Here is a 114,769-nt window from a genome sequence, read left to right on the forward strand (position 1 = left end):
CCGGGCCGGATAGAGCGCGACGCTTGGCAGGCGCAGGCGGATGCCTTCAAGGACGAAAAGCCGGACGACGCCTAGTCGTCGCAGTGCCCGATGAAGGTCGCGATCTGCCTGAGGATTCGCGGCTCGGTCAGCAAGGGCGCGTGCCCGGCCTCGGGCACGGCGAGCGTCTGCAGCTTCTTGTGCTGCTTCTTCATCTCCGCAACCGTTTCGGCGGTCAGGATGTCGGAATTCATGCCGCGCACCGAAAGCACAGGCACCGTGCTGATCGATTTGAACAGCCCCCAGAGCGGTGGGCCGGGCTTGTCGAGATCGAGCTTTTCCAGCGGCTTCAGCAGGTTCGGGTCGTGGTCGGGCACGATGCGCCCGTCCTTTTCGCGGAATATCTTGCGCGCCACGTCGATCCATTCCTCGCGCGTCAACGACGGGTAGAGGGCGTTCCACATGCGCTCGAGCGCTTCGGCGACCTCGTCCCAGCTCTTCGCATCGGGCCGTTCGCGCATGTACTGGCGAATGCGCAGCAGTCCCTGCGGCTCGATGACCGGGCCGATATCGTTGAGGACGACGCCCTTCAGGGCTGCCGGTCGTGCCGAACCCATAAGCATGGAGATCAGCCCGCCGCGCGACGTGCCGACGATGATGACCTCTTCGAGATCGAGCGCGGTCAGCAGGTCGAGCACGTCCTGCAGTTCGGTTTGGAGGCTGTAGTTTTCCCAGTTGCGGTCGTAGTCGGAGCGGCCGCGCCCGCGATAGTCCGGCGCAATCACGCAGCGCTCCTTGCCGGGCGTGGTCGACAGCCAAGAGGCGAGTTCGTGAAAATCGCGCGCGTTGCGGGTCAGCCCGGCGAGACACAGCACGGGCGTGCGCTCGCCGCCGAGCTTGCCGTACTGGGAATAGACCAGCCGCAGCCCATCCTGCGCGGTGTAGCTGTGCTCGGTAAAAGCTGCGTCGAGCTTGCCGTCGCCGCTCTTTTCAGCCGAGGGGATGCGCGTCGCCGAAGGGCGGCGCGTTGTGGTCAATGTGCTTGCCATTGGCTCTTCAGTTGGTGGCGCCGCGCATCAGGTCCTGGGCGATGGCGACGCGCGCTTCGGTACCCGGCAGCAACGCGCGGTAGACCTGAAGGTTCTCCATCACCCGCTGCACGTAGTTGCGCGTTTCGGTGAAGGGGATCAGTTCCACCCAGTCGACCGGGTCGACGCGCGGGTCACGCGGATCGCCGAAACGCTTGATCCACTTGTCCACGTTGCCCTTGCCGGCGTTGTAGCTGGCGATGGCGAGAATGTACGAGCCGTTGAACTGGCCGATGCGCTCGCCGAGATAGGTCGCGCCGAACTTGGCGTTATAGGACGGCTCGGACGACAGCGCGTTGATCGAGTACTTGTAGCCATTGCGCTGTGCGATTCCCTTGGCGGTCGCGGGCATCACCTGCATCAGGCCACGCGCGCCGGCGGGCGAGCGGGCTGCGGCGTTGAATTCGCTTTCCTGCCGCGCGATCGCATAGATCAGCGCCTGTTCGGGGAACTTGTCGCCGCGCACGTTGGGAACGACGCCGACCGGGAAGGCATGGCGTTCCAGCGGGAAGCCGTCCTGCGTGCCCTTCTTGCCGATGCGAACCTGCAGATGCGTCTGGCCGATGGCCCCGGCGCGCTCCGCCAGATAGGTGAGGTCGCCCGGATCGGTCAGGCGCTCGCGCAGGTCATAGAAGAAGGTGACGAGATAGGATTCCTCACCGATCGAATTCAGCAGGTTGATCGCCTGCAGCGGCCCGGTCTGCGCCAGCCGGTTGTTGGCCTGCGGGCGCTTGGGAATGCGAATGCCGATGCCGCCCATCGCGTTGACGGCAAGCTGGCCGTAATAGGTCGTGGGGTGCGCGGCGGCTGCCTGGTAGTGGCCCGTCGCGGTCGGTTCGCCAGCTGCCTGCAGGGCGCGACCAAGCCAGTAGTGGGCGCGGGAAGTGGAAATCGGCGTCTGCGCAAGCTGCACCGTGCGCTCGAAGTGCGGAACGGCGGCGCGCGGGTTGTTCAGGAAGCGCAAGGCGATCCAGCCGGCGTGGAATTCCGCTTCCACCTGCAGCCAGTTGGTCTGCGCGGCGTGGCCCGCGGCGATCTGGTAGGCAAGCTGGTGCTTGCCCGCCTCAATGGCATTGCGCGCGGCGAGGCGGCGCTCGATCCACCACTCGTCGGGATCGATCAGCGCGTCGAACTGGCGCGAAGCCTTGGCCATCAGTTCGGCTGACTTGATTTCCTGTCCGGCGCGGCGATGCCACTGGATCTCGGCGAACTGGTAGCCCGGATCGGAATGCAGGCTGCTGGGCACGGCATTCAGCAGCTTGCGGGCATCGCCGGAGCGCTTGTTCACAGCGCGCCATGCGAGGCCGAGCTTCTTGTCCGCACCACCGAGACGCTCGGCGGCGCGCATGCCGGAGATGTTGTCGTCGTTGTAGAACAGCGCACGCAGGCGAATGCGGTCGTCATTGGTGTCGAGATATTGGCCGAGAACCTTCAGGGCGCGGGCCTCTCCGTCGTTTCCGTAGATGTCGCCGGTGCGCCAGCTGTGAAGAATGGTCTGCCGTGCGGCCTGCTTTTCGCCGGTGGCCTGCTGGGCGAGTGCCAGCGCCAGCCGGCCCTTGCCGGATTCGGGCGGGAAGGCGGACAGGATGTGCTTGACGGTCGCCGGCTTCGGCTGCTCGTCAATCATCACGTCTTCCATCCGCGAGCGGATGCTCTCGGTCGGCCAGTCGGCATAGGTGAAGAGGAAGGCCGCGAAATCGTCGACGCTGGAACCGCTGTTGGCCTGCCGCAGAATCATGTACTCGATCACGCCCTTGGCGACAGGGTGGCGCAGGCCCTTGCCGATGGCGCGGGCGCTGGAGAACTGGCCCTTGCGGATCAGCCCGATGGCCTCATCGACCTTCTTGCGCTCGGCTGACGACACTTCGCCGGCCTGCAACACGCGCGGCGACCATGCGGCGCGCTGCGCCGGCTGCGTCTGCATCGGCGCGGAAATGCTGGCGGCTGCGCGCTGCGGGCGGTTGCGCGGCATCGGTACGGACTGGGGCAGGCTCACGGTTTCGGCGCTGACGCCCTGCGTGCCGGGAGCCGCCTGCTGGATCAGGTCCGCAATCGAACCGACCGTTGTCTGTGCACTGGTCTTGCCGCCCGGCGCGTTGACGCAGGCAAGCGCGAGTCCGAGCGCAATCGGCTTTGCAATGAAAGTCGCTGAGCGTAGGTCTAGCACGTGTCGCCGTTGCCTCTTGATCGTGGTTGCCCCTGGGCCGCCGCTGGCCCGGATTGACACAACCCGTGTGCGGTGAGGTGTGTCTGTTCCGGACCCGGTTCAACCCCGATGCCTTGGAAATCGGGATTTTGTATGGTCATGAAACGGGTCCGCATGGAGACGATCGTACGCCCGGGAGGGTTAGCGAACGGTTTCGCGCCCGCGCGATTGCGCGTTGCCGATAGGCGCTTTGGGCTTTATGCTCCGCTCGCTGCGCCCACGCTCACCGGCTCGTTGCCATGGGCGGGGCGCATTCGTTTCTGGCAGTTGTTTCTTGGTGCATGACATGAATCTACGTGGTTCCAACCCCGCGCTCATCACGCCGTTCCGGGACGGGCAGGTCGACGAGACCGCCTTTGCCGAGTTCGTCGAATGGCAGATCAGCGAAGGCTCGCACGGCCTCGTGCCTGTCGGCACGACCGGTGAATCCCCGACGCTCAGTCACGACGAGCACAAGCAGGTGGTGGAACTCTGCGTGAAAGTTGCCGACAAGCGCGTGCCGGTCATTGCGGGCGCGGGTGCGAACAACACGCTGGAAGCGGTGGATTTCGCGCGTCATGCGGAGTCCGTCGGCGCCGATGCCGTGCTGTCGGTTTGCCCGTACTACAACAAGCCGACGCAGGAAGGGCTATACCAGCACTTCAAGGCGCAGGCCGACGCGATCTCGCTGCCGCTCATCATCTACAACATTCCCGGCCGCTCGGTCGTGGACATGACCGTGGAAACCATGAAGCGGCTGTACGAGGATTGCGAGAACGTGGTCGGCGTAAAGGACGCGACCGCCAAGCTCGACCGCGTTTCCCTGCAGCGCATGCAGTGCGGCAAGGACTTCCTCCAGCTTTCGGGCGAAGACGGTACCGCGCTGGGCTTCAACGCCCACGGCGGACATGGCTGCATCTCTGTGACGGCGAACGTCGCGCCGCGCCTTTGCGCGCAATTCCAGGATGCCTCGCTGTCGGGTGACTACGCCACGGCGCTGGACATCCAGGACCGGCTGATGCCGCTGCATCGCGCGCTGTTCCTGGAGACCAGCCCGTCCCCCGTGAAGTATGCCTGCTCGCTGCTTGGCAAGTGCCTGCCGGATGCACGCCTGCCGATGGTGCCGTGCTCGGAAACGGTCAAGGCGGAGGTTCACGCGGCCATGGTCCATGCGGGCCTTATCAACGCGTAGCCGACGCGCCATATAGACGTCATGGCAAAATCAACACGCATGGCCGCGCGGCGCAACGTCGCCGAAAACCGACGCGCGCGGTTCGATTTCGAGATCTCCGATACGTATGAGGCGGGCCTGTCGCTGATGGGCACGGAGGTGAAGTCTTTGCGCTCCGGCAAGGTCACGATCAACGAGGCCTATGCCGGGCCATCCGGCTCCGACCTGTTCCTATTCAACGCCTATATTCCGGAATACGAGGCCGCCAACCGCTTCAACCACGAGACGAAGCGCCCGCGTCGACTGCTGCTCCATCGTCGCGAGATCAACCGGCTGATCGGTGCCGTGCAGCGCGAGGGCATGACGATTGTGCCGCTGCGCCTCTATTTTAATGACCGCGGAATGGCCAAGATGGAAATCGGTCTCGGCAAGGGCAAGCGCAGCATCGACAAGCGCGAGACCGAGAAGAAGCGGGACTGGGACCGCGACAAGGCGCGCATTTTGCGCGAGCACAGATAGGGACCTCAATGGCCACATCGCTGGATCTGCCCGAAGGGCTGCCTGTCCCCGAAGACGACGGCGGCGCTCAACACCTCGCGGGCATGGCGATGCCAAGGGTGGAACTTCCCACGACTTCCGGCTCGATCGTCGATGTGGCGAAATTTCCCGGCCGCACGGTGCTCTACGTCTACCCGATGACCGGGCGCCCCGATCAGGCGCTGCCAACGGGGTGGGACGACATTCCCGGCGCGCGCGGCTGCACGCCCCAGTCCTGCGGGTTCCGAGACCATTTCGAGGACCTGAAGGCACTCGGCGTCTCGCAGGTCTACGGCCTGTCGACGCAGGACAGCGCCTACCAGCAGGAAGCCAGGGACCGGCTGCATCTGCCGTTCGACCTGATTTCCGACGAACATTTCAAGCTTGGAGACATCATGCGCCTGCCGCATTTCGAAGTGGACGGCCGGCGGCTGTTCAAGCGCATGGCGCTCATTCTCGATGGCGCGCGCATTCGCCACGTCTTTTATCCGGTGTTCCCGCCGGACAGGAATGCGGACGATGTCATCGCGTGGCTGGAAGCAAACCCCGCCTGAGGCCGGCCCGCGAACCCAAGGCGCGGTCTAGCGCGCCTTCGATACGTGTGAGCGGATCGCGCCCAGCACGTCACCGAACATCTGCGGCGTCAGCCGACGCGTCTGCGTGTTGTATCGCGAGCAGTGGAAGCTGTCGAAGAGGGTCACGCCATCCAGATCGTGCTGCGCGCCGTGTGCGAAGGGCGCGTCCTTCAACTTGATCCCGAGCGTTCGCAGCACCGCTTCGTGTGCAATGCGGCCGAGCGCGAGAATGGCCCGCAGGTCCGGCATCTCGTCCATGGTGGCAACGAGGAAGGGACGGCAGGTCTTGGCTTCCTCGGGCGTCGGCTTGTTCTGCGGCGGCACGCAGCGCACCGCGTTGGCGATGCGGCAGTCGACAAGCTCCAACCCGTCATCGGGGCGTTTGTCGTAGGTCCCGCGCGCAAAGCCCGTTTCCAGCAGCGTCTCGTAGAGCAAGTCGCCGGCATAGTCGCCGGTGAAGGGCCGGCCCGTGCGGTTCGCGCCCTTCAGGCCGGGCGCAAGGCCGACGATCAAAAGGCGGGCTGAAGCATTGCCGAAGTTCGGCACCGGTGCGTTGAAGAAATCCGGGTACGCGGCCGTGTTCGCCTCGCGAAAGCCGACGAGGCGCGGACACAGCGGACAGTCGCGCGGAGGTTCGGATATCGGGGCAGGGGCAGGCACGGGAAATGTCTTACCGGTCGGCGAACTCGTCACCATCGACGTCGTCATCGTCGTAGGTTTCGCGCTCGCGGCGCGGCGGACGGTCGGCCTGCGGACGCCCGATGGTTTCCGAAAGCAGGGCCAGTTCGATAAAATGGTCGGCCTGGCGGCGCAGCTCGTCGGCGATCATCGGCGGCTGGGTCTTCAGCGTGGAGGCAACCGTCACCCGCTTGCCCTTGCGCTGGATCGCTTCAACCAGCGAGCGGAAATCGCCGTCACCGGAAAACAGCACGACATGGTCGAGGTGCTGGGACAGTTCCATCGCGTCGATGGCCAGCTCGATGTCCATGTTGCCCTTCACCTTGCGCCGGCCCGTGGAGTCGGTGAATTCCTTCATCGGCTTGGTGATGACGGTGTAGCCGTTGTAGTCGAGCCAATCGATCAGCGGGCGGACGGAGGAATATTCCTGGTCCTCGGCCAGCGCGGTGTAATAGTAGGCGCGCACCAGGTGACTGTTCTTCTGGAACAGGTCCAGCAGGCGGCGGAAATCGATGTCAAAGCCGAGACCGCGCGCGGTCGAGTAGAGGTTGGCGCCATCGATGAAAAGGGCGACTCGTTCTGCGTGATTGAAATTCATTCGATTCCTCGCACGCGCCGTTTTGCGCGCATGGTTGGGTTGGATGAAGCTGCCGGGATTGAAGCCTGCCGGTCGCAATTGGGTTGGCGGGCTGCCCGGTCGAAAAGATCAGACGAAGAAACACGTTTTCAACATCTTCGTGTGACGTATTGCTACAAATGACGGCAAATGCAAGGCGATGGGACCGGCGTCCGCTCGCGGTGCACTTGCAACCTCGGGCAATCCCGCCTATAGCCTTGGGCTGAATCCCGAACAACTCAGGAGACCGGCACGATGGCTCGCGTCACCGTGGAAGATTGTATCGACAAGGTCGACAACCGCTTTGACCTGGTGCTGCTCGCGGGACACCGCGCACGGACCATTTCCAGCGGTGCTCCGATCACCATCGATCGTGACAACGACAAGAACCCCGTCGTTGCCCTTCGCGAAATCGCCGACGAAACCCTTTCGCCGGAAGACCTTCGCGAAGAGCTTATCCACTCGCTCCAGAAGCATGTGGAAGTGGACGAGCCCGAGGCCGACAACGTGCCTCGGATCGCCAGCGAGGGGAAGGACGAGGAAGGCCAGCCGCTCGACAAGGTCGACCTGTCCGAAGAAGAGCTGCTGCGTGCGCTCGAAGGCCTGAAGCCGCCGGATCGCGACGACTGAGCCGACGATTTCAACAAGGGTCTGCGTTAGCGAGGTTGCCCGCAGATGATGCGGCAGTACGAACTCGTTGAACGTGTTGCGCGTTACAATCCCGGTACCGACGAGCAGCTGCTCAACAAGGCTTACGTCTATGCCATGAAGGCGCACGGGTCGCAGACCCGCGCGTCCGGCGATCCGTATTTCTCTCATCCTCTCGAAGTCGCTGCGATCCTGACCGAACTCAGGCTCGACGACGCGACGATCGTCGCGGCCCTGCTGCACGACACGATCGAGGATACCGAGACCACCCGTGACGAGATCGACCGCCTGTTCGGCGGCGAGATCGGTGCGCTGGTCGACGGCCTCACCAAGATCAAGAAACTCGATCTCGTCTCCAAGCGCGCGGCGCAGGCGGAAAACTTCCGCAAGCTGCTGCTGGCGATCTCGGAGGACGTGCGCGTCCTGCTGGTGAAGCTCGCCGACCGGCTGCACAACATGCGCACGCTGGGCGCGATGCGCGGCGACAAGCAGGCCCGCATCGCCGAGGAAACCCTCGACATCTATGCGCCGCTGGCCGGACGCATGGGCATCCAGTGGATGCGCGAGGAACTGGAAGACCTTTCATTCAAGACGCTTCAGCCGGAAGCCTATGCCGTCATCTCCGCCCAGCTTTCGGAACGGCGCGAGGAGGCTGCTGCCGTCATCGGCGACATCGAGCAGGCATTGCGCGAGAAGATCGCCGATGCGGGCATAGACGCGACCATCAGCGGGCGCGAGAAGCGGCCCTATTCGGTCTGGCGCAAGATGGAACAGAAGGCTGTTTCCTTTGAACAGCTGTCCGACATCTACGGTTTTCGCATCATCGTCGGCTCAATCGCCGACTGCTACCGCACGGTGGGGCTGGTGCACACCACATGGCGGATGGTTCCGGGCCGCTTCAAGGACTACATCTCCACGCCGAAGCTTAACGACTACCGCTCGATCCACACCACGGTGCTCGGCCCTGCCCATCAGCGCGTTGAACTGCAGATCCGCACCGAGGACATGCACGACGTCGCCGAGTATGGCATCGCGGCCCACGCGCTCTACAAGGACGGCGAATCGGTTGCGCCGCCGCAGGTGAACGGGTCAGGCAAGCGCGGCGCGCATTCGCAGGTCGACAGCAATGCCTATCGCTGGCTGCGGCAGTTGATCGACATGCTGGCGCAGGGCGATACGCCGGAGGAATTCCTCGAACACACCAAGCTTCAACTGTTCCAGGATCAGGTCTTCTGCTTCACGCCCAAGGGGCGGGTCGTCAGCCTGCCGCGCGGCGCGAACGCAATCGATTTCGCCTATGCGGTTCATACCGACGTTGGCAACAACGCCATCGGCTGCAAGATCAACGGGCGGCTGGAGCCGCTCATCAGCCAGCTCGGCAATGGCGACCAGGTCGAAATTCTCACCGCGCAGAACCAGGTGCCCCCGGCAGCATGGGAATCGCTGGTGCAGACCGGCAAGGCGCGGCAGGCGATCCGCAAGGCGGCGCGCGAGCAGATTCGCGCGCAATATGCGGGCCTTGGTCGCAAGATGGTCGAACGCGCGTTCTCGCGTGCCTCGCGCACCTATTCCGATGACAGGCTGTCGGCGGTGTTGTCGCGGCTCGGGCAGTCGAACGTCGATGACGCGCTTGCGGCCGTTGGCCGCGGGGAAATTCCCACGGCGAATGTCATCAAGGCCGTCTACCCCGATCACCGCGACGAGAGCCGGACGCGCGAGAAATCCGGCCACGCGGCGCGCGAGCAGGAACAGCGGGCGGACGAGGGCTGGTTCGGCCTGCGCAAGGCGATGGGGTTGAAGTTTCGATGGCCCGGCAAGTCCGAAACCGACAAGTCGGGCAAGGCGGACAAGCAACAGCGCGGGGCCATTCCCATTCGCGGTCTGCACGGTGACCTGCCGGTGCGGTTTGCGCCCAACGGCGGGGCCGTGCCAGGGGATCGCATCGTCGGCATCATGACGCCGGGCGAGGCGATCACCATATATCCGATCCAGTCGCCGGAACTGAAGAACTACGACGACCAGCCGGACCGCTGGCTGGACGTGCGATGGGACATCGATTCCGATGGCGACGAGCGCTTCCCCGCAGCCTTGCGGGTGCGCGCACTCAACGAACCGGGATCGCTGGCCGAAATCGCCCAGATCATCGGCGAACAGGACGCAAATATCGATACGGTGGTCATGAGCGCACGCGCGCCCGATTTTACTGAAATGGAAATCGGCATCGAAGTATGGGATTTGAAACACCTCAACCGCATCATTGCTCTCCTGAAGAGCGCGGATGTGGTCAATTCGGCAGTACGGTTGAACGGCTAGGAAGGCGACGAGGGACCATGGACCACGAGGAAGTCATCGACATCTTCCGCAAGGCGGACGCCATCCTGGAAGGCCACTTCGTGCTGTCCTCCGGGCGGCACAGCCCTGTCTTTCTGCAGAAGGCGCGGGTCTTCATGTATCCCGACCTCACCGAGAAGCTCTGCAAGGGGCTGGCGCAGAAGATCCGCAATGCCGGGTTCTCCGTCGATCTGGTTGTCTCGCCGGCGCTCGGAGGCCTTATTCCCGGTTTCGAGACGGCGCGCCATCTTGGCGTTCCCGCCATCTGGGTGGAGCGCGAGGAAGGCAACTTCCAGCTTCGCCGGGGCTTCCACATCGAGCCGGGCACGAAGATCGCGATTGTCGAGGACATCGTGACGACGGGTCTGTCCAGCCGCGAGGCGGTGGATTGCGTCAAGGCGCTGGGTGGTGACGTCCAGTGCTGCGGCTGCCTGATCGACCGCTCGAATGGTGCGGCCGATCCCGGCGTTCCGCTGGTTTCGCTGGCGGCGATGGACGTGCCGAGCTACGCGCCGGACGAGGTGCCGGCCGAACTCGCCGCCGTGCCGCAGACCAAGCCCGGCAGCCGGCATCTCAGCACTCCGGGGGGTGGCAGGTAAGACCGCAATGATCTTCGGGCGACGTACAAAGGAACCGTTCGGCAATCGCGTGCGCGTGGCCCTGTGGCCTCGGCGCTCGTGGCCGCGTTCCATGAACTACGTGAAGAAGCGCGTCCTGCGGATGCGTGCGACGCCGCACGCCATCGCGGCGGGCTTTGCCGCAGGTGCGTTTGCCTCGTTCAGCCCGCTCATGGGCCTGCATTTCCTGCTCGCGGCGCTGATCGCCTGGTTCACGCGCGGCAACATCATCGCTTCGGCCTTCGGCACCTTCATCGGCAATTTCTTCACGTTCCCGCTGATCTGGAGCGCCACCTATTCGCTCGGCTCGGGGATCCTCGGCGGGGGCGGGCGTCACCACGCCGCGACGAAGCTGTGGGAGTATTTCTCGTGGTCGGACTTCTCGTTCGCCACGGTCTGGCCGCTCATCAAGCCGATGGCGCTGGGCGGCGTCATTCTTGGCTCGATCGCCTGGGTGATATTCTACTTCCCGATCCGGGCCGCCGTTCGCGGCTACCAGACCAGGCGCGCGGCGCAGATCGCCGGTGTGCGCGGCGCACCCGAAGCGGCCGAATAGCCTTATCCTTCCACCGAAAGTGAACTCCGCGATGGCAAACCGCTCCCGTTTTCTCAGGCTCGGCGTGAACATCGACCACGTGGCCACCATCCGTAACGCCCGCGGCGGCAAGTTTCCCGATCCCGTTCGCGCCGCACAGATCGCGGCCCAGTCGGGTGCCGACGGCATCACCGCGCATCTGCGCGAGGACCGGCGGCACATCTCGGACGAGGATATTGCGCGGCTGACGAAGGAAATCGACAAGCCGCTCAACTTCGAAATGGCCGCGACCGACGAGATGGTCGAGATCGCGCTGGCGCACCGCCCGCACGCCTGCTGCATCGTTCCCGAAAAGCGCGAGGAGCGCACAACCGAGGGCGGTCTGGACGCACGGGCGAATTTCGCCCGTCTCGCGCCCATCGTGAAGACGCTCGCGGATGCCGGATCGCGCGTCTCGCTGTTCATCGAGCCGGACCCCGCGCAGCTTGATGCGGCGCTGGAGCTTGGCGCGCCCGTGGTGGAACTGCACACCGGGCGCTACTGCGAACTGGAAATCGCCGGCGAATACGGTCTTCGCGATGCCGAGTGCGAACGCATTGCGCGCGCGGCAGCGCACGGGGCGAGCAGGGGCTTGGAAATCCATGCGGGCCACGGGCTGACCTTCGAAACCGTCGGGCCGATTGCCGCGATCCCCGAGCTTGCCGAACTGAATATCGGGCACTTCCTCATCGGCGAGGCGATCTTCACCGGGCTGGAGGCTGCCATCCGCAAGATGCGCAACCTCATGGACCGCGCCCGCGCGCAAGCCGTGGCAGAGCCGGCATGATCATCGGCATCGGCAACGACATCATCGATATCCGGCGCATCGAGAAGACGCTGGAGCGCCACGGCGAGCGCTTTACCGAGCGCGTATTCACCGAGATCGAGCGGGTGAAATCCGACCGCCGCCGCCTGCGCGCGGCGTCATATGCCAAGCGGTTCGCGGCCAAGGAAGCCTGCGCCAAGGCGCTCGGGACCGGCATCAATCGCGGCGTCTACTGGCGCGACCTCGGCGTCGTGAACCTTCCCGGCGGCAAGCCGACCATGCAGCTCACCGGCAGCGCACTGCTTCGCCTCAACGGCATGGTGCCGCAAGGCCACCGCGCGCAGATCGACCTGACAATCACGGACGATTTTCCCATGGCGCAGGCCATCGTCATCATTTCGGCCATTCCCGATCACATTACGCTGCCCTGAGCCAAAGCGACGCGCTGCAGGCCTAATGATCGCCCAGCGCATTGCTGGACCGGTTTGCAGCCTATATATCGGCGATGCTCTGGCGCCGGGGCGGGACAGCGAATCGAGACGGCGTTGCGCAGGAGACAAGGTAGGATGAGCGTGTCAAAGCGAGTTCAGAGCAGCGAAGCCGGCGGTATCGGCGAAACGATCCGTATCGTCATTCACGCGCTCCTCATTGCGCTGGTCATCCGGACATTTCTGTTCCAGCCGTTCTCAATTCCCTCCGGGTCGATGAAGTCGACGCTGATGATCGGCGATTACCTCTTCGTCTCCAAGTACAGCTACGGCTACTCGAAATACTCGTTCCCCTTCGGCATCGGCCCGTTCGACGGGCGCATCATGGCTGGTGATCCGAAACGTGGCGACGTGGCCGTATTCAAGCTGCCCAAGGACAATTCCACCGACTACATCAAGCGGGTGATCGGCCTGCCGGGCGAGACGATCCAGGTGAAATCGGGCATCGTCCACATCAACGGCGAACCGGTGACGCGCGAGCGCGTCGGTGACTACACCGAGGATGACGGGCGCGGCGGCGACGTCACCGTGCCGCGCTACAGGGAAACGCTGCCCAACGGCAAGACCTACACCGTGCTCGACCTCGTCGATAACGGCTATGGCGACAACACGCCGGAATATGTCGTCCCCGAAGGCCACTACTTCATGATGGGCGACAACCGCGACAACTCTACCGACAGCCGCTTCCTGAACATGGTCGGCTACGTGCCGTACGAGAATTTTGTCGGACGTGCGGAAGTGATCTTCCTGTCACTGGAGGAGGGGTCGAGCTTCTGGCAGTTCTGGAAATGGCCTTATTCGATCCGCTGGGGCCGGCTGTTCTCGGGCGTGGAATGACCATCGATCAGGATGCGGTCTTCGAGATCCTGAAGCACCGCTTCAAGAATGAGGCGCTTCTGCGCGAGGCGCTGACCCATGCCAGTGCGGCAGGCGGCGATGCCCGCGCAACTTACCAGCGTCTGGAGTTTCTAGGTGACCGCGTGCTCGGCCTGGCTGTTGCCGACATGCTGCAGCGTGCCTTTCCCAAAGCCGACGAAGGCGAACTGTCGCGCCGGCTGACGCAGATGGTGCGCGGCGACACCTGCGCCAAGATCGCGCGCAAGATGGGCATCGGCCCGCATATTCTGGTCGGCGACGCGGAGCTGCGCATGGGTGCGCAGAAGAACCGCGGCATCCTCGCCAATGTCTGTGAATCGGTGATTGGCGCGATCTTTCTGGATGCCGGCTACGAGGCGGCGCGCGACTTCGTCGAGGTCAATTGGAACGGACTGATGCTGGAGCCGGACCGGCCCCTGCGCGACCCAAAGACCATGTTGCAGGAATGGGCGCACAAGGCCGGTCGCGGGGTGCCGAACTATCGCACGCAATCACGCACCGGGCCGGACCATGCCCCGGTCTTCAGCGTGGAAGCGAGCGTTGACGGCATGGCACCGGAAGTCGGGAAGGGCACGTCGAAGCGGGCCGCCGAACAGGCCGCGGCCGAAGCGCTGCTGGTGACGGCAGGCGTCTGGGAAGGCGAGGAGGATGGCGATGACTGATTCCGACACGAACACGCCCGAACTGGCCCCGCCCGACACGCGCGCGGGCTTTGTCGCGCTGATCGGCGCACCAAATGCCGGCAAGTCGACGCTGGTGAATGCGCTGACGGGCACCAAGGTCTCGATCGTCACCCACAAGGTGCAGACGACGCGGGCGCTCATTCGCGGCATCTTCGTGCATGGAAACGCGCAGGTCATCCTCGTCGATACGCCGGGCATCTTCGCGCCCAAGCGCCACCTTGAGCGCGCCATGGTCAAGACCGCGTGGCGCGGGGCGACCGATGCCGACCGCGTCGCCGTCATCATCGACGCCAAGGCCGGGCTGACCGAGGAGGTGCGCGAATTGCTGAAGCGCGCCGCGCAGATCCGCCAGCCCTGCGACCTCGTGCTGAACAAGATCGACCTCGTCCCGCGCGAGAAGCTGCTGGAGCTGGCGCAGGAGGCAAACAGCCTCGTCAATTTCGAGAACACCTACATGGTGTCGGCGACCACCGGCAGCGGTCTCGAGGACTTCAAGAAGCGCCTTGGCGGCGAGATGATGCCCAGCCCGTGGTTCTACTCGGAAGACCAGGTGTCCGACCTGCCGCTGCGCGCACTGGCGGCCGAGATCACGCGCGAAAAGCTGATGCTGCGTCTGCATCAGGAGCTTCCCTATCGCTCCACCGTCGAGACGACCCAGTGGAAGAGCCTCAAGGACGGTTCGGTGCGCATCGAACAGACGATCTACGTGGAGCGCGAAAGCCAGCGCAAGATCGTGCTCGGCGAGAAAGGCCAGACAATCAAGGCGATTGGCGCGTCCGCGCGCGGCGAGATCGCCGAAGCCGCCGACACGCCTGTCCACCTGTTCCTGTTCGTGAAGGTGCGCGAGAACTGGTCTCAGGACCCCGGCCGCTACCGCGAGATCGGGCTCGACTTCTCCGACGGCTGAGCCATGGAGTGGTCGGAGGACGGCATCATCCTCGGGACGCGCCGCCACGGCGAGAGCAGCGTCATCGTCGAGGCCTTCACCAGCGGTCACGGAAGGCACCTCGGCATCGTCAAGGGCGGTCGCTCGCGGCGCATGCAGCCGACATTGCAACCGGGCAACCGCGTTCGCCTCACGTGGCGCGCGCGGCTTGAGGAACATCTGGGCATGTTTCAGGCCGAGCCGATTGAGGATCGCGCCGCCGACCTGATGGCCGACCGCACGGCGCTGGCCGGCTTCATGACGCTTGCAGCCCATGTGCGGCTGCTTCCCGAACGCGACACCAACGAAGACCTGTTCGAACTGTTCGAGGCGACCAACGACATGCTCCAGACCGGGCTTGGCGGGCAGGCGCTGGCGGTCTTCGAACGCGACCTGCTGGCCGCCCTCGGCTTCGGCCTGGACCTGACATTCTGCGCTGCGACAGGCCAGCGCGCCGGCCTTGTCTACGTGTCGCCGAAGACCGGCCGTGCAGTCAGTGCGCAGGCCGGTAAACCCTACAAGGACCGCCTGCTGGCGCTGCCCGATTTCCTGCGGCAGGAGGGCGCGGACTTCGGCGGTGGCGGCAGCGTGCAGGGGCTCGCGGATGCCTTCAGGCTGACCGGCCACTTCCTGCATCGCCATGTCTGGATGCCGCGCAACGTTCCGCCCCCGGCAGAGCGCGAGCGCTTCATCGCCTACGTGACCGCCGCTTGATGCGGATCAAGTGTGGGGCAGGGCTGCGCGCGACACATTTGGAGTGCGCACTATCTATTCGCGCAGGGAGGACCAAAGCCATGAAACAGGCTCTTCGGAATTTTGCATTCGGCGCCGCGCTGACGTTTGCCGCGACAACTGCGCAGGCCATGGACGGCGTCACGACGATGGAGGTCGACGCGGACTTCGCCACCGTCGCGCAGGACCTGAACGACGCCATCGTCAACAAGGGCTATGTGGTCGACTATCACGGCTTCATCGGCGATATGCTGAAACGCACGGCGGAAGACGTCGGCGCGACGGAGACGATCTACAAGGACGCGGAATTCTTCACGTTCTGCTCGGCCGTCGTCTCGCGCGAGGTCATGGAAGTCGAGATCGGTAACATCGCCTTCTGCCCCTACGTGCTGTTCGTCTACGAGGCGGCTGCGACGCCCGGAACCGTGACGGTCGGCTTCCGGCGGCTGCCGGACGGGCAGGGCCGCGACAAGGTCAACGGCATCCTCGAAGAGATCGTCAAGGAAGCCTCGGGCGACTTCTGACACTTAACCGTGCTTGCCGGGGGGCGAGGCTTGGTTTACCCCGGTTTGCATGGGTGACACGCCGATTCTCGATGGTGACGGCATCGAGCCGATCAACCTGCGCGACGCGCTGGAAGAGCGGTACCTTGCCTATGCGCTCTCGACCATCATGCACCGCGCATTGCCGGATGTGCGCGACGGGCTGAAACCCGTTCACCGCCGGCTGCTCTACGCCATGCGCCTGCTGAAGCTCGATCCCGACCAGGGCTTCAAGAAGTGCGCGCGTGTCGTCGGCGACGTCATCGGTAAATACCACCCCCACGGCGACCAGGCGGTCTACGATGCGCTGGTGCGGTTGGCGCAGTCATTTGCCCAGCGCTACCCGCTGGTCGACGGGCAGGGCAACTTCGGCAATATCGACGGCGATAACGCCGCCGCCATGCGCTATACCGAGGCGCGGCTGACCGAGGTCGCCAAGATCATTCTCGACGGCCTTGACGAAGACGCCGTCGATTTCCGCGAGACCTATGACGGCGAAGACCGCGAGCCGATCGTTCTGCCGGGCGGCTTCCCGAACCTGCTGGCCAACGGCTCGCAGGGCATTGCCGTCGGCATGGCGACGTCGATCCCGCCCCACAATGCCGCCGAGCTGTGCGATGCGGCCCTGCTGCTGATTGAAAATCCCGAGGCGACGACGGCTGAACTCGTCGAGCGCGTTCCGGGACCGGATTTCCCGACAGGCGGCGTCATCGTGGAGCCGAAAGACCAGATCTTCGAGGCCTACGAGACCGGGCGTGGCGGCTTCCGGGTGCGGGCTGCGTGGCACAAGGAAGAAACCGGGCGGGGGACCTACGTCCTTGTCGTCACCGAGATTCCGTACCTCGTCCAGAAGTCGCGGCTGATCGAGAAGATCGCCGACCTCATCACCGAAAAGAAGATACCGCTTCTGGCCGATGTGCGCGACGAATCCGCAGAAGACGTGCGCATCGTGCTGGAGCCAAAGAGCCGGTCCGTCGATGCCGACCTTTTGATGGCCTCGCTGTTCCGCCTCTCGGACCTTGAGTCGCGCATCTCGCTCAACATGAACGTGCTGACGCGCGGCAAGGTGCCCAACGTCATCGGCCTGAAACAGGCCTTGAAGGAATGGCTGGACCACCGCCGCGAGGTGCTGCTGCGCCGTGCCGCGTACCGTCTCGAACAGATCGCCAAGCGCCTCGACGTGCTCGAAGGCTATCTCGTCGCCTATCTCAACCTGGATGAAGTGATCCGCATCATCCGCGAGGAAGACGAGCCGAAGGCAACGCTGATCGCGACCTTCAACCTGACGGACACGCAGGCCGAAGCCATCCTCAACATGCGCCTGCGCTCGCTGCGCAAGCTCGAGGAAATGGAGATCCGCCGCGAGCACAAGTCGCTGACCGGCGAGCAGGCCAACCTGCGCACCCTGCAGGGCGACGAAAAGCTGCAATGGACCCGCATCGGCGAGCAGATCGCCGAAGTGCGCGGCAAGTTCGGCCCGGATACGGAGCTTGGCCGCCGCCGTTCCGGTTTCGGCGAGGCCGGCAACATGGACATCGACGTTGCCGAGGCCATGATCGAGCGCGAGCCGATCACCGTCGTGCTGTCGGACAAGGGCTGGATCCGGGCCATGAAGGGGCACATCACTGATGTCTCCAACCTGCAGTTCAAGGCCGAAGACAAGCTGGCGCGCGCCTTCCACGCGCAGACGACCGACAAGATCCTGCTGTTTGCCGAGGATGGCCGGTTCTTCACGCTTGCCGCCGACAAGCTGCCCGGCGGGCGCGGCACCGGCGAGCCGGTCTCGCTGATGGTCGATTTCCCGGAGAACGCCAGCATCGTGGCAGCTTTCGTCCACGATCCCGCGCGCAAGCTGCTTGTCGCCAGCGCCGAAGGGCGTGGCTTCATCGTGCCGGAAAAGGACGTCGTCGCCATGACCCGCAAGGGGCGGCAGGTGCTTAACGTCTCCGGCAGCACGCCTGCAAAGATCTGCGTGCCGGTGACCGGCGACCATGCCGCGATCCTCGGCGACAACCGCAAGCTGCTCGTCTTCCCGCTCGATCAACTGACAGAGATGTCGCGCGGCAAGGGCGTGCGCCTCCAAAAGTACAAGGATGGCGGTGTTGCCGACATTCGCTGTTTCACCGGCGCAGACGGGCTGACGTGGAGCGACCCGGCGGGCCGCACCTTCACGCGCAGCCTCGAGGAACTGGCCGAATGGCGCGGTGAACGCGCGCAGGCAGGCCGCATGGTTCCGCAAGGCTTCCCGCGCGCCAACCGCTTCGGGCCGGATGCGCTGGACGGATTGTCAGCAAAAGGCTGAGTGCGTCTCGAACTCGGGCAGCGGCTCCAGCGGATCGCCTTCGGCATCGACTTCGCGCCAGCCGCCCGGCAGCAGGTGTTCCTGCGGGCGAAAGCCGATCTTGTAGCCCATCTTGTCTGAATCCCGGACCCAGTAGCCAAGATAGACGAAGGGCAGGCCACGCTTCCTTGCCCGCTCGATATGGTCGAGGATCATGAACGTGCCGAGGCTGCGCGCGGCGAGGTCTGTGTCGAAGAACGAGTAGACCATCGACAACCCGTCATGCAGTTCGTCTGTCAGCGCGCAGGCGTAGAGCGCGCCCTGTCCAAGCCCGGTGATGGCGCTGTCGGGACCGCGTCCCCGGTAGGCAATGAGACGGCTGGTGACGGGGCTGTCCTCGACCATCATGCCGTAGTCCAGCACCGACATGTCGGCCATGCCGCCGCCGTCATGGCGCGACAGCAGGTAGTCGCGAAACAGCGCATACTGCTCGGCATCGGAGATCGGCGCCCGATCCTCGCCGATGATGTCGCGGTTCTTCTTCAACAGGCGCTTGTGGCTGCGGGTCGGCTCGAATTCATCCACGCGGATGCGCACGGACACGCAGGCGCGGCACCCCTCGCAGGCCGGGCGATAGGCAATCGACTGGCTGCGGCGGAATCCGCCCTGGGTGAGAATATCGTTGAGTTCGGGAGCGCGCTCGCCTGCAAGCTGCGTGAACACCTTGCGCTCGTACCGGCCCGGCAGATACGGGCACGGCGTGGGAGCCGTCAGGTAGAATTGCGGCGCTCCGGGTGAAATCCTGCTCATACTGAACAATGTCCTGAAAAGACTGCTCGGATTCAAGCTCAGATAGCGAGCACGAACGGCGCGGCAATGGAGAACGTCAGCCACATGAGCAGGACAAGCGGTACGCCGGCTTTCAGGAAGTCTGCGAACTTGTAGTGCCCCGGCGCCATGACGAGCAGGTTCGTCTGGTAGCCGATGGGCGTTGCGAAGGAGCAATTGGCCGCAAGGATCACCGTCATCACGAATGGATGCGGGTCGATGCCCAGTTCCAGCGCTGCGGTCACCGCGATGGGCGTGAACAGAACGGCGGTGGCATTGTTCGACAAGATGTTGGTGAAGATCGCGATGGTGATGAACAGGGCCGACAGCAGAACCGCGGTCGGCGCGCCGGAAAACGTCTCCACAATGCCGTGGGCCACCAATTGCGCGCCGCCCGTTGCCTCCAACGCGGTTGCCATTGCGAGCGCCGATCCGACCAGCAGATAGATGCGCCGGTCAAAGGCGCGCGCTGCCTGATGCACGTTGAGGCAGCCGGCGATGACCATCGCGATGGCGCCTGCAAGGGCTGCCAGCACCAGCGGCACCATTTCCGTGGCAGCAAGCGCGACGGTCACGGCAAAGATCGCGATGCCCCATGCCGCGCGGTTGTTGATCGGGACTTCCTCCGCCGACCATTCCAGCAGGATGACATCGCGGTTAAGCCGCAGGCGGGCGATGTCGTCGCGCTGCCCGCCGACGAGGAGAACGTCGCCCGGCTCCATGCGAATGTCGCCGATGCGCACCCGCGTCATGCGGCTCTGGCGCTGGAAGCCGAGAACGAAGCAGCCGGTGGTTGCGGCGAGCGAAGCCGTCTCGATGGTGCGCCCCGCAAGGCGCGAACCCGGCGCGACGACGGCTTCCGCGACGATGACGTGGTTGCTTCCCTGCGGAGCAGGGTCGTCGTCCAGTTGGTCGGGGTTGATGAGCTGCTGGCGGCCGCGCATCGAGTCGGCGAGCGTCTGGCGCGTCGCCGCGACGATCAGGGTGTCGCCACTGGCAAGCTCGACATCCTCGTATGGCGGCAGGATGTTTTGCGGGCCTCGCTGGACCATCAGCACCGTCATGCCCTTCAGCTGCGGAAACATGCCGGCGGCGGACTTCGCCCCGACGAGAAAATGGTCGTTGTCGATGCGGATGCGCACCACGAACTGCTTGCCCGCCTTGTCGCCGCCGGCGACCTCCTGCATCAGCGAGGCGCGGGGCTTCAGCATCGGCGGCATCGCGAACAGCACGTAGGCAATGCCCACCAGCACCAGCGGCATGGCGACGGGCGTGATCTCGAAGAAGGTAATGCGGTCGAGGCCCATGTCGCGGGCGACGCCGGCGACCAGCAGGTTCGTTGAGGAACCGATCAGCGTCAGGCTGCCGCCGAGGATGGCGATGAAGGACAGCGGCATCATGAACCGGCTGGCCGGGATGCGGGAGCGAGAGCCGATGGCCGCCAAGACCGGCAAGACGATCACCACAAGCGGCGTGTTATTCATGAAGGCCGAAAGGGCGCCGGCTGCGATCAGCAGCGAGGCGATGGTCAGCTTCGGGCTGGTCACCGCCTTGTTGGACAGCTTGCGCGTGATGCCGTCTATGGCCCCGGTCTGGAACAGTCCCTGACCGACGACGAGCAGCGAAAGAACGGTAATGAGCGCCGGATTGGCGAACCCGGCCAGCAGCACTTCCGGCGAAACCAGCACGCCGCCGGGACCCGGCAGCGGGAACAGCGTGAACAGGGTGATCAGCGCGACAACCGTCGCCAGTGCCGTGATCTCGATGGCGATTCGTTCGAGCGTGAAGCCCACCATCGCGACCGCGATGATGGCGAACGCCGCCCACATGTGCGCCATTGATGTCATGCCCGCTCCCCGCCGCACCGGTTCATGACCGGCACGCCATAGTGCAGGTCGAAGGCGGTGGCCTGCAATGCACCTTGGGGTTTGAAGCTCAGATGACGGTTTCCGGCGGCAGGCGCGGATCGACGCGACTGACCTGCATCCCGTGGCCGACGAGGGCTTCGACGACCTCGCCGACGTGATTCTCGCCGCGGGTTTCCACCGTCAGGTCCACGGTCGCGCGGGTCGCGGGCACGTTCAGGAGCATGCGCTGATGCTCGACCTCGAGAATGTTCGCGCCGGTTTCGCCGATGATCGTGGTGATGCGCCCAAGCATGCCGGGGCGGTCGAGAACCGTGACCCGCAGCGACACGATGCGATTCTGACGCTCCAGGGCGCGCAAGGTGATGGCTGAGAGCTTGCGCAGGTCGATGTTGCCGCCGCACAGGATCAGGCCGACCTTCTTGCCCCGGAAGCGGTCCGGCGCGCTCATCAGCGCGGCAAGACCCGCCGCACCGGCCCCTTCTGCCATGGTCTTCTGCATCGCGAGAAAGGCGTAGATCGCCGCCTCGATGGCGTCCTCGTCGACGAGTATCACGTCCTCCGCCAGCGCGCCGGCGATCTCCACGGCCATGGGCGATGGGCGCTTCACGGCGATGCCTTCGGCCAGCGTATCGCCGCCGCAATCGGCCTTCTCACCGCGCAGGGCCGCAGCGAGCGAGGGATAGAGCGCGGTCTGCACCGGATGGATTTCGATTTCGGGGTTGCGCGCTTTCGCCGCCACCGCGATGCCGGACAGCAGCCCGCCGCCGCCAACCGGCACGACGATGCAATCGAGGTCGGGGACGTCGTCGAGCATTTCCAACGCGACGGTGCCCTGACCGGCCATGACGGCGAGATCGTCGTATGGGTGGATGCGCACGAGATTGCGCTCGTCCATGAGCGATTGCATCACGGCTTCGCAGTCGAAAACCGTCTCGCCCTCCAGCACGACCTCGGCACCCCACTGGCGGGTGGCGGCAACCTTGGAGAACGGTGTCGTCTTCGGCATGACGATGGTCGAGGCGATGCCGAGCCGCGCGGCATGTCGCGCCACGGCCTGCGCGTGGTTGCCGGCGGACATGGCGACGACGCCGCGGGCGCGCTCGCTCTCGTCCAGCAGGGAGAGGCGGTTGGCTGCACCACGCTCCTTGAAGGCGTTCGTCGTCTGGAGGTTCTCGTACTTGACGATGACGTCCGCACCGGTCTCGTCGGACAGCTGCGGGGAGGGAACACAGGGGGTGTGCAGGATCGCATCGGCGATGCGCTCACGCGCGGCCTCAATGTCCTGAATCGTCAGCGGCAACGAGGTCATGGCCGAGCGTGCTCCAATGTTCGAGCAGCGCGCAGGGCGCGCAGGGAGAGGGCTAGATCGCACCGTCTTTCAGCATCCGCGCAACGCGCGGCGCGAAATAGGTCAGCACGCCGTCGGCACCGGCGCGGCGGAAGGCGAGCAGGCTTTCGACCATCGCGCGTTCGCCGTCGATCCAGCCATTGCGGGCGGCCGCTTCGATCATCGCGAATTCACCGGACACCTGGTAGGCGAATGTCGGCAGGCCGAACGTGTCCTTCAGGCGGTAGATGATGTCGAGATAGGGCATGCCCGGCTTGACCATGATCATGTCCGCGCCCTCGGCGATGTCCAACTCGGCTTCCACGAGCGCTTCGGCCGCGTTGCACGGGTCCATCTGGTAGGTGCGCTTGTCGCCGATCAGCGTCGAATTGGTGCTGATCGCGTCGCGGAACGGGCCGTAGAAGGCGGAGGCGAACTTCGCCGTATAGGCCATGACCTGGATATCGTCATGGCCGGAATTCTCCAGCGCCTCGCGGATCGCGCCGACGCGCCCGTCCATCATGTCGGAGGGCGCAATGATGTCGCAGCCGGCATCGACCTGCACCAGCGCCTGTTCGACAAGCCGGGCAACCGTCTCGTCGTTGAGAATGCGGGCACCGGCCATCAGCCCGTCATGGCCGTGGGAGGTGTAGGGGTCGAGCGCGACGTCGGTGATGATGCCGACCTGCGGCGCGGCTTCCTTGATCGCGCGGCAGGCGCGGCACACGAGGTTCTTCGGGTTCAGGGCTTCCGAACCGGTTTCATCGCGCAGGGACGGCGGCGTGTTGGGGAAGACGGCAATCGCCGGGATGCCGAGTTCGACGGCTTCCTCAGCGGCGCGAACCGCTTCATCGACGCTGAGGCGCTCCACGCCCGGCATGGAATCGACCGGCTCGCGCGTGCCCGAACCTTCCGTGACGAAGATTGGCCAGATAAGGTCGTCGGCGCTCAGGCGGGCCTCGCGCACCATCCGGCGCGACCAGTCGGACTTGCGGTTGCGGCGCAGCCGCCGCCCGCCGGTAATCCGGTTCACGTCGGCCTTGGCGGCGCGTTTCTCGTCCCGCGATTGCATGTTCATGTCGCACGTCCTGCGCAGTTGTCGAGCGCACGTTCTAGCAGGCAAGCCCCTGCGCTGTCATGCGCGGGCGCAAACCCCGCGACAATCGGCCAGCATTGCAAGCATGTGCGCTCAATCGTTGACGCGGTGCGCGCGCGCGGCTTACTCCTTGCCCTCCGACGCGCGGGAGGACGCAAGGCGGGAATGGACTTTTCACTGACCGAAGAACAGGCCGCGTTTCGCGAGGCCGCTGCCGCCTTTGCCGAGGGCGAGATGGCGCCGCACGCGGAAGCATGGGACCGCGACTGCATTTTCCCGGTCGAGGCGCTGCGCGCCGGTGCAGCGCTGGGCTTCGGCGGCATCTACGTTCGCGAGGACGTCGGCGGCTCCGGTTTGGGTCGGCTCGACGCTGCGCTCATCTTCGAGGAATTGTCGAAGGGCTGCACGTCGACCTCGGCCTATATCTCCATCCACAACATGGCCGCGTGGATGATCGACCGCTTCGGCAATGACGACCTGCGCCAGCGCTATCTGCCCGGCCTGACCTCGATGCAGACCTTTGCCTCCTACTGCTTGACGGAACCAGGGGCTGGGTCGGACGCGGCATCGCTCGCCACCAAGGCCGTGCGCGATGGCGACCACTACGTGCTGAACGGGCAGAAGGCATTCATCTCCGGCGGCGGCGCGTCGGATGCCTATGTCTGCATGGTGCGCACCGGGGACGCCGGCCCGCGCGGAATTTCCTGCATCGTCGTCGACAAGGATGCGCCGGGGCTTTCCTTCGGCGCGCAGGAAAAGAAGCTCGGGTGGCACAGCCAGCCGACGGCTGCCGTCATCTTCGAGGATTGCCGGGTTCCAGTGACAAATCTCGTCGGCAACGAGGGCGACGGCTTCAAAATCGCCATGGCGGGGCTGGACGGGGGGCGCATCAACATCGCGGCCTGTTCGCTCGGCGCGGCACAGGCCTGCCTCGACAAGACCGTTGCCTATATGGGCGAGCGCAAGCAGTTCGGATCGAGCCTCGACACGTTCCAGGCGCTGCGCTTTCGCGTCGCCGACATGGCGACCGATCTGGATGCCGCGCGCCTGATGGTGCATCGCGCAGCCCAGATGCTGGACGACGACCACCCCGACAAGACCGTGACGGCGGCCAAGGCCAAGCGCCTTGCAACCGATACCGGGTTCAATGTCGTCAACGAGGCATTGCAACTGCACGGTGGCTACGGCTACCTCGCCGATTACGGCATCGAGCGGTACCTGCGCGACGTGCGGGTTCACCAGATCCTAGAAGGCACGAACGAGGTGATGCGGCTCATCATCTCGCGGGACGTATTCGGACGATGAGCGCAAACCATTCCACAGATGAAGTGCTGTTCTCAAACGAGGGCAACGCCGGTCTCATCACCATCAACCGCCCCAAGCATCTCAATGCGCTGAGTTCCGGCATTGTCGATGCCATGCGCGCGCAGCTGGAAGTGTGGGCGGGCGAAGACGCCGTGCGCCACGTCATCATCAAGGCGGGCGAGGGGCGCGCTTTCAGCGCCGGCGGCGACGTGCGCCAGCTCTACGACTGGGGCATGGCCGGTGACCCGATGGCGTTGAAGTTCTACGCCGACGAGTATCGCCTCAATACCTATATCAAGCGCTTTCCCAAGCCCTACATCGCGCTCATCGACGGCATCGTCATGGGCGGTGGCGTCGGCGTCAGCATTCATGGGTCGCACCGGGTCGCTGGCGACAACATCTCCTTTGCGATGCCGGAGACGGGCATCGGCCTGTTTCCCGATGTCGGCGGCACCTACTTCCTGCCGCGCCTGCCGGGCGAGACGGGCACCTATCTCGGCCTGACCGGACAGCGCGTGGGGCAGGGGGACGCACTGGCGCTCGGTCTTGCGACCCACGCAGTCCCGTCCGAGAGGTTCGCAGGGCTTGAGAAGTCGCTTTATGCAGCGCGCGGGCTCGACCAGGTGATCGCGAACTTCGCGACCCAGCCGCCGGAGGGCAAGATCGGGCCGCTGCGCGAAGCCATCGACCGTTGCTTCAGCGCGCCAAGCGTCGAGGAGATCATAACGCGGCTGGAATCCGACGCCGAAACGGCTTTCGGCGAGAAGACCGCCGCCATCCTCAAGACCAAGTCGCCCACCAGCCTCAAGATCACGCTGCGCCAGCTCCGCGAAGGCAAGACGCTGCCGTTCGAGGACTGCATGCGGCTGGAATACCGGATCGTGAACCGGATACTCGAAGCCAACGAGTTCTTCGAAGGCGTGCGCGCGCTCATCATCGACAAGGACAACAAGCCGGCCTGGCAGCCGCCGCGGCTTGAAGATGTGTCGGAGAGCGAGGTTTCGCGCTACTTCGAACCGCTCGAACACGAACTGGAGTTGCCGTGAAGGCGCGCCGTGCATTCCGCTTTTCCGAGGAGCGTCCGCTCGGACCCCTCGCCATGTTGTGGTCGATGCGGCTGCTGGCGCTCGTCTTCCTCGTTCAGGGCCTGTCCTACTGGGGCACCCTCATCGGCTATGACAGCGATGCGGCGGGTTTTGAGAACCTGCCGATCCAGTGGCAGGTGGTTACCGTCTATTTCGCGGTGCTGATGGTGGTTGCCGCCGTGGGGCTGTGGTTTGCGTCCGGGTGGGGTGTCGCGACCTGGCTCTTCGTCGCGGTGACCGAGCTGGTGATGCATCTCGGCTTTCCCGATCTCTTCGGTGAGAACTGGAACGCGGTCGTATTCAACGCCTGCTGCATCATTGCCTATATCGGCTTTGCGCGCTGGGCGGGCTCGCCGGAAAACACGATGTCGCGGTATCGTCTGCCGCAGGACTAGCAGACGCGCCGGCAAAGGCGCGCAGCGGAGGAGAACGAGATGGCGAAAGTCGCATTCATCGGTCTTGGCAACATGGGCTTTCCCATGGCGCAGAATCTCATCAAGGCAGGCCACGAGGTCACCGGCAGCGACTTGAGCCAGCCGCGCCTCAAGGAACTCGGCGAGGCGGGCGGCAAGGCTGCGGACTCGGCCGTCGACGCGGTGCGCGATGCCGACGTTGTCGTCACCATGCTGCCTTCGGGCCGCGAGGTCGCGCAGCTCTACCTCGGCGAGGGCGGGCTGCTGGCTGTCGCGCCGCGCGGGACGCTGTTCATCGATTCCTCCACCATTGACGTGGAAACTGCGCGCCGGGTCGCCGATGCCGCATCGGGCGCCGGGCAGCGCCTGGTCGATGCGCCGGTTTCCGGTGGCGTGGGCGGCGCGCAGGCCGGCACGCTCACCTTCATGGTGGGCGGACCCGACGACGCCTTCGAGGCGGCAAAGCCGTTCCTCGAGATCATGGGCCGCACAATCGTGCATGCCGGCGGGGCGGGTAACGGGCAGGCCGCCAAGATCTGCAACAACATGATCCTCGGTATTTCCATGATCGGCGTGTGCGAGGCGTTCGTGCTGGCCGAGAAGCTCGGCCTCGATCACCAGAAGCTCTACGACATCTCGTCGACCGCGTCGGGCCAGTGCTGGTCGCTCACGACCTATTGCCCGGTGCCCGGCCCGGTGCCCACGTCTCCGGCCAACAAGGACTACCAGGCGGGCTTCACCGCGGCGATGATGCTGAAGGACTTAAAGCTTGCGCAGGGTGCGGCATCCACCGCAGGCGCGACGACCCCGATGGGCGCTGCCGCCACGCAGGCCTACAACATGTTCGTCGGGGCGGGAAACGCAGGCGTGGATTTCTCCGGAATCATTCGCTTTTTACGCGGTTCGGAAGGTGATGCTTAAGAAAATCCAACCGACAGGTAGAAAAAAATAACGCTTTTCCGATTCATGGCATTTTAAGCTTGTGGCTTAAGGTCGCCTTCAAAGCCGCTGGGTATAGTCATCACCAGAAGCGGGGACACATCCGCTCATCAAACAGTGAGGCTATACAATGGATATGATGATCGGGGTGGCCGAAAAGGCCGCGCACGAAGAACATGAGGGCGAGCTTCGCCCGAAATACCTTGAAGCACTTGCGCTGATCGAGCGGCTCCACCGCCGCCTTCTGGACGTGATCAAGGACGAGTTCGAGCGCAAGGGCCGCGACGATGTCAATGCCGTTCAGGCGCTGCTGCTTTACAACATCGGGGGCAAGGAGCTGACCGCCAGCGAATTGCGTTCGCGTGGCTACTATCTCGGCTCCAACGTCTCCTACAACGTGAAGAAGCTGGTCGAACTCGGCTATCTCCACCATCAGCGTTCCACGGTCGATCGCCGCACGGTGCGCATCAGCCTGACGCAGAAGGGCCAGGCGGTCTCCGACATGATCGCCGAACTCTACAGCCGTCACCTGCAGTCGATCGACGCGGTCGGCGGGCTAGGGCACCCGGAATTCGCGGGCCTCAACAAGTCCCTGCAGAAGCTGGAGCGCTTCTGGACCGATCAGATTCTCTACAAGCTGTAGAGCCAGACTTTACGCATCATCTGCAATGGAAACCCGCCGGGCACGCCGCCCGGCGGGTTTTCCTGTTTGGCCCGCCCCATTGCCGCCAAAAACACGGCGCAAGAGGGCAACACTGAAGGCAGACGCGGTGGCCGAGTCGGGCAAACCGTGGTAGCCAGAGAATATTGTGATCGAGACGGCCTTGAGCGCGTCGCGGCATTGCCTAGTTTGCAAGTGAATGCCAGCGCATTATCGGCTGTCGGTAAGGCCCGCTTTCGGGGCCATTTGCGTGAACAACCGTTTTACTGCCCGCGCAAGGCGTCGCAACGCCGGCGGGAACGAGGGGCTCGATAGCTTACCAATGAACTTTCCCAGGCTTGCTTCGCTTCGACTGACCGGATTCCTTGCTGCTACGGCCGTGGCCGCGGGCGCGCTGCTGGGTGCACAGGCGCATGCCGCCGACGACGCATCGCAGGTGATCATCGATTACAGCGTCGGTGACACGAAGGCAGCCTACGAGGAGAAATCGCGCGAACTTGAGGCGCGATTGGCTGCAACCCCACCAATCCTGTCGCAGCAGACGGTCTATTTCACGCAGATCGCAATCAGCAAGTACGAGCAGATTGCCCGCAAGGGCGGCTGGGTCGAGATCGACACGGGCGACATCCTGCGCATCGGCATGAACAATCCGGCCGTCGCCTACGTGCGTCAGCGGCTGATCGCCAGTGGCGACCTCAATCCTGCTTACAACGCGTCCCACATCTTCGACATTCCGCTTCAGGCGGCGGTGCGCAACTTCCAGCTGCGCCACGGCCTGTTTACCGACGGCGCCGTCGGTCGCGAGACGCTCGCCGCCATGAACGTGCCGGTCGAGAAGCGTATCCAGCAGCTTCGCACCAACCTGATCCGGTTGAACTCCATGAGCGGTGACCTCGGTGACCGCTACGTGATGGTCAACATTCCAGGCGCGGAGATCGAGGCGGTGCAGGGCACCACGGTTGTCTCCCGCCACACGGCCGTCGTCGGCAAGATCGACCGTCCGTCGCCGCTGGTGACGAGCAAGATCAGCCAGATCAACTTCAACCCGTTCTGGCACGCGCCCAAGTCCATCGTGGAACGTGACATCATTCCGCGGATGCAGAAGGACCCTGAATACCTGACGCGCTACAAGATCCGTATCTATGACGCGCAGGGCAACGAGATCGACCCCAAGATGGTCGACTGGAATTCCAACGAGGCGGTTTCCTACCTGCTGCGGCAGGACCCGGGCGACCTCAACTCAATGGGTTCGATCCGCATCAACTTCGCCAACAAGCACGCGGTGTACCTGCACGACACGCCGCAGAAGTCGCTGTTCGGCTCCAACTACCGCTTCCACTCCTCGGGCTGCGTGCGCGTGTCAGACGTGCGCGAACTGGTGACGTGGCTGCTTGAACCCAACGGTGACTATCCGCGGCCGGTCGTGGACAGCGTGATTTCCTCCGGCGAGCGGGTGGACGTCAACCTGTCCCAGCCGACGCGCATCTACATGACCTACATCACTGCATGGGGCACGCCGGACGGCGTCGTTCACTTCCGTCCGGACGTCTACAAGCGTGATGCGGCAGGCGACCTCGCCATCGCCGGTCAGGACAGCTGACGCGAAGGCGATGGGGCAGGGGCCTCGCGCGGGACGCGGTTCGCCGGGGCACTCCGGTGAAATCATTCTCGAATTCACGTCAGTCGGTAATATGGTCCGGGTGGTGGCAGTCGATGCCGCCTCCGGCCTCGAGACCATGATCATGGGTCCCGCCAACGCGGCGCGCGCCGACCTTGAGCGCGTTGCCGTCCGCAAGCTGAAAATGATGCTCGCCAAGCGCTGACACACGCAGCGAAATCCCACCGAATCCTTGCGGTTTCACGTCGCGGGAAAAAGACTTTTTGCCGCAATACGGATATGCGGCTTGTGTTTTTTTCGGCATTCAACTGGTAATTGCCCGTAGTGGCCGCGATGGGAGGCGGCCCTCCCTTGCGTGCGCGCACCCGTTTTCGCGCGCCGAAGGGCCCCGGAGCGTCCAGACAACCGGAAAGAAAGCGCCATGTCCGACTTTTTTCATGCAGATCTCGCAAAGACCGATCCCGATCTCGCCGAAGCCATCCACGGCGAGTTCGAGCGCCAGCGCGACGAAATCGAGCTGATCGCCTCGGAAAACATCGTGTCCAAGGCGGTGATGCAGGCGCAAGGCTCCGTCCTGACCAACAAGTACGCCGAGGGCTATCCCGGCCGCCGCTACTATGCGGGCTGCGAACACGTCGACGTTGCCGAGGCGCTGGCCATCGACCGCGCCTGCAAGCTGTTCGACTGCTCCTATGTCAACGTGCAGCCGCACTCCGGCGCGCAGGCGAACCAGGCCGTCTTCCTCGCGCTGCTGAAGCCGGGCGACACGTTCATGGGCCTCGATCTGGCCTGCGGCGGTCACCTGACGCACGGCTCGCCGGTCAACCTCTCGGGCAAGTGGTTCAACCCAGTTCCCTACAAGGTCACCCGCGACACCAACGTCATCGACATGGACGAGGTGCGTGATCTGGCCAGGCAGAACAAGCCGCAGCTCATCATTGCCGGTGGGTCCGCCTATCCGCGCCAGATTGACTTCAAGGCGTTCCGTGAGATCGCAGACGAGGTTGGCGCCTACTTCATGGTCGACATGGCCCACTTCGCGGGCCTCGTGGCCGGTGGCCAGCACCCGAACCCGCTGGAATATTGCCACGTCGCCACGACGACGACCCACAAGACGCTTCGTGGCCCGCGCGGCGGCATGATCCTTTCGCGCGACGAGGCGCTTGGCAAGAAGTTCAACTCCGCCGTGTTCCCCGGCCTGCAGGGTGGCCCGCTGATGCACGTCATCGCCGGCAAGGCTGCCGCCTTCGGCGAGGCGCTGCGCCCGTCCTTCAAGCAATATTCCGCGCAGGTCGTCGCCAACGCCAAGGCGCTGGCCGAGGCGCTGCGTGTGGACGGCATCGACCTCGTGTCCGGTGGCACCGACACCCACGTCGTGCTGGCCGACATGCGTCCCAAGAAGGTGACCGGCGTTGCCGCCGAGCAGGCGCTGAAGCGCGCCAACATCACCTGCAACAAGAACGGCGTGCCATTCGACCCGGAAAAGCCGATGGTGACCTCGGGCGTCCGCGTCGGTTCCCCGGCGGGCACCACCCGTGGCTTCGGCGAAGCCGAATTCACCGAGATCGGTCGCATGATTGCCGATGTCGTGAACGGCCTTGCGGAGAACCGCGACGGCGACAACGGGTCCGTCGAGGCGCAGGTGCGTGAGCGTGTCGCGGAGATGACCGGACGTTTTCCGATCTACGACCTTTGAGAATCGCAGCGTTGCGGCATAGCCTGCAGCGCTCGAAACTCGAAGGAAGATTTGGATGCGCTGCCCGTTTTGCGGAAGCCAAGACACGCAGGTCAAGGACTCACGTCCCACTGAAGACAACACAGCGATCCGGCGCAGACGCGTCTGCCCGGATTGCGGTCAGCGCTTCACGACGTTCGAGCGTGTGCAGCTTCGCGAACTGACGGTGGTGAAGACGAACGGGCGGCGCGTGCCGTTCGACCGCGACAAGCTTCTCCGGTCCATTCAGGTCGCCATGCGCAAGCGCCCGGTCGAACCGGAGCGCGTGGACCGGCTCGTGTCCGGCCTTGTCCGCAAGCTTGAAAGCGCCGGCGAGAGCGATGTTGAGTCCGCCACCATCGGGCGGATGGTCATGGAATCGCTCGCCGAGATCGACCAGGTCGCCTATGTGCGCTTCGCCTCCGTCTACAAGAATTTCCACGAGGTGAGTGATTTCGCCGAGTTCATCGGCGGCTTGCCCGGAGAGGAAGAAGAGGCCACGCCAAGGCCGAAGGGGCCAGGGCTTGACGACTGACGCCCGGTTCATGCGCGCAGCCCTGCGCGCGGCTCGGCGCAACCTCGGCCAGACATGGCCCAATCCCGCAGTCGGTGCGCTGATCGTCACCCCGGACGGCGAAATTGCCGGGCTGGGCGCGACGGCACGTGGCGGCAGGCCCCATGCCGAGGCCGTGGCGCTGAGGATGGCCGGCGCGCGTGCGAAAGGGGCGACTTGCTACGTCACGCTGGAACCTTGCGCCCATCATGGCCGCACGCCGCCTTGCGCGGACGCCCTGATTGAATCCGGCGTCTCGCGCGTGGTGATCGGGCTGGGTGACGCCGATATCCGCGTTGCCGGGCGCGGCATTGCCGCGCTGCGCGAAGCCGGCATCACCGTCGAGACCGGCTGCTGCGCGGAAGACGCCGCGCTTCTTGCCGCCGGGCATATCCTGCGCATCTCGGCGGCACGGCCGTTCGTTACGCTCAAGTTGGCGATGAGCGCCGATGGTATGTTCGCAGGGGCTCAACAGGTTCCCGTTGCCATCACCGGCGAGGAAACTCGCGCCCATGTCCACATGATGCGGGCGCGTCACGATGCCATTCTTGTCGGCGCCGGCACGGTGCATGCGGACGATCCCTCGCTGACCTGCCGTCTCGCCGGGATGCGCGACCGGTCACCGCTGCGCATCGTTCTCGACAGCAGGTTTTCCATGTCCGCCGATGCGGCGATGCTCGCCTCCGGTCCTGACGTGTGGATCTTCGGCAGCGAGGTGCATCGTGATGCCGCCGAACCACTGAAGGCTGCAGGGGCCGAAACGATCGAAATGCCGGGGGAAGGTGCGGCCACGCCGGGCGCGGTTTTGCAAGTGCTGGCAGCGCGCGGCATCACGCGGCTGATGGTGGAAGGTGGCGGTGCGGTTGCGGCAGCCTTCCTCGACGCAGGCCTGGTCGATGAACTTATTCTGGCCCGCTCGGATTGCACCCTTTCCGAGATTGCGCCGGATGCAGGGCAGGGGCGCGCCGTGCCGCAGCTTGCCGCACTTGCCGCCGGTGGTGAAAGCGATGCATATGAGCGCGTTGAGACGCGCGCTGCCGGGACTGACACGATCACCCTTTGGCGGCGCAGCGGTTTGGAGAGCGGCCTGCTGGCCGCCGCCGCGCAACCTTAGACCCGGAAAGACGACGGATGTTCACCGGCATCGTCACCGATATCGGCAAGCTCATCGACACGCGCCCCAGCACCGCCGGGCGGCGCATGACGATTGCGACCAGCTATGACACGCAGGCGATCGATATCGGCGCCTCGATCTGCTGTTCGGGCGCGTGCATGACGGTGATCGAGCGCGGCAAGCGCGACGACGGCAAAGGCTGGTTCAGCTTCGACGTGTCGCCGGAATCACTCGACAAGACGACGCTTGGCACTTGGGAGGCCGGCACGCCGGTCAACCTCGAACGCTCGCTGGCGCTGGGCGGCGAACTCGGCGGGCACCTCGTCACCGGCCATGTCGACGGCGTGGCGAGGCTGGTTTCGCGCGACGATGAGGGCGATGCCAGCCGCTTCACCCTTGAAGCGCCGGGCGAGCTTGCCAAGTTCATCGCGTCCAAGGGGTCGGTCGCGCTCGACGGCACGTCGCTGACGGTGAACGACGTGGATGGCGCGCGCTTCACGGTGATGCTGATCCCGCACTCCCTGTCGGTAACCACGTGGGGCGAACGCCGGGCCGGGGACAGAATAAACCTCGAAGTCGACTTGATGGCGCGCTATGCAGCCCGCCTGATGGAATTTGAAGGTCAAAGCGAATGAGCCACCGGCTGCTGATCATCGAGTCGCCGTATTACAGCGAGATCACCGGCAAGCTGCGCGAAGGCGCAGAGGCCGCGATCGAAGCTGCCGGTGCGACAGCCGACCGCGTCAGCGTGCCCGGCGTGCTGGAAGTGCCGGCCGCGCTCGCCATGGCGATTGCGGCAGGTGAAGCCGGCAAGGGTCCGGTGCATGACGGCTATGTGCTGCTGGGCTGTGTCATTCGCGGTGAAACGAGTCATTACGACATCGTCGCGGGGGAGTCCGCGCGCGCCGTTATGGACCTGAGCGTTCAGCACAGGCTGGCGGTGGGCAACGGCATCCTGACCGTGGAGAATGAAGAACAGGCCATGGCGCGCGCCGACATCTCGCGCAAGGACAAGGGTGGCGACGCCGCCCGTGCCGCGCTGGAAATGATCGCGCTGCGCCAGTGCCTCGAAGGAATGGACTGAATGTCGTCCACGCAAGACACACCGAAGCCGGCCCGCAAGGGCGCTCGGGCTGGCAACCGCCGCACGGCGGCGCGCCTTGGCGCGGTTCAGGCGCTTTACCAGATGGACCTGTCCGGGTCCGATCTGCCCTCGACGCTTGCCGAGTTCGAGGCCCATCGCCTCGGGCAGGAGATTGATGGCGACACCTATGCCAAGGCCGATGACGCCTTCTTCCGCGCGCTGGTCAGCGGCGTGGTTGAGGATCAGCACCGGATCGACCGGATGATCGACAAGGTGTTGCAGACCTCCTGGCCGCTGAAACGCATCGACCTGACGCTTCGCAACATCCTGCGGGCAGGGGCCTACGAGTTGCTCTTCCGCGAGGATGTCCCGGCGCGCGCCGCCATCAACGAGTATGTCGAGATCGCGCGCGGCTTCTACGACGATGACGGACCGCGTCTCGTCAACGGCGTGCTGGACCGCATCGCGCGCGACGAACGGGCAACCGAGGTTTCGGTCCCCGACGCGAAGCCCTGAGACCCTCGGCGATGTTCGACGAGGACAGCTTCATCCGCGATTGCATGAGCCCGCTGGCAAGCCCGGACGGGGCGGCGAACTTCACCGACGATGCAGCCCATATCGCGCCGCCTTCCGGCAAGCTGGTCGTCACCGGCGATACCATCATCGCCGGTGTGCATTTCCTTGCCGATGAAGATCCGGGCCTCATCGCCCAGCGCGCCATTCGCGTGAATGTTTCCGACCTCGTGGCCAAGGGCGCGCAGCCCTGGGGCTACGTGCTGCACCTGAGCGTGCCGGCCAACACCGCGGACGGTTTCGGCCCGGCCTTTGCCGCCGGCCTTGCGCTGGACCACGAAACCTACGGCCTGCAGCTGTTCGGTGGCGATACGACCGTCGTGCCGGAAACCGCGCCGCTGAGCCTCTCCATCACCATGATGGGGCAGGCACCGGATCGCGAGCCGCTGCTGCGTTCGGGCGCGGAAGACGGCGACGTAATCTTTGTCAGCGGCAATATCGGCGACGCGGCGCTTGGCCTGCTTGTCGCGCGTGGCGACCCGATGCCGGGCATCGGCGCGGAGCACCTGTCGGCACTTGAACAGGGATACCGCCTGCCGCAGCCACCGGTCGGCCTGCAACCGGCGATCTCCAAGCATGCCAGCGCAGCGATGGACATTTCCGACGGCCTCGTCGGGGACCTGGAGCGCCTGTGCGCGGCAAGCGGGGTTTCGGCCAGGCTGACAGCTGCCAAGGTGCCGATGAGCGATGCCGTGAAAGCAGCCATCGAAGCTGATCCGTCGCTGCTGAAGGTCGCGCTGACAGGCGGCGACGACTACCAGTCGCTGATCGTCGTGCCGCTTGAGGAATCGATCGCCTTTGCGCGCGACGCGCTGGCGACCGGCGTGCCCGTGACGGCCATCGGCACCTGCGGCGAGCCGCCGGTGGAGGTCGTCACCGTGGACAGGGAGGGGCACGACATCCGGTTCGAGACCACGCGCTACACCCATCGTGGCTGACCCGGCGGGCATCGCTGCCGAGACCGCCGAAGCGACCCCGCGTTACGACGACATCACCGCGCGCTTCAACACTATCATCCTGTCCATTGGCCAGATGTTGGGCGGTGCGTGCTCGACCATCGTGATGACGCTTGGCGGCATCATCGGCATCACGCTGGCCCCGCATCCGTCCTGGGCGACGGTGCCCATCACCATCTTCGTCCTCGGGCAAGCGGTCGCGACCCTGCCGGCGGGCATCGGCATGCGCCATATCGGGCGCAGGCTGGGCTTCATGACAGGTTCGCTGTTTGCGGTTGCCGGCGGGCTGGTCGGCACGTTTGCGCTGCTGTGGGGCCGTTTCGACCTGTTCCTGGTGGCGACATTCCTGTGCGGGATGTTCCAGGCGCATATCCAGTTCTACCGCTTTGCGGCAGCAGACCTTGCAAGCCCGTCATTCCAGCCCAAGGCAATCTCCTGGGTGCTGATCGGCGGGGTGGCAGCAGCCGTTCTCGGCCCGCAGCTCGTGATCTTTTCCAGCGAGTTGCTCGCGCCAGTCACGTTTGCAGGCTCGTTCCTGACGCTGTCGGTCGTCGCGAGCCTCTCGTTCTTCCTGATGATGACGCTGCGCGGCTCGCGCCCGGTGAGGCAGAGCGCGTCGAGCGGGCGGCGGGTCAGCGAAATCCTGCGCCAGCCCCGGCTCATCGTCGCCATGGCCTGCGGCATGATCAGTTACTCGATGATGAGCCTCGTCATGACGGCGGCGCCCATCGCCATGCTCGCCTGCAACTACGGTGTGGCCGACGCAGCGCTCGCCATCCAGTGGCATGCCATCGCGATGTTTGCGCCAAGCTTCGTCACCGGCAACCTCATTGCCCGATTCGGCAAGGAGCAGGTGACGGCTGCCGGAATGGTCATTCTGGCGGGCTGCGGCGTGGTCGCGCTGTCGGGAATCGAGATTGCGCACTTCTGGGGCGCGCTCATCCTGCTGGGCCTTGGGTGGAATTTCAGCTTCGTCGGGGCCACCTCGATGGTCACGGATTGCTACCGTCCGGAGGAACGCAACAAGGTTCAGTCGGTCAACGATTTCGCTGTTTTCGGCTCGGTTGCGCTCGCGTCCTTCATGTCCGGCCGGTTGATGTCGGCTTTCGGCTGGGAAACGGTCAATTTCGTCGTTTTTCCGATGGTCGCCATAGCGCTCGTCCTGATCGGCTGGCTGATCGTTCACGGCCGCCGTCAGGCATCGGCCTCCTGAGGCTTTCCCCAACGAAAGTCGGGAGGGGCTATGCTGTTGCGCCACCAGCCGCTTTTTGGCAATGTCCGCGCCGACCAAAGGTCCGGCGGGGGGCGGGCCAAGGCGGACCGGGGGTTCGGATTTTTCGCAACAAGAAGCCGGCGCAAATGCCGGACAGGGATCCGAACACAAACCGCGACACCTTACCTCTCCAAGTGAACTCGCCGACTTTCACTGAACTCACCTAGGGGTAGGACCCATGTCTCTGGCAATCTGGGCTATTATCGCCTGCGGCGCGCTGTCCATCGTGTATGGCGTGTGGGCGATCAATTCGGTCGTGGCGGCTGACGCCGGCAACGACCGCATGAAGGAGATCGCTGGCGCGATCGCCGAAGGCGCGCAGGCTTATCTGCGCCGTCAGTATTCCACCATCGCAATCGCTGGTGTCGTGATCTTCGCGCTCGTCGCGTGGTTCCTCGGCATCCTCGTCGCCATCGGGTTCGCCATCGGCGCGATCCTGTCGGCAGCTGCCGGCTTCATCGGCATGAACGTGTCGGTTCGCGCCAACGTGCGCACCGCGCAGGCCGCCACCAAGTCGCTCGGTGCGGGCCTTGAAATCGCGTTCAAGTCCGGCGCCGTGACGGGCCTCTTCGTGGCCGGTCTCGCGCTTCTGGGCGTCACCGTCTATTTCGGCATCCTGACCGGGCCGCTTGGCTACGCGTTCGATAGCCGGACGGTGATCGATTCGCTCGTCGCACTCGGCTTCGGCGCCTCTCTCATCTCGATCTTCGCCCGTCTCGGCGGCGGCATCTTCACCAAGGGTGCGGACGTCGGCGGCGACATGGTCGGCAAGGTGGAAGCGGGCATCCCGGAAGACGATCCGCGAAACCCGGCAACCATCGCCGACAACGTGGGCGACAATGTCGGCGACTGTGCCGGCATGGCGGCCGACCTGTTCGAAACCTACGTGGTGACCGTGGTCGCCACCATGGTTCTGGCTGCTATCGCGATCACGTCTCCCGAGATGAAGCTCGCCGGCATGATCTACCCGCTCGCCATTGGCGGCGCGTGCGTCGTGACCTCGATCATCGGCACGTTCTTCGTGAAGCTCGGCGCCAACAACTCGATCATGGGCGCGCTCTACAAGGGCTTCATCGCGACGGCGGTCCTGTCGCTCGTCGCTCTCGTGCCCGTCACCTACCTGACCTTTGGCGGGTTCGGCGTCGATGTGATGACCAATTCGGGCGTCAAGTTCGTGCCGATGGGGCTGTTTCTCTGCGGTGTCGTCGGTCTCGTCGTCACCGGCCTGATCATCTGGGTCACCGAGTACTACACCGGCACGGGCTATCGCCCGGTCCGCTCGATAGCGCAGGCCTCGGTCACCGGCCATGGCACGAACGTCATCCAGGGTCTTGCGATCTCGCTTGAAGCAACCGCGATCCCCGCGATCATCATCATTGCGGGTATCCTGACCTCGTTCGCGCTTGCCGGTCTGTACGGCATCGCCGTCGCCGTCTCCACGATGCTGGCGTTGGCCGGCATGGTCGTGGCACTCGACGCCTTCGGCCCCGTCACCGACAACGCCGGCGGCATCGCGGAAATGGCGGGCCTTCCGCCAGAAGTCCGCGACACGACCGACGCGCTCGACGCGGTCGGCAACACCACCAAGGCCGTGACCAAGGGCTACGCCATCGGTTCCGCCGGCATGGGTGCGCTGGTGCTGTTCGCAGCCTACACGCAGGACCTGAACTACTTCGTTGCGAACGCGGCGCAGTATCCTTTCTTCGAAGGGGTCAACGTGTCGTTCTCGCTCAGTGATCCCTACGTGGTGGTCGGCCTGCTGTTCGGCGGTATGCTTCCGTACCTGTTCTCCGGCATGTCGATGATGGCGGTCGGACGCGCAGCCCAGGCTGTCGTGGAAGAGGTACGCCGCCAGTTCAAGGAAAAGCCCGGCATCATGGAAGGCAAGGAGCGTCCCGACTACGGTCGTGCCGTCGACATGCTGACCAAGGCCGCGATCCGCGAGATGATCGTGCCCTCGCTGCTGCCGGTGCTTTCGCCTGTGGTCGTATTCGGCGCGATGCTGCTGATCGGCGGCAAGTCTGCTGCGTTCTCCGCAGTGGGCGCGATGCTGCTCGGCGTGATCGTCACCGGCCTGTTCGTCGCCATCTCCATGACGGCTGGCGGCGGTGCATGGGACAACGCCAAGAAGTTCATCGAGGACGGCAACCACGGCGGCAAGGGCTCTGAAGCCCACAAGGCTGCCGTGACCGGCGACACCGTGGGTGATCCCTACAAGGACACCGCGGGTCCTGCCGTGAACCCGATGATCAAGATCACGAACATCGTGGCGCTGCTGCTGCTGGCCTTCCTGGCGCACTAGCACCACGTACCGTTCGCGCAAGAAAGAACCCCGCGGAGCCGGCTGGCTTCGCGGGGTTTCCTTTTGGGTCCGACGGGCGAGGGCGCAACGCCCCGCGCGGATTGGGAGCCTACTTGGTGCCGGGTGCGGCCATGCGGCTTGCGCGCATCAGCTGCTGGAGGAAGGTGACTTCCTTGCCGGTGGTCGGCGTCGTGCGACCGATGAAGTCGAACACGCGTCCATCCTGCAGGCCGTAGTCGGCGATGCGGCTGACGCGCTCGTCACGGTCGAAATAGACCGCCAGCACGTTCTGCGAGGTGACGCGCGGGCGCAAGAACGCCGTCTGCTTCACCTGCTGGGAAATGTAATAGTAGACGAGGCCGTCGAAGGTGCCGGTTGTCGAGGGCGTCCCCAGCACGAAGTCCACCTGCTCGCGGCTGGCGCCGATCGGCACTTGGTCGAGCTGCTGCTGGGAAAACTGGTAGCCGTGCTTGCGCGTCTCGGTCAGCGACAGGTTGGGTGCCTGCAGTGTCGGCGCGCGCATGTTGGACAGGTTCATGCTGCTGGCGCTCGGCATGCGCGGCCCGTCGGAGCACGCGGCAAGGGCGAGGGGAAGCGCGCCGAGCAGAAGCCCGGTTGCGGTTCGGCGGATGTTACGCGAAGAACGATTCAATGATCCGTCACCCGTTGTGGGGCCGAAAGCTGGCGTCTGCGTCTGGCCTTTCGATAGCGGCCACCGTATGCAGGACGCGCCTCAACCGGTATTCCAATCCATGTTTGCCGTATCGCGGCGACGCGATATTTGCAACCGGAGAGACCCGAACCAAACGCCAGCAGGCAACCATGCTTAACGCCATTTTTCGCCGAATCTTCCCCGACCGCGACCGCAGTGCACCCGCAAGCCCGGCAAGCGCCGTGTATGGGTCAATCGTGGCGCAAGCGCGGCAACCGGTGTTCTACGCCGACCTCGGCGTGCCCGATACACCGACCGGCCGCTTCGAAATGATCGTGCTGCACGCCATTCCCGTCTTCCGCCGCCTCAAGGGCACGCAGGAGCTCGATGACGCGGGGCAGGCGGTGTTCGACCTGTTCATTTCGGACATGGACCGCTCGCTGCGCGAACTCGGCGTCGGCGATCTGTCCGTGCCCAAGCAGATGAAGCACATCGGGCAGGCATTCTATGGCCATGCCAGCGTCTATGGCGGCGCGCTCGACCAGCGCGACCCGGAGAAGGTCGCCGAGGCCGTGCAGCAGAACGTGTTCGCGACCAACGAGAATCGCGCGGAACTGGCAGTCGAATCCCGCGCCATAGGTGATTACCTGATCGCCTGTGATGGCGCAGTCGCCCAGCAGGACCCGGAGCCGATCCTGGGCGGCGAAATTGCGTGGCCGCCGCTGCCGGGCGCGACTGCACAGGAGGAGAGCGCACGATGAGCGATGTCAGCATTGTCCGGCTGTCCAGCTTCGAGGCGCGGCTCAACGCCCAGAAAATTTCGCGCGAAGGCGAGGACATCGCCTTCGAGGCGGACGAGGACGCGCGCAAGGAGCTTGTCGAGACGCTGGAGCTTCCCGGAGTGAGCGCGGTCAGCGCGAAGCTTGAGATCCGCCGCGGCCCCTATCGCGGCTGGCGGGTGACGGGGACGATTCTCGCCGACCTCTCGCAGGTTTGCGTCGTCTCGCTCGAGCCGTTCGACGTGAAGGTCGAAACTGAGCTTGCGGTCAATTTCGTGCCCGAAAACGAGTTTGAATCAATTGCCGCCCATGCCGAGGACGAGGAAGCGGAGGATATCGAGCCTTTCGAGAACGGCGACATTCCCATCGGCGCGCTGATCCGCGACACGATTTCGCTCTCGCTTGATCCCTATCCGCGCAAACCAGGGGTGGAATTGCCGGAAGGATTCGGCGACGAGGAGAAGACACCGTCCCCGTTTGCCGCGCTCCAGCAGCTCAAGGATCGCGGTTGAGGCGTTTTGCCGTGGGCGCGAGGAATCGCGCTTGTGTCGGTCATGTGACTTGGTATTGTCGCCGCGCTCCGGGGGGAAGTGGTTGACCCGCCTGCACAGGTGGGGCATTGCTGCGCGGTGCCAGGGCCGGGTGGCGTCGGCCACAGGCAAGGCCTGAATTGGTCCCGCCTCGCGGGCGTGACGAGCCAGAACAACAAGATACGGCTGAGCCTCGCGTTAAACACATGTCCAACGTTCCAACGATAGCCATCGACGCGATGGGGGGTGATTTCGGCCCCGAAGTCATCGTTGCGGGCTGCGCCGTTGCACGGCAGCGCCGGCCGGACACGCGTTTTCTGCTGATCGGGGACGAGGCGCTCATCAACCCCGAACTCGACAAGTTTCCCGAGCTCAAGAAGATCTGCGAAGTCGAGCACACCGACGTCGCCGTGCGCATGGACGACAAGCCAAGCCAGGCGCTGCGCAAGGGCCGCTGGCGCTCCAGCATGTGGCTGGCGCTGGACGCGGTGCGCTCCGACAGGGCAGCGCTTGCGGTTTCTGCCGGCAACACCGGCGCGCTGATGGCCATGTCCAAATTCTGCCTGCGCACGCTGTCTGGCATCGAACGCCCGGCCATTGCGGCCATCTGGCCGACCCTGCGCGGCGAGAGTGTCGTACTCGACGTTGGCGCGACCATCGGGTCCGATGCCAACCAGCTCGTCGATTTCGCCGTCATGGGTGAAGCCATGGCGCGCGCCGTCTTCGGTATCGACCGGCCGACGGTCGGACTGCTGAATATCGGCGTGGAAGAGGTCAAGGGCCTCGAGATGATCAAGGATGCCGGCCGCATCCTGCGCAATACCGACCTGCCGATGAAATATGCGGGCTTCGTGGAAGGCAACGACATCGGCAAGGGCACGGTGGACGTCGTCGTGACCGAGGGCTTCACCGGCAATATCGCGCTGAAGACCGCCGAGGGCACCGCCCGGCAGATGGCGGAATACCTGCGCTCTTCCATGAGCCGCAGCATCCTGTCGCGCATCGGCTACATTTTCGCCAAGTCCGCCTTCGACACGCTGCGCGCCAAGATGGACCCGCGCAAGGTGAACGGCGGCGTGTTCCTTGGCCTCAACGGCATCGTCATCAAGAGCCATGGCGGCGCGGACGCGGAAGGCTTCGCCAGCGCCGTAACACTGGGCCGTGACATCGCCGAAAACGACCTTTTGCAGAAAATCACCGAAGATCTGGAGCGCTATCGCCAGGATCAGGATTTGACCACCAAGATCGCTGGAGACATTGCTTCGTGAGTTCGGTTCGTTCCGTCGTGCGGGGGGTGGGTTCGTACCTGCCGGCCCGTTGCCTGACCAATGCCGAGATGGAATCCATGGTCGCAACCAGCGATTCCTGGATCCGGCAGCGCACCGGTATCGGTGCGCGTCACATCGCGGCGGAAGGTGAGTACACCTCGGACCTCGGCACCCAGGCGGCCCGCGCCGCGCTCGCCAATGCCGGTATGGACGCCTCCGAGATCGATCTCGTGATCGTCGCCACGGCAACGCCGGACCAGACGTTCCCGGCCACGGCCCTGACGGTGCAGAACAATCTCGGCATCCACCAGGGGTTCGCCTTCGACCTGCATGCCGTGTGCTCCGGCTTCGTCTTTGCGCTGTCGAATGCCGATGCGCTGATCAAGGCCGGGCAGGCGAAGAAGGCGCTTGTGATCGGCGCCGAAACCTTCTCGCGCATCATCGACTGGACCGACCGTTCGACCTGCGTCCTGTTCGGCGACGGTGCGGGTGCGGTCGTTGTGGAAGCGGTTGACGAGGCGGACGCCAACGGTCGCGGCATTCTCTCCTGCGACCTTCGCGCCGACGGCCAGTTCCGCGACAAGCTCTATGTCGACGGCGGCCCGTCGACCACCCAGACTGCGGGCTATCTGAAGATGGATGGCCGCGAGGTTTTCCGTCAGGCAGTAGGGCTGGTTCACGGCGTTATCGACCGGACACTGGAAAAGGCCGGCTACACGGCCGACGACCTCGACTGGTTCGTGCCGCATCAGGCCAATCGCCGCATCATCGATGCCACGGCCCGCAAGTTCGACTGGCCTGAAGAAAAGATCGTCATGACGGTCGAGAACCATGGCAACACGTCAGCCGCCTCGATTCCGCTGGCGCTGGACGTCGCGGTCAAGGACGGGCGCATCAAGAAGGGCGATCTCGTCCTCGTCGAGGCGCTTGGCGGCGGCTTTACATGGGGCGCGGCGCTCGTTCGCTGGTGACGCCGCCTGCATCCCGTTGGGGCGGGGTGCGTTCAAGACACACCGACCACGAAAATCGCGTTCGCACTCAATTTGGGCGTTTGCCTGCGTTGACCGGCGAGCGCGGCGTTTCTACCATGCCCGGCGAATGCGGCACGCAACGACCGCAGGTCTGAAATTCCAGACGTTTCAACGAAGTGGCGGGGGTTCTTGCGATGACAGGGCGGACAATCACGCGTGCCGACCTTTGCGAAGCGGTGTACCGGAAAGTCGGCCTGTCGCGTGCTGAATCCGCTGAGCTCGTCGAAATGCTGATCGATGAGGTGATCGAGACGCTGGAGCGTGGCGAGAACGTCAAGCTTTCCGGTTTCGGGTCCTTCATGCTTCGCGACAAGGGCGAGCGTATCGGCCGCAATCCGAAGACGGGCGTCGAGGTGCCGATTGCCCCGCGGCGGGTGATGGTTTTCAAGCCGAGCCCGGTGATGAAGAACCGGATGAACGGCGCGGCGGACGAAGACGGCGAGTGATCGTTGACGTGCTTCGGGGAGTTTGAGCACGCAGATGGCTGACAAGGGGCCGGACGCCTTCAGGACGATCAGCGAGGTCGCCGACGACCTTGAAGTTCCGCAGCACGTGTTGCGGTTCTGGGAAACGCGTTTTTCGCAGATCAAGCCGATGAAACGGGGCGGCGGACGGCGGTACTACCGGCCCGACGATGTCGACCTGCTGCGCGGTATCCGCAAACTCCTCTACGGCGACGGTTTTACGATCAAGGGCGTTCAGCGCATCCTGAAGGATCGCGGCGTGCGCCACGTGATCGACATCGGTGCCGGCCGCATGCCGGGCGGCGAGATGGCGGCGGCGCCCGAACCCGCAGCGCCTGTTCTGGTGCAGCCGACGCCGCAACCTGCGGCACCCGCACCTGCGCCGATCGCGACACCAGCGCCTCCCGCACCGGCGACTGCCGCGCCAGCACCCGCTGCCCAATCGGCTCCGGCACCCACACCGGCCCCGGCACCGCCGGCTGCACCTGAACCGACTCCTGCGCCCGCCACTGCGCCTGCATCCACCACCAAGCCTGCCAGCGGAGACGAAACCGAGTTGCCGCCGCTCCCGCGGCTCGATTCCCTGCGCATCTTTGCCCATGACCGTGTTGCAGCCAGTCAGCCGCAGGAGCCGGCCCCGGCAAAGGCACCCGCAGCACCGCCCGCACCGCAACCGGCACCCGCACCGACAGCAGAAAAGCCGCCTGCCGCCGCACCGGCCCAGCCGGCGGCTGAGGGCAAGGCGGAACCGCCCATTGCCGTACCCGCCGTGGGGCGCATCGGGGAATCGCTCTCGGCCGACGATATTCGCCGGCTGCAATCGGTGCTGTTTGAACTGGGAGAGTGCCGGAACCTGCTGACGGAAGCGCTCAAGCGCTGAGCCGAATTGGCGCGCTGAGCCGTGCGAGATTTCCGGATTGGAAAGATGGTCGGAGCGGCAGGATTTGAACCTGCGACCCCCAGTCCCCCAGACTGGTGCGCTAACCGGGCTGCGCCACGCTCCGAACGTTGCAGGGGATTAGCGTTTGGGCGCGCGAAGTGCAAGGCCCAGTGCTCGCGAAATCGCGTTGCTCAGAGCGCCCTGACGGCCTCCAGCACCTCCTCGGCGTGACCGGCGACCTTCACCTTCCGCCAGACCTTGCGGATGACGCCGTCGCCATCGATCACGAATGTGGAGCGCTCGACGCCCATGTACTTGCGGCCGTACATGCTTTTTTCCATCCACACGCCATAGGCTTCCATCATCTCGTGGCTTTCGTCGCCTGCAAGGGCCACGCCCAGGACATGCTTGTCGCGAAATTTCGACAGCTTCGCTGGCTTGTCGGGCGAAACGCCGAGGATGCTGGCCCCGGCCTTTGCGAAGTCTTCCTGCATTTGCGTGAATGCAATGGCCTGTTTCGTGCAGCCGCTGGTGTCGGCGCGCGGATAAAAATACAAAACCAGCGCCTTTCCCGCGTAATCGCCGAGCGAAATCTCGCTGCCGGTGTCCGTGGGAAGTGAAAAGTCTGGGGCCTTGCTGCCTTCCTCGGCTGCCATGTACTGCCATCCTTTCGTCCGCTTTTGCGTGTTGAAACAGGAACTTGATCGTCAGTTGCGCGAACTGGCGCGGGGATTATTTCGCGGCGGGCATTTACGCTATCCATCGTTGGGCATCGCCTGCGCGCGAGTCACTTTATAAGGTCGGCGAAACCCGATCCACGCCATCTGCGCGTGCGGTCGCCAGGGGGTAGAACCGCTTGTCAGACGCCTCACAGCCCGAAGCCGGAAACGGTCCTCGGACGACGCCGGAAACTGCAACGCCCAAGTGGCGGCGTGCGGTGCGTGGCGGCATGCGGCAATGGCGGCACCTTGGCCATCGCTCCCGTGCGGCTGGACAGTCCGGCTACAGGCAATTCTCCCGTTTGCCGAAACCCGCTCGCTTCGCGGGCTATGCGCTGGCCGGCGTGGTTGGCCTTTGGGTGACGCTCTTTCTGCTCCTGCACCTGGTCCTGATTGCCGGTCCGGTGCCCATAGGCGGGGTTGCGCCACGCGTTGTCGCTGCCGTCGAGCAACGATTGCCCGAGGGCATGTCGCTTGCGGTTTCGAGCCTCTCTCTGGAAGACAACGGTCTCGGCTTCGGCGTTCGCCTCAACGATATCCAGCTTTCCGACGAAACCGGCTCGCCGGTCTTCGCCGCGCCTTCGATTTCCGTCGGCTTCAGCACGCTGGCAGCCACCTTTGGCCGCTTCGATCCCGATGAACTCGTCATCACGTCTCCGCGTATCGTGCTTGCAGGCAGCGACGTGGGCGGCGGCGATGAAATGAACGCCGCCGACATTGTCGCGGCGGCTTTTCTCGTCCTCAACCAGCAAGGCGGTATCGGCGAACTGTCGGTGCGCGATGCGACAGTCCTGCCTGTTCGGGATGGGCCGGAACTCGATGCAGTCAATGCTCGCCTCTACGCCGAGGACACCGGTGAGGGCGAGTCCTCCATCGCCATGGAAGTCAGCGGCGGCGAAACCGAGACGGGCGAGTGGGCCATGAATGGCCGGCTCCAGCGCCGGTCAGACGGCGGCCTGACGGTCGAACTCGCATTCGCCGACCTGATCCCGGAAGCCTTCGGTGGTTCAAGCTCAAATCTCACGCGTTCAGTGCGGCTCGATACGCCGGTCTCGGGCCAGGTGGCGCTGGTGACGCTTGCCAACGGCGCAATTGCCGAAGGGCGCTTCGACCTGCTGGTCGGTGCCGGGCGTGTCGCGATGGGCAACGATATCGACTTCGCAATCGATGAAGCGCGCGTCTCCGGTGTGTGGGATTCCTCTCGCCGCGTTTTGCGCATCCTGCCGTCGCGAATCCTTGCAGGCGAGAGCAAGGCGGTGCTGGCAGGCGAAGTGCTGCTGCCCGACAACCGCTCCATGGCCTACGGAACGATCCCCGTCGGGTTCGGCTTCACGGACGTGGTGCTCGCCCCGCGCGAGGACATCGCGCCGGTGAAGCTAGATGCCATCGTCTTCGACGCAACCTTCGACCTCAACACGCGCCAGGCGCAGATTTCCCGTTTTGATTTCATCGCCGGAGAAGCCTCGCTATCCATGATCGGCTACATGCGCGCTGCGCCCGGTTCACCCGGTGTCGCGCTGCGCGGCGGGCTGGCGGCCATGTCGCTGGAAACCTTCGGCAAGCTCTGGCCCGTGGGACTGGCCGAGAACTCGCGTGACTGGTTCGAAAAGCAGATCTTTGGCGGCGAAATCGTCAATGCGACCGTGACTATCGACATCAAGCCGGGCGAACTTGCGCAGGAAGGTGGGTTCGAGAACCTGACGCGCGATTCCGTGCGCGTCGATTTCCGCACGGCCAACACCGAGTTCGGCTACTTCAAGGACCTGCCTGCCATCCGGAACGCGCAGCTGCGCGGCACGTGGACGCCCACCAGCTTCGAGATGAGCATGGCGGGGAGCGGTGCGCATATCCCGCTGGAAAATGGCGAGATCATCGCCGTCGAGCAGGCGCGCTACGTCATCGCCGATACCCGCCAGCACCCCGCCCGCGCCGACTTGCGCGTGCTGACCAGCGGCGGCCTTGATGCGCACCTGCTGCTGCTCGACCACGACCCGCTCAACATTCCGACCAAGAACAACATCGATATTTCCAAGATCGATGGCAACGCGGTTGTCACCACCTCCATGAACTTCGAGGTTCGTCCGGGGCTGAAGGTCGAGGATACCGGCCTCGTGGTGGACGGAACGGTGGGCGGGCTGCGCTTCCCGGCAGGCCCCGAGCGCACCATTGAGGAGGGCAACGTCGCGTTCTCGATTTCGGGGGGCGTTCTTCGCGTCGAGGGGCAGGGGCAGATCGACGGCGTCGGCGCGGATATCGCCATGACGCAACCGCTCTACGGCACCAACCAGACGGCGGAGCGCAAGGTCGCGCTGATCCTGGACGAAGACGCGCGCAAGAAGCTCGGCCTGAATTTTGGCTCGCTGGTGCAGGGCACTTTCCCGGTCAACCTGATCGAGCTTGGCGGCGGGCGCAGACGGGTTGAAGCCGACCTCAAGGATGCGCGGCTCTTCCAGCCGGCCATCGGCCTCGACAAGCCCGCAGGGTCGCCCGCCAACCTCGTGGCCGTGCTGTCTCCGGACCAGGAAACGGGCGGTACGGCCATTTCCGATCTGCGACTGTCGGGGCGCGAACTGTTCTTGTCGGGCAACGGCGTGCTGCGCGCCAATGGCGGCGTCCACCATCTGAACTTCGACAGCTTCCGCCTGCAGGCCGACGACACTGCAAAGGCGCGGCTCAGCGCGGATGCCAACGGCAACCTGACCGGCGAGATCGAGGCGGTTCGCTTCGACATGCGCCGCATCATCGAGAATGCGAAGACCGGCGGCATTTCGGACGGCGCTGGCAATGCGCTCGATTCCCGCCGCTACAAGTTCACGGCCAATATCGGCTCGGGGCGCGGCTATAACGGCGAAGTGCTGCAGGGCGTCGACGTCAAGCTCGACATGAGCGGCGACACGATCTCGCTGCTGAAGATGACAGGCGCATTCTCCGACAACTCCACCGTGCGACTGGAGATTGCTGGCAACGATGCCAACAACCAGGTGCTGAGCCTTGCGGCCAGCAACGCGGGGCGGACCCTGCGCTGGATCGACATGTATTCGCGCGTGCGCGGCGGCCAGATGGCCCTGCGGGCCAATCTCGGCCCCGGCAAGGGCGACATGCGCGGGCGCATCCAGGTGGTGCGGTTTGCCATCCAGCAGGATCCGAGCCTGTCCACGCTCATCAACGAGACAGGTAAGATGGCATCGGACCCCTCCTGGCAGGCGGCGGCAAAGCGCGAGCAGCCGAACGCGGCCAATCTCGGGTTCGATGAATTCTACGTGGATTTCAACCGCTCGCGCGGCGTGTTCGATCTGGCCAACGGTGTGATGCGCGGACCAGCCATCGGCGCGACATTCGACGGGCGGATCGACTTCACCGGCCGCAACCTGAACGTCAACGGCACCTACGTGCCGCTCTACGCGATCAACAACTTCTTCGGGCGGGTACCGCTGATCGGCACGATCCTCGGCGGTCGCGCCGATGAAGGGCTGATCGGCGTGAACTTCTCGGTGCGCGGCAACCTCAACCAGCCCAACCTGATTGTGAACCCGGTATCCGCCGTCACGCCGGGTATCTTTCGCCTGTTGCTGGATGCGCCGACGCGGGCCATCACCGGCGGCCCGCCGCCGGTGCAGTCCCGGCCGGGCGGCGCGCCGCAGCCAAGCCAGGTCGACCGCTTCGACCCGATGGCTCAGGGGCAGAACCGCTAGGGCAACGCTCCCTGCGCGCTCAGGCCGGGCGGATCAGCGCGTGGCGCTTCTTGCCCATGGACAGCTTGATGACTCCGTCCGGACCCACGTGCGAGGCGTCCAGCATCATCTTGGGGTCGTTGACAGCCTGATCGTTGATGCGCACCGCGCCGGACTGCACAGACCGCCGGGCATCGCTATTCGATCCCGCAAAACCGGCTTCGACACATGCTGTCAGCAAGCCGACGCCGGACCCAAGATTCATGGTGAAGGTCGGCAGGTCGAGCGCGTTCTGACCCTGCTCGAAGGTCTGCTGCGCGGTGCCGGCGGCTTTATCCGCCGCCTCGCGGCCATGGGCCATGGCGGTCGCCTCGGTGGCGAGGATCTTCTTTGCCTCGTTGATCTCCGCGCCCTGCAGCGCGCCGAGCCGGGCGATCTCGTCGATCGGCAGTTCGGTGAACAGCTTCAGGAAGCGCGTCACGTCGGCATCCTCCGTGTTGCGCCAGTACTGCCAGTAGTCGTAGGCGCTCAGCATGTCGGCGTTGAGCCAGACAGCGCCCGAGGCCGTCTTGCCCATCTTGGCGCCCGACGAGGTCGTCAGCAGTGGGCAGGTGAGGGCGTAGAGCTGCGCCTCGGCCATGCGGCGGCCAAGGTCGATGCCGTTTACGATGTTGCCCCACTGGTCCGATCCGCCCATCTGCAGGGTGCAGCCGTAGCGCTTGTAAAGCTCCACGTAGTCGTAGGCCTGCAGGATCATGTAGTTGAATTCGAGGAAGGACATTGGCTGCTCGCGGTCGAGCCGCTGCTTCACTGATTCAAAGCTCAGCATCCGGTTGACCGAGAAGTGCCGGCCCACGTCGCGAAGGAAGTCGACATAGTTCAGTTCCAGCAGCCAGTCGGCATTGTTGACCATCACGGCCTCGTTGCCGGTGTCGCCGAAGGAAATGAACTCGGAGAAGATGCGCTTGATGCCGTCGATATTGGACTGGATGACGTCGTCGCTCAGCATCTTGCGGCTCTCGTCGCGGCCTGTTGGGTCGCCGACGCGCGTGGTGCCGCCACCCATCAGCACAATGGGCTTATTGCCGGTCTTCTGGAACCAGCGCAGCATCATGATGGAGACAAGCGAGCCGACATGCAGGCTGCTGGCGGTCGCGTCATAGCCGACATAGGCGGTGACGGGACCATCCTTGAGTGCTTCGTCCAGCTTCTCCGGTTCGGAGACCTGGTGAATGAAGCCGCGCTCGTGCAGCACTTGCAGGAAGTCGGATTTGTACGTCGCCATTGATATTCGCGCCCTGATGCACGTAAGGGTGAAACCGGCCGCCCCGGATCGGGCGGCTTTCAGTTTTGGGTCAGGTGGTAGCGTCTAGCGGGCCTGCCGCCACCGGGCAAGGGGTTGCGAAGCGGTGGATTCCGGATATCCCGACGTGCTGGCCATCGGCACGATGAGCGGCACCTCCATGGACGGCGTCGACGTGGCCGCCATCACCACCGACGGCGCCAGCGTTTCCGCCTTCGGGCCGACGCATGCCAGCCCTTATTCCGCGGGCGATCGAGCGATCCTGCGCGCGGCGCTGAAGGAGGCCGCAAGCGCTTCGAACGAGGAGCGTGCGCCCGATTTCGCTGAGGCCAGCCGCATCGTGACAGAGCGCCACGCCGAAGCCATCGAAGCCTTCTGCCGGGAGCACAGAATCGCGGCCAGGGACGTCGGAGTCGTCGGGTTTCACGGCCAGACCGTGATCCACCGGCCCGAACGTGCGCTCACGGTGCAGATCGGCGATGCGCATGCGCTGGCGAGCCGTCTCGGCATTCCGGTCGTGTATGACCTGCGCCAGGCGGACATGCGCGCCGGCGGTCAGGGCGCGCCGCTCGTGCCTGTGTTTCACCGTGCGCTGGCAGCCCGCTGCGCGCTGAAGGCGCCGGTCGCCTTCCTCAATCTCGGGGGCGTTGCCAATGTCACCTATATCGGCCGCGACGGTTCCCTCATCGCCTTTGATACCGGGCCGGCCAACGCGCTGCTGGATGACTGGGCGATGCAGCACACCGGCCAGGCGGCTGATTTTGACGGTCGTCTGTCCGGCAGCGGGCAGGTCGACCGAAAGCGCCTGGCGGAGCTGATGGAAGACCCGTATTTCGACGAGCCGGCGCCCAAGTCCCTCGACCGGGACCATTTCGCCGGGACGGCCAGCAGCATCATCTCCGGGCTTGCCGCGCAGGAAGGGGCTGCGACGCTTGCGGGTTTCACGGTGGAGAGCGTTGCAGCGGCGCTGCGGCATTTTCCCGAACCGCCGCAGGCATGGGTCGTCAGCGGAGGGGGGGTCAATAACCCGGTGATACTGCAGGGGCTCGCCGACCGGCTGCAGGTGCCGGTCTCGCGCGCGGAAGACTACGGGCTGTCGTCGGAGTTCATGGAAGCGCAGGCCTTCGGCTATCTCGCCGTGCGCGCATTGCGCGGCCTGCCGCTGTCCTATCCCGGCACCACAGGGGTGAAGGTCGCGATGCCGGGCGGCGCGGTCGCCTTGCCCGGCACGGCTGCTTGAGAGAGCTTATTCCTCGCCGCCGGCGAGTTCGGCCTCGATGGCGGTGAGGCGGCGGACCAGATAATCGTCGCAGGACTCGATCAGCTGCTCGGCATGGTCGGTGAAGAAGTGGTTCGCACCGGGCATGATCTGCTGCTCGATGGTGATGCCCTTCTGGGTCTTCAGCTTGTCGACGAGACCCTGCACGTCCTTTTCCGGCACCACCTTGTCGGCATCGCCGTGGATGATGAGGCCCGACGAGGGGCAGGGCGCGAGGAAGCTGAAGTCATAGAGGTTGGCGGGCGGGGCAACCGAGATGAAGCCCTCGATCTCCGGACGGCGCATCAGCAGCTGCATGCCGATCCACGCACCGAAGGAAACACCGGCGATCCAGCAGGCCCGCGAATCCGGGTTCAGCGCCTGCATCCAGTCCAGCGCGGCAGCGGCATCGGACAGTTCGCCCTGTCCGTGGTCGAACTCGCCTTGGCTGCGGCCCACGCCGCGGAAATTGAACCGCAGCGTCCCGAAGCCGTGCTTCTGGAACATGTAGAAGAGCTGGTAGGTGAGCGGATTGTTCATCGTCCCGCCGAACTGCGGGTGCGGGTGCAAGACGATGGCCACCGGCGTGGTGCGGGTGCGGGGCGGCTGGTAGCGCCCTTCGAGACGGCCCGCCGGGCCGGTAAAGATGACTTCTGGCATGATGACTCGCTTGCAGGCGCTCGATGCAATATCGCTGCGGCTTTACGGGGAAATACGGACCCGTTTCTTGACACTCCGGGTACTGGTTCCTAAAACCAGTTTAGAATCATTCGAAACTACGGTTATCGCAGCCGGTCCGCTGCCCGCAGAAGGCGGTTGATAGCACGAAGCGGACCCGGAATTGCAAGGAAAACCGACATTTCGGCCAATTGCGGCCGGAGTGGACGCCGCAGATACCAAGGGCTCATGAGCGCCAACCGCATTTACCTGGATGACAATGCCAGCGCGCCGTTGCGTGCCGCCGCCCGTGATGCGGCTGCCAACGCGCTCGATGCCGGCAACCCGTCGAGCGTGTATGCCGAAGGCCGCGACGCACGCCGCATCGTCAACGAGGCGCGCGAAGCCGTTGCAACCCTTTCCGGCGCAAAGACGTCGGATATCGTCTTCACGTCCGGCGCATCGGAAGCCAACGCGATTGTGCTGGGCGGCTTGAAGCTTGGCGGCAAGGCTGCAACGCATCTTCTTGTGTCGGCCATCGAACACCCGTCGGTGCTGTGGGGCGGGCGCTTTGGCGCAGATGCGCGCGCGACTATACCGGTCGGCAAGGATGGACGCATTGCGCCGCAGGCGGTTGCCACGATGCTCGGGGCGTTGCCCGGTGGTGCCGTGCCGCTAGTCAGCGTCATGGCCGCCAACAACGAGACCGGCGTCATCCAGCCCGTGGCTGAGATTGCCGAAGTCGTCCACGCGGCGGGCGGCGTGCTCCATTGCGACGCCGTCCAGGCGGCAGGCCGGCTCGATCTTGCAAAGGTCACGGCGGATGCCGACCTCGTTTCGCTGTCGGGCCACAAGATGGGCGCTCCCAAGGGCGTTGGCGCGCTGGTGATCCGCAATGCGGACGTGACGTTCGCAGCCCCTCATATTGGTGGAGGAGGGCAGGAGCGAAACCGCCGCGCCGGCACCGAGAACGTGCCGGGTATCGCGGGTTTTGGCGCGAGCGCCCGCGAGGCTTGCGACGAATCCGCTCGCTGGGCCGAGATTCAGGGCCTGAGGGAATGGATTGAGGGGCGTCTTTGCACTATCTCTCCAACCACGTGCATCCTTGGCGGCGATCAGCCGCGGCTGCCGAACACGATCTGTGTGGCGCTCGATGGCGTACAGGCGGAAACCGCCGTCATTGCCTTCGATCTTGCCGGCATCTCGATCAGCGCAGGCTCCGCCTGCTCGTCGGGCAAGGTCGGCCCCAGTCATGTGCTCGAAGCCATGGGCCTTGATAGCGGGCTGAAGAAGGCGGCGCTTCGCGTCAGCCTGACACGCGACACCACGCGCGAAGAGGCAGAAGCCTTCGTTGCGGCATGGGAAAAGATTTGCGCACCGGCCGGTGCGCGGCGGTCCGCCGCCTGAGTTGAATTATTGAGGTTGGTCCACCGCGGTCCTTGAAACCGCGAGCGGAAGGAAGAAGAGAATGCCAGCGGTCCAGGAAACGATCGAACAGGTCAAGGCGATTGACGTCGACAAGTACAAGTATGGCTTTTCGACCGACATCGAGATGGAAAAGGCCCCCAAGGGCCTGAATGAAGATATCGTTTGCTACATCTCTGCGCGCAAGGACGAGCCCGAATGGATGCTTGAATGGCGTCTTGACGCCTACAAGCGCTGGCAGACGATGAATGAGCCGAAATGGGCGAAGCTCGACTACCCGAAAATCGATTTCGACGACCTCTACTACTACGCCGCCCCCAAGGGGCAGGACGGTCCGACGTCGCTGGACGAGGTCGATCCGGAGCTCCTGCGTACTTACGAAAAGCTCGGCATCCCCCTGAAGGAACAGGAAATTCTGGCGGGCGTCCGCAAGATGGACGAGCCCAGCACGCTGGACGAGGATTCCGGCGGCGCGCGCCCCTATGGCAATGTCGCCATCGATGCGGTGTTCGATTCCGTGTCCGTGGTCACGACCTTCAAGAAGGAACTGGCCAAGCACGGCATCATCTTCTGCTCCATCTCCGAGGCCCTGCGCGAGCACCCGGACCTCGTGAAGCAGTATCTCGGATCCGTCGTGCCCGTGACCGACAACTACTACGCGACGCTGAACTCGGCGGTCTTCTCAGACGGCTCGTTCGTCTACATCCCCAAGGGCGTCCGCTGCCCGATGGAGCTGTCGACCTATTTCCGCATCAACGAGAGTGACACCGGCCAGTTCGAGCGCACGCTCATCATCGCGGATGAAGGGTCCTACGTCTCGTACTTGGAAGGCTGCACCGCGCCAATGCGCGACACCAACCAGCTGCACGCGGCGGTCGTCGAGCTGATCGCGCTCGATGACGCGGAGATCAAGTACTCCACGGTCCAGAACTGGTACCCGGGCGACAAGGACGGCAAGGGCGGCATCTACAACTTCGTCACCAAGCGTGGCGACTGCCGCGGCAAGAACTCCAAGATCTCGTGGACGCAGGTCGAGACCGGCTCAGCGATCACCTGGAAGTATCCCAGCTGCATCCTGCGCGGCGACAACTCGCGCGGCGAGTTCTACTCGATCGCCGTTTCCAACGGCTACCAGCAGATCGACAGCGGCACCAAGATGGTTCACCTCGGCAAGAACACGTCGAGCCGCATCATCTCCAAGGGCATCGCGGCGGGCCACTCGCAGAACACCTATCGCGGGCTTGTCTCGGCCCACCGCAAGGCGACCAGCGCACGCAACTTCACCCAGTGCGACAGCCTGCTGATCGGCGATCTGTGCGGGGCGCACACCGTGCCGTATATCGAGGCGAACAATTCCTCCGCCACCTTCGAGCACGAGGCGACCACCTCGAAGATCTCCGATGACCAGATGTTCTACTGCCTGGCGCGCGGATTGGGCGAGGAGGAAGCCGTCGCGCTGATCGTCAATGGCTTCGTGCGGGACGTCATCCAGCAGCTTCCGATGGAGTTCATGGTCGAGACCCAGAAGCTCATCGGCATCAGCCTTGAAGGCAGCGTTGGGTAGAGCAGTTGGCTGCATCCCAGAAGGAATCGAACAAGAAGCCAACGAAGAAAAACGAGCGTCGCCACGTCTATCTTTTCGATTGGACGAGCAAGTGGGACGACCGGATCTGGTGGATTCAGCAGATCGTCGTGCTTCTGGTCGCGACTTCGGTAGCGGGCTTCTTGCTAATTAAATGGTTTGGCAGCCGTTGAACGGGCTGCACAGAATGAACGGGTAACGGACAATGCTTGAGATCAAGAACCTCCACGCACGCATCGAGGAAGACGGCACCGAAATCCTCAAAGGCGTCGACCTGAAGATCAATGCGGGCGAAGTGCACGCCATCATGGGGCCGAACGGCTCCGGCAAGTCCACCCTGTCGAACGTACTGGCCGGCAAGGACGACTACGAGGTCACCGACGGCGAAGTGCTGTTCAAGGGCGAGGATCTGCTGGACATGGAAGCCGACGCGCGCGCTGCCGCTGGTGTCTTCCTGGCCTTCCAGTACCCGGTGGAAATTCCCGGCGTTGCGACCATGACCTTCCTGAAGGCGGCGATGAACGCCCAGCGCAAGGCGCGCGGCGAAGCCGAGCTGACCACGCCGGACTTCATGCGCGCGGTGAAGGATGCCTCGGGCAAGCTCAACGTCTCGCAGGAGATGCTGCGCCGTCCGCTGAACGTCGGCTTCTCCGGTGGTGAGAAGAAGCGCAACGAGATCCTCCAGATGAGCCTGCTGCAGCCGAGCCTGTGCGTTCTCGACGAGACCGATTCCGGCCTCGACATCGACGCGCTGCGCCTGGTGGCCGACGGCGTCAACGCGCTGCGCAGCCCGGACCGCGCGATGCTCGTCATCACCCACTACCAGCGCCTGCTCGACTACATCGTGCCGGACGTCGTCCACGTCATGTCCAAGGGCCGGATCGTGAAGACCGGCGGCAAGGAACTGGCGAAGGAACTGGAAAAGTCCGGTTACGCCGAATTCGTCGACGCCGCATAAGGGAGCCTGAGCATGAGCGCACAGCTACAGCGCATCGACAATCCGGTCGAGCAGCAGATCGCGTCCGAGTTCGCCGCACGCAAGGGCGACCTCGTTGGCGCCTCGGCGCTGGCACCGGCGCGCGAGAGCGCCTTCGCCCGCTTCAAGGAAACGGGCCTGCCGCATCGCCGGATCGAGGAATGGAAATACACCGACATCCGCACCCGCCTGCGCGAGATGCCGGAACCGGGCGAGGTATCGGTCTCGCTTCCCGGTGCCGCCGACAGCGTCACCGTCCGCTCGCTTGCGTACGCGGTCGAGGCTGACGGGGCGAAGATCGCCGAGCGCGTTTCGGAGCGGTTCACCGGCTTTGAGAGCCCGCTGCTGGACCTGAACGAGGCCTTCGCCAGCACCGGCGCGGTGATCGACGTTGCCGCCGGCGCGGACGTATCCGATCCGATCCGCACCGAGTTTTCCTTCTCCGCCGGCAAGCGCGGCGACACGGTCGCGCTCTACAGCGTCGGCGAGGGCGGCAAGGCGACCTTCATCGAGAAGTCTTCTGCCAATGGCGAAGGCGCGTTTTCCGGCCACGTCACCCATCTCGACGTTGCCAAGGGTGCCGACGTGACGCTGATCCGCCACGTGGATGGCGGCGCGAAGGGCGTGCATTCCGGCGGCCTTGCGATCACAGTGGGCGAGGGCGCAAAGCTCGACGTTCTGCTGGTGGTCTCCACCGGCGATCTGGTGCGCACCGACATCGGCCTGCGCTTCTCCGGTCCCGATGCCGATGCCAATTTGCGCGGCCTGCATCTGGCCGGTGGCAAGCGCCACATCGATACGACCATGTTCGTTGATCACGCCCATCCCGGCTGCGTCAGCCGCGAGCTGTTCAAGTCCGTGCTCGACGATGACGCGCGCAGCGTCTTCCAGGGCAAGATCCTGGTTCGCCAGATCGCTCAGAAGACCGACGGCAAGATGATGACCCAGGCCCTGATGCTGTCGGACAACGCGGAGATGGACGCCAAGCCGGAACTGGAAATCTACGCCGACGACGTGCAGTGCGGCCACGGCGCGACCACGGGCCGGGTTGACGACGACTTCCTGTTCTACCTGATGGCGCGCGGTATTCCCGAAAGGGAAGCCACCCGCATGCTGGTCTCGGCGTTCGCCAACGAGGTCTTCGACGATCTCGACGAGGCGATTTCCGAGGAGTTCTCGGCGGTCGCCGAGGAGTGGCTCGAACGGCACCTGGCCTGACGGAATGGACATGAGCGCAGCCCCATACGACGTCGCGGCCGTCAGGCGGGATTTCCCGATCCTGTCGCGCGAAGTGCATGGCAAGCCGTTGGTCTATCTCGACAACGGCGCGTCGGCCCAGAAGCCGCAGGCGATGCTGGACGCGATCACGAAGGCCTACACGGAAGAGTATGCCAACGTGCATCGCGGGCTGCACTTCCTGTCCAATGCCGCGACCGACGCCTACGAGGACGCGCGCGAGACCGTGCGCGACTTCCTCAACGCCGGCTCGGTGGACGAGGTGATGTTCACCCGCTCCACCACCGAGGCGATCAACCTCGTTGCTTACTCGCTGGGACTTGAGGAGATCGGGGAGGGCGACGAGATCGTCATCTCCCTGATGGAGCACCATTCCAACATCGTGCCGTGGCACTTCCTGCGCGAGCGCAAGGGCGCCGTCATCAAGTGGGTGCCGGTGCTGGAGGATGGCTCGTTCGACTTCGAGGCCTTCGAGGGGATGCTCAGCGAGCGCACCAAGCTCGTCGCGGTCACGCACATGTCCAACGTGCTCGGCACGGTCGTGCCAGTCGCCGACGTGATCCGCTCGGCGCATGCGCGCGGCATCAAGGTGCTGGTAGACGGCTCCCAGTCCGCCGTGCACATGCCGGTGGACGTGCGTGCGCTCGACGCCGACTTCTACTGCTTCACCGGCCACAAGACCTACGGGCCGAGCGGCATCGGCGTGCTGTATGGAAAGCGTGACCTCCTGGCGAAGATGCCGCCGTTCCTCGGCGGCGGCGAGATGATCCGCGACGTGACACAGGACCTCGTCACCTATGCCGAGCCGCCGCATCGCTTTGAAGCCGGTACACCGCCCATCGTGCAGGCCATCGGCCTTGGTGCGTCGCTCAAATACATGCAGTCGCTGGGCCGCGAGAACATCGCCGCACACGAGGAATCGCTGCGCGATTACGCCCACGAGCGCCTCGGCCAGATGAACTCGATCCGCATCTTCGGCAACGCGCCGGGGAAGGGGGCTATCGTTTCCTTTGAAATGGTCGGCGCCCATGCGCACGATGTCGCCACCGTGCTCGACCGCGAAGGCGTCGCAGTGCGCGCCGGCACGCATTGCGCCCAGCCCCTGCTGGAGCACTATGGCGTGACCTCGACTTGCCGCGCGTCGTTCGGCCTTTACAATACAAAGGACGAAGTGGACGTGCTCGTCACCGCGCTGGAGAAAGCGCAACGGATGTTCGAATGACCGAGAACAACCCATACCTGATGGACGACGACGCCAAGGCGGACGCCGCGTCTGATGATGCGGCGAAGGCTGACGCACCCGCTGCGAATTCTCCGGATGCAGCCTCTACGATCCCGAAGGAAGAGCTGACGGCACTGACCGATGACATCATCGCGGCGCTGAAAACCGTTTATGACCCCGAAATCCCGGTCGATATCTACGAGCTTGGCCTGATCTACCGCGTCGACATAGAAAATGATCGCTCGATCAATATCGACATGACGCTGACCGCGCCCGGCTGCCCGGTTGCCGGCGAGATGCCGATCTGGGTGGAAGACGCGGTGAGTTCGGTCGGCGGTGTCGGGCCGGTGACGGTCAACATGGTCTTCGATCCGCCCTGGGACCCCAGCCGGATGAGCGACGAGGCGCGTGTCGCTCTCGATATGTTCTAAAGCTCCAGGCAAGGTCGCCCCGTTGCGAACCTGACCCGCAGACCCTAGATTCTTTTCCAACGAGACGCGTTGGAATCGCCAGGTTCCGACCATAATCCAATGGATTGAGGACGATGAACGTACAGGCCAGACCCAGACCCAAGGTCGTTTCGCTCACAGATGCAGCAGCGGAACGGGTGCGCGAGATCATCGAGAACTCCGACAAGTCGATTGCCGGCCTGCGCGTCGGCGTCACCAATGGTGGCTGCGCCGGCATGTCCTACACGATGGATTATGCCGAGGAGATCCAGTCGAGCGACGAGGTCGTGGAAGACAAGGGCGTCACCGTCCTCATCGACCCCAAGGCGGTTCTCTTCCTGCTGGGCACCGAGATGGACTTCCAGACCAGCAAGCTGTCGTCGGGCTTCGTGTTCAACAACCCGAACCAGACGAGTGCCTGCGGCTGCGGCGAATCCGTCGCCATTACCCCGGCGGTCGGTGATTTCGCGACCGACCCGGCCTGATCCTACCCGTGAGCGGCATATTCGAACGCCTGAAGGGCGATGCGGCGGCCGAATGGCGCGCCTATACCAACCATGCCTTTGTTCTGGGCATGGGCGATGGCACGCTGCCCGAGGCCGCGTTCCGTCATTATCTCGTCCAAGACTACCTCTTCCTCATCCAGTTTGCCCGTGCCTACGCGCTCGGCGTGACCAAGGCTGATACGCTCGCGGACATGCGCGCCTGTGCTGCTGGCCTGTCGGCCATCGTCGATGTCGAGATGCAGCTTCACGTAAAGCTGTGCGGCGACTGGCGGATTACCCCTGAAGAACTCGAATCGACCTCGGAATCACGCGCGACCATCGCCTATACGCGCTACGTGCTGGAAGCCGGACACCGGGGCGACCTGCTGGACTTGCTGTGTGCACTCAGCCCCTGCGTGATCGGCTATGCGGAAATTGGCCGTGATCTGGCGGCACGCCAGAGCTCTGACGCCGCCAACCCCTACGCGGTGTGGATCGAGGAATATGCTGGCGAGGCGTACCAGCAGGTGGCGCAGGACGCCCGTGCGACGCTGAACCGGCTCGCGGCTGAAAACCTCACTGACGCGCGTTATCCGCGCCTGCTGGAGCTTTTCCGGCAGGCCACGCGTCTTGAGGCTGATTTCTGGGAAATGGGAATGACCGGCGCCGATTAGGCGACGGCCTGAACGTCCTCGTCGGTCAGCGCGTCTTCACCGGTCACGCGATTGCGGCCGTTGCGCTTGGACTTGTAGAGGGCAGCATCGGCACGGGAGATCATCGAGTCGGGCGTATCCGACACGTTCATCATCGCAATGCCGAACGACATGGTGATGCGGCCAAGGTTTTCACCGGTCGAGCGCTTCACAAGTTCCTTTTTCATGATCGCGGCACGGATCTGCTCGGCGACCACACAGGCCGAGTCGTAGTCGGTCTGCGGAAGGATGATGGCGAACTCTTCACCACCGTAGCGCGAAGCCACGTCGCGGCCCTTCACCGACTGCTTCAGCGTCGCGCCCACGAGTTTCAACACCTGGTCCCCGGTCTGGTGACCGTAGGTGTCGTTGAAGCGCTTGAAGTGGTCGATGTCGCACATGATCAGGCAGAGCGGGTTTTCCTCGTGGCGTTCGGAGGAAATGAGGCGCTCAAGTGCCTGGTCGAAATGGCGGCGGTTGGCGAGTCCGGTCAGCACGTCGGTGATGGTCTCGGTGCGAACCGCCTCCAGATTGTCCTGTAACTCGGCAATTTGCTGGCGTGAGGTGCGCAACTGCTCTTCAAGGTTGCAGTTGCGGTCTTCCATGGCACGGGTCGCGGTGAGGACACGGGCCACGACAGAGCGAGTCTGTTCAACGCTGCTGTCCGATGAAAGCGTGTTGGCAGCGTCGCTCAGTTCCTTGCCATATTCGCCGACGGTGCCGGTCGATTCCTCAATACGGCGAATGAGTTCGTTGATTTCTACGGACATCTGGTCGCTGACATCCCCGAGACGATCAGAGAGGTTCAGCGGCGAGACAAACTCGTCATAGAATCGGTCGAGGAGGGCGGCATCGATGGTGCCGTGGCGGTCAAGCGCGGCATTCAGCGCCTGGTTGAGTTCGCGATTGTAGCCTGCAGAATATGTGTACCAAAGTTCATATGTCCGCGGATACGCCGGGTTCTCGTTCTTCTTCATGAACTTGAGAGCGTTCTCACCGAACGAAATCGTTCGGAGGAACTCGGCTCTATCCGGAGTGTTCGCCATAGCTTGCGGCCCCTTCTGACGGAATCTCTGTCCGTTTGACCGGAAAAGTACCGCTGATCCACTTAACGATGGGTTAAGTGACGTATGGGAAGGCGTGCGGCACCGGTGGCAATCAGGAGCGGGCGAAGCGGGTTTGACGCAACATGAAGGCAGGCACGAAGTCCTCGTTGCCAAATGCCGTGGCGGCAAGTTCCCTTTCCGGCTCGTTTTTGCGGTTTTTGCGCGGTGCGGGCTTTTCCCCGGATTGTTTACCCTCTTCCACATCTGCGCTCTTCACAGACGCGTGATCGGGCTTTTTTGCCTCCTGGCGAGGCTCTTCCTTCGCCGGCTGACGATCGGAAGACTTGCCCTTGCGTGAACGACGCGAGCGGCGGGGCGCCGAATCCTGCTCGGAATCATCGCTGCCGGAGAAGGCGTCGGCATTCTGCTTTTCGATGGACGTTCCGATGAGCTTTTCGATGCGATCGAGCGCTTGCTTGTCGGCCGGCGTGCACAGAGCGATGGCGACACCGCTGCGCCCGGCCCGGCCGGTGCGGCCGATGCGGTGAACGTAATCGTCGGCGTTGACGGGCAGGTCGTAATTGAAGACGTGGCTGACCTTCGGGATGTCGAGACCGCGCGCGGCCACATCGCTGGCAACCAGGATCGGCGTCTCGCCGGAGCGGAAGCTCTCCAGCATCGCCATGCGCTGGTGCTGGTCCATGTCGCCATGCAGCGCGCCGGCCGTGAAGCCGTGGCGCTTGAGCGAATTGTGCAGGGTGGCGACGTCGCGCTTGCGATTGCAGAAGACGATCGCGTTCGACAGGCCTTCCGCGCCCCGGATCTGGTCGCGCAACACGGCGCGCTTGTCCTTGGGTGTCGCACTGGTGGCAACGACCCACTGTTTGACGTTTTCTGCCGCCGAAGCAGGACGTGAGGTCTCGATACGGACCGGATCGCGCAGGAACTGTTCCGTCAGTCGGGAGATTTCCGGCGCCATGGTGGCCGAGAAGAACAGCGTCTGGCGGCGGGCGGGAACCAGCGAGCAAATGCGCTCGATGTCGGGGATGAAGCCCATGTCGAGCATGCGGTCGGCCTCGTCGATGACGAGGATCTCGACACCGGTCAGCAGCAGCTTGCCGCGCCCGAAATGGTCGAGCAGGCGGCCTGGCGTGGCGATGAGAACATCTGCGCCACGATCCAGCTTCTTCTCCTGTTCATCGAATGAGACGCCGCCGATCAGCAGGGCAACGGTGAGTTTGTGATTTACGCCGTACTTGTCGAAGTTCTGTTCAACCTGCGCGGCGAGTTCGCGCGTCGGCTCAACAATGAGCGTGCGCGGCATGCGCGCACGTGCGCGGCCGGATTCAAGGCGCGTCAGCATCGGCAGCACGAAAGAGGCCGTCTTGCCGGTGCCGGTCTGCGCGATGCCAATGACGTCGCGCTTTGCCAGCACCTCAGGGATCGCCTGCGCCTGAATGGGCGTGGGCTCGGTATAGCCGGATTGCGTCACCGCTTCGAGCACGCGCTCGCTGAGGCCAAGGTCGGAAAATGCCATGTAGTTCTTTTCGTTTCGGTCTGGTGGTGTTGCCGGGGGACCCGTTCCGCCCGGTCAATCGAACAGGTCTCGCGCTTTCCGGAAGCAATAATCACGAACGCGTCCGCGTTTCGCCCGAAGTCGCAAAACTTGGTTATTGGTGAGCCGCTGCCATCTACGCGGCAGCACAGTGGCCTGCCGGGTGAACGCGACCTTCAAACATAGGGTCACTTGCGCGTTCCGCAGGCCGTATCTCGCGCTAGGACATATGGAGAACGGTTTGCGGAGTCAAATTAAACTACGGCAATAGACCCATTTCACGTGCAATCTTGCTCCAAAAGCGACATCCGCGCCATTCACAATGACACTTTGACATCTCGAAAGCCTTCACCCATGCCCCAGATCGTCTTCGTTCCCGGCCTGCTTTGCACCGCCGACCTCTTCGCGCCGCAAGTGGAGGCACTGCCGCAGGGCTGGGAGGCCACCATCGCCAATCACACGCAGGACGCGACGATGGAGAAGATCGCGGCGCGGTTTCTGGAAGGTGCGCCGGATCGATTCACACTGGTCGGGCTGTCCATGGGTGGCTACGTGACGCTTGAAGTCATGCGGCAGGCACCCGAGCGGGTGACCGGGCTGGTGCTGATGGACACGAGCGCGCGCGCTGACCGCGACCACCAGAAACAGACGCGGCGCGACCTGGTGGAACGCGCCCGTGCCGAGGGTCTCGATGCTGTTCTCGACCAGCTGTTGCCGGTGTTGATTGCGAAAGCCCGACAGTCGGACGAAGCGCTCGTCAGCCTCGTTCGAAAGATGGCCCATGACACCGGCGTCGATGCCTTCGCACGCCAGCAGGAGGCCATCATGGAGCGTGGGGAGGCGTTCGATACGTTACGCGCGGTGAACTGCCCGACGCTCATCGTTTGCGGCGAAGACGATACGCTGACGCCGCCCAAGCTCGCGCGCGAAATGGTGACGTGCGTGCCGCACGCAAGGATCGAGACGGTACCGGCCAGCGGGCACCTTTCGACGCTGGAGCAGCCTGAAGCGCTCAGCGAGATTTTGAACGAATTTCTGCGCGAAATCGAATCGCAGGATTCCTAGACGTCGAGTTCTTCGGCGAATTCGGCACGATCCTGGATGAAACGGAAGCGCGCGTCCGAGTTCGTTCCCATCAGTTCGGACACGGAATCGCGGGTCTTCTCGACGTCTTCGGCGGTGATCTCGACACGCAGAAGCGTACGCTTCTTCGGGTCCATCGTCGTTTCCTTGAGCTGGTGCGGCATCATCTCGCCGAGGCCCTTGAAGCGTCCGATCTCGATCTTTCCACGCCCGTTGAATTCCGAGCTCATCAGCTCGTCCTTGTGCATGTCGTCGCGCGCATAGAGCGTCTTGCCGCCCTGGCTGATGCGGTAAAGCGGCGGCACGGCAAGGAACAGGTGACCGTTGTCGATGAGCTGCGGCATCAGCTTGTAGAAATAGGTGATGAGCAGGGACGCGATGTGCGCGCCGTCCACGTCGGCGTCCGTCATGATGATGATGCGCTCGTAGCGCAGGTCGTCGTCGCGGTAAGCGGACCCGGTGCCGCAGCCGAGCGCCTGCACGAGGTCTGACAGCTGCTGGTTGGCGTTCAGCTTGTCGCGTCCGGCGCTCGCCACGTTCAGGATCTTGCCGCGCAGCGGCAGCACCGCCTGCGTGGCACGGGCGCGCGCCTGCTTGGCGGAGCCGCCGGCGGAGTCGCCTTCAACTATAAAGAGTTCGGTGCCTTCTCGGGAATTGGCGGAGCAGTCAGACAGCTTGCCGGGCAGGCGCAGCTTGCGAGTCGCGGTCTTGCGCTGGGTTTCGCGCTCCTGGCGGCGGCGCAGGCGTTCCTCGGCGCGGTCGATCACCCATTCCAGCAGCCTGGTTGCCTGTTGCGGGCGCGCGGCGAGCCAGTGGTCGAAGGCGTCGCGCACGGCATTTTCGACGATGCGCGAGGCTTCCTGCGTGGTCAGCCGTTCCTTGGTCTGGCCCTGGAACTCTGGTTCGCGCACGAAGACAGACAGCATGATGCCGGCAGACGCCAGCACGTCATCGCTGGTGATGACGTTCAGCTTCTTGTTGTTAGTGAGCTCGCCGAACGCCTTGAGGCCCTTCAGCAGCGCCAGCCGCAAGCCAGCGACGTGCGTGCCACCTTCCGGCGTGGGAACCGTGTTGCAGTAGGAATTGACGAAACCGTCGCGCCCGCCGAACCAGCAGATCGCCCATTCGGCGCGCCCGCCGCCATCGAGTTTCTCGCTCTTGCCGAAGAACAAGTCGTCGGTGACGCGGGCTGCCTTGCCGACTTCGCTTTCGAGGTAGTCCTTCAGCCCGTCGGGGAACTTGAAGGTCTCCTGCGCAGGGATTTCTGTGCCTGCCACCAGCGAGGGGTCACAGCTCCAGCGGATCTCGACACCGCCGAACAGGTAGGCCTTGGAACGCGCCATGCGGAACAGGCGCGCGGGCTTGAAGGCGGCACCCTTGCCGAAGATTTCGGCGTCCGGATGGAAGCGGATCTTCGTGCCGCGCCGGTTCATGACATCACCGAGCGACTCCAGCGCGCCCGTCGGACTGCCCTTGGAATAATATTGACGGTAGAGCTTGCGCCCGCGCGCGACCTCGACCTCCAGGTCGTCGGACAACGCGTTGACGACAGACACGCCAACGCCGTGCAGGCCGCCGGAGGTCTCGTAGACCTTGCTGTCGAACTTCCCGCCAGCGTGCAGCGTTGTGAGGATCACCTCCAGCGCCGAGCGGTTCTTGTACTTGGGGTGCGGGTCGACGGGGATGCCGCGCCCGTTGTCGGTCACGGTCAGGTAGTTTTCGGCATCGAGGTTCACCTCGATCACGCTGGCATGGCCGGCCACGGCTTCGTCCATCGCGTTGTCGATCACTTCGGCAAAAAGGTGGTGCAGCGCCTTCTCGTCTGTCCCGCCGATATACATGCCGGGCCGGCGGCGCACCGGCTCAAGGCCTTCGAGCACCTCGATGTCGGCGGCGGTATAGGCGTCTTCCGCGCCCCCGGTCCCGGTGGCGGCAAGCTGGCGCTCGGCGGGCTTGGCCTTCTCGACCTTGCGCGCGGCGCCCTTGGCGACGGTTTTCAGCTGGGAAACGCTGTTGTCCAGAGCAGCGAAGAGATCGTCGGAATCGCTCATGGCGGCTTCAACCTGCGGCGGAATGCGTGGGGAAATCGAATCGAAACAAATAGTGCCATGAGCGTGGCGGCAAGGCGACCGATGCTGCGCACACACAAAAAAAGAGCCGCAGCAACGCGAAACGCCTGCGGCTCCAGATCGGTACGACTGTGGCCCGGCACTCGGGCCGCTTCGGGGGAACGCGGTGAGGGGAGTGCCGAAACCAGTGTCCGCGGAACGGGCGTGCGGCGGGCAGAACCTCTCCCGCGGACGATTTCGAGTCTCCTCGAAAGAAATGTCACCCACATGACCGGTTGGTAACGATCGTTTTACAAGCTCGCTGCCATAGTCCTGATCAGAGCTTTTCGGGAGCGTGGCGTATCTGAGTATTGGCGTAATTCACGCTTTCCCGTGCGTAGGGCTCTGTTTGTACTGACGTTGAGTAGTCTCCTCACCACGAGGCAGTATCCGGCCATGGCACTTCGCCACACGTTTCGCCAAAGTGCCGGAATCCCAAGCCTTTTTGCTTGGGCGTGGGCGCTTCGTATTCCATCCGGAATAGCTGTTATTCTGCTTGTCGCGGTGTTTGCGGCAGCCTGAATCGCGCCTCACTCTCGCCGCCCGCAGCCGGCTTGAGTTACTATCCGCCGGTTTCCATTTCAGTTTATGCCGAGCGGCCCCAACGTAATGTCAGAACCATCAGCGCACCCTGAAGCGTTCCTGCGCGAGCTGCTCGATGCAGCCGTGGGTGCCGCGCTTCCCGAAAAGATCATCGCGCAGAACCTGCCCAAGCCTCCGCGCGGGCGCACCATTGTCGTCGGTGCGGGCAAGGCGTCGGCCGCCATGGCGCGCGCGCTCGAAGCCGCCTGGGAAGGCCCGCTGACCGGCCTCGTGGTGACGCGTTACGGCCATGCGGTGAATTGCAGCTCCATTAAGATCGTCGAGGCTGCGCATCCGGTTCCCGACAAGGCCGGGCTGTCCGCTGCCTGCGACATCCTCGAACTCGTCTCGGGCCTCAGCGAGGACGATCTCGTCATCGCGCTCATTTCCGGTGGCGGCTCCGCGCTGCTGACCAAACCGGCAGCCGGCCTGACGCTTGCCGACAAGCAGGCGGTCAACACCGGCCTGCTGCGCAGCGGCGCGCCGATCGGCGAGATGAACTGTGTGCGCAAGCACCTCTCCGGCATCAAGGGCGGGCGGCTGACCGCGGCGTCCGCTCCAGCGCGCATGTTCACCATCGCGATTTCCGATGTGCCCGGTGACGATCCGGCCGTGATCGCATCGGGCCCGACCGTTCCCGACCCGAGCACCACCGCGCAGGCGCGTGAAATTCTCGCCAAGTATGGCTTCGAGGTGCCGCAGTCGGTCACCGACTGGCTGGCGCGGGACGAAGCCGAGACGCCGAAGCCCGGCGATGCCATCTTCGCCAACAGCGATTTCCGCATGGCGGCAACGCCGGCCAAGTCGCTGGAGGCTGCCGCCGAGGTTGTCCGCAAGGCCGGGCTTGAGCCGGTGATGCTTGGCGATGACCTTGAGGGCGAGGCGCGCGACGTCGGCGTGGAACATGCCCGGCTCGCCAAGCGGTTGCAGGACGAAGGCCGTCGCTGCGTGCTGCTGTCGGGCGGTGAAACCACCGTCACCGTGCGCGGCAAGGGCAGGGGCGGGCGTAACACCGAGTACCTGCTCGGCCATGCGCTGGAATTGGGCGGCGCGCGCGGCATCCACACCATTGCCTGCGACACCGACGGCATCGACGGTTCGGAAGACAATGCCGGTGCCTGGTGCGGGCCTTCGACCCTGAAGCAGGCCGAGGCCAACGGCGCGGACCCGCGCGGCCTGCTGAACAGCAATGACGCATACACCTGCTTCGAGGCCGCCGGTACGCTCGTCGTCACCGGCCCGACACTCACCAATGTCAACGATTTCCGCGCAACGCTGATCGACTGATTCAGAACTGGAAACCAGACCCATGAGACGCACACGCAACGCGAAGATTGTCGCAACACTCGGCCCGGCCAGCTCCGATGCGGAGATGATCGAGAAGCTGTTTGATGCCGGCGTCGACGTCTTCCGCCTCAACTTTTCCCACGGCAGCCAGGAAGACCATGCCAAGCGCATGGACACGCTGCGCGCCCTCGAAAAGAAGAAGGGCCGCCCGATCGGCGTCCTGCAGGACCTGCAGGGACCCAAGATCCGCGTCGGTGCCCTCGATGATGGCGGCTACCACGTGAAGGCCGGCGAGAAGCTGCGCTTCGTGCTGGAAGGCGGCAACGGCAAGCGCGATTCCATTCCGCTGCCGCACAAGCAGGTCTTCGATGCGATTGCGCCGGGCCACACGATGCTGGTCAACGATGGCCGCATTCGCCTGAAGGCAAACGGCATCGGGTCCGACTGGATCGAGGCTGACGTGGTCGTCGGCGGGCCGATGTCGGACCGCAAGGGCGTGAACCTGCCTGACACGCTGCTCGACCTGTCGCCGATCACCGAAAAGGACCGCGAGGACCTGAAATTCGGCCTTGGCCTCGGCGTCGACTTTGTGGCGCTCTCCTTCGTGCAGCGCGCAGCCGACGTCATCGAGGGCCGCCGCCTCGTCGGCAGCGATGTCGGCATCTGCTCCAAGATCGAGAAGCCCAAGGCGCTCGAACAGCTTGAGGATATCGTGGCGCTGTCGGACAGCATCATGGTTGCGCGCGGCGATCTCGGCGTGGAAATCCCGCTGGAGTTCGTGCCCGAGCGCCAGAAGGAGATGATTCAGCTCTGCCGCAAGGCCGGCAAGCCGGTCATCATCGCGACCCAGATGCTGGAATCCATGGTCGAGGCACCGAACCCGACGCGCGCCGAAGCCTCCGACGTCGCGACCGCCATCTATGACGGAGCGGACGCGGTGATGCTTTCGGCGGAATCGGCGTCGGGTAAGTACCCGGCGGAAGCGGTCGCCATGATGAGCCGCGTGATCGAGGCGACCGAGAAGGGCGCCAGCTACCGCGCCATCGTGGATTCGCTGAACCTGAAGACCGAGCACACCGTCGAGCACGGTATGGCTGCTGCCGCAGCCCTCGTCGCCGAAAACGTGGAGGCCAAGGCCATCGTCGCCTTCACCTCTTCGGGCACCACCGCGGTGCGTGCGGCGCGCGAGCGGCCGAACGTGCCGATCATTGCGCTGACGCCGGAACTCGAGGTCGCCCGAAAGATGTCGATGCTGTGGGGCGCGCACTCGGTGCAGTCGGCCCTGGTCGACAGCTACGACGCGATGGTCGAGGAAGCGATTGCCCAGGCCCGCAAGGAAGGCTTTGCCATGGAAGGCGACCGGGTCGTCATCCTGTCCGGTGTGCCGTTCGGCCAGTCGGGCACGACCAACAACCTGCGCGTGGCACGCATCTACAACAGCTAGGCGCGGGCGGCCCGGACGGGCTGCACGCCGATACGACCGAGAAACAAAAAACCCGGCTGGAGCGATCCAGCCGGGTTTTGTCGTTGTAAATGCGCCGGCGGTTTCCCGCCGGCGCGCCCCACCCCTTAGACGGAGTAGTACATGTCGAACTCGACCGGGTGCGGCGTGTGCTCGAAGCGGATGACGTCTTCCATCTTCAGGTCGATGTAGGCATCGATCTGGTCGTCATCGAACACGCCACCGGCCTTCAGGAAGTCACGGTCGGCATCGAGCGAGTCGAGTGCTTCGCGCAGGCTGGCGCAGACGGTCGGGATTTCCTTCAGCTCTTCCGGCGGCAGATCGTAGAGATCCTTGTCCATGGCATCGCCCGGATGCAGCTTGTTCTTGAAGCCGTCGAGGCCGGCCATCAGCAGCGCGGAGAAGCACAGGTACGGGTTCGCGGAGGGATCCGGGAAGCGGACCTCGACACGCTTGCCCTTCGGGGACGGCGTGTACGGGATACGGCAGGAGGCCGAACGGTTGCGGGCCGAGTAGGCCAGCAGCACCGGAGCCTCGAAGCCCGGAACCAGACGCTTGTAGGAGTTGGTCGACGGGTTGGTGAAGGCGTTGACGGCCTTCGCGTGCTTGATGACGCCGCCGATGAAGTACAGGCAGGTCTCGGACAGGTCGGCATACTGGTTGCCGGCCATGACGTTCTCGCCCTTGTTCCAGATCGAGAAGTGGCAGTGCATGCCCGTGCCGTTGTCGCCGTAGACCGGCTTCGGCATGAAGGTGGCGGACTTGCCGTAGGAGTTGGCGACCTGGTGCACGACGTACTTGTAGATCTGCATCGTGTCGGCGATTTTCGTCAGCGTCTCGAACTTGAGGCCAAGCTCGTGCTGGGCGGCAGCCACTTCGTGGTGCTGCTTTTCAACCGTCACGCCCATGGCGGTCATGACGGAGAGCATCTCGGAGCGCATGTCCTGGGCGCTGTCGATCGGCGGAACCGGGAAGTAGCCGCCCTTGGTGCGCGGACGGTGGCCCAGGTTGCCGGTCTCATACTCGGAGTACATGTTCGACGGCAGTTCGACGGAGTCGAGCAGGAAGCCGGTGTTGTAGGGCGAAGACGAGAAGCGGACATCGTCGAAGACGAAGAACTCGGCTTCCGGGCCGACATAAACCGTGTCGCCGATGCCGGACTGCTGCACGTAGGCCTCGGCCTTGAGAGCGGTCGTGCGCGGGTCACGGTTGTAGGCCTCGCCCGAGATCGGGTCGAGAATGTCGCAGAACACGGCCAGCGTGGACTGGGCGAAGAACGGATCGACGTGGGCCGACTCGGTGACCGGCATCAGGGTCATGTCGGATTCATTGATCGCCTTCCAGCCGGCGATGGACGAACCGTCGAACATGACGCCTTCGGCGAACATCTCTTCGTCGACGATGGTCATGTCCATCGTGACGTGCTGCATCTTGCCGCGCGGGTCGGTGAAGCGAAGGTCAACGAACTTGACGTCGTTTTCCTTGATCATTTTCATTACGGATTCAACGGACATACTTGCACACCCCTTTGATTTAATTTTGGTTTTCCGTGGATTGGCTGCCGCCGTGCGGCGGCGAAGGTTCAGGTTTCCGGGTCAGATCGCCTCGGTGCCGCGTTCGCCCGTGCGGATGCGAATGGCTTCGTCGACGGTTGAGATGAAGATCTTGCCGTCGCCGATGCGGCCGGTCTGCGCCGACTGCTGAATGGCTTCAACGGCCTTCTCGATTTCGCTGTCCTGCAAGACCACCTCGATCTTCACCTTGGGCAGGAAGTCGACAACATATTCAGCACCACGGTAAAGCTCCGTGTGCCCCTTCTGTCTCCCAAACCCCTTCGCCTCGGTAACCGTAATGCCCTGCAATCCAATGTCCTGCAGCGCTTCCTTGACCTCATCGAGCTTGAACGGCTTGATGATTGCCTCGATTTTTTTCATAGACCGAAGTTCCTTCTCAAAGACGGACAGAATTCAGACGCCCGCCCCGTCACGCATAAAGCACGTGGCGTGCCAACCCCGCCAACGGCCGCAATCGCGAGCATTTACAATCGGTTAAGACGTGGGCTGGGCGAATGGCGCACATTTGGGCGAAAGCAGCTGATGCAAAAGTAGGCAATTGCCTAATTCAGTAGCATTGCGACGTGCAAATCGGCGTTGCGATCCCGGAAAGCGTGGGATCGGGCGGCCTTGGGGAGGGGCGATTGGAACTGCTGACTTGCGAGGAGATGGGGCGCGCCGACGCGCTCGCCGTGGAGATGGGGGAGTCTTCTACTGACCTGATGGCCCGGGCCGGGTGTGGCGTTGCCGAAGCCGCGCTCGCAGCCTTTCCCGAAATTCGAAAATGGACGGTCCTGTGTGGCGGTGGCAACAACGGCGGCGACGGGTTCATCGCTGCGCGGCACCTCGCGGACGCTGGTTGTGACGTGCGCGTCCACTGCCTGGGCGATATCGCGAACCTCACCGGCGATGCGGCCTGGGCGGCCCGCCAGTGGGATGAAGACGTCAGTCCATTTGAAGAAGCCATTTGCGATGGCGCGGGGCTGATCGACGCGGTGTTCGGGGCAGGGCTTTCGCGCGATCTCGACGGGCTGGCGCGCGAAGCGCTCGAGCGCTGTGCAGGCAGCGCCGTGTCGGTGGTCGCCGTTGACGTGCCCTCGGGCATCGACGGAACGACAGGGCAGGTGAGAGGCTTTGCGCCGAAGGCCGATCTCACTGTCACCTTCTTTTGCAAGAAGCCCGCGCACTGTCTTTATCCGGCACGCGGACTGATGGGGCCGGTCGAGGTGATCGACATTGGCATTCCGGCAAGCGTTCTGAGCGAGATTAGCCCGCAAGCCTTCGAAGGCCTGCCCGAACTCTGGCGCGTAAGCTGGATCGGGCCACAAAACGATGCCCACAAGTATAAGCGCGGGGCTGTCGGCGTGTTGAGCGGTGGCGCGGCACGAACGGGAGCCGCGCGGCTTTCCGCACGCGGTGCGCTGCGGGCAGGCGCGGGGCTGGTTACGGTCCTGTCGCCGGGCGACGCCGTGGCAGAGAACGCCGCCCAGCTGACGGCCATCATGGTCAAGCAGGTGGACGCGCGCACGATTGGCGACGCTGTGCGCGAGGCGAAGATCGGCACGGTTGTCGCGGGGCCGGGCCTCGGCACAGATGGTGATGCGTCCCGTCTGCTGGAACGCTGCCGCGCCACCATTTTGAAGCGCGGTGGCGCGCTGGTGCTGGATGCCGATGCGCTGACGATCATGGCGCGTGACCGCGAGGCATGGTTCATGGCTCTGCCGGAACGCACGGTCCTCACCCCGCATGACGGCGAATTCCGCAGGCTCTTTGAAGATGTCGACCCGGATGGTTCCCGGCTGGAGAGGGGCCGGGCTGCTGCTGCGATCTCGGGCGCCTGCATCGTTCTGAAGGGCGCAGATACCGTCGTTGCGATGCCTGACGGACGCGCCGCGATCAACACCAATGCCCCGCCGACGCTGGCGACCGCCGGCTCCGGTGACGTCCTGGCGGGCATCATTGCCGGGTTGCTGGCGCGCGGGACAGAGACCTTTGCCGCCGCTAGCGCAGCGGTTTTCCTGCACGGGCAGGCCGCCAACCTGTTCGGACCGGGACTCATTGCAGAGGATCTGCCGGAAATGCTACCGGAAGCGCTCGCCTCACTGGACCTTTGCTAGCGGCATATATATAAGCCGCCAGCGAACCAGCGGGTGTGGTGGAATTGGTAGACACGCGAGATTTAGGTTCTCGTGCCGCAAGGCGTGGGGGTTCAAGTCCCTCCACCCGCACCAAGCCCGGACCATCAACCCGATAGACCCACACGCGAGCTGCGCGATATGCCGCAGGCGGCCGCCGCCAGATTCAAGAGAGACCCATGCAGATCAACGAGACCGTCAACGAAGGCCTGAAGCGCGAACTGAAAGTCGTGATCCCCGCGGATTCGCTCAATTCGCAGCTCGCCGACCGCCTCCAGACTCTCAGCAAGCAGGTCCGTCTCAAGGGCTTCCGTCCGGGCAAGGTGCCGGCCGACCACCTGCGCAAGGTCTACGGACGCTCCGTGATGGCCGAGATCATCCAGGAGCAGGTGCGCGAGAGCGCCGAGAAGGCCGTCGCCGACCGTGGCGAGCGACCCGCGGTGCAGCCGGAAATCAATTTCTCCGAGAACCAGGACGAGATCGAAGCCGTGATGAACGGCAAGGCCGATCTGTCCTACACCATGGAATTCGAGATCATTCCGGAATTCGACAAGCCGGACCTCGCCAAGATCGAGCTTGAGCGCAATACGGCGGAAGCCTCCGACGAGGATATCGACGAGGCGCTGGGGCGTATCGTCGAGCAGAACCAGTCCTTCGAGCCGCGCGCCAAGACGGCGAAGGCGCAGGACGGCGACCGGGTGACCATCGACTATGTCGGCAAGGTTGACGGCAAGGCGTTCTCCGGCGGTTCGGAAGAGGGCGCCCAGCTGGTGCTCGGCTCCAACACCTTCATTCCCGGCTTCGAGGAGCAGGTCATCGGTGCCAAGGCTGGTGACGAAATCGAGGTGAAGGTCACCTTCCCGGAGAAGTACCAGGCTGAATTCCTGGCCGGCAAGGACGCCACCTTCGACGTGACCGTTCACGAGGTCGCCGAGGCGAAGGACACCACGCTCGACGACGAGTTCGCCAAGTCGCTCGGCATGGAGTCCCTCGACAAGCTGAAGGAAGCCCTGCGAGAGCGCATCGACCAGGATCTGAACGCCCGCACCCGCGAACTGATGAAGCGCCAGCTGCTTGATTCGCTCGACGAGGCGGTGAAGTTCGACCTGCCGGGCAGCCTGGTGGAGCGCGAATTCGAAGGCATCTGGCGCCAGGTCGAGGGTGACCTCGAGCGTGCCGGCAAGACCTTCGAGGACGAAGACACCACCGAGGAAAAGGCGCGCGAGGAATATCAGGAACTCGCAGCCCGCCGCGTTCGCCTCGGCCTGCTTCTTGCCGAGATCGGCAAGGATGCCGATATCCAGATCTCCGACGACGAATTGCAGCGCGCGCTGATCGAGCGCGTGCGCCAGTACCCGGGCCAGGAACAGCAGGTCTGGGAATTCTTCCAGAAGACGCCGGGCGCCATCAACGAGGTGCGCGCGCCGCTCTTTGAGGAGAAGGTCGTCGACTACATCATCGAGCGCGCCAAGGTCACCGACAAGACCGTGTCTCGCGACGAGCTTTTCCACGATCATGACCATGATCATGATCACGACCATGACCACGATCATGGCGAGGAGAAAAAGAAGAAGCCCGCAGCCAAGAAGAAGGCGCCGGCCAAGAAAAAGGCAGCCGCAAAGGACGCCGACGAGGCTTAAGTCAGCCTCGCGTCCGGGTTTTCGGTTTACCGCCTGTTCACTGCGGGCGGGCGATGCCTATATGCCTTCACCGGCGAATCGCATTTGATGCGCGAAACTGGCGGCATTGCCATGCCGGTCGGCGGGGTGGCGCGCCTTTTGGCGGCGCGACGCGCCCGCAGGCGCCGGCTTTCACGAAAGGCCGGCCGAACCTGGACAGGAAGAACATGCAAGATCTCGCTTCGTACTACACGAATTCACTGGTCCCGATGGTGGTCGAACAGACCGCGCGGGGCGAGCGCGCTTTCGACATCTATTCCCGGCTGCTGAAGGAGCGGATCGTCTTCATAACGGGCCCGGTCGAGGACCACATGGCCTCGCTCTACGTGGCGCAGATGCTGTTTCTGGAATCGGAAAACCCGAAGAAGGAAATCTCCGTCTACATCAACTCGCCCGGCGGCGTGGTGACGTCCGGCCTGGCGATGTACGACACGATGCAGTTCATCCGTCCGCCGGTGGCGACGCTGTGCGTCGGGCAGGCGGCTTCCATGGGTTCGCTGCTGCTGACCGCCGGTGCCAAGGACATGCGCTCCGCCCTACCGAATGCCCGCGTCATGCTGCACCAGCCTTCCGGCGGCTTCCAGGGCCAGGCATCGGACATCGAGCGTCATGCCCAGGACATCATCAAGATCAAGCGCCGGCTGAACGAGATCTACGTGAAGCACACCGGCCAGGACTACGAAACCATCGAGAAGACTCTCGACCGCGACCACTTCATGACGGCACAGGAAGCCCTCGAATTCGGTCTCATCGATCAGGTCATCACCGAGCGTCCGACCTCGGCCGAAGAGTCCAAGGACGACTGATTTCGCGCCCCGCCACCGTTTGGGCACGTTCGCCTGCTGTGGTGGGGTGTGTTAATCCTATCTTGATCTTCAAACCCCTAGCATGATTGCATTTGGCACTGCCGCTCGCGCATCATGCACGGATTGGTCCCATTCGGGCCGGGGGACAGGGCGCGGTCTTTCGCGCTATCGGAGTTATACGACATGAGCAAAACGTCGGGTGGCGATTCCAAGAACACGCTGTACTGCTCGTTCTGCGGAAAGAGCCAACACGAAGTCCGCAAGCTTATTGCCGGTCCGACCGTCTTCATCTGCGATGAATGCGTTGAGCTGTGCATGGACATCATCCGCGAGGAGAACAAGACCTCGCTGGTGAAGTCGTCCGACGGCGTGCCCACGCCGCAGGAAATCATGACGGTGCTCGACGACTACGTGATCGGCCAGAAGTTTGCCAAGCGCATCCTCTCGGTCGCGGTTCACAACCACTACAAGCGTCTGAACCACGCGGTAAAGAACGCCGACGTGGAGCTTGCCAAGTCCAACATCCTGCTCGTCGGCCCGACCGGTTCGGGCAAGACGCTGCTGGCGCAGACGCTGGCGCGCATTCTCGACGTGCCGTTCACCATGGCCGACGCCACGACCCTGACCGAAGCCGGTTACGTGGGCGAGGATGTCGAAAACATCATTCTCAAGCTGCTGCAGTCTGCCGACTACAATGTCGAGCGCGCACAGCGCGGCATCGTCTACATCGACGAGGTCGACAAGATTTCGCGCAAGTCCGACAACCCCTCCATAACCCGTGACGTCTCGGGTGAGGGCGTGCAGCAGGCCCTGCTGAAGATCATGGAAGGCACCGTCGCCTCCGTGCCGCCGCAGGGCGGGCGCAAGCATCCGCAGCAGGAATTCCTGCAGGTCGACACCACGAACATCCTGTTCATCGTCGGCGGTGCGTTTGCCGGTCTCGACAAGATCATCTCCCAGCGTGGCCGTGGCACATCCATCGGCTTTGCGGCGGAAGTGCGCGACGAGGAAGCCCGCCGCACCGGCGAGATCTTCCAGGAGCTGGAGCCGGAAGACCTGCTGAAGTTCGGTCTCATTCCGGAATTCGTCGGTCGTCTGCCGGTCATCGCGACCCTTGAGGACCTCGACGAGGAAGCGCTCGTCACGATCCTGACCGAGCCGAAGAACGCGCTGGTGAAGCAGTTCCAGCGCCTGTTCGAAATGGAAGAGGTCGGGCTGTCGTTTTCCGACGATTCACTCAAGTCGATTGCGCGCAAGGCGATTGCCCGCAACACTGGCGCACGCGGTCTGCGTTCCATCATGGAAGGCATCCTGCTCGACACCATGTTCGAACTGCCGGGTCTTGAAGGCGTGGAAGAGGTCGTCATCAGCCCCGAAGTCGTCGAGGGCAAGGCTTCTCCGCTCTATATCTACGCCGATCGCAAGGAATCACGCGAGACGAGCGCGTAATCGCGCTCGTTTCCCCCGATCCTTGACGAAGGCTATCGCAATATCCATCTCCTGAAGGACCTGGCTGGCGCGTGCACGCATTCAGACGTGCAAACGGCTGGCCACGTTCGGGGCGTCATGGTTCCCGGCCATCCTGGCCTGCCATCGTGTCGCCCCGTTTGACCAGCCCAATCGGCCCGCTGCATCTGAGTTCATCTTTGCGGGTTCGCAACCATCAGACTCGAAATTCAAGCTGTGCGGGAATGACCCGGTATGCGGCGTGACACGTAGCGATTAGGCTTGAAGCCAATCGATTCGAGTCGGGATGCGGCCCGCGCCCGAAGGCAGTGCGACCTCGTGAGCCAAGCGGGTCTGGTCCATCACAGTTGGCGTTTCCTGCCGGGCGTGCGTTGCGTAACGGCCCCGGTGAAACGGCCGAACCGAAAGGAACGAAGCCTATGTCGGATGACATCAATCCCACGGGCCTGACCGAGCAGGAAGACGGGGCATACCCGGTCCTTCCCCTTCGCGACATCGTCGTGTTTCCACACATGATCGTGCCGCTCTTTGTCGGTCGCGAGAAATCCATTCGCGCGCTCGAAACCGTGATGCGGTCCGAAAAACCGATCCTGCTCGCCACACAGAAGAATGCCGGCGACGACGATCCGGAGCCGGACGCGATCTACGAGATCGGCACGCTGGCCTCGGTGCTCCAGCTTCTCAAGCTTCCCGACGGCACCGTGAAGGTGCTGGTGGAAGGCAAGTCGCGTGCGCGCATCACCGGCTACTCCCAGACCGATTCCTACTTCGAGGCCTCGGCCGAGGAGATGCCCGACGAACAGGGCGCGGAAGTCGAGGCCGAGGCGCTGTCGCGTTCGGTGGTCGCGGAGTTCGACAACTACGTGAAGCTGAACAAGAAGGTCTCGCCGGAGGTTCTCGGCGCGGTCTCTCAGATCGACGACTATGCCAAGCTGGCCGACACCGTCGCCTCGCACCTTGCCGTGAAGCTGCAGGACAAGCAGGAAATCCTGGAGATGACGTCCATCTCCGGGCGGCTTGAACACGTCCTGGCGCTGATGGAAGGCGAGATCTCGGTTCTCAACGTCGAGAAGCGCATCCGCAGCCGCGTGAAGCGGCAGATGGAGAAGACCCAGCGCGAGTACTATCTCAACGAGCAGATGAAGGCGATCCAGAAGGAACTCGGCGATGAAGATGGTCGCGACGAGATTTCCGAGCTGGAAGAGCGCATCGAGAAGACCAAGCTCTCGAAGGAAGCGCGCGACAAGGCGACGGCGGAAATGAAGAAGCTCCGCCAGATGAGCCCGATGTCTGCGGAAGCGACCGTCATCCGCAACTATCTCGACTGGATGCTGTCGATTCCGTGGGGCAAGAAGTCCCGCGTGAAGAAGGACCTGACGCTGGCCGAGCGCGTGCTCGACACCGATCACTACGGTCTGGAGAAGGTCAAGGAGCGCATCGTCGAGTACCTTGCCGTCCAGCAGCGCATGACGAAGATCAAGGGTCCGATCCTCTGCCTCGTCGGCCCTCCGGGCGTCGGCAAGACCTCGCTCGGCAAGTCCATCGCCAAGGCGACAGGCCGCGAATTCGTTCGCGTCTCGCTCGGCGGCGTGCGTGACGAGGCCGAGATCCGCGGTCACCGCCGGACCTATATCGGCTCCATGCCGGGCAAGATCATCCAGTCGATGAAGAAGGCGAAGACGTCCAATCCGCTCTTCCTGCTCGATGAGATCGACAAGCTCGGACAGGACTTCCGCGGCGATCCGTCCTCGGCGCTTCTTGAGGTGCTTGATCCGGAACAGAACTCCACGTTCATGGACCACTATCTCGAGGTCGAGTATGACCTGTCGAACGTGATGTTCGTCACCACGGCCAACACGCTGAACATTCCCCCGGCGCTGCTGGACCGCATGGAGATCATCCGGATCGCGGGTTACACCGAGGACGAGAAGGTCGAGATTGCACGCCGGCACCTGCTGCCGGAGACGATCAAGGAGCACGGGCTCAAGAGCAAGGAGTTCTCGCTCGCCGATGACGCGCTTCTCAACGTCATCCGCCGCTACACCCGCGAGGCGGGCGTGCGCAATCTCAAGCGCGAGATGGCGACACTCGCCCGCAAGACGGTCAAGGAGATCCTGACCGAGGGCAAGAAGACGGTGAAGGTGACCGAAAAGAAGCTCGAGGACATGCTCGGCGTGCCGCGCTTCCGCTACGGCGAAGCCGAACGCGAGGACCTTGTCGGTGTCGTGACCGGGCTTGCCTGGACCGAGGTGGGCGGCGAGTTGCTGACCATCGAAGGCGTCATGATGCCCGGCAAGGGCAAGATGACGGTCACCGGCAACCTGCGTGACGTGATGAAGGAATCGATCTCGGCGGCGGCATCCTACGTCCGCTCGCGGGCCATCGATTTCGGAATCGAGCCGCCGCGCTTTGAAAAGCGCGACATCCACGTGCACGTGCCGGAGGGCGCAACGCCGAAGGACGGTCCGTCCGCAGGCATCGCGATGGTCACGGCCATCGTGTCGATCATGACCGGCATTCCTGTCCGCAGGGACGTGGCGATGACGGGCGAGATCACGCTGCGCGGCCGGGTTCTGCCCATCGGCGGTCTCAAGGAGAAGCTGCTGGCGGCTCTTCGTGGCGGCCTGAAGCGGGTTCTCATTCCGGAAGACAACGCCAAGGATCTGGCCGATATTCCGGAAAACGTGAAGAACGGGCTGGAAATCATCCCGGTCGCACGCATGGACCAGGTGCTGGAAGCCGCTCTCGTGCGGATGCCGGAAGCGATCGAATGGGACGAGGCGCAATACGAGGAAAGCCGCAAGAACAAGCCGGTTTCCTCCGACGACGACGCCTCAACGACCGTCGCGCACTGAGTCGCGTCACCTCAAACGACAAAACCCGCGGGCAATCGCTCGCGGGTTTTCCTTTTGTTTCAAAGGTTTGATCGGTTTTGCACAATTGGGGCTTTTGTTGAACCCTTTGGTACGCTAATTCGAGGTGAGGCCAAAATCCGCAGTATTCTGCGGTTTTCGCTTATAAAGAAACACCGGCAGTGTGCCGGTGCTTCCACAGAACGAGGAACACCAAAATGAACAAGCAGGAATTGATTGCTGCGGTCGCCGAGGGCGCCGATATCAGCAAGAACGATGCGGGCAACGCAGTCCAGGCCATGATCGACGCCATTGGCGGCGCGCTGAAGTCCGGCGACGACGTCAAGATCGCCGGTTTCGGCAACTTCTCGGTCGCAAGCCGCGCTGCCACCACTGGCCGCAACCCGCGCACGGGTGAGCCGGTCAACATTCCTGCTTCCAAGTCGCCGAAGTTCAAGGCCGGCAAGGCACTCAAGGACATGGTCAACTAAGACCGTCCTTCTTCGAGAAGACCGAAGGGCCCGGGACACTCGCCTCGGGTCCTTTTTTGTTTGCGGGGCTGCGCGAAGGGCGATAGGGAAAGTCCGGTCAGGGGCGGTTAGCTCAGCTGGTAGAGCGCCACGTTTACACCGTGGATGTCGGGAGTTCGATCCTCTCACCGCCCACCATTTCCCAGGCTTCGCGCAACGCGAACACGCTCGGCCGATGCACCCCGGAAACCATGTCACCGCCTATCGGATCGCCGCTGACGGAACCTCCGTCACTGCCGGCGTTGGCGATGCAGGCAATGATGAATCGGTCCAGTCCTATCGGTGGGTCCACATCCACGGGCCGATCGGCTACCTGCGCGCCGAGCTTGCAGCACTCGAACTCCCTGCATCTGTCACCGATGCGCTGACGGCTGAAGAAACCCGCCCGCGCTGCACGGCGCTCGGGGCAGGGGCTATCGTCATCCTGCGCGGCGTCAATCTCAACGAGGGCGCCGAGCCCGAAGACATGATCTCGCTGCGGATCTGGCTCGCTGAAAATCTCGTGGTCACGTGCAGCCTGCGCCCGCTGCGCGCGGTAGGCGATGTCACCGACATGGCGAGCCATTCGCGCGCGCCGGCATCGCCCGCAGCACTCGTCGCAGCCTTCGCGGTCCGGCTGGCCGACCGCGCCGAACCTGTCGTTGCGCAGCTCAACGAGGCGGTCGACGCCATCGAGGAGCGCATGGGTGAGGCATCGCTCTCGGAAGAACGCCGAACGCTGGCCGATACCCGTCGCGCGGCCATTCTCCTGCGGCGCTACATGTTCCCGCAGCGCGATGCGCTCACGACGCTGGAACTGGAAGGTTTCTCGTGGATCGGCACGACTGCCCAGCACGGGCTGCGGGAGGCCGTCGACCGGGTGACGCGGCTCTGCGAGGAACTCGATGCGCTGCGGGACCGTGCGCAGATCCTGCAGGACCAGATCATGGACGAGCGCGCCGAGACGATGAACCGGCAGATGCTGGTGCTGACGATCGTCGCGGCATTCTTCCTGCCCATCGGCTTCCTGACAGGGTTGCTCGGCATGAATGTCGGCGGCGTTCCGCTGACCGAAAGCCCCTTCGGATTCTGGATCATCTGTACGCTCATCGCCGGCGTCGTTGGGCTTGAATACGTGCTGTTTCGGATCATGCGGCTTATTTGATTATACCGGTCCGGAATAGCTGCTTGGGCCGTGTCAAAATCGCCGCTTGGACTGCTTGACTAAACCGGAGGGCTCACGTAAACCGCCCTCTCTCTCACGGTGTCGCGCTCGCGGCACCGCCCCGGTAAGGGGGTGTAGCTCAGTTGGTTAGAGCGCTGGCCTGTCACGCCAGAGGCCGCGGGTTCGAGTCCCGTCACTCCCGCCACCCTTCCCGGAAAAGCTGGTCGAACGGTTCGCATGCTGCACACGATGTGTATCCGCGCATCACCGGTATTCGCCGAGCGGCGATTGCGCAGCCCATGCGCAGTCTTTATCCCTGAACCCAACAAGGGCTAAGAGCCGGACAACGGCTACGGGGGAGAGTGTCTGACATGTACGATCTTGCGCGCAGCTTCGTGGCAAGCGTGGAGCGCGATCCGGCGGCGCTGGCGATCATCGACGGCGACGTTCGGCTGACCTATGGCGCATGGGCCGGAAAGATCGGCGCGGCAGCCAACTGGCTGTCCGCCAACGGCGTGAAGCGTGGCGATCACCTCGTCACGGCGCTGCAGAATTCCTGGGAAGCCGCGACGCTGCACTGGGCCTGCCAGTTCCTCGGCGCGATCATCACCCCCATCAACTGGCGCGCCAGCGCCGATGAGATCGGCTACGTGCTGACCGACAGCGAGGCCGTGCTCGGCATCGTGGAAGAAGTGTCGGGCGAAGCGGGCAAACAGGCAGGCGAGGCAACGGGCGTCCGGGTGGTCGACGTCTCGGCGATGGCGCTCGCGGACCTTGAAGACAGGCCGCTGCCGGACCTGACCACGGGCCCCGACGACTTCTCCATCATGCTCTATACGTCCGGCACCACGGGCCGCCCCAAGGGCGTGCCGCGGCGCCACGGTGCGGAGCGTGCCGCAGCACTCGCCCACGTGGCCCAGAACACCTACCGGCAAGGCGAGCGCACGCTCGGCGTCATGCCGCTCTACCACACGATGGGCGTGCGCTCGCTGCTCGCCATGAGCCTCATCGGCGGGCTGTTCGTTTGCCTGCGCCGGTTCGATGCGGACGAGGCGCTCAGCGATATCGAGCGCGAGGGCATTACCTGCCTGTACCTTGTGCCGACGCTCTACCACGCATTGCTGGACAGCAAGGCCTTCGCCAAGGCCGACATCTCGACCGTGCGGCTGCTGGGATTTGCCGGCGCCTCGATGACGGACGGGCTGTTGCAGCGGCTTCAGGCAGCCTTCAAGCCGGACCTCTTCGTCAACCACTACGGTTCGTCGGAGGTCTACACTTTCACCATCCACCAGGACGCGCCCTCCAAGCCCGGTTCTGCCGGGCGCGCCGCGCTCAACCAGCGCATCCGCGTGGTCGATGCAAGCGCCAAGGACCCGGATGCGATTCTGCCCGTCGGCGAGGAAGGCGAGATCATCGCGGACCTGGCGGGCGATGAATCCTTCGCCGGTTACTGGAAGCGCCCGGACGGCGACGAGAAGTCGCTGCATGGCGGCTGGTACTTCACCGGCGACATGGGCCGGTTCGACGAGGACGGCGACCTGTTCGTCACCGGGCGGACCGACGACATGATCATCACCGGCGGCGAGAACGTCTCGCCGGTGGAAGTGGAAAGCCACGTCTCCAAGCTCGACGGGATCGGCGAAGTCGCCGTCGTCGGCCTGCCGGACGAGAAATGGGGGCAGATCGTCACGCTCTTCGTGGAGCCGACGCCCGGCATGACGGCGGAAAAGATCGAGGCCCACTGCCGTGCGGGTCTGCCGAGCCACAAGCGCCCCCGCCAGATCACCTTCGTGAAGGCCATTCCGAAATCGCCCGTGGGCAAGCTGCTGCGCCGCTTCCTCGTTTCCGGCGATTACGAACGCGCCGAATGAACCAGACACCAGAACACGCCTGTACAGGAGCAATTCAATGACCGGCCAACCCGCCGACCTCAACGGCAAGGAATTCGACGGTTTCACCGTGACCGTGGACGAGGGCGCCCAGCGTGGCGACATCATCCTCGACCGAGGGGACTTCAACACGATCTCGATGGGCCAGCGCGACGAGCTGCGCTACGCCTTCGAACAGCTCGACCGTGATGACCGCGTGCGCGTCATCGTGCTGCGCGCCATTGGCGAGCATTTCTCCTCCGGTGGCTACATCAAGGGCTTTCTCGAAGCCTCACCGGAGCATGTGTCCAAGCTTGCCGACAACATCGCCGCGCCTGCGCGCTGCGAGAAGCCGGTGATCGCGGCCAACCGCGGCTACACGTTCGGCGTCGGCTTCGAAGTGTCGCTTGCCTGCGACTTCCGCCTCGTGTCGGAAACCGTTCAGTACGCGCTGCCGGAACAGAAGCTTGGCCAGATCCCCGGTTCCGGCGGTTCGGCGCGCCTGCAGAAGATCGTCGGCATCACGCGCACCAAGGACATCGTCATGCGCTCGCGCCGCATCAAGGCGCAGCAGGCGCTCGACTGGGGCATTGCCACCGAGATGCACCCCGATGGCGAACTGGAAGCGGCAACCGACAAGCTCGTCGCAGAGCTGGTGCAATTCTCGCCCATGGCGCAGCGCACCGCCAAGCGACTCATCAATCTCGGTGAGGACTGCAACCTTCAGACTGCCATCGAGCTGGAAGGCTTCAACTATTCGCGCCTGCGCCAGTCCGACGACTTCCGCGAAGGCGTCGATGCCTTCCACGAAAAGCGCAAGCCGAACTTTTCCGGCAGCTGAGCTCTCTGAAGAATCAGGGTAGGGCGCGCTGCAGGGCGTCGTCCTGCCCGGCAACCGTCAGTACCGTCTCGGTTGACGCGAGAGCCTGCGCCAGTTCACCTGGCGGGGTTTCGTCGGTGACGAGTTCATCGATGTTGGCAAAACCGCTGACGGTCACCAGTCCCTGCCGGCCAAATTTCGTGTGGTCGGTGATGACGACGCTGCGCTCGCCACGCTCCAGCACCGTGCGGGCAAACTCCGCTTCCTCAAGGTCGTAGTCCATGACGCCGAGGCGCGCGTCCACCGCGCCGGTGGAGATGATCGCGTGGCGCACGGAAAAGCGCGTGATGAATTCGATGGCCGATGCGCCGAAGGCCGCGCCCGAGTCGCTGCGCAACTCACCGCCGGCCATGTAGACGCGGTTGTTGTTCACCGTCGCCAGCGTGCGGGCGATATCTGATGAATTGGTGACGACCGTCAGCCTGCGGTGGCCGAGCAGTTCGCGGGCGAGGAAACTCGTCGTCGTGCCCGTGTCCAGCATGATGGAATCGCCATCGGCGATCGTGCCCGCAACGTGGCGGGCGATGGCGCGCTTGGCGGGTGCATTCTCGCGCATGCGCCGCTCGAACGGAGCCTCGCCCGACTGACCGGCCAGCGATGCCGCGCCGTGCATGCGCACGACTTTTCCCAAGTCCGCCAAGGGTTTCAGGTCGCGGCGAACGGTCTCCATCGACACGCCGAGCGTGTCGGCGAGGTCGGTCACCGTCACCGTCCCGTGTTCGTTCAGAAGGCGAAGTATATCGCCGTGGCGTTTGGTCAGCATCGTCTCTGGCCGCTCCTGCGCCCGGTTTGGGCAGCGCTGCACATGAAACCATCAAAACTCAAAAAACCGGGCATGAAAACCAATAAACACCACAAACACGGATTGACAGCCTGTTTGGCGCGGGGTTCGATTAACGCACTGCTGACGGAGAGAAGACGCCGCAAACAGGCGCGATCGCATCAACCACGCGGCTCCAGAGGGCAAGCAGACACCACGGCTCACGGAGCCAAGCAGGAGGACGATCATGCAACTTGGCACAACACTTCGGCGCACCTCTCACGCGCTGGCACTGGCGGCGGCACTGGCGCTGCCGGGGGCGGCATCCGCACAGGAATCCACCGACGCAATCAAGCTGACGCTCCACGACTGGACCGGCCAGCTCATCACCACCCAGCTCATGGGCGAAGTCCTCAAGAAGGCCGGCTACAGCGTGGAATACGTCCAGGCCGACTACCTCGCGCAGTTTGCGGGCCTTGAATCGGGCGACCTGCACGTCGCCATGGAAATCTGGGAGACGACCGGCCGCGACGCCATGGACGCCTCGACCGCCACGGGCAAGGTCGAGAATCTTGGCCCCACGGGCATGAAGGCCAAGGAAGAGTGGTGGTACCCGGAATACATGAAGGAGAAGTGCCCGGGCCTTCCCAACTGGGAAGCGCTGAAGGAAGAAGCCTGCGCAGAAGCCTTCTCCATCGCCGAGACCGCGCCGAAGGGCCGTTATCTTGGCGGACCCGTCACCTGGGGCGGCTATGACGAGGAACGCGTCGAAGCGCTGGACCTGCCGTTCGAGGTGATCCACGCCGGCACCGACGCCGCGCTGTTCGCCGAGCTTGAAAGCGCCTACCAGCGCGAAGCCCCGATCCTGCTGTGGATCTACGCGCCGCACTGGGCACCCGCCAAGTACAAGGGCGAGTGGGTCGAATTCCCCGAATACACGAAGGAATGCTACGAGGACGCCTCTTGGGGTTCCAACCCGGACGCGCAGTACGACTGCGGCAAGCCCTTCGGCGAGATCTGGAAGGTTTCCTGGTCCGGTCTGAAGAACAAGTGGCCCGGCGCCTACGAAGCCATCAAGGCCTTCACCATCAACAACGACGAGATGGGTGCGATGATCTCCGCCGTCGACCTCGACGGCAAGAGCGTCGAGGAGGTTGTTGGCAACTGGATGTCCGAGAACGAGGACCGCTGGTCCAAGTGGATCGAGTAGTCCACGCATCCTGACCGGTTCGCGGTCAAACTTGGCCGGTCCGCCGCATCCACCGCGGCGGGCCGCGCCCTTCACCCATCCCGTTTGGTCCACCGCGGCGGAAGCGACCGATGACGCGAGACGACGCCAAGCTCGTATGCCGGGACGTCTGGAAGATTTTCGGACACGGCGCGCGCGATTTCCTCAATGAGCACGGCGGCAAGCCGACTGCCGGCGCGCTGCACGAGGCCGGACTTGTCGGCGCGGTGCAGCACGTCAACCTCGAAGTCCGCTCCGGCGAGATCTTCGTCATCATGGGCCTGTCCGGATCGGGCAAGTCCACGCTGGTGCGCTGCCTGTCGCGTCTGATCGAGCCGACATCTGGTGAAATCCTCTTCAACGGCGAAAACCTGCTGGCGGCCGACGACAAGCGGATGATCGAGATCCGCCGCCACCAGATGGGCATGGTCTTTCAGCACTTCGCCCTGCTGCCACACCTGACCGTGCTGGAGAACGTCGCCTTTCCGCTGGATGTTCAGGGCATGGCCCGCGCCAGGCGCGAGGAACGTGCCGCCCAGATGATCGAGCTGGTCGGGCTCGGCGGCAAGGAAGGCTTCTATCCGCGCGAACTTTCCGGCGGCCAGCAGCAGCGCGTCGGCATTGCGCGCTCGCTCGCCGTGGAGCCGGAGTTGTGGTTCCTCGACGAGCCGTTCTCCGCGCTCGATCCGCTCATCCGCCGCGAGATGCAGGACGAGTTCGCCCGCCTGCAATCGGTCCTGAAGAAGACCATCATCTTCATCACCCACGATTTCGACGAGGCGATCCGGCTCGCGGACCGCATCGCCATCATGAAGGACGGCGCGATCGTACAGGCGGCGACGCCGGAGGAGATCGTTCTGAACCCGGCAACCGACTATGTCGCGGAATTCACCCGCAGCGTCTCCAAGTCGAAGGTGGTGAAGGCGCGCGCGCTGATGAAGCCGCTCAACGGCTCGGTGCCACCGAAGACCATACCCGCCACCTCCACCATCGCCGATGCCGCGCCGCACTTCTCAGACGAGGCGACAAGCCTTGCCGTGGTGGAAGGCGACGAGCCAATCGGCGTGCTGGAACGCGCCGACGTGATCAACGTCATGATGCAGGGCTGACGACACATGGCGGCGCTCGACCATACCGCGACAGAAAGCCCGCAGGCAGGGTTCGGCGCGCGCTATGCCGGGCTGGTCGCGTGGGTTGCGGCGCTGGCGATTTTTGCTGCCCTATGGTTTGCCGGCAAAGGCGCGGTGAAGTGGGCGTTCGATTACCCCAAGGACTGGATCATCCCCGCGCGGCGATGGATCGGTGATGCCATGAAATGGTTGCTGAACGATGCGACCTTCGGCCTGTTCACCTTCCTCGACCTGACACGGTTCATCGCAGCTGCCATCGACGTGCCGTACCGGCTGGCGCTGAGCCTGCTGTCCACCGGCTTCCTCGAAGGGCAGGGGTCGAGCGCGATCCAGATCGTGCCGCCGATCTCGTGGATCGCAGTCATCGCCATCGTCGCCATGATCGGCTGGCACGCGGGCGGGCGGAAGCTCGCGCTACTGGTTGCCGGCTGTTTCACGTTCCTTGCCGTCTTCGGTCAGTGGGACAGCGCCATGGTGACGCTGGCCTCCATCATCGTCGCAGTGCCCATCGGCGTCGCGCTCGGCCTCGTCATGGGGATCGCCGCCTATCGGTGGCCGATGCTTGAACGCGCGATCATCCCGCTGCTCGACCTGATGCAGACGATCCCCGTCTTCGCCTACCTCGTGCCGATCCTGTTCCTGTTCGGCTTCGGGCCGACGGCCGCCGTGGTCGCGACGTTGATCTACGCGCTGCCGCCCATGACGCGCATCACGATCCTCTCGCTGCAGCAGGTGCCCTCCGAGGTGGTCGATCTCGGCAACATGGTAGGCTGCACGCGCCGCCAGATGACGTGGCGCATTCTCGTGCCAAGTGCCAAGGACGCGCTGATGGTCGGCGTGAACCAGGTCATCATGCTCTCGCTGAACATGGTCATCATCGCCTCCATGATCGGCGCAGGCGGCCTCGGCTTCGACGTGCTGGCGGCGCTTCGCCGGTTGAATATCGGGGCAGGTCTGGAAGCGGGTCTCGCCATCGTGGCGCTGGCCATCGCGCTCGATCGTCTGAGCCAGGCCTATGCCAACAAGGCCGCACGCCCGCACCACCACGGCGCGGAGAAGCGCAACCTCGTCGCGCGCCATCCTTATACGGCAGCGGCACTTCTTCTGATCGCCGTGACGATGCTGCTCGGGCTGTTCCTGCCGCCGGTGCAGGACTACCCGGACGCGGCGAAGGTTTCGACCGGCGCGTTCTGGACCGACCTCGTCAGCTGGATCAACATCAACTTCTACGACGTACTGGAGGGCTTCAAGAACGCGCTCCTGCTCAACTTCATGATCCCGCTGAAGCGGTTCCTGCTCGGCCTGCCATGGGCCGGCGTCGTCGCATTGCTGGCCTTCGTCGGCTGGCGGCTCGGCGGCCTGCGGCTGGCGCTGACGGTCGGCGTCCTGAGCTTCCTGATCGCCGCCACGGACCAGTGGGACAAGGCGATGATCACGGTCTACCTGTGCGGTTCGGCTGTGATCCTCGCCTCGCTGATCGGCATTCCCATCGCCATCCTTGTTGCCACGCGCGACCGGCTTTGGGGCTGGGCCCAGGTCGTCATCGACACGCTCCAGACCTTGCCGTCCTTCGTCTACCTGATGCCGGCGGTGATGCTGTTCCGGGTCGGCGACTTCACCGCGATGATCGCGGTCGTCGCCTATGCCATCGCGCCGGCCATCCGCTACACGGTTCTGGGCCTGCGCGGCGTTGATCCGCGCCTCATCGAGGCGGGCCGCGCAATGGGCTGCACGCCCTGGCAGCTTCTGACGCGCATCCGGCTGAAGCTCGCCTTGCCGGAGATCATGCTCGGCCTGAACCAGACCATCATGTTCGCGCTGTCGATGCTGGTCATCACCGCGCTGGTGGGCACCCGCGACCTTGGACAGGAGGTCTATATCGCGCTGACCAAGGCGGACACGGGCCGCGGCCTCGTCGCCGGCCTCGCGGTCGCCTTCATAGGCATCATCGCCGACCGGCTCATCTCGGCGGGCGCGCGGCGCACGCGCCAGAGCCTCGGACTTCAGTGAGGCGATGGGCATGTCCGAAGACCGCATCGCTGAAGACCGCATTGCCAAGCTTGACTGCTGGAACGGCTCGATCTCCATCGAACCGTTGAAAGGCGGGTTGTCGAACGAGAGCCATGTCGTGCGCGATGCCGCCGGACGCCACGTGGTGCGGTTCGGGCGCGATTTCCCGTTCCACCAGGTGTACCGCGACCGGGAACTGATGACCGCACGCGCAGCCCACGAGGCGGGCTTTGCGCCCGCCGTCGAACATGCCGAACCCGGCGTAATGGTGTGCGCCTTCATCGAGGCGAAGACGTTCGGCGAGGAAGACGTGCGCGCCAATCCGGAGCGCATCGCGGATCTCATCCGCCGCTTCCACACCACCATGCCGCACCATGTCTCGGGCGCGGGCTACATGTTCTGGGTCTTCCACGTGATCCGCGACTACGCGCGCACGCTTGCCGCCGCCAAGAGCCGGATGAGCAAGGAGCTTCCCGGCTACCTGAAGCTTGCCGACGAGCTGGAAGCCGCGCAGGTGCCGCTGCCTATCATCTTCGGCCACAACGACCTGCTGCCCGCCAACATCATGGATGACGGCCAGCGCCTGTGGCTCATCGATTTCGAATATGCGGGCTTCAACACCGCGATGTTCGATCTTGCCGGTGCCGCCTCCAACGCCGGCATGGACGACGACCAGTCGAAACGGCTCGTCACCGCCTATCTCGGCCATGAGCCGGGCGCGGCCTTCAAAACGGCCAACGCGGCCATGCAATGCGCTTCGCTGCTGCGCGAAGCCATGTGGAGCATGGTCTCGGAAATCTTCCTCGACGCGCCGGGCGCCGACTACGAGGCCTACACGGCGGAGAACCTCCAGCGGCTCGAGGAAGCCCTTCAAACCTACACGGCAATTCAAAGGAACGGCGGACAATGACCCTGCCAAAGCACGCACAGATCGTCGTCATCGGCGGCGGCATTATCGGCTGCTCGACGGCCTATCACCTGGCGCGCGACCACAAGTGCGATGTCGTCCTGCTGGAACAGGGCAAGCTGACATCCGGCTCCACCTGGCATGCGGCGGGCCTCGTCGGTCAGTTGCGCTCGTCCGCCTCCATCACGCGGGTGCTGAAATACTCGGTCGACCTCTACAAGAACCTCGACAAGGAGACGGGGCTGGAGACCGGCTGGAAGATGACCGGTTGCCTGCGCCTTGCGACAAACGAGGACCGCTGGACCGAGTATCGCCGCCTCGCCACCACCGCGAAGAGCTTCGGAATGGAGATGCATCTCGTCTCGCCCGAAGAGGTGAAGAAGATGTGGCCGCTGATGGACACGTCCGACCTCGTCGGCGCCAGCTGGCTGCCGACGGACGGGCAGGCCAGCCCCTCCGACATCACCCAGTCGCTCGCCAAGGGCGCGCGCATGCACGGGGTGAAGATCTTTGAGGACGTGCGCGTCACCGGCTTCGAGATGGACGGCGACACCATCACCGCCGTGAAGACCAAGGACGGCGACATCCACTGCGAGAAGGTCGTCAACTGCGCGGGCCAGTGGGCGCGGCAGGTTGGCGAGATGGCCGGCATCAACGTGCCGCTGCAGCCGGTGAAGCACCAATACGTCATCACCGACAACATCGACGGGTTGGCGAGCGATGCCGCGACCGTGCGCGACCCGGACCGGCGCACCTACTTCAAGGAAGAGGTCGGCGGGTTGTCCTTCGGCGGCTACGAGCCGAACCCGATTCCCTGGACGACAGGCGACGTGCCGAACGACTGGGAATTCCAGCTCTTCGACGACGACTTCGACCATTTCGAACAGCATATCGAGCAGGCCATGGCGCGCGTGCCGGTGCTGGAGAAGACCGGCGTCAAGCAGATGATCAACGGCCCGGAAAGCTTCACGCCCGATGGCAACTTCATCCTCGGCGCTGCGCCCGAATGCGCCAACATGTTTGTCGGCGCGGGCTTCAACGCCTTCGGCATCGCGGCCGGAGGCGGCGCGGGCTGGGTGCTGGCGGAATGGGTGGTGCAGGGCGAGGCTCCGCTCGACCTGTGGGTTGTTGATATCCGCCGCTTCTCGGAACTGCACAAGGATCGCCAGTGGGTCTGCGACCGCACGCTGGAAGCCTACGGCAAGCACTACACGATCGGCTTCCCGCATGAGGAGTACGACAGCGGGCGTCCCTACATCGTGTCGCCGCTCTACGAACGCCTGAAGGAATACAACGCGGTGTTCGGCTCCAAGCTCGGCTGGGAGCGGCCCAACTGGTACGCACCCGACGGCATGGAACCCAAGGACGTCTATTCCATGGGCCGGCAGAACTGGTTCGAGCCGGTGGGCGAGGAACACCGCCACGTGCGCGAGGCGGTCGGCGTCTTCGACCAGTCGTCCTTTGCGAAATACGAACTGAAGGGCCCGGATGCGCTGGCGGCGCTGGAATGGATCTGCGCCAACAACGTCTCCAAGCCTGCGGGCCGACTGACCTATACCCAGTTGCTCAATTCGCGCGGCGGCATCGAGGCGGACTTGACGGTCGCCCGGCTAGCGGACGAGCATTTCTACATCGTCACCGGCACCGGCTTCCGCACCCATGACCTCGCGTGGATTTCCGACCACCTGCCTGGAGAAGGCGAGGTCGAGGTGACCGACGTGACCGAGGACTTCGGCACCCTGTCGCTGATGGGGCCGAAGGCGCGGGACGTGCTGAAAGCGGTGACGGATGCAGACGTTTCCAACGAGGCATTCCCCTTCGGCCATGTCCGCGAGATCGACATTGCCGGTCACACCATTCGCGCTCTGCGCGTCACCTATGTTGGCGAGCTTGGATGGGAACTGCATATCCCGATTGGCGCGACCGGCGAGGTGTTCGACGCTCTGATGGAAGCCGGCAAGCCGCACGGCCTGAAGCCCGTCGGCTATCGTGCCATCGAATCGTTGCGGCTCGAAAAGGGCTACAGGGCCTGGGGGTCGGACATCACGCCAAACGACACGCCCTTCGAGGCGGGCCTTGGCTGGGCGGTGAAGCTGAAGAAGAACGCACCCTTCATGGGCCGCGAGGCGCTGGAACAGCGCAACGGCGCGAAGCTGACCAAGCGGCTGGCGGGCTTCACGGTGGATGATCCCGACGCGGTTCTCGTCGGCCGCGAAACCATCCTGCGCAACGGCGAACCGGTCGGCTACCTCACCAGCGGTGGCTACGGCTACACGCTCGGTAAGAGCATCGGCTACGGCTACGTGAAGAACGGGGACGGTGTTGACGACGAGTTTCTCACTTCCGGCGACTACCAGCTCGTGATCGCGAACGAGACGTTCCCCGCCAAGATCGGCCTAGATCCGTTCGTCGATCCGCAAAACACCCGCGTGAAAGGCTGACGACCAATGGCATTTCACGCAGACAGGCATGCCCGCATCGTCGTCCTCGGCGGCGGCGTGGTCGGCTGTTCGGTGGCCTACCAGCTTGCCCGCATGGGCGAGAGCGACGTGCTGGTGCTGGAGAAATCGCAGCTCACCCACGGCTCCACCTGGCACGCGGCGGGCCTTGTTGGCCAGTTGCGCACCAAGAAGGCGCTCACCCGGCTGATGCAGAACTCCGTCGCGGTGTTCGACCGGCTGGAAGCCGAGACCGGCCTCTCCATCGACTGGAAGAAGGTCGGTTCTCTGAGGCTGGCCGCCAGCGAGGCGCGATGGAGCGAGATCAGGCGCTCCATGCAACTTGCCCGCAGCTTCGGCTTCGAGTGCCACAGCCTCAGTGCACCGGAAGCCAAGGCAAAGTTCGACTACATCGACCCCAAGGGCGTGGTCGGCGCCGCCTTCATCGAGAGTGACGGTTACGTAGACCCCTACGCGCTGACGCAGGCCTTCGCGAAGGGCGCGCGCAACAACGGCGCGAAGATCGACGAAGGCGTTCTCGTCGAGGAGATCGTGCGCGAGGGACGGCGCGTCGTCGGTGTCGTCACCAACAAGGGCAATATCGGCTGCGAAATCCTCGTGAACTGCGCAGGCATCTGGGCCAAGCGGATTGGCGAGATGGCGGGCGTGCCGCTGGCCGCCGGTGTCGTCGAGCACCAGTACTTCGTCACCGAAAAGACGCTCGACTTCCCCAAGGACCTGACGACGCTGCGCGACCCCGACAGCAATTTCTATCTCAAGCCGGACGTGGCGAGCTTCGCCATCGGCGGCTGGGAAGACGGCACGAAAGGGTGTTGGCGCGGACGCCCGCCGTTCGATTTCGGACGCGAGCTTTTCCCGGCGAACATGGACCGGCTCGAACTCTTCGCGCTGCCGGCCGCCGAGCGGCTGCCGGTGCTGAACGAGACCGGTATCCAGACCATCATCAACGGGCCGATCCCGGCATCTGCCGATGGCGAGCCGATCATGGGGCTCGCTCCGGAACTCGACAATTTCTACGTCGCTTGCGGCTTCACGGCGGGAATCGCGGCCTCGGGCGGTGCGGGAGAGGCGCTTGCCAACTGGATCCTGCATGGCGATCCGGGGCTGGACCTGTGGCCCTTCGACGTGCGCCGGTTCGGCGTGCCGCACGGGCAGGCACGCTACCTGGAAGAGCGCGCCATCGAGGCCTATGGCAACTACTACAAGGTGCACTGGCCGGGCGAGGAAGGCAGCGCGGGTCGCGGCCTGCGGCGCTCGCCGCTCTACGCAAACCTCAAGGCGCGCGGCGCGCAGTTCGGCGCGCGCTTCGGCTGGGAGCGGGCCAACTGGTTCCATTCGAGCGACGAGAGCGCGACGGAAACGCCGAGTTTCGAGGGCAAGCCCGGCTGGTTCCCGGCGGTGGCCGCCGAAGTGAAGGCGATCCGAGAGCGCGTCGCACTGATCGACCAGACCTCGTTCTCGAAATTCGAGATCAGCGGGCAGGGAGCGCTTGCCGCGATGCAGGCGATTGCCGCAAACGACCTGTCCGGCGAGCCGGGCAAGGCAGTCTACACCCAGCTTTGCAACGCCAAGGGCGGAATCGAGGCGGACGTCACACTGCTGCACCTTGCAGATGATCTCGTCTGGCTCGTCACCGGGTCGGGCTTTGGCGTGCGCGACAGCGCGTGGGTGCGCAGCCAGCTTCCAGATGGCGTCACCATCCGCGACATCACCAATTCGCTTGCCACGCTCAACGTGTGCGGGCCGAAGTCGCGCGACGTGTTGCAGGCTGTGACCGATGACGACCTGTCGAACGAGGCGTTCCCGTTCCTCACCGCGCGCTGGATCGAGATTGCCAATGCGCGCGCGCTTGCCGTGCGCGTCGGCTATGTCGGCGAGCTTGGCTGGGAACTCTACATCCCGCAGGACTACGCCGCCGGTGTCTACGAGGCGCTGCTGGAAGCGGGCGAACCACACGGCATCGCCGATGCCGGGTATGCGGCAATCGAAAGCTGCCGTCTGGAAAAGGGCTACGTCTACTGGTCTGCCGACGTGACGCCGGAGACGACGCCCTACGAGGCGGGCCTCGGTTTCGCCGTTGCGCTGGACAAGGGCGACTTCACCGGCCGCGACAAGCTGATCGAACTGAAGGGGGAGGGTGCGGCGCGAAAGCTCGTGACCTTCGCGGTCGACGGGTTCGCACCGTTCCTTGGCGGTGAAACGGTCGTCGTGAACGACAAGCCGGTCAGCCAGTTGACCAGCGCGGGCTATGGCCACCACCTCGGCAAGACGATTGGTTTTGCCTATCTGCCCGCCGAGCTTGCCGGGATCAACGGTTGCAGCATCGAGGCATTCGGGAAAGCTTATGACGCGGTTCGCGGTCCGCGCTGTCTGTACGACCCCAGAATGGAAAGGCTGAAGGCATGAGCGACGATATCGACGCACAGGTGAGGTCGGCAATCGCCAAGGTGCCGGAACTGTCCGCCACCGATGCCGAGCCGCAGCGCCTCGGCGGCCTCACCAATCTGGTGTTTCGCGTCGGCGATTATTGCCTGCGCCTGCCGGGCAAGGGCACCGAGGAATATATCAACCGCGCCCATGAAGCCGTCGCCACCAAGGCTGCCGCGCGGGCCGGTGTCAGCCCGGAGGTGATATACTTCGATGAGGACGGCATCCTCGTCACCCGGTTCCTCGACGATGCGGTGACGATGTCGCCGGACAATTTTCGTACGCGGGACGGAAGCCCGGCGCGCGCCGGCAAGGCATTCCGCAAGCTCCATGATTCGGATGCGAAGTTTCCCTTCGTCTTCGAGCTTTACGCGATGATCGACGAGTACCTGGAGATTCTCTCCACCAAGGACGTCGCGTTGCCCGAAGGCTATCACGACGTCGTTGCGGAGGCTGAAAGCGTGCGCAGCGCGCTCGCCGCGCACCCGCTACCCAGTGCCGCCTGCCACTGCGACCCGCTTTGCGAAAACTTCCTCGATACCGGCGAGATCATGTGGATCGTCGACTGGGAATATTCCGGCATGAACGATCCCATGTGGGACCTGGGCGATGTGTCGGTCGAAGGCGGCTTCACGAAAGAGCAGGACGCCGAGATGATCCGCGCCTATTTCGGCAGCGAGCCGCACCCTTATGACGTCGGTCGCATGGTCATCTACAAGGCGATGTGCGACCTGCTTTGGACGCTCTGGGGCCTGATCCAGCTGGCCAATGACAACCTGGCTGACGATTTCCGCGCCTATGCGGACGAACGCTTCGCACGCTGCAAGGCGCTGATGGCGACGCCGGAATTCTCCGGCCACCTGAAGGCGGTGTCCGCCGGGCGAAGCTGACCTTCAGAACTTGCGCGCCAGGAACAGGTGACCGGGCACCGGCTCGCCGTCCTCGGTCCGCACCGTGATGTCGGCGACGAAGACCGAATCCATGCCGGCTTCCTCCAGCGCATCATCGAGGTAGAACGGATCGTGCGCGAAGCGGTGGCCGGCATTGACGAGATAGGGCTCCTCGATGAAGGCATCCTGGTGCAGCGTCTCGGTTGAAAACGCGAAGGTGCCACCGGAATTGAGCCGCGCGGCCGTTGCCGCGAACAGGTCAGTCACGTCGCCCAGATAGGGCAGGACGTCGGCGGCCACGATCAGATCCCAGTTGGCCTCGCCGTTGTCGTCCTTCAGGAACGCAACGATTTCCCCGATGTAGAGATCGTCGTAAAGGTCGCGCTCGGCGGCCTTCTCGATCATGTCCTCGGACAGGTCGACGCCGGTGCGGTCGCGGGTCAGGTCTTCCATGGCCAGTGCGCAAAGGCCGGTGCCGCAGCCAAGGTCCAGCATCCGCGCGTAAGGACCGGGCGCATGTTCGCGCAGTGCCTGCGCAATGAGATTCGGCACGTCATAGGAAAGCTGGCGAACGAGGATGTCGTCGAAGGCTTCTGCCGTCTGGTCGAATAGCGTCATCACGTAGGCAGCGGGTGCGACCTTCGGCGTCGGAATCTCGCCGAGTGCTGCCAGCCGGATGGTCGCGCCACCGCAATCGTCCGGGTCGAGACGCAGGACTTCACGCCAGGCGGCGGCCGCTTCGTCCAGCCGTCCGCTCTTTTCCAGTTCGAGCGCGTTCTCATAGACGCGTTCCAGCTCGTCGTCGGGTGCAGTCATGTGTTTTCGCGCGGCTCCTCTGGCATCGCAGCATTGCATGCAATTCATGGGTAGCGGCTAAGTCGTTGCGCGGCAACGGGATTCCCGTCGGAAATACACATTCCTCACTCGATTTATCTGCTTGTGCTGACGCGGCGTCATGCATTAGCCAGCCCTTCAAATGGTGCACTGCCGCATTCGCTGCAGCCTGCATATCTTGGGGAACAACGCCGGTACCGGGACGTTCCTTACAACATCAACTTCAGCCGCTGGCCCATCCGGTCGGCCGTTGTTTGCGCTGCTCCCCCTTCAGGCGCCGAACGACGTGTCGGATGCGTTTTGCGCTGGATATGTGGAGACAAGACGTTGGATAAATTCCCGTCGGCCGATGTGCCGCTCAACACCGCTGCCGCTGAAATGGCATCAGGTGCCCCGGAGGCACAGTCCTACTCGATTGCTGAATTGAGCGAAGAGTTCGACCTGACCATGCGCACGTTGCGATTCTACGAGGAGAAGAATCTCCTCAACCCGGTTCGCCGTGGCAACCGCCGAATCTATCGCCAGCATGACCATGACCGACTCAGTGACATCGTCCGGTTGAAGGCGATGGGGCTGACGATCTCCGAGATACAGACGATTGTGGAATCCATCGTCGCCAACAAGCCCGACCAGGCCCGCAAGCTGGCTTTGGCCGCTGCCGAGCGCCGGTGCGAGGAAATCGACGACGAACTGGCCGCGCTGAAGGAAGCACAGCAGGCCGCCGGCGAGACCGCTTCGGCGCTGCGCGACGGCAAGTCGTGGTTCCATTCGGCCTGACGAAATATTCTAGAAACTGCATATGAATCCGCCGAAACGCGGCGGCGAAGAGAGTTGCCGCTGCGACATGATGCTGTTTCGCGGAAAATGTTTTGTGACACGGTCGCATGCGGCAGTTTGTGTGCTTGCCCTCGCCAAACGGACGGGGTAAGGCTTGGCCCCAATCGTCGGCTTCGCAGGTGCAAACCTGAGGTAGCCGGCCGGAGCCAACGGGCATTCGCCGCGTTGATCTGCACTAGCGGTCCGCAGGAATGTCCCTCACGACCGGGCTGACCATGCCGGAATTGTTGCAGGACTACCTTCCCATTGCCGTCTTTCTCGGCATATCGGCTGTCATCGCCCTGGCGTTGATGGTGTCACCGTTCATTCTTGCGGTGAACAACCCCGATAGCGAGAAAGTTGCGGCCTACGAGTGCGGCTTCGCGCCGTTCGACGACGCGCGCATGAAATTCGACGTGCGATTCTACCTCGTCGCGATTCTGTTCATCATCTTCGACCTGGAAGTGGCCTTCCTGTTCCCGTGGGCAGTGGCCTTCGGCGACCTGGGCTGGTTCGGCTTCTGGTCCATGATGATGTTCCTCGGCGTGCTGACGATCGGCTTTGCCTATGAATGGCGGAAAGGGGCACTCGAATGGGATTGAACGATTCGCAGGACGCAACCCTCGTTGCACCGGCTCCCAAGGGTCTCGTCGATCCGCGCACCGGCCAGCCGATCGGCTCCGATGACCACTTCTTCGGTGAGGTGAATGCCGAGCTGGCCGACAAGGGCTTTCTCGTCACCGCCACCGACGACCTGATCAACTGGGCGCGCACCGGCTCGCTCATGTGGATGACGTTCGGCCTCGCGTGCTGCGCGGTGGAGATGATGCAGACCTCGATGCCGCGCTACGACGTCGAGCGCTTCGGCTTCGCGCCACGTGCCTCGCCGCGCCAGTCCGACGTGATGATCGTCGCCGGCACGCTGACCAACAAGATGGCGCCTGCGCTGCGCAAGGTCTACGACCAGATGCCGGAGCCGCGTTATGTCATCTCCATGGGCAGCTGTGCCAATGGCGGCGGCTACTATCATTACTCCTATTCCGTCGTGCGTGGATGCGACCGGGTCGTTCCCGTTGATATATACGTGCCCGGCTGCCCGCCGACTGCCGAAGCGCTGCTCTATGGCGTGCTTCTTTTGCAGAAGAAGATCCGCCGCACCGGCACCATCGAACGCTAAGGGCTCGGCTGTACCGACTGCCGACGAGAGGGATGAGACGAGCCATGGATGAAGCCATCAACGACCTTGCCGGGTACCTGCGCGAGAAGCTTCCCGCCGGTGCCGCGACGCATGTCGCGTTCGGCGAGCTGACGGTCACCTGCGAGCCGGAAGAGCTGATCAAGATCATGCGTCTCCTGCATGACGATCCGCAGTGCCAGTTCGTCAACATGGTCGACGTGTGCGGGGTGGACTATCCGGCGCGCGCCGAGCGGTTCGATGTTGTCTACCACCTGCTCAGCCCGAAGCAGAACCTGCGCATCCGCGTGAAGCTCTCCACCTCCGACCGCAACCCGGTCCCCAGCGTCACCGGCATCTGGCCGGGCGCGGACTGGTTCGAGCGCGAGGCTTACGACATGTACGGCATCCTGTTTTCCGGTCACCCGGACTTGCGCCGGTTGCTGACGGACTACGGCTTCGAGGGATATCCGCTGCGCAAGGACTTTCCGCTCACGGGCTATGTCGAGGTTCGCTACGACGATACCCGCAAGCGCGTGGTCTACGAGCCGGTCAAGCTCAACCAGGAATTCCGGAATTTCGACTTCCTCTCGCCGTGGGAAGGCACCGAGTACGTGCTGCCGGGCGACGAGAAAGCAAGCGCGGACAAATAGGGGCGCAATCGGGGCATGTCAGAACTCGACGTTCGCAATTTCACGATCAACTTCGGCCCGCAGCACCCTGCGGCCCACGGTGTGCTGCGCCTCGTGCTGGAACTCGATGGCGAGGTCGTCGAGCGCGTGGACCCGCATGTCGGGCTTCTGCATCGCGGCACCGAGAAGCTGATCGAGTACAAGACCTACCTGCAGGCGGTCCCGTATTTCGACCGGCTCGACTATGTCGCGCCGATGAACCAGGAACATGCCTTCGCCCTGGGCGTCGAAAAGCTGCTGCAGATCGAAGTTCCCTATCGCGGCCAGCTCATCCGGGTCCTGTATTCGGAGATCGGTCGCCTGCTGTCGCACATTCTCAATGTCACCACGCAGGCGATGGACGTCGGCGCGCTCACCCCGCCGCTTTGGGGCTTTGAAGAGCGCGAGAAGCTCATGGTCTTCTATGAGCGCGCGTCCGGCTCGCGCATGCATGCAGCGTATGTGCGCCCCGGCGGCGTCCACCAGGACCTGCCCGAGCAGCTGATCCAGGATATCGGCGACTTCTGCGACCCGTTCCTGAAGGTCTGCGACGACCTGGAAGGCCTGCTCACCGACAACCGCATCTTCAAGCAGCGCAACGTCGATATCGCCGTCGTGAAGCTGGAAGACTGCTGGAAGTGGGGCTTTTCCGGCGTCATGGTGCGCGGTTCCGGCGCACCGTGGGACCTGCGCAAGAGCCAGCCCTACGAGTGCTACTCGGATCTCGAATTCGACATTCCCATCGGCAAGAACGGCGATTGCTACGACCGCTACCTGATCCGCATGGAAGAGATGCGCCAGTCCGTGCGCATCATGAAGCAGTGCGTCGAACTTCTGCAGTCGCCGAAGGGCACGGGGCCGGTCTCCTCGATGGACGGCAAGGTGGTTCCGCCCAAGCGCGGCCAGATGAAGCGGTCGATGGAAGCGCTCATCCACCACTTCAAGCTCTACACCGAGGGCTTTCACGTGCCGGAAGGCGAGGTTTATGCCGCCGTCGAGGCGCCCAAGGGCGAGTTCGGCGTCTTCCTCGTGTCCGATGGGTCCAACAAGCCGTACCGCTGCAAGATCCGCGCGCCGGGCTTTGCGCACCTGCAGGCGATGGACTTCCTCTGCAAGGGCCACATGCTGGCCGACGTCTCGGCCATCCTCGGTTCGCTCGACATCGTGTTCGGCGAGGTGGACCGCTGATGCGCACCGGTCTGACATTCACCGCGACCGCTGCGATCGTCGCGCTCGCAATGGCGTTCACCGCCGCCGGTGCATCTGCCGCCGTGTCGCTGTCGCGCAAGGGTTGCCAGCTGAAGGCGACCGACTGCGAACTGCTGATCGAAAACGCGGTCATGTACAACGCGGTCTATGACGGCACGACCACGATGTATTCGTGGCCGCAGAAGTCGATCCGCTACCGGCTGGCGCGCTGGCTGAACGCCTATGTCGAGCGTCTCGACGACTGCGATACGCCGAAGACGCGCGTGCGCCCGATCATTTCGAACGTCGATTCCTTCGACAACAAGTACGACATCCTCGCCGCATACGGTGCAGCGCCGGGGTCTGCCTGTTACATCCGCAAGAGCCGGGGCTGAGTTACATGAGCGTCCGCAGACTTCATCCCGTACAGCCGGAGAGCTTCGCTTTCAGCAAGGACAACCTTGCCTGGGCGAAGAAGCAGATCGCCAAGTACCCGAAGGGGCGCGAGGCCAGCGCGGTGATCCCGCTGCTGTGGCGCGCGCAGGAGCAGCACGAGAACTGGCTGCCGGAGCCGGCGATCCGTTACATCGGCGAAATGCTCGACATGCCGTTCATCCGCGTGCTGGAGGTCGCCACCTTCTACACGATGTTCCAGCTCGCCCCCGTCGGCAAGAAGGCCCACATCCAGGTCTGCGGCACGACGCCATGCATGCTGCGCGGTGCCGAGGACCTGAAAGCCGTCTGCAAGCGCCGCATCGCCGAAAACCCGCACACACTGTCGGAAGACGGTGATTTCTCGTGGGAAGAGGTCGAGTGCCTCGGCGCCTGCGTGAACGCACCGATGGTGCAGGTCTTCGCCGACACCTACGAGGACCTGACGCCGGAAAGCTTCGAAGAGGTTCTCGACGCATTTGCCCGTGGCGAGACGCCGGAGCCGGGCCCGCAGGTCGACCGTCGCTTCTCGGCCCCCGTGGGCGGCGAGGATACGCTGAAGGACGTGGAAGCCATCAATTCCGGCGCAATGCGCGGCGGCGGCGAGGGCGACCAGAAGCCGATCAACAAGGGCCGCCCGCCGAGCCCGGCTGATGAGCCTGCACTTGGCAAGAAGAAGGCTGCTGATGCCGCCAAGCCGACGCGCAAGGAAACCATTGCGCGCCGTGCCGAGGCCGAGGAGTCCGCGCCGTCCAAGCCTGCCGCCACCGGCAAGTCGACGGATTCCAGCGACACTCCGCCCGAGGCATCCGGCATCAACGCAGATGACGCAGCCCGCGCCGATGCCGCCGGCAAGAAGCCGCGCATGCTGCCCAAGCCGCGCAAGGCCGGTGCCGACGATCTCAAGCAGATCAAGGGCGTCGGACCGAAGCTCGAAGGCGTGCTGAACGGCATGGGCATCTATCATTTCGACCAGATCGCGGCCTGGAAGCCGGAGCACGTGTCCTGGGTCGACGAATACCTGAAGTTCAAGGGCCGCATCGTGCGCGACGACTGGCTGGTTCAGGCAGACACGCTCGCCAAGGGCGGCGAGACCGATTTCTCCAAGCGGGTGGCCAAGGGCCAGGTCCCGTCGAGCAAGCGGTGAGGTGAGGGCAGGTTATGCTGGCAGACAAGGATCGCATCTTCACCAATCTGTATGGCCGCGGCGACTGGCGGCTTGAGGGCGCGCGCAAGCGTGGATCGTGGGACGGCACGGCGGGCTTCATCAAGAATGGCCGCGACTGGGTCATCGAAGAGGTCAAGGCATCGGGCCTGCGCGGGCGCGGTGGCGCCGGCTTCCCGACGGGCCTCAAGTGGTCGTTCATGCCCAAGGAAGTGGGCGAACGCCCGCACTACCTCGTCGTCAATGCCGACGAATCCGAGCCGGGCACCTGCAAGGACCGCGAGATCATGCGGCATGATCCGCAGCACCTCATCGAGGGTTGCCTGATCGCCGGTTTCGCGATGAACGCCCATGTCGGCTACATCTACGTGCGCGGCGAGTTCATTCGCGAGCGCGAATACCTGCAGGCCGCCATCGACGAGGCCTATGACGCGGGGCTGCTGGGCAAGAACGCGGCCGGTTCGGGCTGGGATTTCGATCTCTACGTCCACCACGGCGCGGGCGCCTACATCTGCGGCGAGGAAACCGCTCTGCTGGAAAGCCTCGAGGGCAAGAAGGGCCAGCCGCGCCTGAAGCCCCCGTTCCCCGCGAACATGGGCCTCTATGGCTGCCCCACGACGGTCAACAACGTGGAATCCATCGCGGTCGTGCCGGAAATCCTGCGCCGCGGTTCGGCGTGGTTCTCCGCGCTCGGCAAGCCCAACAACACCGGCACCAAGCTGTTCTGCGTCTCCGGTCACGTCGAAAAGCCGTGCACCGTGGAAGAGGAAATGGGCATTCCGCTTCGCGAGCTTCTCGAAAAGCATTGCGGCGGCGTCCGCGGCGGCTGGGACAACCTGCTGGCGGTTATTCCGGGCGGTTCATCCGTGCCGTGCCTGCCGGCGGATGTCTGCGGCGACCTGCCGATGGATTTCGACAGCCTGCGTGCCGTCAAGTCGGGCCTTGGCACCGCGGCGGTCATCGTCATGGACAAGTCCACCGACATCATCCGCGCCATCGCGCGGCTGTCCTATTTCTACAAGCACGAAAGCTGCGGCCAGTGCACGCCGTGCCGCGAGGGCACGGGCTGGATGTGGCGCGTGCTGGAACGCATGGCCAGGGGTGAGGCCGAGAAGCGCGAGATCGACATGCTTCTCGACGTCACCTACCAGGTCGAGGGTCACACCATCTGCGCGCTCGGCGATGCCGCCGCGTGGCCGGTGCAGGGCCTCATCCGCCATTTCCGACATGTCATTGAAGAGCGTATCGACACCTATTCCGCCAATCCCAACGCTGATGGCAGCGTGCTGGTCGCGGCGGAGTGACACAGGAGGCCGTTACAATGTTCTACAATTCACAGTCCCTCGAACAGACCCATTCGGCCATGGTCGGCATGATGTCGGCAAGCATGCTGCCGCTGACGGCGGCCACCGCTGCCGGCGTGGCCGCGAGCGCAAGCGGCATGGCGATGATGTTTGGCTGGCAAGCTGCCATGCTGAACGCGATGGCCGAGGGTGCCACCAAGGTCCGCGGAACCGCCGGCGAAGCGGTCAAGGTGGCCGAGAAGACCGCCGAAGTCGTCAATGACAACGCCAAGGACACTTCCGAGCTTCCCAAGGCTGCCGCCAAGAGCGTCGCCGAAAAGACGGTCGAGACGGTTGAAGAGGTCGCCGGTCTGCGCCCGAAAGGCCTCGAGGCCCCGCGCGGCGCGGCGGACGACTTGAAGTCGATTGCCGGCATCGGGCCGAAGCTCGAAATCGTTCTGAACGACCTTGGCATCTACCATTTCGACCAGATCGCTGCCTGGTCGGCGGCGGAAATCGCCTGGGTCGACGCGTATCTGAAGTTCAAGGGCCGCATCGCGCGCGATCAGTGGATCGCGCAGGCGGAACGGCTGAAGTCCCAGCTCGCCGGTTGAGGCGGACTGAGGGTCAACGGGGAAATACGGGGCAGGCATAGATGGCCAAGCTGATCGTGGACGGGACGGAAATCGAGGTCCCGGCAGAGCTGACGCTGCTGCAGGCATGCGAGGAAGCGGGCGCGGAGATTCCGCGCTTCTGCTACCACGAGCGCCTGTCGATTGCGGGCAATTGCCGGATGTGCCTCGTGGAAGTGAAGGGTGCGCCCAAGCCGGTCGCATCCTGTGCGCAGTCCGTTCGTGACCTGCGCCCCGGCCCGAACGGCGAACCGCCGGAAGTGCTGACCAAGAGCGCGCTGGTACGCAAGGCGCGCGAAGGCGTGATGGAGTTCCTGCTCATCAACCACCCGCTGGATTGCCCGATCTGCGACCAGGGCGGCGAGTGCGACCTGCAGGACCAGGCCATGGCCTACGGCGTCGACACCAACCGCTTCGACGAGAACAAGCGCGCGGTGGAAGACAAGTATATCGGCCCGCTGGTCAAGACGATCATGACCCGCTGCATCCATTGCACCCGCTGCGTGCGCTTCATTACGGAAGTGGCGGGCTGCTCCGACCTCGGCGCCATCGGGCGCGGCGAGGACATGGAAATCACCACCTATCTCGAAACCGCGATGCGCTCCGAGATGCAGGGCAACGTCATCGACCTGTGCCCGGTCGGTGCGCTGACCTCGCGCCCATATGCCTTCCAGGCGCGCCCTTGGGAACTGTCGAAGACCGAATCCATCGACGTGGCCGACGGCCTCGGTTCGAACATCCGCGTGGATGCACGCGGCCGCGAAGTGATGCGCATCATGCCGCGCGTCAACGACGAGGTGAACGAGGAGTGGATCTCCGACAAGACCCGCTTCCTGTGGGACGGTCTGAAGGCCCAGCGCCTCGACAAGCCCTACGTTCGCAAGTCCGGCAAGCTTCAGCCGGCCTCGTGGCAGGAAGCCTTCGCCGCCATCACCAAGAAGGTGAAGGCGAGCGATGCGTCCAAGGTCGGCGCCATCGTCGGCGACATGGCCGCCTGCGAGGAAATGTTCGCGCTCAAGGACATGATGGACCGCCTCGGTAGCCCTAACGTGGATTGCCGCCAGGACGGTTCGCAGTTCGACCCGACGCTTGGCCGCGCGTCCTACCTGTTCAACGCGACGCTGGCCGGTCTGGAAGACGCTGACGCGATCCTGATGGTCGGCGCATGGCCGCGCTGGGATGCGACCGTTCTGAATGCACGCATCCGCAAGCACTGGCTTGCGACCGGCGTGCAGATCGGCCTGATTGGGGCCGAAAACCCGGACATGACGTATCCGTATGCCTATCTCGGTGCGGGTGCGGATTCGCTCACCGAGCTTGCCGACGGCAACGGCTCCTTCGCCAAGGTTCTCAAGAAGGCCAAGCGTCCCGCGATCATCGTGGGGCCGGGGGCCTACGGCCGCGCCGACGGCGCTTCGATCATGGCGCTGGTCGCCCGTGTCGCCGATGCGTTCGGCGTCATCAACGGCGACTGGAACGGCTTCTCCGTGCTGCACACGGCGGCCTCGCGCGTCGGCGGCCTCGATCTCGGCCTCGTGCCGGGCAAGGGCGGGCTCGACACGGCGGCCATGCTGAAGCCGGGTGCGCTGGACGTGCTGTTCCTGCTGGGCGCTGACGAAATCGAGACGGGCGCGCTGGAGAGCACCTTCAAGGTCTATATCGGCACCCACGGCGACCGCGGCGCGCACGCAGCCGACGTGATCCTGCCCGCTGCCGCCTTCTCGGAGAAGTCCGGCACCTACGTGAACACCGAAGGGCGCGTTCAGGCCGGCAACCGCGCGACGTTCCCGCCCGGGGACGCACGCGAGGACTGGTCGATCCTGCGGGCGCTGTCCGATCCGCTCGGCGTGAAGCTGCCCTACGACTCGCTGCCCGCACTGCGCGCGGCGATGGCGGGTGCGCATCCGCACCTTGGCGAGACCGACATGCTGCTGGTTGCCGATGCCTCCGGCGTTTCCGCGCTGACCAAGGCCAAGGGCAAGCCGAAGGCGCAAGGCTTTGCGCGGGCAAACAACTACTACCTGACGAACCCGATCTGCCGGGCTAGCAAGGTGATGGCAGAACTCGCGGCCATGGCTGCGAACACCGAGGGGGCGACGGGAACCAATGGGTGAACTGTGGACCGATTACGGGTGGCCGCTGACGATCATGGTGGCTCAGAGCCTGGCGCTTCTTGTCTCGCTTCTGATCATCATCGCCTACCTGCTGCTGGCTGACCGCAAGATCTGGGCTGCCGTCCAGCTTCGCCGCGGCCCCAACGTGGTCGGCGCGTTCGGCCTGCTGCAATCGTTTGCCGACCTGCTCAAGTTCGTTCTGAAGGAGCCGGTGATCCCGGCGAGCGCCAACAAGGGCGTGTTCCTGATGGCGCCACTGGTGAGCTGCACGCTGGCGCTCGCCGCGTGGGCGGTGATCCCTGTGGCCGAGGGCTGGATGATCGCCGACATCAATGTCGGCATCCTCTACGTCTTCGCGATTTCCTCGCTCGAGGTCTACGGCGTCATCATGGGCGGCTGGGCTTCGAACTCGAAATATCCGTTCCTCGGTGCGCTGCGCTCCGCTGCCCAGATGGTCTCCTACGAGGTGTCCATCGGTTTCGTGATCGTCACCGTGCTGTTGTGCGCCGGTTCGCTGAACCTGAGCGACATTGTCGCCTCGCAGCAGACCGGCCTTGCCGACATGCTGGGCGTGCCGTGGCTGACCTTCCTGAACTGGTACTGGCTGCCGCTGTTCCCGATGTTCGTGATCTTCTTCATCTCGGCGCTCGCCGAGACGAACCGCCCGCCGTTCGACCTGCCGGAAGCGGAATCCGAACTCGTCGCCGGTTTCATGGTGGAATACGCCTCGACGCCGTACCTGTTGTTCATGCTGGGCGAATATGCCGCGATCACCCTGATGTGCGCCCTGATGGCGCTGCTCTTCATGGGTGGCTGGCTGCCGCCGCTCGACATCGCGCCGTTCAACTGGCTGCCGGGTGTCTTCTGGTTCGTCCTAAAGGTCTGCTTCGGCTTCTTCATGTTCGCCATGGTTAAGGCCATGGTGCCGCGCTACCGCTACGACCAGCTGATGCGCCTTGGCTGGAAGGTCTTCCTGCCGCTCTCGCTGTTCTTCGTCGTGGTGGTGGCCGCCGTTCTCCAGCTGACCGGCTGGGCGGCATGAGCTACGGGCTGATCGGCGGGCTCGCGGGTCTGGCCATCGGCGTGACCGACTATGTCATTTTCGGATCGTTGATCCGGAAACTGAATGAAACCATGGGGAATGCGGCAGCGGTCCGCGCCCTCGAAATTGCGCGGCTTGCGCAGCTGATCGCCTTTCCGGTGGTCGGATACGTGATTGGGACGATGCTGCTTGCAAGCTGAAACGCTGCGGGTCGTGTCGAGGAGAGAGGTGAAATGGCAAGACTGGACCAGGCGGCCAGGTCGATCTTCCTGACGGAGTTCGTTTCGGCGTTCTTTCTCGCCATGCGCTACTTCTTCAAGCCGAAGGCCACGCTCAACTATCCCTTCGAGAAGGGCCCGATCTCGCCGCGCTTTCGTGGCGAGCACGCGCTGCGCCGCTACCCGAACGGCGAGGAACGCTGCATCGCGTGCAAGCTGTGCGAGGCGATCTGCCCGGCGCAGGCCATCACCATCGAGGCCGGCCCGCGCCGCAACGACGGCACGCGCCGCACCACGCGCTACGACATCGACATGGTGAAGTGCATCTATTGCGGCTTCTGCCAGGAAGCCTGTCCGGTGGATGCCATCGTAGAAGGGCCGAACTTCGAATTTGCGACAGAGACGCGCGAGGAACTGCTCTACGACAAGGATCGCCTGCTTGCGAACGGGGACCGCTGGGAGCGGGAAATCGCGCAGCGCATCAAGCTGGATTCGCCCTATCGCTAGGGCTTGACCGCGCACCGGCCAGACGCCGGGCGCTGAACGAAACGAATTGACCGGACGAAGGCGAAATATCCGCTTCATCCGGACAGGGAAACGGGCAGGAACGCGAGACGCGCGGCCGGCCTGAACGGGGGCGACACACATGGGTCTTGCGGCCGCATTCTTTTATCTCTTCTCCGGGGTGGTCATCGCCTCGGCGTTGATGGTGATCCTATCGCGCAACCCGGTTCATTCGGTTCTGTGGCTGATCCTGGCGTTCTTCAACGCCGCCGGGCTCTTCCTGCTGCTGGGCGCGGAATTCCTCGCGATGATCCTCGTCGTCGTCTATGTCGGCGCGGTCGCGGTGCTGTTCCTGTTCGTCGTCATGATGCTCGACGTGGACTTCGCCGAGCTGCGGCAGGGCTTCATCAACTACGTGCCGTTCGGCGCGGTGATCGGCTTCGTTTTCGCAGTGGAACTGCTGCTGGTGCTGACGGGCTGGACGATCTCGCCGGAGAGTGCGGCTTCGGCACAGGTCCCGATACCCGGAGACATCTCCAACGCCGAGGCGCTGGGCCGGGTCATGTACACGAAATACCTGCTGTTTTTCCAGCTCGCGGGCATGGTCCTGCTGGTTGCCATGGTCGGCGCCATCGTGCTGACGCTGCGCCACAAAGCCGGCGTCAAGCGCCAGGACATCTCCGTGCAGGTCGCGCGCACGCCGGCAACGGCCATCGAAGTGCGCAAGGTCGAAAGCGGCAAGGGAATTTGAGGTTTCACCAATGACGATCGGGCTTGGCCATTATCTTTCCGTTGCCGCCGTGCTGTTCACGCTCGGCGTGCTCGGCATCTTCATCAACCGCAAGAACATCATCGTCATCCTGATGTCGATCGAACTGATCCTGCTGTCGGTTAACATCAACTTCGTCGCCTTCTCCTCCTTCATGGGGGACCTGGTGGGGCAGGTCTTCGCGATGCTCATCCTGACCGTCGCGGCCGCAGAGGCAGCCATCGGGCTTGCCATCCTCGTCGCCTTCTTCCGCAACCGCGGCTCGATCGCGGTGGAAGACGTCAACATGATGAAGGGTTGAGGAGCGCGCCATGCTGACTGCCATCGTATTCCTGCCGCTGCTGGGCGCGCTGATCGCCGGGTTGCTGGCGCGCGTGGTCGGCCATCGCGGCGCGGAGGTCATCACCTCGTCGCTGCTGGTGATCGCGGCCATCCTGTCGTGGATCGTATTCGTGCAGACCGGCTTCGGCGAGCACACGCAGCATTCCGCCATGGTTCTGTTCCCGTGGATCGAATCCGGCTCGCTCAACGTGCAGTGGTCGCTGCGCCTCGACACGCTCACAGCAGTCATGCTGGTGGTGGTGACCACCGTGTCGTCGCTCGTGCACATCTATTCCATCGGCTACATGCACCACGACCCGCATCGCGCGCGGTTCTTCTCCTACCTGTCGCTGTTCACCTTCGCGATGCTGATGCTGGTGACCGCCGACAACCTCGTGCAGATGTTCTTCGGCTGGGAAGGCGTGGGCCTGGCGTCCTATCTGCTGATCGGCTTCTGGTACAAGAAGCCCTCGGCCAACGCCGCCGCCATGAAGGCCTTCATCGTCAACCGCGTCGGTGACTTCGGCTTCGCTCTCGGCATCTTCGCGGTCTTCGTGCTGTTCGGCTCGGTCGAGTTCGACACGATCTTCGCCAATGCCGCTTCGGCGGAAGGCATGACCATTTCCTTCCTGTGGCGCGAGTGGGACGCGATGACCGTCGTGTGCCTGCTGCTGTTCATGGGCGCGATGGGCAAGTCGGCGCAGTTCCTGCTGCACACCTGGCTGCCGGACGCGATGGAGGGCCCGACGCCGGTTTCCGCGCTGATCCACGCCGCCACCATGGTGACGGCGGGTGTCTTCATGGTCGCGCGCCTGTCCCCGCTGTTCGAGCTGTCTGAAACCGCGCTCACCGTCGTCACCTTCGTCGGCGGGCTGACGGCGTTCTTCGCGGCCAGCGTCGGCCTCGTGCAGAACGACATCAAGCGCGTCATCGCCTATTCGACCTGTTCGCAGCTCGGCTACATGTTCGTGGCGCTTGGCGTCGGTGCCTATGGCATCGGCGTGTTCCACCTGTTCACGCACGCCTTCTTCAAGGCGCTGCTGTTCCTTGGTGCCGGTTCGGTCATCCATGCCGTGTCCGACGAGCAGGACATGCGCCGCATGGGCGGGCTGTGGCGGCACATCCCGATCACCTACGCCATGATGCTGATCGGCACGCTGGCGCTAACGGGTTTCCCGTTCACGGCGGGCTATTTCTCCAAGGACGCCATCGTCGAGGCAGCCTATGCCGGCCACAACGCGGCGGCGCCGTTCGCCTTCGTCATGGTTGTCGTGGCGGCTGTCTTCACCTCGTTCTACTCGTGGCGCCTGGTCTTCATGACTTTCCACGGCAAGCCGCGCGCGAGCCAGGAGACGATGAGCCATGTCCACGAGTCGCCGCCGGTGATGACGGTCCCGCTCTACGTGCTGGCTGCCGGTGCGCTGCTGGCTGGTATCATCTTCAAGGAGTACTTCGTCGGCCACGACTGGGAGCACTTCTGGGGCTCGGCGCTGTTCCTGGCCGAAGACAACCACATCATGCATGAGTTCCACGAGGTTCCGGCATGGGTCGTCTTCTCGCCGATGGTCGCGATGATCGTGGGCTTCGCCTTCGCCTACCTGTTCTACATCTTCCGTCCGTCGATCCCGGGCTCGCTGGCCACCCAGCATGACGCGCTGTACCGCTTCCTGCTGAACAAGTGGTACTTCGACGAGCTCTACGACGTGCTGTTCGTGCGTCCCGCGAAGTGGCTCGGCCGCTTCCTGTGGAAGCGCGGTGACGGCTACGTCATCGACGGCTTCGGCCCGAACGGCATCGCTGCGCGCGTCAATGACGTCACCAACCGGGTCGTCAAGCTGCAGAGCGGCTACCTCTATCACTACGCGTTCGCGATGCTGATCGGCGTCGCCGCACTCATCACCTGGTATATGTTCTCGGGGGGCACCCACTGATGTCCGGCTGGCCGATCCTCTCGGTTGTCACGTTCCTGCCGCTGGTTGGCGCGCTTTTCGTCGCGCTGATCCGTGGCGACGACGAAGTCGCGCGCCGCAATGCACGCTTCGTTGCGCTGTGGGCGACGCTGATCACCTTCCTCCTGTCGCTGCTGATCTGGATCTATTTCGACGCCGGAACCGAGGAGTTTCAGTTCGTCGAGGAGGCCCCGTGGCTTGGCGGTTCCATCTCCTACCGCATGGGCGTCGACGGCATCTCAATGCTGTTCGTCATCCTCACGACCTTCCTCATGCCGTTCTGCATTCTCGCCAGCTGGGTCGCCATCGACAAGCGGGTGAAGGAATACATCATCGCGTTCCTCGTGCTGGAAACGCTGATGATCGGCGTGTTCTGCGCGCTCGACCTGGTGCTGTTCTACCTGTTCTTCGAAGCTGGCCTGATCCCGATGTTCCTCATCATCGGCGTTTGGGGCGGGCAGCGGCGCGTCTATGCCTCCTACAAGTTCTTCCTCTACACGCTGCTCGGCTCGGTCCTGATGCTGATCGCGATGATGGCGATCTACTGGGAAGCCGGCACGACCAACATCATCGAGCTGCTGGAATTCGATTTCCCGGCGGGAATGCAGACCTGGCTGTGGCTGGCCTTCTTTGCCTCGTTCGCGGTGAAGATGCCGATGTGGCCGGTGCACACCTGGTTGCCGGATGCGCACGTGGAAGCGCCGACGGCAGGCTCGGTCATCCTGGCAGGCATCCTGCTGAAGATGGGCGGCTACGGCTTCCTGCGTTTCTCGCTGCCGATGTTCCCGATCGCGTCAGACATGTTCGCGCCGCTCGTCTTCACGCTCAGCGTCGTGGCGATCATCTACACATCGCTGGTCGCGCTGATGCAGGAGGACATCAAGAAGCTGATTGCCTACTCGTCGGTCGCGCACATGGGCTTCGTCACCATGGGCATCTTCACCGGCACGGTGCAGGGCATCCATGGCGGGCTGTTCCAGATGCTGTCGCACGGCATCGTCTCCGGCGCGCTCTTCCTGTGCGTCGGCGTCGTCTACGACCGGATGCATACGCGAGAGATCTCGGCCTATGGCGGTCTCGTGAACCGCATGCCGCTCTACGCAGTCGCGTTCCTCGTCTTCACCATGGCGAACGTGGGCTTGCCGGGCACCAGCGGCTTCGTTGGTGAATTCCTGACGCTGCTGGCTGCCTTCGAGACCAACACCTGGGTCGCGTTCTTCGCAACCACCGGCGTCATCCTGTCGGCTGGCTACGCGCTGTGGCTCTATCGCCGGGTCGTGTTCGGCGAACTGACCAAGGACAGCCTGAAGAACATCATGGACGTGGATCGCCGCGAACTCGTGATCATCGTGCCGCTGGTGTTCCTGACGATCCTTTTCGGTGTCTACCCGGCACCGATCCTCGACGTGACCGAAGTCTCGGTCGAAAACCTTGCACGCGACTATTCCGATGCGCTCGCTGCGGCCAAGGCCGCCGTCGAGACCGCCGGCATTGGCGCACACTAGAACCTGGGCGAAAACACAATGGACGCTGCGACCTTCACAAGCGACATGCTGATTGCCTTCAGCCCGGAACTGCTGCTGGCGGCAGGCGCCATGGTGCTGCTGATGATCGGCGCCTTCAGCAAGGACGGCGGGCTTGGCATCGTCACCGGCGGCGCAATCGCGCTGATCGCGACGGCCTTCATCCTGCTTCTGGTCGTGCCCTACGAGGGGCAGGCGCTGTTCGGCGGGTCGATCATCCTCGACCGGTTCGCAGCCTTCATGAAGGGTCTGACGCTGATCGGCTCTGTCGCGGCCATCGTCATGTCCATCGACTGGATGCGCTCGACCCGGCTCGAGAAGTTCGAATATCCGGTGCTGATCGTGCTTTCCACGCTCGGCATGATGATCATGATCTCCGCCGGCGACCTGATCGCACTCTACATGGGCCTCGAACTGCAGAGCCTCGCGCTCTACGTCATCGCCTCCATCCAGCGCGATTCCACGCGCTCCACTGAAGCCGGCCTGAAGTACTTCGCGCTCGGCGCGCTGTCGTCAGGCATGCTGCTCTACGGCTGCTCGCTGATCTACGGCTTCTCCGGCACCATCGAGCTGGCGCAGATCGCATCGGTCGCGGGGCAGGGCGAAGCCTCGCTCGGCATGATCTTTGGCCTCGTGTTCCTGATCGCCGGCCTCGCCTTCAAGGTGTCCGCCGTGCCGTTCCACATGTGGACGCCGGACGTCTACGAGGGTTCGCCGACACCGGTGACGGCGTTCTTCGCCGCCGCGCCGAAGATCGCCGCCATGGCGCTGTTCATCCGCACGCTTATCACCGGTTTTCCGGGCATGACGCCGGAATGGCAGCAGATCATCGTCTTCGTCTCGATTGCCTCCATGGTTCTCGGCGCGTTCGCGGCCATCGGACAGCGAAATATCAAGCGCCTGATGGCCTATTCCTCCATCGGCCACATGGGCTATGCGCTCGTCGGGCTGGCGCCGGGCAGCGAGGCGGGCGTGCGCGGCGTCATCATCTATCTGGCGCTCTATCTCGCCATGACGCTCGGCACCTTTGCTTGCATTCTTGCGATGCGCCGCAACGATGCCGCCGTCGAAGAGATCGACGATCTTTCCGGCCTGTCGCGCAACAACCCGCTGATTGCCTTCGTGCTGGCGATGCTGCTGTTCTCGTTGGCGGGCATTCCGCCGCTGGCCGGGTTCTTTGCCAAGTATTACGTCTTCGTGGCCGCGGTCGAAGCAGGTCTCTACCCGCTCGCCGTCATCGGCGTGCTGGCGAGCGTGGTGGGCGCCTACTACTACCTGCGGATCGTCAAGATCATCTATTTCGACGAGCCGGCGCCGGCCTTCGACACCATGTCGCGTGAACTGGCGACGGTGCTGGCGATCTCCGGTGTTGTGACCATCCTCTACGTGATCTACCCCTCGGCCCTCGTCACGGCCGCCGGAAACGCCGCAAAGGCGCTGTTCTGACCGGGATCGCGGCACGTACCTTCGTCCTACAACACGCGCGGGTCGTGCGGCTCGACAGCGTGGATTCCACAAACCTGGAAGCACGCCGCCGCCTGGATGACGGGCCGGGCGGCGTGTGGGTTCTCGGCGGCATGCAGACGCAAGGCCGGGGCCGGCGCGCACGCGCCTGGGTGTCGGAACCCGGCAATCTCTACGCGAGCGTCGCCTTCACGCCGAATGTCGGCCTCGCCGGTATCGGGGCTTTCGCCTTTGCCAGCGCGCTGGCCCTGCATGATGCGGTTCTCGCGGTCGCGCCGGATGCCGCCCGCGACATCTACCTCAAGTGGCCCAATGACCTGATGTCGCCGCGCGGCAAGTTGTCCGGCATCCTGCTGGAATGCGAGAGCGGGGCGGGGACGCCGCTGCTCACCATCGGCTGGGGCGTGAACTGCACGCATCATCCGGAGAACAGCGAAACCACTGCGACGGATTTTGCGGCGCTTGGGCACGACGTGCGTGTCGATGCGCTGTTCGATGCGCTGGTCGACGCCTTCACCCGGCGCGCTGCACAGCTTGAACAC

General features: G+C 64.1%; 106 protein-coding genes and 4 tRNA genes (2 of these 110 running past the window's edge). 90 read left to right on the forward strand and 20 right to left on the reverse strand.

Annotation, left to right across the window (positions count from 1 at the left end; genetic code table 11):
• Positions 1–75, forward strand: partial view of a hypothetical protein gene (locus ACKTEK_RS05915; RefSeq protein WP_409164312.1) — the final stretch only. 495 nt of this gene lie to the left of the window's left edge; 75 of the gene's 570 nt are visible here — the last part of the coding sequence; its start codon lies off the left edge, out of view; it ends in the stop codon at positions 73–75.
• Here ACKTEK_RS05915 and ACKTEK_RS05920 read toward each other — a convergent pair.
• Positions 72–1,028, reverse strand: a complete 957-nt coding sequence (locus ACKTEK_RS05920; protein WP_409164313.1) for an alpha/beta fold hydrolase — start codon at positions 1,026–1,028, stop codon at positions 72–74. The two genes, ACKTEK_RS05915 and ACKTEK_RS05920, sit on opposite strands and share 4 nt — an antisense overlap.
• A 7-nt stretch (positions 1,029–1,035) precedes the next feature.
• On the reverse strand, positions 1,036–3,234 hold the full coding sequence (locus ACKTEK_RS05925) for a lytic transglycosylase domain-containing protein (protein WP_409164314.1): 2,199 nt from the start codon (positions 3,232–3,234) through the stop codon (positions 1,036–1,038).
• A gap of 325 nt (positions 3,235–3,559) precedes the next feature.
• On the opposite strand from ACKTEK_RS05925, the gene dapA reads away from it, so the two are divergent.
• The 3 genes from dapA to ACKTEK_RS05940 are packed head-to-tail and all read left to right on the forward strand — an operon-like array spanning position 3,560 to position 5,514.
• Complete coding sequence (dapA, locus tag ACKTEK_RS05930; RefSeq protein ID WP_409164315.1) at positions 3,560–4,444, forward strand: 4-hydroxy-tetrahydrodipicolinate synthase; 885 nt, start codon at positions 3,560–3,562, stop codon at positions 4,442–4,444.
• 39 nt (positions 4,445–4,483) lie between these two features.
• Positions 4,484–4,942 carry an SsrA-binding protein SmpB gene (gene smpB / locus ACKTEK_RS05935; RefSeq protein WP_409164896.1) on the forward strand — a complete coding sequence of 153 codons (459 nt, stop codon included), beginning with the start codon at positions 4,484–4,486 and terminating at the stop codon, positions 4,940–4,942.
• A gap of 8 nt (positions 4,943–4,950) precedes the next feature.
• On the forward strand, positions 4,951–5,514 hold the full coding sequence (locus ACKTEK_RS05940; RefSeq protein ID WP_409164316.1) for a peroxiredoxin: 564 nt from the start codon (positions 4,951–4,953) through the stop codon (positions 5,512–5,514).
• A gap of 27 nt (positions 5,515–5,541) precedes the next feature.
• Here ACKTEK_RS05940 and ACKTEK_RS05945 read toward each other — a convergent pair whose 3' ends face one another.
• Both ACKTEK_RS05945 and ACKTEK_RS05950 read right to left on the reverse strand, forming a co-directional pair.
• The gene (locus ACKTEK_RS05945) at positions 5,542–6,243 is read right to left on the reverse strand and encodes a uracil-DNA glycosylase (protein ID WP_409164317.1); all 702 of its coding nucleotides are present in this window, start codon (positions 6,241–6,243) and stop codon (positions 5,542–5,544) included.
• Positions 6,206–6,811 carry an NYN domain-containing protein gene (locus ACKTEK_RS05950; protein WP_409164318.1) on the reverse strand — a complete coding sequence of 202 codons (606 nt, stop codon included), beginning with the start codon at positions 6,809–6,811 and terminating at the stop codon, positions 6,206–6,208. Before ACKTEK_RS05950 ends, ACKTEK_RS05945 begins: the two co-directional genes overlap by 38 nt.
• Before the next feature lie 273 nt (positions 6,812–7,084).
• On the opposite strand from ACKTEK_RS05950, the gene rpoZ reads away from it, so the two are divergent.
• The 12 genes from rpoZ to parC all read left to right on the forward strand — a co-directional run bounded on the left by rpoZ (position 7,085) and on the right by parC (position 18,313).
• Positions 7,085–7,459, forward strand: coding sequence for a DNA-directed RNA polymerase subunit omega (gene rpoZ, locus ACKTEK_RS05955; protein ID WP_409164319.1), 375 nt, complete (start codon positions 7,085–7,087; stop codon positions 7,457–7,459).
• Positions 7,460–7,504: 45 nt separating this feature from the next.
• Positions 7,505–9,790, forward strand: a complete 2,286-nt coding sequence (locus tag ACKTEK_RS05960; RefSeq protein WP_409164320.1) for a RelA/SpoT family protein — start codon at positions 7,505–7,507, stop codon at positions 9,788–9,790.
• A gap of 17 nt (positions 9,791–9,807) precedes the next feature.
• Entirely contained in the window at positions 9,808–10,407 is a 600-nt protein-coding gene (gene pyrE, locus ACKTEK_RS05965) for an orotate phosphoribosyltransferase (RefSeq protein WP_409164321.1), read from the forward strand.
• 91 nt (positions 10,408–10,498) lie between these two features.
• Positions 10,499–10,981 (forward strand): DUF2062 domain-containing protein, encoded by a 483-nt coding sequence (locus ACKTEK_RS05970; protein ID WP_409164322.1) that lies wholly within the window; start codon positions 10,499–10,501, stop codon positions 10,979–10,981.
• Positions 10,982–11,012: 31 nt separating this feature from the next.
• Complete coding sequence (locus ACKTEK_RS05975) at positions 11,013–11,786, forward strand: pyridoxine 5'-phosphate synthase (protein ID WP_409164323.1); 774 nt, start codon at positions 11,013–11,015, stop codon at positions 11,784–11,786.
• Positions 11,783–12,196: a holo-ACP synthase gene (gene acpS, locus ACKTEK_RS05980; protein ID WP_409164324.1), complete on the forward strand. Its 414-nt coding sequence runs from the start codon at positions 11,783–11,785 to the stop codon at positions 12,194–12,196. The genes ACKTEK_RS05975 and acpS overlap by 4 nt, the downstream gene beginning before the upstream one ends.
• Before the next feature lie 135 nt (positions 12,197–12,331).
• Entirely contained in the window at positions 12,332–13,090 is a 759-nt protein-coding gene (lepB, locus tag ACKTEK_RS05985) for a signal peptidase I (protein ID WP_409164325.1), read from the forward strand.
• A complete protein-coding gene (gene rnc, locus ACKTEK_RS05990; protein WP_409164326.1) occupies positions 13,087–13,791 on the forward strand; it encodes a ribonuclease III in 705 nt (234 codons plus the stop codon). Before lepB ends, rnc begins: the two co-directional genes overlap by 4 nt.
• Entirely contained in the window at positions 13,784–14,719 is a 936-nt protein-coding gene (gene era / locus ACKTEK_RS05995; RefSeq protein ID WP_409164327.1) for a GTPase Era, read from the forward strand. Before rnc ends, era begins: the two co-directional genes overlap by 8 nt.
• 3 nt (positions 14,720–14,722) lie before the next feature.
• Positions 14,723–15,451, forward strand: a complete 729-nt coding sequence (gene recO / locus ACKTEK_RS06000; RefSeq protein ID WP_409164328.1) for a DNA repair protein RecO — start codon at positions 14,723–14,725, stop codon at positions 15,449–15,451.
• An 80-nt stretch (positions 15,452–15,531) separates the two neighbouring features.
• Entirely contained in the window at positions 15,532–15,993 is a 462-nt protein-coding gene (locus ACKTEK_RS06005) for a DUF302 domain-containing protein (RefSeq protein ID WP_409164329.1), read from the forward strand.
• A 49-nt stretch (positions 15,994–16,042) separates the two neighbouring features.
• Positions 16,043–18,313 (forward strand): DNA topoisomerase IV subunit A, encoded by a 2,271-nt coding sequence (gene parC / locus ACKTEK_RS06010; protein ID WP_409164330.1) that lies wholly within the window; start codon positions 16,043–16,045, stop codon positions 18,311–18,313.
• On the opposite strand, the gene ACKTEK_RS06015 is transcribed toward parC, so the two are convergent.
• From ACKTEK_RS06015 to hemB, 4 genes are all read right to left on the reverse strand, one after another.
• Positions 18,299–19,102 carry an arginyltransferase gene (locus tag ACKTEK_RS06015; protein ID WP_409164331.1) on the reverse strand — a complete coding sequence of 268 codons (804 nt, stop codon included), beginning with the start codon at positions 19,100–19,102 and terminating at the stop codon, positions 18,299–18,301. The two genes, parC and ACKTEK_RS06015, sit on opposite strands and share 15 nt — an antisense overlap.
• 38 nt (positions 19,103–19,140) lie before the next feature.
• Positions 19,141–20,967 (reverse strand): SLC13 family permease, encoded by a 1,827-nt coding sequence (locus ACKTEK_RS06020; RefSeq protein WP_409164332.1) that lies wholly within the window; start codon positions 20,965–20,967, stop codon positions 19,141–19,143.
• 88 nt (positions 20,968–21,055) lie between these two features.
• Positions 21,056–22,297 carry a threonine ammonia-lyase gene (locus ACKTEK_RS06025; RefSeq protein ID WP_409164333.1) on the reverse strand — a complete coding sequence of 414 codons (1,242 nt, stop codon included), beginning with the start codon at positions 22,295–22,297 and terminating at the stop codon, positions 21,056–21,058.
• Between the two features lie 52 nt (positions 22,298–22,349).
• Positions 22,350–23,387: a porphobilinogen synthase gene (hemB, locus tag ACKTEK_RS06030; RefSeq protein ID WP_409164897.1), complete on the reverse strand. Its 1,038-nt coding sequence runs from the start codon at positions 23,385–23,387 to the stop codon at positions 22,350–22,352.
• A gap of 189 nt (positions 23,388–23,576) precedes the next feature.
• Here hemB and ACKTEK_RS06035 point away from each other — a divergent pair, with 189 nt between their 5' ends.
• From ACKTEK_RS06035 to ACKTEK_RS06110, 16 genes are all read left to right on the forward strand, one after another.
• Positions 23,577–24,716, forward strand: a complete 1,140-nt coding sequence (locus ACKTEK_RS06035; protein WP_409164334.1) for an acyl-CoA dehydrogenase family protein — start codon at positions 23,577–23,579, stop codon at positions 24,714–24,716.
• The gene (locus tag ACKTEK_RS06040; RefSeq protein ID WP_409164335.1) at positions 24,713–25,762 is read left to right on the forward strand and encodes an enoyl-CoA hydratase/isomerase family protein; all 1,050 of its coding nucleotides are present in this window, start codon (positions 24,713–24,715) and stop codon (positions 25,760–25,762) included. Before ACKTEK_RS06035 ends, ACKTEK_RS06040 begins: the two co-directional genes overlap by 4 nt.
• The gene (locus ACKTEK_RS06045; protein WP_409164336.1) at positions 25,759–26,196 is read left to right on the forward strand and encodes a DUF6163 family protein; all 438 of its coding nucleotides are present in this window, start codon (positions 25,759–25,761) and stop codon (positions 26,194–26,196) included. The genes ACKTEK_RS06040 and ACKTEK_RS06045 overlap by 4 nt, the downstream gene beginning before the upstream one ends.
• A gap of 39 nt (positions 26,197–26,235) precedes the next feature.
• The gene (gene mmsB / locus ACKTEK_RS06050) at positions 26,236–27,135 is read left to right on the forward strand and encodes a 3-hydroxyisobutyrate dehydrogenase (protein ID WP_409164337.1); all 900 of its coding nucleotides are present in this window, start codon (positions 26,236–26,238) and stop codon (positions 27,133–27,135) included.
• Positions 27,136–27,292: 157 nt separating this feature from the next.
• Positions 27,293–27,796 carry a transcriptional regulator LdtR gene (ldtR, locus tag ACKTEK_RS06055; protein ID WP_409164898.1) on the forward strand — a complete coding sequence of 168 codons (504 nt, stop codon included), beginning with the start codon at positions 27,293–27,295 and terminating at the stop codon, positions 27,794–27,796.
• 340 nt (positions 27,797–28,136) lie between these two features.
• Positions 28,137–29,414, forward strand: a complete 1,278-nt coding sequence (locus ACKTEK_RS06060) for a murein L,D-transpeptidase (protein WP_409164338.1) — start codon at positions 28,137–28,139, stop codon at positions 29,412–29,414.
• 91 nt (positions 29,415–29,505) lie between these two features.
• Positions 29,506–29,637 (forward strand): DUF6898 family protein, encoded by a 132-nt coding sequence (locus ACKTEK_RS06065; RefSeq protein WP_409164899.1) that lies wholly within the window; start codon positions 29,506–29,508, stop codon positions 29,635–29,637.
• A 216-nt stretch (positions 29,638–29,853) separates the two neighbouring features.
• Entirely contained in the window at positions 29,854–31,128 is a 1,275-nt protein-coding gene (gene glyA, locus ACKTEK_RS06070) for a serine hydroxymethyltransferase (protein ID WP_409164339.1), read from the forward strand.
• Between the two features lie 55 nt (positions 31,129–31,183).
• Complete coding sequence (nrdR, locus tag ACKTEK_RS06075; RefSeq protein ID WP_409164340.1) at positions 31,184–31,681, forward strand: transcriptional regulator NrdR; 498 nt, start codon at positions 31,184–31,186, stop codon at positions 31,679–31,681.
• Positions 31,671–32,813 carry a bifunctional diaminohydroxyphosphoribosylaminopyrimidine deaminase/5-amino-6-(5-phosphoribosylamino)uracil reductase RibD gene (gene ribD, locus ACKTEK_RS06080; RefSeq protein WP_409164341.1) on the forward strand — a complete coding sequence of 381 codons (1,143 nt, stop codon included), beginning with the start codon at positions 31,671–31,673 and terminating at the stop codon, positions 32,811–32,813. The genes nrdR and ribD overlap by 11 nt, the downstream gene beginning before the upstream one ends.
• 17 nt (positions 32,814–32,830) lie before the next feature.
• Positions 32,831–33,448, forward strand: a complete 618-nt coding sequence (locus ACKTEK_RS06085) for a riboflavin synthase (protein ID WP_409164342.1) — start codon at positions 32,831–32,833, stop codon at positions 33,446–33,448.
• On the forward strand, positions 33,445–33,897 hold the full coding sequence (ribH, locus tag ACKTEK_RS06090; protein WP_409164343.1) for a 6,7-dimethyl-8-ribityllumazine synthase: 453 nt from the start codon (positions 33,445–33,447) through the stop codon (positions 33,895–33,897). Before ACKTEK_RS06085 ends, ribH begins: the two co-directional genes overlap by 4 nt.
• On the forward strand, positions 33,898–34,413 hold the full coding sequence (gene nusB, locus ACKTEK_RS06095) for a transcription antitermination factor NusB (RefSeq protein ID WP_409164344.1): 516 nt from the start codon (positions 33,898–33,900) through the stop codon (positions 34,411–34,413).
• 11 nt (positions 34,414–34,424) lie between these two features.
• Positions 34,425–35,408 (forward strand): thiamine-phosphate kinase, encoded by a 984-nt coding sequence (gene thiL, locus ACKTEK_RS06100; protein ID WP_409164345.1) that lies wholly within the window; start codon positions 34,425–34,427, stop codon positions 35,406–35,408.
• Positions 35,401–36,639, forward strand: a complete 1,239-nt coding sequence (locus ACKTEK_RS06105; RefSeq protein ID WP_409164346.1) for an MFS transporter — start codon at positions 35,401–35,403, stop codon at positions 36,637–36,639. Before thiL ends, ACKTEK_RS06105 begins: the two co-directional genes overlap by 8 nt.
• Positions 36,640–36,877: 238 nt before the next feature.
• Complete coding sequence (locus ACKTEK_RS06110; protein WP_409164347.1) at positions 36,878–39,001, forward strand: sodium-translocating pyrophosphatase; 2,124 nt, start codon at positions 36,878–36,880, stop codon at positions 38,999–39,001.
• A 109-nt stretch (positions 39,002–39,110) separates the two neighbouring features.
• Here the strand turns inward: ACKTEK_RS06110 and ACKTEK_RS06115 are convergent, their stop codons facing one another.
• Positions 39,111–39,557: an outer membrane protein assembly factor BamE gene (locus ACKTEK_RS06115; protein WP_409164348.1), complete on the reverse strand. Its 447-nt coding sequence runs from the start codon at positions 39,555–39,557 to the stop codon at positions 39,111–39,113.
• 266 nt (positions 39,558–39,823) lie between these two features.
• On the opposite strand from ACKTEK_RS06115, the gene ACKTEK_RS06120 reads away from it, so the two are divergent.
• The 6 genes from ACKTEK_RS06120 to ACKTEK_RS06145 all read left to right on the forward strand — a co-directional run bounded on the left by ACKTEK_RS06120 (position 39,824) and on the right by ACKTEK_RS06145 (position 44,605).
• On the forward strand, positions 39,824–40,414 hold the full coding sequence (locus ACKTEK_RS06120) for a ubiquinol-cytochrome C chaperone family protein (protein ID WP_409164349.1): 591 nt from the start codon (positions 39,824–39,826) through the stop codon (positions 40,412–40,414).
• Entirely contained in the window at positions 40,411–40,944 is a 534-nt protein-coding gene (locus tag ACKTEK_RS06125; RefSeq protein ID WP_409164350.1) for a YceD family protein, read from the forward strand. The genes ACKTEK_RS06120 and ACKTEK_RS06125 overlap by 4 nt, the downstream gene beginning before the upstream one ends.
• Positions 40,945–41,168: 224 nt before the next feature.
• Positions 41,169–42,230 (forward strand): phosphate acyltransferase PlsX, encoded by a 1,062-nt coding sequence (gene plsX, locus ACKTEK_RS06130; protein ID WP_409164351.1) that lies wholly within the window; start codon positions 41,169–41,171, stop codon positions 42,228–42,230.
• Complete coding sequence (locus tag ACKTEK_RS06135; RefSeq protein WP_409164352.1) at positions 42,227–43,201, forward strand: beta-ketoacyl-ACP synthase III; 975 nt, start codon at positions 42,227–42,229, stop codon at positions 43,199–43,201. Before plsX ends, ACKTEK_RS06135 begins: the two co-directional genes overlap by 4 nt.
• Before the next feature lie 194 nt (positions 43,202–43,395).
• A complete protein-coding gene (locus tag ACKTEK_RS06140; protein ID WP_409164353.1) occupies positions 43,396–43,707 on the forward strand; it encodes an integration host factor subunit alpha in 312 nt (103 codons plus the stop codon).
• Between the two features lie 34 nt (positions 43,708–43,741).
• Entirely contained in the window at positions 43,742–44,605 is an 864-nt protein-coding gene (locus ACKTEK_RS06145) for a MerR family transcriptional regulator (protein ID WP_409164354.1), read from the forward strand.
• 46 nt (positions 44,606–44,651) lie between these two features.
• On the opposite strand, the gene ACKTEK_RS06150 is transcribed toward ACKTEK_RS06145, so the two are convergent.
• Both ACKTEK_RS06150 and bcp read right to left on the reverse strand, forming a co-directional pair.
• Positions 44,652–44,729 (reverse strand) — tRNA-Pro (locus tag ACKTEK_RS06150).
• A gap of 67 nt (positions 44,730–44,796) precedes the next feature.
• Positions 44,797–45,261, reverse strand: a complete 465-nt coding sequence (bcp, locus tag ACKTEK_RS06155; RefSeq protein WP_409164355.1) for a thioredoxin-dependent thiol peroxidase — start codon at positions 45,259–45,261, stop codon at positions 44,797–44,799.
• A gap of 365 nt (positions 45,262–45,626) precedes the next feature.
• Here bcp and ACKTEK_RS06160 point away from each other — a divergent pair, with 365 nt between their 5' ends.
• Positions 45,627–49,016, forward strand: a complete 3,390-nt coding sequence (locus ACKTEK_RS06160; RefSeq protein WP_409164356.1) for an AsmA-like C-terminal domain-containing protein — start codon at positions 45,627–45,629, stop codon at positions 49,014–49,016.
• A 19-nt stretch (positions 49,017–49,035) separates the two neighbouring features.
• On the opposite strand, the gene tyrS is transcribed toward ACKTEK_RS06160, so the two are convergent.
• Entirely contained in the window at positions 49,036–50,280 is a 1,245-nt protein-coding gene (gene tyrS, locus ACKTEK_RS06165) for a tyrosine--tRNA ligase (protein WP_409164357.1), read from the reverse strand.
• 124 nt (positions 50,281–50,404) lie between these two features.
• On the opposite strand from tyrS, the gene ACKTEK_RS06170 reads away from it, so the two are divergent.
• Complete coding sequence (locus tag ACKTEK_RS06170; RefSeq protein WP_409164358.1) at positions 50,405–51,538, forward strand: anhydro-N-acetylmuramic acid kinase; 1,134 nt, start codon at positions 50,405–50,407, stop codon at positions 51,536–51,538.
• Between the two features lie 6 nt (positions 51,539–51,544).
• Here ACKTEK_RS06170 and ACKTEK_RS06175 read toward each other — a convergent pair whose 3' ends face one another.
• Positions 51,545–52,216 carry an alpha/beta hydrolase gene (locus ACKTEK_RS06175; RefSeq protein WP_409164359.1) on the reverse strand — a complete coding sequence of 224 codons (672 nt, stop codon included), beginning with the start codon at positions 52,214–52,216 and terminating at the stop codon, positions 51,545–51,547.
• A gap of 246 nt (positions 52,217–52,462) precedes the next feature.
• Here ACKTEK_RS06175 and ACKTEK_RS06180 point away from each other — a divergent pair, with 246 nt between their 5' ends.
• The 9 genes from ACKTEK_RS06180 (at position 52,463) to tenA (ending at position 60,262) form a co-directional block, all read left to right on the forward strand.
• Entirely contained in the window at positions 52,463–53,620 is a 1,158-nt protein-coding gene (locus ACKTEK_RS06180; protein ID WP_409164360.1) for a cysteine desulfurase family protein, read from the forward strand.
• Positions 53,621–53,681: 61 nt separating this feature from the next.
• Entirely contained in the window at positions 53,682–55,202 is a 1,521-nt protein-coding gene (sufB, locus tag ACKTEK_RS06185; RefSeq protein ID WP_409164361.1) for a Fe-S cluster assembly protein SufB, read from the forward strand.
• 5 nt (positions 55,203–55,207) lie between these two features.
• Positions 55,208–55,393 carry a hypothetical protein gene (locus ACKTEK_RS06190; protein ID WP_409164362.1) on the forward strand — a complete coding sequence of 62 codons (186 nt, stop codon included), beginning with the start codon at positions 55,208–55,210 and terminating at the stop codon, positions 55,391–55,393.
• 32 nt (positions 55,394–55,425) lie between these two features.
• On the forward strand, positions 55,426–56,178 hold the full coding sequence (gene sufC, locus ACKTEK_RS06195) for a Fe-S cluster assembly ATPase SufC (protein WP_409164363.1): 753 nt from the start codon (positions 55,426–55,428) through the stop codon (positions 56,176–56,178).
• Between the two features lie 12 nt (positions 56,179–56,190).
• The gene (sufD, locus tag ACKTEK_RS06200) at positions 56,191–57,414 is read left to right on the forward strand and encodes a Fe-S cluster assembly protein SufD (RefSeq protein ID WP_409164364.1); all 1,224 of its coding nucleotides are present in this window, start codon (positions 56,191–56,193) and stop codon (positions 57,412–57,414) included.
• A 10-nt stretch (positions 57,415–57,424) separates the two neighbouring features.
• Positions 57,425–58,654, forward strand: a complete 1,230-nt coding sequence (locus ACKTEK_RS06205; protein ID WP_409164365.1) for a cysteine desulfurase — start codon at positions 57,425–57,427, stop codon at positions 58,652–58,654.
• Entirely contained in the window at positions 58,651–59,085 is a 435-nt protein-coding gene (locus tag ACKTEK_RS06210) for an SUF system Fe-S cluster assembly protein (protein ID WP_409164366.1), read from the forward strand. The genes ACKTEK_RS06205 and ACKTEK_RS06210 overlap by 4 nt, the downstream gene beginning before the upstream one ends.
• Before the next feature lie 113 nt (positions 59,086–59,198).
• The gene (gene sufA / locus ACKTEK_RS06215) at positions 59,199–59,588 is read left to right on the forward strand and encodes a Fe-S cluster assembly scaffold SufA (RefSeq protein ID WP_409164367.1); all 390 of its coding nucleotides are present in this window, start codon (positions 59,199–59,201) and stop codon (positions 59,586–59,588) included.
• A gap of 8 nt (positions 59,589–59,596) precedes the next feature.
• Positions 59,597–60,262, forward strand: coding sequence for a thiaminase II (gene tenA, locus ACKTEK_RS06220; protein ID WP_409164368.1), 666 nt, complete (start codon positions 59,597–59,599; stop codon positions 60,260–60,262).
• Here the strand turns inward: tenA and ACKTEK_RS06225 are convergent.
• Positions 60,259–61,257: a GGDEF domain-containing protein gene (locus tag ACKTEK_RS06225; protein WP_409164369.1), complete on the reverse strand. Its 999-nt coding sequence runs from the start codon at positions 61,255–61,257 to the stop codon at positions 60,259–60,261. The two genes, tenA and ACKTEK_RS06225, sit on opposite strands and share 4 nt — an antisense overlap.
• Positions 61,258–61,438: 181 nt before the next feature.
• Positions 61,439–62,863: a DEAD/DEAH box helicase gene (locus ACKTEK_RS06230; protein ID WP_409164370.1), complete on the reverse strand. Its 1,425-nt coding sequence runs from the start codon at positions 62,861–62,863 to the stop codon at positions 61,439–61,441.
• Positions 62,864–63,235: 372 nt separating this feature from the next.
• Here ACKTEK_RS06230 and ACKTEK_RS06235 point away from each other — a divergent pair, with 372 nt between their 5' ends.
• Entirely contained in the window at positions 63,236–63,946 is a 711-nt protein-coding gene (locus tag ACKTEK_RS06235; protein ID WP_409164371.1) for an alpha/beta fold hydrolase, read from the forward strand.
• Here ACKTEK_RS06235 and parE read toward each other — a convergent pair.
• Positions 63,943–66,015 (reverse strand): DNA topoisomerase IV subunit B, encoded by a 2,073-nt coding sequence (gene parE, locus ACKTEK_RS06240; protein WP_409164372.1) that lies wholly within the window; start codon positions 66,013–66,015, stop codon positions 63,943–63,945. The two genes, ACKTEK_RS06235 and parE, sit on opposite strands and share 4 nt — an antisense overlap.
• Before the next feature lie 666 nt (positions 66,016–66,681).
• On the opposite strand from parE, the gene ACKTEK_RS06245 reads away from it, so the two are divergent.
• Together ACKTEK_RS06245 and pyk are read left to right on the forward strand one after the other, a co-directional pair.
• Complete coding sequence (locus ACKTEK_RS06245) at positions 66,682–67,941, forward strand: glycerate kinase (protein ID WP_409164373.1); 1,260 nt, start codon at positions 66,682–66,684, stop codon at positions 67,939–67,941.
• Positions 67,942–67,963: 22 nt separating this feature from the next.
• Complete coding sequence (gene pyk, locus ACKTEK_RS06250) at positions 67,964–69,385, forward strand: pyruvate kinase (protein ID WP_409164374.1); 1,422 nt, start codon at positions 67,964–67,966, stop codon at positions 69,383–69,385.
• A 125-nt stretch (positions 69,386–69,510) separates the two neighbouring features.
• Here pyk and glnA read toward each other — a convergent pair whose 3' ends face one another.
• Both glnA and ACKTEK_RS06260 read right to left on the reverse strand, forming a co-directional pair.
• Positions 69,511–70,917, reverse strand: a complete 1,407-nt coding sequence (gene glnA / locus ACKTEK_RS06255; protein WP_409164375.1) for a type I glutamate--ammonia ligase — start codon at positions 70,915–70,917, stop codon at positions 69,511–69,513.
• 81 nt (positions 70,918–70,998) lie between these two features.
• Complete coding sequence (locus tag ACKTEK_RS06260) at positions 70,999–71,337, reverse strand: P-II family nitrogen regulator (RefSeq protein WP_409164376.1); 339 nt, start codon at positions 71,335–71,337, stop codon at positions 70,999–71,001.
• A 263-nt stretch (positions 71,338–71,600) separates the two neighbouring features.
• On the opposite strand from ACKTEK_RS06260, the gene ACKTEK_RS06265 reads away from it, so the two are divergent.
• The 12 genes from ACKTEK_RS06265 to ACKTEK_RS06320 all read left to right on the forward strand — a co-directional run bounded on the left by ACKTEK_RS06265 (position 71,601) and on the right by ACKTEK_RS06320 (position 84,278).
• Positions 71,601–73,073, forward strand: coding sequence for an NAD(P)H-hydrate dehydratase (locus tag ACKTEK_RS06265; RefSeq protein ID WP_409164377.1), 1,473 nt, complete (start codon positions 71,601–71,603; stop codon positions 73,071–73,073).
• Between the two features lie 29 nt (positions 73,074–73,102).
• Positions 73,103–73,187 (forward strand) — tRNA-Leu (locus ACKTEK_RS06270).
• Positions 73,188–73,270: 83 nt separating this feature from the next.
• Positions 73,271–74,731 carry a trigger factor gene (gene tig, locus ACKTEK_RS06275; RefSeq protein WP_409164378.1) on the forward strand — a complete coding sequence of 487 codons (1,461 nt, stop codon included), beginning with the start codon at positions 73,271–73,273 and terminating at the stop codon, positions 74,729–74,731.
• 206 nt (positions 74,732–74,937) lie between these two features.
• Positions 74,938–75,576 carry an ATP-dependent Clp protease proteolytic subunit gene (locus ACKTEK_RS06280; RefSeq protein ID WP_409164379.1) on the forward strand — a complete coding sequence of 213 codons (639 nt, stop codon included), beginning with the start codon at positions 74,938–74,940 and terminating at the stop codon, positions 75,574–75,576.
• 183 nt (positions 75,577–75,759) lie between these two features.
• Positions 75,760–77,025, forward strand: coding sequence for an ATP-dependent Clp protease ATP-binding subunit ClpX (gene clpX, locus ACKTEK_RS06285; RefSeq protein WP_409164380.1), 1,266 nt, complete (start codon positions 75,760–75,762; stop codon positions 77,023–77,025).
• A gap of 437 nt (positions 77,026–77,462) precedes the next feature.
• Complete coding sequence (lon, locus tag ACKTEK_RS06290; protein WP_409164381.1) at positions 77,463–79,898, forward strand: endopeptidase La; 2,436 nt, start codon at positions 77,463–77,465, stop codon at positions 79,896–79,898.
• A gap of 215 nt (positions 79,899–80,113) precedes the next feature.
• Entirely contained in the window at positions 80,114–80,386 is a 273-nt protein-coding gene (locus ACKTEK_RS06295; protein ID WP_409164382.1) for an HU family DNA-binding protein, read from the forward strand.
• 101 nt (positions 80,387–80,487) lie between these two features.
• Positions 80,488–80,563 (forward strand) — tRNA-Val (locus ACKTEK_RS06300).
• Between the two features lie 37 nt (positions 80,564–80,600).
• Positions 80,601–81,569, forward strand: a complete 969-nt coding sequence (locus ACKTEK_RS06305) for a zinc transporter ZntB (RefSeq protein WP_409164383.1) — start codon at positions 80,601–80,603, stop codon at positions 81,567–81,569.
• Positions 81,570–81,697: 128 nt separating this feature from the next.
• Positions 81,698–81,774, forward strand: a tRNA-Asp gene (locus ACKTEK_RS06310).
• 166 nt (positions 81,775–81,940) lie between these two features.
• On the forward strand, positions 81,941–83,440 hold the full coding sequence (locus tag ACKTEK_RS06315) for an AMP-binding protein (protein WP_409164384.1): 1,500 nt from the start codon (positions 81,941–81,943) through the stop codon (positions 83,438–83,440).
• A 37-nt stretch (positions 83,441–83,477) separates the two neighbouring features.
• Positions 83,478–84,278: an enoyl-CoA hydratase/isomerase family protein gene (locus ACKTEK_RS06320; RefSeq protein ID WP_409164385.1), complete on the forward strand. Its 801-nt coding sequence runs from the start codon at positions 83,478–83,480 to the stop codon at positions 84,276–84,278.
• Positions 84,279–84,291: 13 nt separating this feature from the next.
• Here ACKTEK_RS06320 and ACKTEK_RS06325 read toward each other — a convergent pair whose 3' ends face one another.
• Positions 84,292–85,080 (reverse strand): DeoR/GlpR family DNA-binding transcription regulator, encoded by a 789-nt coding sequence (locus tag ACKTEK_RS06325; protein ID WP_409164386.1) that lies wholly within the window; start codon positions 85,078–85,080, stop codon positions 84,292–84,294.
• A 244-nt stretch (positions 85,081–85,324) separates the two neighbouring features.
• On the opposite strand from ACKTEK_RS06325, the gene ACKTEK_RS06330 reads away from it, so the two are divergent.
• From ACKTEK_RS06330 to ACKTEK_RS06360, 7 genes are all read left to right on the forward strand, one after another.
• Positions 85,325–86,287 carry an ABC transporter substrate-binding protein gene (locus tag ACKTEK_RS06330; protein ID WP_409164387.1) on the forward strand — a complete coding sequence of 321 codons (963 nt, stop codon included), beginning with the start codon at positions 85,325–85,327 and terminating at the stop codon, positions 86,285–86,287.
• A 110-nt stretch (positions 86,288–86,397) separates the two neighbouring features.
• A complete protein-coding gene (locus tag ACKTEK_RS06335; protein WP_409164388.1) occupies positions 86,398–87,414 on the forward strand; it encodes a glycine betaine/L-proline ABC transporter ATP-binding protein in 1,017 nt (338 codons plus the stop codon).
• A gap of 6 nt (positions 87,415–87,420) precedes the next feature.
• The gene (locus tag ACKTEK_RS06340; protein WP_409164389.1) at positions 87,421–89,445 is read left to right on the forward strand and encodes an ABC transporter permease; all 2,025 of its coding nucleotides are present in this window, start codon (positions 87,421–87,423) and stop codon (positions 89,443–89,445) included.
• 10 nt (positions 89,446–89,455) lie between these two features.
• Entirely contained in the window at positions 89,456–90,355 is a 900-nt protein-coding gene (locus ACKTEK_RS06345; RefSeq protein WP_409164390.1) for a phosphotransferase, read from the forward strand.
• Positions 90,352–92,793, forward strand: a complete 2,442-nt coding sequence (locus ACKTEK_RS06350; protein ID WP_409164391.1) for an FAD-dependent oxidoreductase — start codon at positions 90,352–90,354, stop codon at positions 92,791–92,793. Before ACKTEK_RS06345 ends, ACKTEK_RS06350 begins: the two co-directional genes overlap by 4 nt.
• 6 nt (positions 92,794–92,799) lie before the next feature.
• Complete coding sequence (locus ACKTEK_RS06355) at positions 92,800–95,217, forward strand: FAD-dependent oxidoreductase (RefSeq protein WP_409164392.1); 2,418 nt, start codon at positions 92,800–92,802, stop codon at positions 95,215–95,217.
• Complete coding sequence (locus tag ACKTEK_RS06360) at positions 95,214–96,128, forward strand: phosphotransferase (RefSeq protein WP_409164393.1); 915 nt, start codon at positions 95,214–95,216, stop codon at positions 96,126–96,128. The genes ACKTEK_RS06355 and ACKTEK_RS06360 overlap by 4 nt, the downstream gene beginning before the upstream one ends.
• Before the next feature lie 3 nt (positions 96,129–96,131).
• Here ACKTEK_RS06360 and ACKTEK_RS06365 read toward each other — a convergent pair whose 3' ends face one another.
• Entirely contained in the window at positions 96,132–96,944 is an 813-nt protein-coding gene (locus ACKTEK_RS06365; RefSeq protein WP_409164394.1) for a class I SAM-dependent DNA methyltransferase, read from the reverse strand.
• Positions 96,945–97,289: 345 nt separating this feature from the next.
• On the opposite strand from ACKTEK_RS06365, the gene ACKTEK_RS06370 reads away from it, so the two are divergent.
• From ACKTEK_RS06370 to ACKTEK_RS06460, 19 genes are all read left to right on the forward strand, one after another.
• Positions 97,290–97,739, forward strand: coding sequence for a MerR family transcriptional regulator (locus ACKTEK_RS06370; protein WP_409164395.1), 450 nt, complete (start codon positions 97,290–97,292; stop codon positions 97,737–97,739).
• A gap of 275 nt (positions 97,740–98,014) precedes the next feature.
• On the forward strand, positions 98,015–98,380 hold the full coding sequence (locus tag ACKTEK_RS06375; RefSeq protein ID WP_409164900.1) for an NADH-quinone oxidoreductase subunit A: 366 nt from the start codon (positions 98,015–98,017) through the stop codon (positions 98,378–98,380).
• On the forward strand, positions 98,371–98,955 hold the full coding sequence (locus ACKTEK_RS06380; RefSeq protein WP_409164396.1) for a NuoB/complex I 20 kDa subunit family protein: 585 nt from the start codon (positions 98,371–98,373) through the stop codon (positions 98,953–98,955). The genes ACKTEK_RS06375 and ACKTEK_RS06380 overlap by 10 nt, the downstream gene beginning before the upstream one ends.
• A gap of 44 nt (positions 98,956–98,999) precedes the next feature.
• The gene (locus ACKTEK_RS06385; RefSeq protein ID WP_409164397.1) at positions 99,000–99,605 is read left to right on the forward strand and encodes an NADH-quinone oxidoreductase subunit C; all 606 of its coding nucleotides are present in this window, start codon (positions 99,000–99,002) and stop codon (positions 99,603–99,605) included.
• Between the two features lie 15 nt (positions 99,606–99,620).
• Positions 99,621–100,811: an NADH-quinone oxidoreductase subunit D gene (locus ACKTEK_RS06390; RefSeq protein WP_409164398.1), complete on the forward strand. Its 1,191-nt coding sequence runs from the start codon at positions 99,621–99,623 to the stop codon at positions 100,809–100,811.
• Complete coding sequence (locus ACKTEK_RS06395) at positions 100,811–101,206, forward strand: hypothetical protein (RefSeq protein WP_409164399.1); 396 nt, start codon at positions 100,811–100,813, stop codon at positions 101,204–101,206. Before ACKTEK_RS06390 ends, ACKTEK_RS06395 begins: the two co-directional genes overlap by 1 nt.
• A gap of 5 nt (positions 101,207–101,211) precedes the next feature.
• Positions 101,212–102,390 carry an NADH-quinone oxidoreductase subunit NuoE gene (gene nuoE / locus ACKTEK_RS06400; protein WP_409164400.1) on the forward strand — a complete coding sequence of 393 codons (1,179 nt, stop codon included), beginning with the start codon at positions 101,212–101,214 and terminating at the stop codon, positions 102,388–102,390.
• 14 nt (positions 102,391–102,404) lie between these two features.
• On the forward strand, positions 102,405–103,712 hold the full coding sequence (nuoF, locus tag ACKTEK_RS06405) for an NADH-quinone oxidoreductase subunit NuoF (RefSeq protein WP_409164401.1): 1,308 nt from the start codon (positions 102,405–102,407) through the stop codon (positions 103,710–103,712).
• A 17-nt stretch (positions 103,713–103,729) separates the two neighbouring features.
• Entirely contained in the window at positions 103,730–104,305 is a 576-nt protein-coding gene (locus ACKTEK_RS06410; protein ID WP_409164402.1) for a hypothetical protein, read from the forward strand.
• 41 nt (positions 104,306–104,346) lie between these two features.
• Complete coding sequence (nuoG, locus tag ACKTEK_RS06415) at positions 104,347–106,437, forward strand: NADH-quinone oxidoreductase subunit NuoG (RefSeq protein WP_409164403.1); 2,091 nt, start codon at positions 104,347–104,349, stop codon at positions 106,435–106,437.
• Entirely contained in the window at positions 106,430–107,479 is a 1,050-nt protein-coding gene (gene nuoH / locus ACKTEK_RS06420; RefSeq protein WP_409164404.1) for an NADH-quinone oxidoreductase subunit NuoH, read from the forward strand. Before nuoG ends, nuoH begins: the two co-directional genes overlap by 8 nt.
• Positions 107,476–107,679, forward strand: a complete 204-nt coding sequence (locus ACKTEK_RS06425) for a hypothetical protein (protein ID WP_409164405.1) — start codon at positions 107,476–107,478, stop codon at positions 107,677–107,679. Before nuoH ends, ACKTEK_RS06425 begins: the two co-directional genes overlap by 4 nt.
• A 33-nt stretch (positions 107,680–107,712) precedes the next feature.
• Entirely contained in the window at positions 107,713–108,204 is a 492-nt protein-coding gene (nuoI, locus tag ACKTEK_RS06430) for an NADH-quinone oxidoreductase subunit NuoI (protein WP_409164406.1), read from the forward strand.
• Between the two features lie 139 nt (positions 108,205–108,343).
• The gene (locus tag ACKTEK_RS06435; protein WP_409164407.1) at positions 108,344–108,952 is read left to right on the forward strand and encodes an NADH-quinone oxidoreductase subunit J; all 609 of its coding nucleotides are present in this window, start codon (positions 108,344–108,346) and stop codon (positions 108,950–108,952) included.
• 10 nt (positions 108,953–108,962) lie between these two features.
• Positions 108,963–109,271 carry an NADH-quinone oxidoreductase subunit NuoK gene (gene nuoK / locus ACKTEK_RS06440; RefSeq protein WP_409164408.1) on the forward strand — a complete coding sequence of 103 codons (309 nt, stop codon included), beginning with the start codon at positions 108,963–108,965 and terminating at the stop codon, positions 109,269–109,271.
• Between the two features lie 10 nt (positions 109,272–109,281).
• Positions 109,282–111,222: an NADH-quinone oxidoreductase subunit L gene (gene nuoL / locus ACKTEK_RS06445; RefSeq protein ID WP_409164409.1), complete on the forward strand. Its 1,941-nt coding sequence runs from the start codon at positions 109,282–109,284 to the stop codon at positions 111,220–111,222.
• Positions 111,222–112,745 (forward strand): NADH-quinone oxidoreductase subunit M, encoded by a 1,524-nt coding sequence (locus ACKTEK_RS06450; RefSeq protein WP_409164410.1) that lies wholly within the window; start codon positions 111,222–111,224, stop codon positions 112,743–112,745. The genes nuoL and ACKTEK_RS06450 overlap by 1 nt, the downstream gene beginning before the upstream one ends.
• 18 nt (positions 112,746–112,763) lie before the next feature.
• Positions 112,764–114,209: an NADH-quinone oxidoreductase subunit NuoN gene (nuoN, locus tag ACKTEK_RS06455; protein WP_409164411.1), complete on the forward strand. Its 1,446-nt coding sequence runs from the start codon at positions 112,764–112,766 to the stop codon at positions 114,207–114,209.
• A 59-nt stretch (positions 114,210–114,268) separates the two neighbouring features.
• A protein-coding gene (locus ACKTEK_RS06460; RefSeq protein WP_409164412.1) for a biotin--[acetyl-CoA-carboxylase] ligase crosses the window boundary here: on the forward strand, positions 114,269–114,769 show its 5' portion. It continues 219 nt past the right edge of the window; the window shows 501 of its 720 coding nt (coding positions 1–501); it begins with the start codon at positions 114,269–114,271; its stop codon lies beyond the right edge, outside the window.

The sequence above is a fragment of the Tepidamorphus sp. 3E244 genome (genome assembly GCF_046159835.1).
Lineage (GTDB): Bacteria > Pseudomonadota > Alphaproteobacteria > Rhizobiales > Tepidamorphaceae > JACKJK01.

Coding starts and splice junctions, on each gene's coding strand:
- ACKTEK_RS05950 (WP_409164318.1), bottom strand. CDS start 6,811: ATGAATTTCAATCACGCAGAACGAGTCGCCCTTTTCATCGATGGCGCC.
- parC (WP_409164330.1), top strand. CDS start 16,043: ATGGGTGACACGCCGATTCTCGATGGTGACGGCATCGAGCCGATCAAC.
- recO (WP_409164328.1), top strand. CDS start 14,723: ATGGAGTGGTCGGAGGACGGCATCATCCTCGGGACGCGCCGCCACGGC.
- ACKTEK_RS06330 (WP_409164387.1), top strand. CDS start 85,325: ATGCAACTTGGCACAACACTTCGGCGCACCTCTCACGCGCTGGCACTG.
- sufC (WP_409164363.1), top strand. CDS start 55,426: ATGCTTGAGATCAAGAACCTCCACGCACGCATCGAGGAAGACGGCACC.
- ACKTEK_RS06040 (WP_409164335.1), top strand. CDS start 24,713: ATGAGCGCAAACCATTCCACAGATGAAGTGCTGTTCTCAAACGAGGGC.
- ACKTEK_RS06395 (WP_409164399.1), top strand. CDS start 100,811: ATGCGCACCGGTCTGACATTCACCGCGACCGCTGCGATCGTCGCGCTC.
- ACKTEK_RS06110 (WP_409164347.1), top strand. CDS start 36,878: ATGTCTCTGGCAATCTGGGCTATTATCGCCTGCGGCGCGCTGTCCATC.
- ACKTEK_RS06320 (WP_409164385.1), top strand. CDS start 83,478: ATGACCGGCCAACCCGCCGACCTCAACGGCAAGGAATTCGACGGTTTC.
- ACKTEK_RS06115 (WP_409164348.1), bottom strand. CDS start 39,557: ATGCCGAGCGCCAGCAGCATGAACCTGTCCAACATGCGCGCGCCGACA.
- ACKTEK_RS06390 (WP_409164398.1), top strand. CDS start 99,621: ATGTCAGAACTCGACGTTCGCAATTTCACGATCAACTTCGGCCCGCAG.
- ACKTEK_RS06375 (WP_409164900.1), top strand. CDS start 98,015: ATGCCGGAATTGTTGCAGGACTACCTTCCCATTGCCGTCTTTCTCGGC.
- pyk (WP_409164374.1), top strand. CDS start 67,964: ATGAGACGCACACGCAACGCGAAGATTGTCGCAACACTCGGCCCGGCC.
- nuoF (WP_409164401.1), top strand. CDS start 102,405: ATGCTGGCAGACAAGGATCGCATCTTCACCAATCTGTATGGCCGCGGC.
- ACKTEK_RS06015 (WP_409164331.1), bottom strand. CDS start 19,102: ATGAGCAGGATTTCACCCGGAGCGCCGCAATTCTACCTGACGGCTCCC.
- ACKTEK_RS06340 (WP_409164389.1), top strand. CDS start 87,421: ATGGCGGCGCTCGACCATACCGCGACAGAAAGCCCGCAGGCAGGGTTC.
- nuoK (WP_409164408.1), top strand. CDS start 108,963: ATGACGATCGGGCTTGGCCATTATCTTTCCGTTGCCGCCGTGCTGTTC.
- tig (WP_409164378.1), top strand. CDS start 73,271: ATGCAGATCAACGAGACCGTCAACGAAGGCCTGAAGCGCGAACTGAAA.
- plsX (WP_409164351.1), top strand. CDS start 41,169: ATGTCCAACGTTCCAACGATAGCCATCGACGCGATGGGGGGTGATTTC.
- ACKTEK_RS06120 (WP_409164349.1), top strand. CDS start 39,824: ATGCTTAACGCCATTTTTCGCCGAATCTTCCCCGACCGCGACCGCAGT.
- dapA (WP_409164315.1), top strand. CDS start 3,560: ATGAATCTACGTGGTTCCAACCCCGCGCTCATCACGCCGTTCCGGGAC.
- ACKTEK_RS06210 (WP_409164366.1), top strand. CDS start 58,651: ATGACCGAGAACAACCCATACCTGATGGACGACGACGCCAAGGCGGAC.
- nuoG (WP_409164403.1), top strand. CDS start 104,347: ATGGCCAAGCTGATCGTGGACGGGACGGAAATCGAGGTCCCGGCAGAG.
- ACKTEK_RS06335 (WP_409164388.1), top strand. CDS start 86,398: ATGACGCGAGACGACGCCAAGCTCGTATGCCGGGACGTCTGGAAGATT.
- ACKTEK_RS06225 (WP_409164369.1), bottom strand. CDS start 61,257: ATGAAGAAGAACGAGAACCCGGCGTATCCGCGGACATATGAACTTTGG.
- ACKTEK_RS06085 (WP_409164342.1), top strand. CDS start 32,831: ATGTTCACCGGCATCGTCACCGATATCGGCAAGCTCATCGACACGCGC.
- ACKTEK_RS06020 (WP_409164332.1), bottom strand. CDS start 20,967: ATGACATCAATGGCGCACATGTGGGCGGCGTTCGCCATCATCGCGGTC.
- glyA (WP_409164339.1), top strand. CDS start 29,854: ATGTCCGACTTTTTTCATGCAGATCTCGCAAAGACCGATCCCGATCTC.
- ACKTEK_RS06245 (WP_409164373.1), top strand. CDS start 66,682: ATGTCAGAACCATCAGCGCACCCTGAAGCGTTCCTGCGCGAGCTGCTC.
- nusB (WP_409164344.1), top strand. CDS start 33,898: ATGTCGTCCACGCAAGACACACCGAAGCCGGCCCGCAAGGGCGCTCGG.
- lepB (WP_409164325.1), top strand. CDS start 12,332: ATGAGCGTGTCAAAGCGAGTTCAGAGCAGCGAAGCCGGCGGTATCGGC.
- ACKTEK_RS06260 (WP_409164376.1), bottom strand. CDS start 71,337: ATGAAAAAAATCGAGGCAATCATCAAGCCGTTCAAGCTCGATGAGGTC.
- smpB (WP_409164896.1), top strand. CDS start 4,484: ATGGCCGCGCGGCGCAACGTCGCCGAAAACCGACGCGCGCGGTTCGAT.
- sufA (WP_409164367.1), top strand. CDS start 59,199: ATGAACGTACAGGCCAGACCCAGACCCAAGGTCGTTTCGCTCACAGAT.
- ACKTEK_RS06360 (WP_409164393.1), top strand. CDS start 95,214: ATGAGCGACGATATCGACGCACAGGTGAGGTCGGCAATCGCCAAGGTG.
- ACKTEK_RS06205 (WP_409164365.1), top strand. CDS start 57,425: ATGAGCGCAGCCCCATACGACGTCGCGGCCGTCAGGCGGGATTTCCCG.
- ACKTEK_RS06060 (WP_409164338.1), top strand. CDS start 28,137: ATGAACTTTCCCAGGCTTGCTTCGCTTCGACTGACCGGATTCCTTGCT.
- nuoL (WP_409164409.1), top strand. CDS start 109,282: ATGCTGACTGCCATCGTATTCCTGCCGCTGCTGGGCGCGCTGATCGCC.
- clpX (WP_409164380.1), top strand. CDS start 75,760: ATGAGCAAAACGTCGGGTGGCGATTCCAAGAACACGCTGTACTGCTCG.
- ACKTEK_RS06235 (WP_409164371.1), top strand. CDS start 63,236: ATGCCCCAGATCGTCTTCGTTCCCGGCCTGCTTTGCACCGCCGACCTC.
- nuoI (WP_409164406.1), top strand. CDS start 107,713: ATGGCAAGACTGGACCAGGCGGCCAGGTCGATCTTCCTGACGGAGTTC.
- ACKTEK_RS06035 (WP_409164334.1), top strand. CDS start 23,577: ATGGACTTTTCACTGACCGAAGAACAGGCCGCGTTTCGCGAGGCCGCT.
- ACKTEK_RS06385 (WP_409164397.1), top strand. CDS start 99,000: ATGGATGAAGCCATCAACGACCTTGCCGGGTACCTGCGCGAGAAGCTT.
- lon (WP_409164381.1), top strand. CDS start 77,463: ATGTCGGATGACATCAATCCCACGGGCCTGACCGAGCAGGAAGACGGG.
- ACKTEK_RS05975 (WP_409164323.1), top strand. CDS start 11,013: ATGGCAAACCGCTCCCGTTTTCTCAGGCTCGGCGTGAACATCGACCAC.
- ACKTEK_RS06380 (WP_409164396.1), top strand. CDS start 98,371: ATGGGATTGAACGATTCGCAGGACGCAACCCTCGTTGCACCGGCTCCC.
- nuoE (WP_409164400.1), top strand. CDS start 101,212: ATGAGCGTCCGCAGACTTCATCCCGTACAGCCGGAGAGCTTCGCTTTC.
- ACKTEK_RS06230 (WP_409164370.1), bottom strand. CDS start 62,863: ATGGCATTTTCCGACCTTGGCCTCAGCGAGCGCGTGCTCGAAGCGGTG.
- hemB (WP_409164897.1), bottom strand. CDS start 23,387: ATGCAATCGCGGGACGAGAAACGCGCCGCCAAGGCCGACGTGAACCGG.
- ACKTEK_RS05920 (WP_409164313.1), bottom strand. CDS start 1,028: ATGGCAAGCACATTGACCACAACGCGCCGCCCTTCGGCGACGCGCATC.
- ACKTEK_RS06125 (WP_409164350.1), top strand. CDS start 40,411: ATGAGCGATGTCAGCATTGTCCGGCTGTCCAGCTTCGAGGCGCGGCTC.
- bcp (WP_409164355.1), bottom strand. CDS start 45,261: ATGGCAGCCGAGGAAGGCAGCAAGGCCCCAGACTTTTCACTTCCCACG.
- ACKTEK_RS06025 (WP_409164333.1), bottom strand. CDS start 22,297: ATGACCTCGTTGCCGCTGACGATTCAGGACATTGAGGCCGCGCGTGAG.
- ACKTEK_RS06005 (WP_409164329.1), top strand. CDS start 15,532: ATGAAACAGGCTCTTCGGAATTTTGCATTCGGCGCCGCGCTGACGTTT.
- ACKTEK_RS06345 (WP_409164390.1), top strand. CDS start 89,456: ATGTCCGAAGACCGCATCGCTGAAGACCGCATTGCCAAGCTTGACTGC.
- ACKTEK_RS06280 (WP_409164379.1), top strand. CDS start 74,938: ATGCAAGATCTCGCTTCGTACTACACGAATTCACTGGTCCCGATGGTG.
- ACKTEK_RS06295 (WP_409164382.1), top strand. CDS start 80,114: ATGAACAAGCAGGAATTGATTGCTGCGGTCGCCGAGGGCGCCGATATC.
- sufB (WP_409164361.1), top strand. CDS start 53,682: ATGCCAGCGGTCCAGGAAACGATCGAACAGGTCAAGGCGATTGACGTC.
- ACKTEK_RS06140 (WP_409164353.1), top strand. CDS start 43,396: ATGACAGGGCGGACAATCACGCGTGCCGACCTTTGCGAAGCGGTGTAC.
- ACKTEK_RS06410 (WP_409164402.1), top strand. CDS start 103,730: ATGTTCTACAATTCACAGTCCCTCGAACAGACCCATTCGGCCATGGTC.
- ACKTEK_RS05960 (WP_409164320.1), top strand. CDS start 7,505: ATGATGCGGCAGTACGAACTCGTTGAACGTGTTGCGCGTTACAATCCC.
- ACKTEK_RS06145 (WP_409164354.1), top strand. CDS start 43,742: ATGGCTGACAAGGGGCCGGACGCCTTCAGGACGATCAGCGAGGTCGCC.
- ACKTEK_RS06365 (WP_409164394.1), bottom strand. CDS start 96,944: ATGACTGCACCCGACGACGAGCTGGAACGCGTCTATGAGAACGCGCTC.
- ldtR (WP_409164898.1), top strand. CDS start 27,293: ATGATCGGGGTGGCCGAAAAGGCCGCGCACGAAGAACATGAGGGCGAG.
- ACKTEK_RS05945 (WP_409164317.1), bottom strand. CDS start 6,243: ATGACGACGTCGATGGTGACGAGTTCGCCGACCGGTAAGACATTTCCC.
- ACKTEK_RS06180 (WP_409164360.1), top strand. CDS start 52,463: ATGAGCGCCAACCGCATTTACCTGGATGACAATGCCAGCGCGCCGTTG.
- ACKTEK_RS06350 (WP_409164391.1), top strand. CDS start 90,352: ATGACCCTGCCAAAGCACGCACAGATCGTCGTCATCGGCGGCGGCATT.
- parE (WP_409164372.1), bottom strand. CDS start 66,015: ATGAGCGATTCCGACGATCTCTTCGCTGCTCTGGACAACAGCGTTTCC.
- thiL (WP_409164345.1), top strand. CDS start 34,425: ATGTTCGACGAGGACAGCTTCATCCGCGATTGCATGAGCCCGCTGGCA.
- ACKTEK_RS06425 (WP_409164405.1), top strand. CDS start 107,476: ATGAGCTACGGGCTGATCGGCGGGCTCGCGGGTCTGGCCATCGGCGTG.
- ACKTEK_RS06315 (WP_409164384.1), top strand. CDS start 81,941: ATGTACGATCTTGCGCGCAGCTTCGTGGCAAGCGTGGAGCGCGATCCG.
- nrdR (WP_409164340.1), top strand. CDS start 31,184: ATGCGCTGCCCGTTTTGCGGAAGCCAAGACACGCAGGTCAAGGACTCA.
- ACKTEK_RS06450 (WP_409164410.1), top strand. CDS start 111,222: ATGTCCGGCTGGCCGATCCTCTCGGTTGTCACGTTCCTGCCGCTGGTT.
- rpoZ (WP_409164319.1), top strand. CDS start 7,085: ATGGCTCGCGTCACCGTGGAAGATTGTATCGACAAGGTCGACAACCGC.
- mmsB (WP_409164337.1), top strand. CDS start 26,236: ATGGCGAAAGTCGCATTCATCGGTCTTGGCAACATGGGCTTTCCCATG.
- ACKTEK_RS06355 (WP_409164392.1), top strand. CDS start 92,800: ATGGCATTTCACGCAGACAGGCATGCCCGCATCGTCGTCCTCGGCGGC.
- nuoN (WP_409164411.1), top strand. CDS start 112,764: ATGGACGCTGCGACCTTCACAAGCGACATGCTGATTGCCTTCAGCCCG.
- ACKTEK_RS06065 (WP_409164899.1), top strand. CDS start 29,506: ATGGTCCGGGTGGTGGCAGTCGATGCCGCCTCCGGCCTCGAGACCATG.
- sufD (WP_409164364.1), top strand. CDS start 56,191: ATGAGCGCACAGCTACAGCGCATCGACAATCCGGTCGAGCAGCAGATC.
- ACKTEK_RS05970 (WP_409164322.1), top strand. CDS start 10,499: ATGAACTACGTGAAGAAGCGCGTCCTGCGGATGCGTGCGACGCCGCAC.
- tyrS (WP_409164357.1), bottom strand. CDS start 50,280: ATGGCGACGTACAAATCCGACTTCCTGCAAGTGCTGCACGAGCGCGGC.
- ACKTEK_RS05940 (WP_409164316.1), top strand. CDS start 4,951: ATGGCCACATCGCTGGATCTGCCCGAAGGGCTGCCTGTCCCCGAAGAC.
- ACKTEK_RS06325 (WP_409164386.1), bottom strand. CDS start 85,080: ATGCTGACCAAACGCCACGGCGATATACTTCGCCTTCTGAACGAACAC.
- ACKTEK_RS06175 (WP_409164359.1), bottom strand. CDS start 52,216: ATGCCAGAAGTCATCTTTACCGGCCCGGCGGGCCGTCTCGAAGGGCGC.
- era (WP_409164327.1), top strand. CDS start 13,784: ATGACTGATTCCGACACGAACACGCCCGAACTGGCCCCGCCCGACACG.
- ribH (WP_409164343.1), top strand. CDS start 33,445: ATGAGCCACCGGCTGCTGATCATCGAGTCGCCGTATTACAGCGAGATC.
- pyrE (WP_409164321.1), top strand. CDS start 9,808: ATGGACCACGAGGAAGTCATCGACATCTTCCGCAAGGCGGACGCCATC.
- ACKTEK_RS06435 (WP_409164407.1), top strand. CDS start 108,344: ATGGGTCTTGCGGCCGCATTCTTTTATCTCTTCTCCGGGGTGGTCATC.
- nuoH (WP_409164404.1), top strand. CDS start 106,430: ATGGGTGAACTGTGGACCGATTACGGGTGGCCGCTGACGATCATGGTG.
- rnc (WP_409164326.1), top strand. CDS start 13,087: ATGACCATCGATCAGGATGCGGTCTTCGAGATCCTGAAGCACCGCTTC.
- acpS (WP_409164324.1), top strand. CDS start 11,783: ATGATCATCGGCATCGGCAACGACATCATCGATATCCGGCGCATCGAG.
- glnA (WP_409164375.1), bottom strand. CDS start 70,917: ATGTCCGTTGAATCCGTAATGAAAATGATCAAGGAAAACGACGTCAAG.
- ACKTEK_RS06305 (WP_409164383.1), top strand. CDS start 80,601: ATGCACCCCGGAAACCATGTCACCGCCTATCGGATCGCCGCTGACGGA.